Origin of the sequence: Streptomyces sp. cmx-4-9 (assembly GCF_046548835.1) — a bacterium.
Lineage (GTDB): Bacteria > Actinomycetota > Actinomycetes > Streptomycetales > Streptomycetaceae > Streptomyces.
In genome coordinates, this window is the sequence record NZ_JAEBEE010000007.1 from 1 (window position 1) to 112,843 (window position 112,843).

97 protein-coding genes, 4 tRNA genes and 3 pseudogenes (1 of these 104 cut by a window edge) are annotated in these 112,843 nt (G+C 72.8%); 59 read left to right on the forward strand and 45 right to left on the reverse strand.

Translation table 11 applies throughout. From position 1 onward, the window contains the following. Positions 1–119 (forward strand): annotated as a pseudogene (locus ACLJTM_RS21660) (lytic transglycosylase domain-containing protein); the annotation flags it as partial. Between the two features lie 270 nt (positions 120–389). On the opposite strand, the gene ACLJTM_RS21665 reads toward ACLJTM_RS21660, so the two are convergent. Next, the gene (locus ACLJTM_RS21665) at positions 390–1,559 is read right to left on the reverse strand and encodes a steroid 3-ketoacyl-CoA thiolase (protein ID WP_411105333.1); all 1,170 of its coding nucleotides are present in this window, start codon (positions 1,557–1,559) and stop codon (positions 390–392) included. A gap of 243 nt (positions 1,560–1,802) precedes the next feature. Here ACLJTM_RS21665 and ACLJTM_RS21670 point away from each other — a divergent pair, with 243 nt between their 5' ends. Both ACLJTM_RS21670 and ACLJTM_RS21675 read left to right on the forward strand, forming a co-directional pair. After that, a complete protein-coding gene (locus ACLJTM_RS21670; RefSeq protein ID WP_411105334.1) occupies positions 1,803–3,047 on the forward strand; it encodes a cytochrome P450 in 1,245 nt (414 codons plus the stop codon). A gap of 150 nt (positions 3,048–3,197) precedes the next feature. Further along, positions 3,198–4,646, forward strand: coding sequence for an FAD-binding oxidoreductase (locus ACLJTM_RS21675; protein ID WP_411105335.1), 1,449 nt, complete (start codon positions 3,198–3,200; stop codon positions 4,644–4,646). On the opposite strand, the gene ACLJTM_RS21680 is transcribed toward ACLJTM_RS21675, so the two are convergent. After that, positions 4,643–6,724 carry a bifunctional glycosyltransferase 87/phosphatase PAP2 family protein gene (locus ACLJTM_RS21680; RefSeq protein ID WP_411105336.1) on the reverse strand — a complete coding sequence of 694 codons (2,082 nt, stop codon included), beginning with the start codon at positions 6,722–6,724 and terminating at the stop codon, positions 4,643–4,645. The two genes, ACLJTM_RS21675 and ACLJTM_RS21680, sit on opposite strands and share 4 nt — an antisense overlap. A 120-nt stretch (positions 6,725–6,844) precedes the next feature. Here ACLJTM_RS21680 and ACLJTM_RS21685 point away from each other — a divergent pair, with 120 nt between their 5' ends. Next, complete coding sequence (locus tag ACLJTM_RS21685) at positions 6,845–7,204, forward strand: antibiotic biosynthesis monooxygenase family protein (protein ID WP_411105337.1); 360 nt, start codon at positions 6,845–6,847, stop codon at positions 7,202–7,204. A gap of 282 nt (positions 7,205–7,486) precedes the next feature. On the opposite strand, the gene ACLJTM_RS21690 is transcribed toward ACLJTM_RS21685, so the two are convergent. Next, positions 7,487–7,882, reverse strand: coding sequence for a nuclear transport factor 2 family protein (locus tag ACLJTM_RS21690; protein WP_411105338.1), 396 nt, complete (start codon positions 7,880–7,882; stop codon positions 7,487–7,489). A gap of 107 nt (positions 7,883–7,989) precedes the next feature. On the opposite strand from ACLJTM_RS21690, the gene ACLJTM_RS21695 reads away from it, so the two are divergent. Then, a complete protein-coding gene (locus tag ACLJTM_RS21695; RefSeq protein WP_411105339.1) occupies positions 7,990–8,532 on the forward strand; it encodes a GNAT family N-acetyltransferase in 543 nt (180 codons plus the stop codon). A gap of 26 nt (positions 8,533–8,558) precedes the next feature. On the opposite strand, the gene ACLJTM_RS21700 is transcribed toward ACLJTM_RS21695, so the two are convergent. After that, positions 8,559–10,631, reverse strand: a complete 2,073-nt coding sequence (locus ACLJTM_RS21700; protein WP_411105340.1) for a DHA2 family efflux MFS transporter permease subunit — start codon at positions 10,629–10,631, stop codon at positions 8,559–8,561. A gap of 1,393 nt (positions 10,632–12,024) precedes the next feature. Between ACLJTM_RS21700 and ACLJTM_RS21705 the strand changes: the two genes are divergently transcribed. Continuing rightward, positions 12,025–12,195, forward strand: coding sequence for a peptidoglycan-binding domain-containing protein (locus ACLJTM_RS21705; RefSeq protein WP_411105341.1), 171 nt, complete (start codon positions 12,025–12,027; stop codon positions 12,193–12,195). A gap of 159 nt (positions 12,196–12,354) precedes the next feature. Continuing rightward, positions 12,355–13,038: an HAD-IA family hydrolase gene (locus tag ACLJTM_RS21710; RefSeq protein ID WP_411105342.1), complete on the forward strand. Its 684-nt coding sequence runs from the start codon at positions 12,355–12,357 to the stop codon at positions 13,036–13,038. Positions 13,039–13,248: 210 nt separating this feature from the next. On the opposite strand, the gene ACLJTM_RS21715 is transcribed toward ACLJTM_RS21710, so the two are convergent. Then, positions 13,249–13,830: a TMEM165/GDT1 family protein gene (locus tag ACLJTM_RS21715; protein WP_411105343.1), complete on the reverse strand. Its 582-nt coding sequence runs from the start codon at positions 13,828–13,830 to the stop codon at positions 13,249–13,251. Positions 13,831–14,610: 780 nt separating this feature from the next. On the opposite strand from ACLJTM_RS21715, the gene ACLJTM_RS21720 reads away from it, so the two are divergent. The 4 genes from ACLJTM_RS21720 (at position 14,611) to ACLJTM_RS21735 (ending at position 18,865) form a co-directional block, all read left to right on the forward strand. Beyond that, a complete protein-coding gene (locus ACLJTM_RS21720; protein WP_411105781.1) occupies positions 14,611–15,255 on the forward strand; it encodes an HNH endonuclease family protein in 645 nt (214 codons plus the stop codon). Between the two features lie 218 nt (positions 15,256–15,473). After that, positions 15,474–17,144 carry an alkaline phosphatase D family protein gene (locus tag ACLJTM_RS21725; RefSeq protein WP_411105344.1) on the forward strand — a complete coding sequence of 557 codons (1,671 nt, stop codon included), beginning with the start codon at positions 15,474–15,476 and terminating at the stop codon, positions 17,142–17,144. Between the two features lie 364 nt (positions 17,145–17,508). After that, positions 17,509–18,141 carry a DedA family protein gene (locus tag ACLJTM_RS21730; RefSeq protein ID WP_411105345.1) on the forward strand — a complete coding sequence of 211 codons (633 nt, stop codon included), beginning with the start codon at positions 17,509–17,511 and terminating at the stop codon, positions 18,139–18,141. 208 nt (positions 18,142–18,349) lie between these two features. Next, on the forward strand, positions 18,350–18,865 hold the full coding sequence (locus ACLJTM_RS21735; RefSeq protein ID WP_411105346.1) for a hypothetical protein: 516 nt from the start codon (positions 18,350–18,352) through the stop codon (positions 18,863–18,865). 67 nt (positions 18,866–18,932) lie between these two features. On the opposite strand, the gene ACLJTM_RS21740 is transcribed toward ACLJTM_RS21735, so the two are convergent. Next, complete coding sequence (locus ACLJTM_RS21740) at positions 18,933–19,157, reverse strand: DUF2277 domain-containing protein (RefSeq protein ID WP_411105347.1); 225 nt, start codon at positions 19,155–19,157, stop codon at positions 18,933–18,935. Between the two features lie 143 nt (positions 19,158–19,300). Here ACLJTM_RS21740 and ACLJTM_RS21745 point away from each other — a divergent pair, with 143 nt between their 5' ends. Continuing rightward, positions 19,301–19,375, forward strand: a complete 75-nt coding sequence (locus ACLJTM_RS21745) for a 50S ribosomal protein bL37 (RefSeq protein WP_100661309.1) — start codon at positions 19,301–19,303, stop codon at positions 19,373–19,375. A 210-nt stretch (positions 19,376–19,585) separates the two neighbouring features. Here the strand turns inward: ACLJTM_RS21745 and ACLJTM_RS21750 are convergent. Further along, a tRNA-Val gene (locus ACLJTM_RS21750) sits at positions 19,586–19,660 on the reverse strand. A gap of 55 nt (positions 19,661–19,715) precedes the next feature. Here ACLJTM_RS21750 and ACLJTM_RS21755 point away from each other — a divergent pair. The 3 genes from ACLJTM_RS21755 (at position 19,716) to ACLJTM_RS21765 (ending at position 22,045) form a co-directional block, all read left to right on the forward strand. After that, the gene (locus ACLJTM_RS21755; RefSeq protein ID WP_411105348.1) at positions 19,716–21,017 is read left to right on the forward strand and encodes a hypothetical protein; all 1,302 of its coding nucleotides are present in this window, start codon (positions 19,716–19,718) and stop codon (positions 21,015–21,017) included. A 239-nt stretch (positions 21,018–21,256) separates the two neighbouring features. Further along, positions 21,257–21,811, forward strand: coding sequence for a DUF4383 domain-containing protein (locus tag ACLJTM_RS21760; protein ID WP_411105349.1), 555 nt, complete (start codon positions 21,257–21,259; stop codon positions 21,809–21,811). Between the two features lie 9 nt (positions 21,812–21,820). Next, positions 21,821–22,045: an FmdB family zinc ribbon protein gene (locus ACLJTM_RS21765; RefSeq protein WP_411105350.1), complete on the forward strand. Its 225-nt coding sequence runs from the start codon at positions 21,821–21,823 to the stop codon at positions 22,043–22,045. A 142-nt stretch (positions 22,046–22,187) separates the two neighbouring features. On the opposite strand, the gene ACLJTM_RS21770 is transcribed toward ACLJTM_RS21765, so the two are convergent. Genes ACLJTM_RS21770 through ACLJTM_RS21785 form a run of 4 tightly spaced genes read right to left on the reverse strand, consistent with a single transcriptional unit; the run spans position 22,188 to position 27,501 of the window. Next, the gene (locus ACLJTM_RS21770; RefSeq protein ID WP_411105351.1) at positions 22,188–22,847 is read right to left on the reverse strand and encodes an O-methyltransferase; all 660 of its coding nucleotides are present in this window, start codon (positions 22,845–22,847) and stop codon (positions 22,188–22,190) included. Beyond that, on the reverse strand, positions 22,844–23,674 hold the full coding sequence (locus ACLJTM_RS21775) for an HAD family hydrolase (RefSeq protein WP_411105352.1): 831 nt from the start codon (positions 23,672–23,674) through the stop codon (positions 22,844–22,846). Before ACLJTM_RS21775 ends, ACLJTM_RS21770 begins: the two co-directional genes overlap by 4 nt. Continuing rightward, positions 23,671–26,322, reverse strand: a complete 2,652-nt coding sequence (locus tag ACLJTM_RS21780; RefSeq protein WP_411105353.1) for a phosphoribosyltransferase — start codon at positions 26,320–26,322, stop codon at positions 23,671–23,673. Before ACLJTM_RS21780 ends, ACLJTM_RS21775 begins: the two co-directional genes overlap by 4 nt. Positions 26,323–26,334: 12 nt before the next feature. Then, positions 26,335–27,501, reverse strand: a complete 1,167-nt coding sequence (locus tag ACLJTM_RS21785; RefSeq protein WP_411105354.1) for an HpcH/HpaI aldolase/citrate lyase family protein — start codon at positions 27,499–27,501, stop codon at positions 26,335–26,337. Positions 27,502–27,695: 194 nt separating this feature from the next. Between ACLJTM_RS21785 and ACLJTM_RS21790 the strand changes: the two genes are divergently transcribed. Continuing rightward, positions 27,696–28,496, forward strand: coding sequence for a TerD family protein (locus ACLJTM_RS21790; protein WP_411105355.1), 801 nt, complete (start codon positions 27,696–27,698; stop codon positions 28,494–28,496). 160 nt (positions 28,497–28,656) lie between these two features. Here the strand turns inward: ACLJTM_RS21790 and ACLJTM_RS21795 are convergent, their stop codons facing one another. From ACLJTM_RS21795 to ACLJTM_RS21820, 6 genes are all read right to left on the reverse strand, one after another. Next, the gene (locus ACLJTM_RS21795; protein WP_411105356.1) at positions 28,657–29,397 is read right to left on the reverse strand and encodes a Tellurium resistance; all 741 of its coding nucleotides are present in this window, start codon (positions 29,395–29,397) and stop codon (positions 28,657–28,659) included. A 103-nt stretch (positions 29,398–29,500) separates the two neighbouring features. After that, entirely contained in the window at positions 29,501–30,616 is a 1,116-nt protein-coding gene (locus ACLJTM_RS21800; protein WP_411105357.1) for a DUF475 domain-containing protein, read from the reverse strand. Positions 30,617–30,641: 25 nt separating this feature from the next. Continuing rightward, positions 30,642–31,217 (reverse strand): TerD family protein, encoded by a 576-nt coding sequence (locus tag ACLJTM_RS21805; RefSeq protein WP_411105358.1) that lies wholly within the window; start codon positions 31,215–31,217, stop codon positions 30,642–30,644. A 177-nt stretch (positions 31,218–31,394) separates the two neighbouring features. Continuing rightward, positions 31,395–31,970, reverse strand: coding sequence for a TerD family protein (locus ACLJTM_RS21810; protein ID WP_030711348.1), 576 nt, complete (start codon positions 31,968–31,970; stop codon positions 31,395–31,397). A 129-nt stretch (positions 31,971–32,099) separates the two neighbouring features. After that, positions 32,100–32,558, reverse strand: a complete 459-nt coding sequence (locus ACLJTM_RS21815) for a peroxiredoxin (RefSeq protein WP_401243671.1) — start codon at positions 32,556–32,558, stop codon at positions 32,100–32,102. A gap of 150 nt (positions 32,559–32,708) precedes the next feature. Then, positions 32,709–33,137, reverse strand: coding sequence for a DUF3052 domain-containing protein (locus ACLJTM_RS21820; protein ID WP_362049849.1), 429 nt, complete (start codon positions 33,135–33,137; stop codon positions 32,709–32,711). Positions 33,138–33,587: 450 nt separating this feature from the next. On the opposite strand from ACLJTM_RS21820, the gene aceE reads away from it, so the two are divergent. Then, a complete protein-coding gene (gene aceE, locus ACLJTM_RS21825) occupies positions 33,588–36,320 on the forward strand; it encodes a pyruvate dehydrogenase (acetyl-transferring), homodimeric type (RefSeq protein ID WP_411105359.1) in 2,733 nt (910 codons plus the stop codon). 93 nt (positions 36,321–36,413) lie between these two features. Further along, positions 36,414–37,220 carry a potassium channel family protein gene (locus tag ACLJTM_RS21830; RefSeq protein WP_411105360.1) on the forward strand — a complete coding sequence of 269 codons (807 nt, stop codon included), beginning with the start codon at positions 36,414–36,416 and terminating at the stop codon, positions 37,218–37,220. On the opposite strand, the gene ACLJTM_RS21835 is transcribed toward ACLJTM_RS21830, so the two are convergent. Both ACLJTM_RS21835 and ACLJTM_RS21840 read right to left on the reverse strand, forming a co-directional pair. Continuing rightward, entirely contained in the window at positions 37,201–37,596 is a 396-nt protein-coding gene (locus ACLJTM_RS21835; protein ID WP_411105361.1) for a peptidase inhibitor family I36 protein, read from the reverse strand. The two genes, ACLJTM_RS21830 and ACLJTM_RS21835, sit on opposite strands and share 20 nt — an antisense overlap. Positions 37,597–37,763: 167 nt before the next feature. Continuing rightward, positions 37,764–39,399, reverse strand: a pseudogene (locus ACLJTM_RS21840) (MFS transporter); the annotation flags it as partial. Positions 39,400–39,537: 138 nt separating this feature from the next. Between ACLJTM_RS21840 and ACLJTM_RS21845 the strand changes: the two are divergent. The 3 genes from ACLJTM_RS21845 (at position 39,538) to ACLJTM_RS21855 (ending at position 42,499) form a co-directional block, all read left to right on the forward strand. Beyond that, complete coding sequence (locus ACLJTM_RS21845; RefSeq protein WP_411105782.1) at positions 39,538–40,215, forward strand: TetR/AcrR family transcriptional regulator; 678 nt, start codon at positions 39,538–39,540, stop codon at positions 40,213–40,215. A 215-nt stretch (positions 40,216–40,430) separates the two neighbouring features. After that, positions 40,431–41,570: an alpha/beta hydrolase gene (locus tag ACLJTM_RS21850; RefSeq protein WP_411105783.1), complete on the forward strand. Its 1,140-nt coding sequence runs from the start codon at positions 40,431–40,433 to the stop codon at positions 41,568–41,570. 74 nt (positions 41,571–41,644) lie between these two features. Next, positions 41,645–42,499, forward strand: a complete 855-nt coding sequence (locus ACLJTM_RS21855; RefSeq protein ID WP_411105362.1) for a DUF4429 domain-containing protein — start codon at positions 41,645–41,647, stop codon at positions 42,497–42,499. A gap of 72 nt (positions 42,500–42,571) precedes the next feature. Here the strand turns inward: ACLJTM_RS21855 and ACLJTM_RS21860 are convergent, their stop codons facing one another. Continuing rightward, positions 42,572–43,594: an aldo/keto reductase gene (locus tag ACLJTM_RS21860; RefSeq protein ID WP_411105363.1), complete on the reverse strand. Its 1,023-nt coding sequence runs from the start codon at positions 43,592–43,594 to the stop codon at positions 42,572–42,574. Next, a complete protein-coding gene (locus tag ACLJTM_RS21865; protein WP_411105364.1) occupies positions 43,591–43,989 on the reverse strand; it encodes a MerR family transcriptional regulator in 399 nt (132 codons plus the stop codon). Before ACLJTM_RS21865 ends, ACLJTM_RS21860 begins: the two co-directional genes overlap by 4 nt. A 78-nt stretch (positions 43,990–44,067) precedes the next feature. On the opposite strand from ACLJTM_RS21865, the gene ACLJTM_RS21870 reads away from it, so the two are divergent. Then, positions 44,068–44,886: a serine hydrolase domain-containing protein gene (locus tag ACLJTM_RS21870; RefSeq protein WP_411105784.1), complete on the forward strand. Its 819-nt coding sequence runs from the start codon at positions 44,068–44,070 to the stop codon at positions 44,884–44,886. Here the strand turns inward: ACLJTM_RS21870 and ACLJTM_RS21875 are convergent. Continuing rightward, the gene (locus ACLJTM_RS21875) at positions 44,883–45,566 is read right to left on the reverse strand and encodes a pirin family protein (RefSeq protein ID WP_411105365.1); all 684 of its coding nucleotides are present in this window, start codon (positions 45,564–45,566) and stop codon (positions 44,883–44,885) included. The genes ACLJTM_RS21870 and ACLJTM_RS21875 overlap by 4 nt on opposite strands. Positions 45,567–45,636: 70 nt before the next feature. Here ACLJTM_RS21875 and ACLJTM_RS21880 point away from each other — a divergent pair, with 70 nt between their 5' ends. From ACLJTM_RS21880 to fabF, 5 genes are all read left to right on the forward strand, one after another. Next, positions 45,637–46,854 (forward strand): PucR family transcriptional regulator, encoded by a 1,218-nt coding sequence (locus ACLJTM_RS21880; protein WP_411105366.1) that lies wholly within the window; start codon positions 45,637–45,639, stop codon positions 46,852–46,854. 89 nt (positions 46,855–46,943) lie between these two features. Next, the gene (locus tag ACLJTM_RS21885; RefSeq protein WP_411105367.1) at positions 46,944–47,861 is read left to right on the forward strand and encodes an ACP S-malonyltransferase; all 918 of its coding nucleotides are present in this window, start codon (positions 46,944–46,946) and stop codon (positions 47,859–47,861) included. A gap of 19 nt (positions 47,862–47,880) precedes the next feature. Beyond that, complete coding sequence (locus tag ACLJTM_RS21890) at positions 47,881–48,885, forward strand: ketoacyl-ACP synthase III (RefSeq protein ID WP_411105368.1); 1,005 nt, start codon at positions 47,881–47,883, stop codon at positions 48,883–48,885. Between the two features lie 54 nt (positions 48,886–48,939). Beyond that, positions 48,940–49,188, forward strand: coding sequence for an acyl carrier protein (locus ACLJTM_RS21895; RefSeq protein ID WP_411105369.1), 249 nt, complete (start codon positions 48,940–48,942; stop codon positions 49,186–49,188). Between the two features lie 79 nt (positions 49,189–49,267). After that, complete coding sequence (fabF, locus tag ACLJTM_RS21900) at positions 49,268–50,533, forward strand: beta-ketoacyl-ACP synthase II (RefSeq protein WP_411105370.1); 1,266 nt, start codon at positions 49,268–49,270, stop codon at positions 50,531–50,533. A gap of 68 nt (positions 50,534–50,601) precedes the next feature. Here fabF and ACLJTM_RS21905 read toward each other — a convergent pair whose 3' ends face one another. After that, the gene (locus tag ACLJTM_RS21905) at positions 50,602–51,096 is read right to left on the reverse strand and encodes a DUF3145 domain-containing protein (protein ID WP_411105371.1); all 495 of its coding nucleotides are present in this window, start codon (positions 51,094–51,096) and stop codon (positions 50,602–50,604) included. Positions 51,097–51,346: 250 nt separating this feature from the next. On the opposite strand from ACLJTM_RS21905, the gene ACLJTM_RS21910 reads away from it, so the two are divergent. Beyond that, positions 51,347–52,243: an SGNH/GDSL hydrolase family protein gene (locus ACLJTM_RS21910; protein ID WP_411105372.1), complete on the forward strand. Its 897-nt coding sequence runs from the start codon at positions 51,347–51,349 to the stop codon at positions 52,241–52,243. 117 nt (positions 52,244–52,360) lie between these two features. Here ACLJTM_RS21910 and ACLJTM_RS21915 read toward each other — a convergent pair whose 3' ends face one another. Continuing rightward, positions 52,361–54,841 carry a beta-glucosidase family protein gene (locus tag ACLJTM_RS21915; protein WP_411105373.1) on the reverse strand — a complete coding sequence of 827 codons (2,481 nt, stop codon included), beginning with the start codon at positions 54,839–54,841 and terminating at the stop codon, positions 52,361–52,363. Between the two features lie 157 nt (positions 54,842–54,998). Here ACLJTM_RS21915 and ACLJTM_RS21920 point away from each other — a divergent pair, with 157 nt between their 5' ends. Together ACLJTM_RS21920 and ACLJTM_RS21925 are read left to right on the forward strand one after the other, a co-directional pair. Next, a complete protein-coding gene (locus ACLJTM_RS21920) occupies positions 54,999–55,577 on the forward strand; it encodes a TetR/AcrR family transcriptional regulator (RefSeq protein ID WP_411105374.1) in 579 nt (192 codons plus the stop codon). A 29-nt stretch (positions 55,578–55,606) separates the two neighbouring features. Then, positions 55,607–56,359 (forward strand): hypothetical protein, encoded by a 753-nt coding sequence (locus ACLJTM_RS21925; protein WP_411105375.1) that lies wholly within the window; start codon positions 55,607–55,609, stop codon positions 56,357–56,359. A gap of 95 nt (positions 56,360–56,454) precedes the next feature. Here the strand turns inward: ACLJTM_RS21925 and ACLJTM_RS21930 are convergent, their stop codons facing one another. The 3 genes from ACLJTM_RS21930 to ACLJTM_RS21940 all read right to left on the reverse strand — a co-directional run bounded on the left by ACLJTM_RS21930 (position 56,455) and on the right by ACLJTM_RS21940 (position 59,013). Then, positions 56,455–57,363 carry an EI24 domain-containing protein gene (locus tag ACLJTM_RS21930; protein WP_411105376.1) on the reverse strand — a complete coding sequence of 303 codons (909 nt, stop codon included), beginning with the start codon at positions 57,361–57,363 and terminating at the stop codon, positions 56,455–56,457. Positions 57,364–57,503: 140 nt separating this feature from the next. Beyond that, positions 57,504–57,926, reverse strand: coding sequence for an organic hydroperoxide resistance protein (locus tag ACLJTM_RS21935; protein WP_411105377.1), 423 nt, complete (start codon positions 57,924–57,926; stop codon positions 57,504–57,506). 64 nt (positions 57,927–57,990) lie between these two features. Then, on the reverse strand, positions 57,991–59,013 hold the full coding sequence (locus ACLJTM_RS21940; protein ID WP_411105378.1) for an NADP-dependent oxidoreductase: 1,023 nt from the start codon (positions 59,011–59,013) through the stop codon (positions 57,991–57,993). 122 nt (positions 59,014–59,135) lie between these two features. On the opposite strand from ACLJTM_RS21940, the gene ACLJTM_RS21945 reads away from it, so the two are divergent. Then, complete coding sequence (locus ACLJTM_RS21945; RefSeq protein ID WP_411105379.1) at positions 59,136–59,558, forward strand: MarR family winged helix-turn-helix transcriptional regulator; 423 nt, start codon at positions 59,136–59,138, stop codon at positions 59,556–59,558. A 33-nt stretch (positions 59,559–59,591) separates the two neighbouring features. On the opposite strand, the gene ACLJTM_RS21950 is transcribed toward ACLJTM_RS21945, so the two are convergent. After that, positions 59,592–60,365 (reverse strand): hypothetical protein, encoded by a 774-nt coding sequence (locus ACLJTM_RS21950; protein ID WP_411105380.1) that lies wholly within the window; start codon positions 60,363–60,365, stop codon positions 59,592–59,594. A gap of 78 nt (positions 60,366–60,443) precedes the next feature. On the opposite strand from ACLJTM_RS21950, the gene ACLJTM_RS21955 reads away from it, so the two are divergent. Next, the gene (locus tag ACLJTM_RS21955; RefSeq protein WP_411105381.1) at positions 60,444–61,028 is read left to right on the forward strand and encodes a hypothetical protein; all 585 of its coding nucleotides are present in this window, start codon (positions 60,444–60,446) and stop codon (positions 61,026–61,028) included. A 13-nt stretch (positions 61,029–61,041) separates the two neighbouring features. Here ACLJTM_RS21955 and ACLJTM_RS21960 read toward each other — a convergent pair whose 3' ends face one another. Beyond that, positions 61,042–61,752, reverse strand: a complete 711-nt coding sequence (locus ACLJTM_RS21960; protein ID WP_411105382.1) for an esterase/lipase family protein — start codon at positions 61,750–61,752, stop codon at positions 61,042–61,044. A 210-nt stretch (positions 61,753–61,962) separates the two neighbouring features. Between ACLJTM_RS21960 and ACLJTM_RS21965 the strand changes: the two genes are divergently transcribed. The 3 genes from ACLJTM_RS21965 to ACLJTM_RS21975 are packed head-to-tail and all read left to right on the forward strand — an operon-like array spanning position 61,963 to position 66,006. After that, positions 61,963–63,000: a rod shape-determining protein gene (locus tag ACLJTM_RS21965; protein ID WP_411105383.1), complete on the forward strand. Its 1,038-nt coding sequence runs from the start codon at positions 61,963–61,965 to the stop codon at positions 62,998–63,000. Further along, positions 62,997–64,598, forward strand: a complete 1,602-nt coding sequence (locus ACLJTM_RS21970) for a GAF domain-containing protein (protein ID WP_411105384.1) — start codon at positions 62,997–62,999, stop codon at positions 64,596–64,598. Before ACLJTM_RS21965 ends, ACLJTM_RS21970 begins: the two co-directional genes overlap by 4 nt. A gap of 52 nt (positions 64,599–64,650) precedes the next feature. After that, positions 64,651–66,006 carry a carboxyl transferase domain-containing protein gene (locus ACLJTM_RS21975; RefSeq protein WP_411105785.1) on the forward strand — a complete coding sequence of 452 codons (1,356 nt, stop codon included), beginning with the start codon at positions 64,651–64,653 and terminating at the stop codon, positions 66,004–66,006. Positions 66,007–66,029: 23 nt separating this feature from the next. Here the strand turns inward: ACLJTM_RS21975 and ACLJTM_RS21980 are convergent, their stop codons facing one another. Continuing rightward, positions 66,030–67,343, reverse strand: coding sequence for an MFS transporter (locus ACLJTM_RS21980; RefSeq protein ID WP_411105385.1), 1,314 nt, complete (start codon positions 67,341–67,343; stop codon positions 66,030–66,032). 163 nt (positions 67,344–67,506) lie between these two features. Here ACLJTM_RS21980 and ACLJTM_RS21985 point away from each other — a divergent pair, with 163 nt between their 5' ends. Then, on the forward strand, positions 67,507–68,664 hold the full coding sequence (locus ACLJTM_RS21985) for a glutamate--cysteine ligase (protein WP_411105386.1): 1,158 nt from the start codon (positions 67,507–67,509) through the stop codon (positions 68,662–68,664). An 84-nt stretch (positions 68,665–68,748) separates the two neighbouring features. Here ACLJTM_RS21985 and ACLJTM_RS21990 read toward each other — a convergent pair. The 3 genes from ACLJTM_RS21990 to ACLJTM_RS22000 form a co-directional block, all read right to left on the reverse strand. After that, positions 68,749–68,822 (reverse strand) — tRNA-Ile (locus ACLJTM_RS21990). A gap of 198 nt (positions 68,823–69,020) precedes the next feature. Beyond that, positions 69,021–69,093 (reverse strand) — tRNA-Asn (locus ACLJTM_RS21995). A 5-nt stretch (positions 69,094–69,098) separates the two neighbouring features. Continuing rightward, positions 69,099–69,171: transfer RNA gene (locus tag ACLJTM_RS22000), tRNA-Asn, on the reverse strand. A gap of 146 nt (positions 69,172–69,317) precedes the next feature. Here ACLJTM_RS22000 and ACLJTM_RS22005 point away from each other — a divergent pair. The 4 genes from ACLJTM_RS22005 to ACLJTM_RS22020 all read left to right on the forward strand — a co-directional run bounded on the left by ACLJTM_RS22005 (position 69,318) and on the right by ACLJTM_RS22020 (position 74,991). Continuing rightward, a complete protein-coding gene (locus tag ACLJTM_RS22005) occupies positions 69,318–69,617 on the forward strand; it encodes a YtxH domain-containing protein (protein WP_411105387.1) in 300 nt (99 codons plus the stop codon). Positions 69,618–69,730: 113 nt separating this feature from the next. Next, positions 69,731–71,179, forward strand: a complete 1,449-nt coding sequence (locus tag ACLJTM_RS22010) for an FGGY family carbohydrate kinase (protein ID WP_411105388.1) — start codon at positions 69,731–69,733, stop codon at positions 71,177–71,179. A gap of 159 nt (positions 71,180–71,338) precedes the next feature. Next, a complete protein-coding gene (locus ACLJTM_RS22015; RefSeq protein WP_411105389.1) occupies positions 71,339–73,072 on the forward strand; it encodes an ABC transporter ATP-binding protein in 1,734 nt (577 codons plus the stop codon). Continuing rightward, entirely contained in the window at positions 73,069–74,991 is a 1,923-nt protein-coding gene (locus ACLJTM_RS22020; RefSeq protein ID WP_411105390.1) for an ABC transporter ATP-binding protein, read from the forward strand. Before ACLJTM_RS22015 ends, ACLJTM_RS22020 begins: the two co-directional genes overlap by 4 nt. Before the next feature lie 66 nt (positions 74,992–75,057). Here the strand turns inward: ACLJTM_RS22020 and ACLJTM_RS22025 are convergent, their stop codons facing one another. The 3 genes from ACLJTM_RS22025 to ACLJTM_RS22035 form a co-directional block, all read right to left on the reverse strand. Further along, positions 75,058–76,143, reverse strand: coding sequence for an RNA polymerase sigma factor (locus tag ACLJTM_RS22025; protein WP_411105391.1), 1,086 nt, complete (start codon positions 76,141–76,143; stop codon positions 75,058–75,060). A gap of 579 nt (positions 76,144–76,722) precedes the next feature. Then, a complete protein-coding gene (locus ACLJTM_RS22030) occupies positions 76,723–78,813 on the reverse strand; it encodes a molybdopterin oxidoreductase family protein (protein WP_411105392.1) in 2,091 nt (696 codons plus the stop codon). Between the two features lie 205 nt (positions 78,814–79,018). Continuing rightward, a complete protein-coding gene (locus ACLJTM_RS22035; RefSeq protein ID WP_411105786.1) occupies positions 79,019–79,780 on the reverse strand; it encodes a vancomycin high temperature exclusion protein in 762 nt (253 codons plus the stop codon). 182 nt (positions 79,781–79,962) lie between these two features. On the opposite strand from ACLJTM_RS22035, the pseudogene ACLJTM_RS22040 reads away from it, so the two are divergent. The 4 genes and pseudogenes from ACLJTM_RS22040 (at position 79,963) to dnaG (ending at position 85,604) form a co-directional block, all read left to right on the forward strand. Next, a pseudogene (locus tag ACLJTM_RS22040) lies at positions 79,963–80,897 on the forward strand (sirohydrochlorin chelatase). 56 nt (positions 80,898–80,953) lie between these two features. Next, entirely contained in the window at positions 80,954–82,303 is a 1,350-nt protein-coding gene (locus ACLJTM_RS22045) for a deoxyguanosinetriphosphate triphosphohydrolase (protein WP_411105393.1), read from the forward strand. Between the two features lie 93 nt (positions 82,304–82,396). Next, the gene (locus ACLJTM_RS22050) at positions 82,397–83,671 is read left to right on the forward strand and encodes an NAD(P)/FAD-dependent oxidoreductase (protein ID WP_411105394.1); all 1,275 of its coding nucleotides are present in this window, start codon (positions 82,397–82,399) and stop codon (positions 83,669–83,671) included. 34 nt (positions 83,672–83,705) lie between these two features. After that, positions 83,706–85,604, forward strand: a complete 1,899-nt coding sequence (gene dnaG / locus ACLJTM_RS22055; protein ID WP_411105395.1) for a DNA primase — start codon at positions 83,706–83,708, stop codon at positions 85,602–85,604. 34 nt (positions 85,605–85,638) lie between these two features. On the opposite strand, the gene ACLJTM_RS22060 is transcribed toward dnaG, so the two are convergent. Then, positions 85,639–86,085: a gamma-glutamylcyclotransferase family protein gene (locus ACLJTM_RS22060; RefSeq protein WP_411105396.1), complete on the reverse strand. Its 447-nt coding sequence runs from the start codon at positions 86,083–86,085 to the stop codon at positions 85,639–85,641. A gap of 334 nt (positions 86,086–86,419) precedes the next feature. Between ACLJTM_RS22060 and ACLJTM_RS22065 the strand changes: the two genes are divergently transcribed. Beyond that, positions 86,420–86,965, forward strand: coding sequence for a hypothetical protein (locus ACLJTM_RS22065; protein ID WP_411105397.1), 546 nt, complete (start codon positions 86,420–86,422; stop codon positions 86,963–86,965). A 129-nt stretch (positions 86,966–87,094) separates the two neighbouring features. Beyond that, positions 87,095–87,787, forward strand: coding sequence for a class F sortase (locus ACLJTM_RS22070; protein WP_411105398.1), 693 nt, complete (start codon positions 87,095–87,097; stop codon positions 87,785–87,787). Positions 87,788–87,846: 59 nt separating this feature from the next. Here ACLJTM_RS22070 and ACLJTM_RS22075 read toward each other — a convergent pair whose 3' ends face one another. Together ACLJTM_RS22075 and ACLJTM_RS22080 are read right to left on the reverse strand one after the other, a co-directional pair. Next, positions 87,847–88,623 carry a sulfite exporter TauE/SafE family protein gene (locus ACLJTM_RS22075; RefSeq protein WP_411105399.1) on the reverse strand — a complete coding sequence of 259 codons (777 nt, stop codon included), beginning with the start codon at positions 88,621–88,623 and terminating at the stop codon, positions 87,847–87,849. A gap of 649 nt (positions 88,624–89,272) precedes the next feature. Continuing rightward, the gene (locus ACLJTM_RS22080) at positions 89,273–90,568 is read right to left on the reverse strand and encodes a ferric reductase-like transmembrane domain-containing protein (RefSeq protein ID WP_411105400.1); all 1,296 of its coding nucleotides are present in this window, start codon (positions 90,566–90,568) and stop codon (positions 89,273–89,275) included. A 157-nt stretch (positions 90,569–90,725) separates the two neighbouring features. Between ACLJTM_RS22080 and ACLJTM_RS22085 the strand changes: the two genes are divergently transcribed. The 3 genes from ACLJTM_RS22085 to nirD are packed head-to-tail and all read left to right on the forward strand — an operon-like array spanning position 90,726 to position 94,883. After that, a complete protein-coding gene (locus ACLJTM_RS22085; protein ID WP_411105401.1) occupies positions 90,726–92,021 on the forward strand; it encodes an NAD(P)/FAD-dependent oxidoreductase in 1,296 nt (431 codons plus the stop codon). Between the two features lies 1 nt (position 92,022). Continuing rightward, complete coding sequence (gene nirB, locus ACLJTM_RS22090) at positions 92,023–94,554, forward strand: nitrite reductase large subunit NirB (protein WP_411105402.1); 2,532 nt, start codon at positions 92,023–92,025, stop codon at positions 94,552–94,554. Then, positions 94,551–94,883, forward strand: a complete 333-nt coding sequence (nirD, locus tag ACLJTM_RS22095) for a nitrite reductase small subunit NirD (protein WP_411105403.1) — start codon at positions 94,551–94,553, stop codon at positions 94,881–94,883. The genes nirB and nirD overlap by 4 nt, the downstream gene beginning before the upstream one ends. A gap of 10 nt (positions 94,884–94,893) precedes the next feature. On the opposite strand, the gene ACLJTM_RS22100 is transcribed toward nirD, so the two are convergent. Beyond that, the gene (locus tag ACLJTM_RS22100) at positions 94,894–95,301 is read right to left on the reverse strand and encodes a VOC family protein (RefSeq protein WP_411105404.1); all 408 of its coding nucleotides are present in this window, start codon (positions 95,299–95,301) and stop codon (positions 94,894–94,896) included. Positions 95,302–95,620: 319 nt separating this feature from the next. Here ACLJTM_RS22100 and ACLJTM_RS22105 point away from each other — a divergent pair, with 319 nt between their 5' ends. Beyond that, a complete protein-coding gene (locus ACLJTM_RS22105) occupies positions 95,621–96,781 on the forward strand; it encodes an alkaline phosphatase PhoX (RefSeq protein WP_411105405.1) in 1,161 nt (386 codons plus the stop codon). 53 nt (positions 96,782–96,834) lie between these two features. On the opposite strand, the gene ACLJTM_RS22110 is transcribed toward ACLJTM_RS22105, so the two are convergent. The 3 genes from ACLJTM_RS22110 to dusB all read right to left on the reverse strand — a co-directional run bounded on the left by ACLJTM_RS22110 (position 96,835) and on the right by dusB (position 102,492). Continuing rightward, positions 96,835–97,890, reverse strand: coding sequence for a helix-turn-helix domain-containing protein (locus ACLJTM_RS22110; protein ID WP_411105406.1), 1,056 nt, complete (start codon positions 97,888–97,890; stop codon positions 96,835–96,837). Between the two features lie 386 nt (positions 97,891–98,276). Further along, complete coding sequence (gene ppdK, locus ACLJTM_RS22115; RefSeq protein ID WP_411105407.1) at positions 98,277–100,985, reverse strand: pyruvate, phosphate dikinase; 2,709 nt, start codon at positions 100,983–100,985, stop codon at positions 98,277–98,279. Positions 100,986–101,349: 364 nt separating this feature from the next. Beyond that, positions 101,350–102,492 (reverse strand): tRNA dihydrouridine synthase DusB, encoded by a 1,143-nt coding sequence (gene dusB / locus ACLJTM_RS22120; protein ID WP_411105408.1) that lies wholly within the window; start codon positions 102,490–102,492, stop codon positions 101,350–101,352. 52 nt (positions 102,493–102,544) lie between these two features. Here dusB and ACLJTM_RS22125 point away from each other — a divergent pair, with 52 nt between their 5' ends. The 4 genes from ACLJTM_RS22125 to ACLJTM_RS22140 all read left to right on the forward strand — a co-directional run bounded on the left by ACLJTM_RS22125 (position 102,545) and on the right by ACLJTM_RS22140 (position 106,643). After that, on the forward strand, positions 102,545–104,002 hold the full coding sequence (locus ACLJTM_RS22125) for an MFS transporter (RefSeq protein ID WP_411105409.1): 1,458 nt from the start codon (positions 102,545–102,547) through the stop codon (positions 104,000–104,002). Positions 104,003–104,090: 88 nt separating this feature from the next. Continuing rightward, positions 104,091–105,128, forward strand: coding sequence for an aldo/keto reductase (locus ACLJTM_RS22130; RefSeq protein ID WP_411105410.1), 1,038 nt, complete (start codon positions 104,091–104,093; stop codon positions 105,126–105,128). A gap of 21 nt (positions 105,129–105,149) precedes the next feature. Then, positions 105,150–105,743, forward strand: coding sequence for a TetR family transcriptional regulator (locus ACLJTM_RS22135; RefSeq protein WP_411105411.1), 594 nt, complete (start codon positions 105,150–105,152; stop codon positions 105,741–105,743). A 147-nt stretch (positions 105,744–105,890) separates the two neighbouring features. After that, positions 105,891–106,643: a VC0807 family protein gene (locus ACLJTM_RS22140; protein ID WP_411105412.1), complete on the forward strand. Its 753-nt coding sequence runs from the start codon at positions 105,891–105,893 to the stop codon at positions 106,641–106,643. Positions 106,644–106,767: 124 nt separating this feature from the next. On the opposite strand, the gene ACLJTM_RS22145 is transcribed toward ACLJTM_RS22140, so the two are convergent. Further along, positions 106,768–108,144 (reverse strand): glycine--tRNA ligase, encoded by a 1,377-nt coding sequence (locus ACLJTM_RS22145; RefSeq protein WP_411105413.1) that lies wholly within the window; start codon positions 108,142–108,144, stop codon positions 106,768–106,770. A 221-nt stretch (positions 108,145–108,365) separates the two neighbouring features. On the opposite strand from ACLJTM_RS22145, the gene ACLJTM_RS22150 reads away from it, so the two are divergent. The 5 genes from ACLJTM_RS22150 to ACLJTM_RS22170 all read left to right on the forward strand — a co-directional run bounded on the left by ACLJTM_RS22150 (position 108,366) and on the right by ACLJTM_RS22170 (position 112,040). Further along, positions 108,366–109,331, forward strand: coding sequence for a metal ABC transporter substrate-binding protein (locus tag ACLJTM_RS22150; RefSeq protein ID WP_411105414.1), 966 nt, complete (start codon positions 108,366–108,368; stop codon positions 109,329–109,331). Continuing rightward, complete coding sequence (locus ACLJTM_RS22155) at positions 109,331–110,149, forward strand: metal ABC transporter ATP-binding protein (RefSeq protein WP_411105415.1); 819 nt, start codon at positions 109,331–109,333, stop codon at positions 110,147–110,149. Before ACLJTM_RS22150 ends, ACLJTM_RS22155 begins: the two co-directional genes overlap by 1 nt. After that, positions 110,149–111,015 carry a metal ABC transporter permease gene (locus ACLJTM_RS22160; RefSeq protein ID WP_411105416.1) on the forward strand — a complete coding sequence of 289 codons (867 nt, stop codon included), beginning with the start codon at positions 110,149–110,151 and terminating at the stop codon, positions 111,013–111,015. The genes ACLJTM_RS22155 and ACLJTM_RS22160 overlap by 1 nt, the downstream gene beginning before the upstream one ends. Positions 111,016–111,069: 54 nt before the next feature. Next, a complete protein-coding gene (locus ACLJTM_RS22165; protein WP_411105417.1) occupies positions 111,070–111,516 on the forward strand; it encodes a Fur family transcriptional regulator in 447 nt (148 codons plus the stop codon). A gap of 149 nt (positions 111,517–111,665) precedes the next feature. Further along, complete coding sequence (locus ACLJTM_RS22170) at positions 111,666–112,040, forward strand: hypothetical protein (RefSeq protein ID WP_411105418.1); 375 nt, start codon at positions 111,666–111,668, stop codon at positions 112,038–112,040. Here the strand turns inward: ACLJTM_RS22170 and ACLJTM_RS22175 are convergent. Next, a protein-coding gene (locus ACLJTM_RS22175) for a helix-turn-helix domain-containing protein (protein WP_411105419.1) crosses the window boundary here: on the reverse strand, positions 112,031–112,843 show its 3' portion. 111 nt of this gene lie beyond the right edge of the window; the window shows 813 of its 924 coding nt (coding positions 112–924); the start codon falls outside the window, past its right edge; it ends in the stop codon at positions 112,031–112,033. The two genes, ACLJTM_RS22170 and ACLJTM_RS22175, sit on opposite strands and share 10 nt — an antisense overlap.

Sequence of the window (112,843 nt, forward strand, 5' to 3'; positions counted from 1 at the left end):
GCTCGGACTGGAAGACCAACCCGGCCACCCAGATCAAGTGGGGCCTGGACTACATGAACTCCCGCTACGGCAGCCCCGTCGGCGCCTGGAACTTCTGGCAGTCCCACCACTGGTACTGAGCCGACCCCGGTCCCACGGACCCGGTACGGCAGACCCGTGGCAGCAGCCGCAACAGCCGCAACACCACCACCGGCATCACCCGTCACTGCTCCCGCGTCAGCGGTGGAAGCAGTACGCAGCAGAACGACGCAGCGCGTGCGAAGGCCCCGGTGGCCGGCCTCCCCAGGTCCGGCCCACGGGGCCTTCGTCTTTTTCCCATCCCACTGGGTTCGGGGGTGCACCGGGGGGCGTCCCGGCGGCCTGGGCCGACGGTGGGGCGCCCCCGCGGCTCACAGGCGCTGGATGATCGTCCCGGTCGCCAGCGCGCCGCCCGCGCACATGGTGATCAGGGCGAACTCCTTGTCGCGGCGTTCCAGCTCGTGCAGCGCCGTGGTGATCAGTCGGGCTCCGGTCGCCCCGACGGGATGGCCGAGGGCGATGCCGCCGCCGTTGACGTTGACCTTCTCCAGGTCCTGGTCGAAGACCTTGGCCCAGCTGAGGACCACGGAGGCGAAGGCCTCGTTGATCTCGACGAGGTCGATGTCCCGCAGTGACATCCCGGCCTTGCCGAGCACGGCCCGCGTCGCGTCGATCGGCCCGTCCAGGTGGTAGTGCGGGTCGGCGCCGACGAGGGTTTGGGCGACGATCCGGGCGCGCGGCTTGAGTTTGAGGGCGCGGGCCATCTTGCGTGAGGCCCACATCACGGCGGCGGCTCCGTCGGAGATCTGCGAGGAGTTCCCTGCGGTGTGCACGGCGGTGGGCATGACCGGCTTGAGCCGGGCCAGCGCCTCCATGCTGGTGTCGCGCAGGCCCTCGTCCCGGTCGACCAGGCGCCACATGCCCTGGCCCGCGGCCTGCTCCTCCTCGGTGGTCGGCACCTGCACGGCGAAGGTCTCGCGCTTGAACCGCTCCTCGGCCCATGCGGCGGCGGCCCGTTCCTGGGAGAGCAGGCCGAGGCGGTCCACGTCCTGCCGGGTCAGGCCACGGTGGCGGGCGATCCGCTCGGCGGCCTCGAACTGGTTCGGGAGGTCGACGTTCCACTCGTCCGGGAAGGGCTTGCCCGGGCCGTGCTTGGACCCGGAGCCCAGCGGCACCCGGCTCATGGCCTCCACGCCGCAGGCGATGCCGATGTCCATGACGCCGCCGGAGATCATGTTGGCGACCATGTGGTTGGCCTGCTGCGAGCTGCCGCACTGGCAGTCCACCGTCGTGGCGGCGGTCTCGTACGGGAGGCCCATGGCGAGCCAGGCGTTGCGGGCGGGGTTCATCGACTGCTCGCCGGCGTGGGTGACGGTGCCGCCGACGATCTGTTCCACGCAGTCCGGCTGGATTCCGGTCCGGGCGAGGAGTTCGCGGTAGGTCTCGCCGAGCAGGTAGGCGGGATGGAGGTTGGCGAGCGCGCCCCCGCGCTTGCCGATCGGGGTGCGTACGGCTTCGACGATGACGGGTTCCGCGGCCATGAGCTCGTCCTCTCCTGCACAGCGCCGGCGCGGCGGGCCGTCCCGGCGCCCCGCCTTGAACTAGTACGCGTTCTAGTTCGACTCGCAGTCTTATGAATCGGAGGCCCGTCACGCAAGGGTCTTGCACGTGCCCTGCACGGATTCCACACGCAACAGTTGACGCGCCTCCCCTTGTCACTTCTGGAACTCGTTACTACCTTCAAGCCAACTTCTGATGGTCCGTCAGACTTTGGAGTTGCCCCGATGTCCTGTCCCGCGCTGCCCGAAGGCTTCGACGCCACCGACCCCGACCTGCTCCAAAGCCGGGTCCCGCTGCCGGAGTTCGCTCGGCTGCGGCAGACCGCTCCGGTGTGGTGGTGCCCGCAGCGGCGGGGGATCACCGGCTTCGACGACGAGGGCTACTGGGCCGTGACCCGGCACGCGGACGTCAAATACGTCTCCACGCATCCGGAGTTGTACTCCTCCACCACCAATACGGCGATCATCCGCTTCAACGAGCACATCCAGCGTGATGCCATTGATGCCCAGCGGCTGATCATGCTGAACATGGATCCGCCGGAACACACGCGCGTGCGCCAGATCGTGCAGCGCGGCTTCACCCCGCGGGCCATCCGCGGCCTGGAGGCCGCCCTGCGGGACCGTGCCCGCAAGATCGTCGAGGAGGCCCTGGCGGTCTCCGCGGACGGCAGCTTCGACTTCGTCACGCAGGTGGCGTGCGAACTCCCGCTGCAGGCCATCGCCGAGCTGATCGGCGTACCGCAGGAGGACCGGTCCCGGATCTTCGACTGGTCGAACAAGATGATCGCCTACGACGACCCGGAGTACGCGATCACCGAGGAGGTCGGCGCCAACGCGGCGATGGAGCTCATCGGCTACGCCATGAACCTCTCCGCGGAGCGCAAGGAGTGCCCGGCCAAGAACATCGTGACGCAGCTGGTGGCGGCCGAGGGCGAGGGCAACCTCGGCTCCGACGAGTTCGGTTTCTTCGTCCTGCTGCTGGCCGTGGCGGGCAACGAGACCACCCGCAACGCCATCAGCCACGGCATGCACGCCTTCCTCACCCACCCCGGGCAATGGGAGCTGTACAAGGCGACCCGCCCGTCCACCACCGCGGAGGAGATCGTCCGCTGGGCCACCCCGGTGGTGTCCTTCCAGCGCACCGCCACCCAGGACACCGAACTGGGCGGGCAGAAGATCAAAGCCGGTGACCGTGTGGGGCTCTTCTACTCCTCCGCCAACCACGACCCCGAGGTCTTCACCGACCCGGACGCCTTCGACATCACCCGCGACCCCAACCCGCACCTGGGGTTCGGCGGCGGCGGCCCGCACTTCTGCCTCGGCAAATCCCTGGCGATCATGGAGATCGACCTGATCTTCAACGCGCTCGCCGACGCCCTGCCCGAGTTGCGGCTGGCCGGCGAGGGCCCGCGGCGGCTGCGCGCGGCCTGGCTCAACGGCATCAAGGAACTCCGGGTCAGCCACGGCTGACCCGCGACCCAGGGCGGCAGGGGCCGCTCCTCCCACGCCCCGGCCCCTGCCGTCCGCTGGCCCGCGGTGCACCGCGTACCGCCCGGCCCCGGCCCCTGCCGTCCGCCGGCCCGCGGTGCACCGCGTACCGCCCGGTGCCAGACTGGGGGCATGGCCACGGCTCCGCTCGGCCCGTCCTTCGGGGGCCGCCTGGTGCGCCCCGGCGACCCGGACTACGACGAGGACCGGCGCGTCTGGAACGGCTCCGTGGACCGCTCCCCCGCCCTCATCGCGCACTGCGCGGGCGTCGCCGACGTCATCGACGCGGTCCGTTTCGCCGCGGCCTCCGGGGCTCCCGTCGCGGTCCGCTCCGGCGGGCACAGCTTCCCCGGCCAGTCGGTGTGCGACGGCGGCACCGTCATCGACCTCTCCGCCCTGCGCGGCATCCGCGTGGACCCGGCGGCGCGGACCGTCCGGGCCCAGGCCGGGGTGCTCCTCGGCGAACTGGACCGCGAGACGCAGGCCTTCGGCCTGGCCGTCCCGTCCGGGATCGTCACCCACACGGGAATCGCCGGGCTCACCCTCGGCGGCGGGATCGGCTGGCTGATGCGCAAGTACGGGCTGACCGTGGACCAGTTGCTCGCGGTGGACCTGGTCACCGCGGACGGCGCCCTGGTGAAGGCCTCCGCGGACGAGAACCCGGACCTGTTCTGGGGGGTGCGCGGCGGCGGCGGCAACTTCGGGATCGTCACCGAGTTCACGTACCGGCTCCACCCGGTCGGCCCGGTGGTGCTGGCCGGACCGATCCTGTGGCCGATGGCCGAATCGGCGCGGCTGCTGCGCTTCTACCGCGAGTGGATCACCTCGGTACCGGACGAGCTGACCACGGCCGTCGTCCACCGCAAGGCGCCGGCGGTCGGGTACCTGCCGCCGGAGGTCCACGGGAAGCCGGTGGTCATGGTGGTCTGCTGCTACGCGGGGCCGGTCGAGGAGGGGCAGGAGGTGCTCCGGCCGCTGCGCGCCTGGGGGCCGCCGCTACTGGACCTGTGCACGCCCAAGCCGTTCACCGAACACCAGGCGTTGTTCGACCCGTCCTTCCCGCACGGCCGCTGGTACTACTTCAAGTCCTGCGACGTGGACCGGCTCAGCGACGAGGTCATCGACCGGACCGCCGAGCACGCGTCCCGGATCGCCTCCCCGCTGACCGCTTTCCCGATCTTCCAGCTCGGCGGGGCCGTCGCCCGGGTCCCGGAGGACGCGACGGCCTTCGGCGGCCGCCACAGCGGTCACACCTTCAACATCAACGCGACCACGGAGGGCCCGGAGGGTTTCGAGGCGGAACGCGACTGGGCGCGCGGCCTCTGGTCGGCGCTCGCTCCCCATCAGACCGGCGTGTACGCGAACTTCCTGATGGAGGAGGGCGAGGACCGGGTCCGGCAGGCGTACGGGCCGCAGAAGTACCGGCGCCTGCAGGAGCTGAAGCGCCGCTACGACCCCGGCAACCTCTTCCGCCTCAACCAGAACATCCCGCCGGCCCCGACCCCGGTGCCCGCCCGGCACACGCCGCCTAGCGCGGTGAGCGGGGCGGCGGCATCTTCCGGAAGGTCCGGGGACCGCTAGGAGCTCCGGGCCGCGGCGGCCCGTGTCCCCCGCTCCTGCGGCTCCTGCGGCTCCTGCCGCTCCTGCGATTCTTGCCGCTCCTGCGACTTCTGCGACTCCTTGCCGGCGGGCGGGCGCTGTCCGGGCAGCGTCACCCGCAGCGTCCGCGGCCCGGACAGCGCGTACACCAGGCCGAATCCGGCCGCGACGACCGCCGCGCCGCCCGCCGCGTCCAGCACCCAGTGGTTGGCGGTGGCGACGATCGCGCAGACCGTGATCAGGGGGTGCAGGGCGCCGAGGAGCTTCTGCCAGCCCTTCGGTGCGAGGACGACGATGACGATGCCGCACCACAGCGACCAGCCGAAGTGCAGTGAGGGCATGGCCGCGTACTGGTTGGAGATCGCGGTCATGGCTCCGTAGGAGGGATTGGCCAGGTCCTGCGGTCCGTGCACGGTGTCGATGAAGCCGAGGCCGGGCATCAGGCGCGGCGGCGCGAGCGGGTAGAGCCAGAACCCTGCGAGGGCGAGGACGGTGGCCAGGCCGAGCGAGGCGCGCGCCCACCGGTAGTCCCCGGGGCGGCGCCAGTACAGGACGGCGAGGATCGTCAGCGGCACCACGAAGTGGAAGGAGGTGTAGTAGAAGTCGAAGAAGGCCTCCAGCCAGGGCGTTTTGGCCACGGCCCGGTTGACGGCGTACTCGATGTCGATGCCCAGGGCCTGCTCGATGCCGTGGATATGGCGGCCGTTGCCCTCCGCGAGGCTGCGGCTGGCGGGTGCGGCGGCCCGGATGTGCGAGTACAGCGAGTACCCGACCCGTATCAACAGCAGTTCCAGCAGCAGGTTGGGGCGGGACAGCACGCGCCGCCACAGCGGCAGCAGCGGCACCCGCGACCAGCGGGCCTCGGCCGGCCTCCCGTACGCCGTCGGCACCGGCTCCCGCCAGTACGGTGCCGAGCGCGGCAGGAACGGCACGGCGCAGGCCGCCGCGAGCGCGGCGAGCAGCAGCACGTTGTCGCGCACGGGGGCCAGCGCGGCCAGGTTCGGCAGGAGCACCGTGCTGGGCAGGGTCATGGCCAGGACCACGGCCACCGGCCACACGGGTCGGTCGGCGGCCCGCCTGCCGACCTTCCCGGCCACCGCGAGCAGTACCCACAGCAGCTGGTGGCGCCAGCCCGCCGGGGACACGGCGACGGCGACGCAGCCGGTGACGGCGACGGCGAGCAGCAGCTGCCCGTCGCGGGCGTAGCGGGCGGCGCGGCGCAGGCCGATCCAGGCGATCGCGGCGGCCAGGGCCGCGTACGCCAGCACTTCGCCGGGTCCGCTCATCCCGAGGCGCAGCAGCACCCCGTGCACGGACTGGTTGGCGAGACTGTCGGGGGCGCCGCCCAGGCCGGCCCCGGCCAGGTGCTCGACCCAGTACGTCCACGAGTCGCGGGGCATCGCCGCCCAGGACAGGGCGGAGGCTCCGGCGAAGGTCGCGGCGGCGGTCCCGGCGGTGCTGCGGCGCCCGGACAGCCACAGCAGCGCGGCGAACAGCAGCAGGGCGGGCTGGAGGGCGGCGGCGAGACCGACGAGGAAGCCGGCGGGCCGCTCGCCGGGCACCCGGAAGAGGGCCAGGAGCACCAGCAGCACCGGCAGTACGGCGGTCTGCCCCGGGGAAGCGGCCTCGCGCACGGGCAGCGAGACCATCATCAGGGTGACCAGGACGGGCGCGGCCAGCAGGGCGGTGCGCCGCGGCACCGGGTCGGGCAGCGCCCGCGCGGCGACCAGCCCGATCGCGGCGACGAGCAGCAGGGTCACGCAGGTCCAGGCCACCTCCAGGGAGGGCGCCGCGAAACCGGTGAGCGGCTTGAGGACGAGTCCGGCGAAGGGGGTTCCGGTGAACTGGCCGGCGTCGTACAGCGATCCGGGCAGGCCGCCGGGGAGGTGGAACCCGCTGAGCCACTCGCCCGGCGGCACCCGCAGCACCACGGCGGCCTGCCTGACCGCGAGTGCTCCGGCCAGTGCCCACAGGAGGAGGCGGGCCGCTCCCAGTCGGCCGCTACCGCCTATGACCCCGGCATGTCCGTTCGCATTGCTGTGCTCCGCCGCGTTAGCCACGCCTCGCCGGCCTCCCGCCGTGTTGACCGCAACCTCGACTTCGCCTGGCTGCCGCGTTTCATGCACCGCTTCCTTACCTGGGGACGACGATATCCCCCGCGGCATCCCTAGGATGGCTGCATGAGCATCGTGAAGATCAATGCGCTGACCGTCCCCGCCGAGCAGCGGGAGGTGCTGGAGCAGCGGTTCGCGTCGAGGGCGGGAGCCGTGGAGGGCTCGGACGGGTTCGAGTGGTTCGAGCTGCTGCGGCCCGTGGAGGGCACCGACCAGTACCTGGTGTACACGCGGTGGCGCTCGGAGGAGGACTTCCAGGCGTGGATGGACGGGCCGATGAAGGCCGCCCACCAGGGCGGCGCGGCCGGCGGCGGGGCGGCCGGGGGCGGGGCGGCCGGGGGCGGCGAGCGGCCGAAGCCGGCGGCCTCGGGTTCCTCGGTGTGGTCGTTCGAGGTCGTGCAGCAGGCGGCGCCGAAGCAGGCCTGAACCGGCCGGTCCATGTTGCGCCGTGTGTGAGGCCCGGGGCGCTGCCCCGGGCCTCACGCGTACGCGGGGCGCGGGGGCAGGGTTACGGGCGTGCGGGCGCGCGGGCGTGCAGGGCAGCGAGGCGGGACGGGGCGGGGCTGCGAGGCGGGACGGGGCTGCGAGGCGGGACGGGGCCGGTCGGACCGGTCCGGTCGGTCCGGACCGGTCCGGTCCGGTCGGTACGGTCCGGACCGGTCGGTACGGTCCGGTCCGGTCGGTACGGTTCAGTCGGTCAAATCCGGATCAGCACCAGAAGGCGTCGGCTTCCTCGATGTCCTCGGTGCACTCGTCGATGTCGGTGATCTTGTGGCCGACGATGGTGAGGAAGAGGCCGCCGCGGATCTCGATGCCGCGGTCGCCCCGGTCGGCGCGCGCGGTGTGGAAGGTCATCACGTGGCCGCGGCCGTCGGCGAGGACGGTGTGCAGGTCGACGCGGTAGGTGCCGTGGGTCTCCTCGCCGAGCCTGCGGTAGAGGTCGAGGACGGCTTCACGCCCCTTGTGGTGCCCGGACACCGGGCTGCCGCCGGGCACGTGGTGGATGACGTCGGCCGTCATCATCGAGCCCAGCGTCTCCATGTCCCCCTTGCCGAAGGCCTCGTAGCCGCGGCGGATCAGCGCACAGTCCGGATGCTCCGTCATGACGGTTCACGCTCTTCCCGTGGGCGGTTTGTGCTTTTTCCTATCATCAGCCCGTCCCTGTGGATATTCCACGCCACCCTCCCCCGCCCCGGCTCCACAATGACGCCATGAACACCGAACCGATCACCCAGCCCCCCGCCCCCACGACACCACCGGTCCCACCACCGGCAGCGCACTGGACGGTCACGCCTGAACGCAGCGACACCGCCGACTCCAAGGCCCTGCGGCGTGCCTACTTCGCCGAGATCGCGGGCCGATTCTGGAAGCGGACCGCCACCGAGGCCGAGATCGACCAGGGCCTCGCGGACGACCCGGACGACGGGCTGACCCCGCCCACGGGCCAGTTCGTCGTCGGACGCCTCCAAGGCAAGGCCCTGGCCTGTGGCGGGATACGTCTGCTCGACCCGGCCACCGCGGAGCTCACCAGGGTGTATGTCGACCGGTCCGCCCGCGGCACCGGCGGCGGCGCGGCGCTGCTGGAGGCCCTGGAGGCGCAGGCCCGCGCCCTGGGCGCCGAACGGATCCGGCTGGACACCCGGTCGGACCTCGTGGAGGCCCGCGCCCTGTATGCGCGCCACGGGTACCGGGAGATACCCGCCTACAACTCCGGTGCGTATGCACAGCACTGGTTCGAGAAGAGCCTCGTCTGAGGAGGCCGGCGGCTGCCCGGCGCAGCTCAGTGCAGGGCGTGGTCCCGCCGCGCCGGAGCCTCGTAGGGCTCCTCCTCGTCCGAACCGCACAGCTCCGCGTTGATCTCTGCGACCAGCTTGACCAGGTCGGTGGGGCGGTCGGGGCCCCACCAGTCGCCGAGCAGTTCGGCAAGGGACTCCTGCCGGGCCGCAGCCAGCTTCCCGGCGGCCTCGCGCCCCTTGTCGGTCAGCACCAGCGCCAACCCCTCGCGCACGGCGAGCCCGCGCTCCTCGGTCTGCCGGGCGGCGTCGGTGACGGCCTTCAGCGGCACCACGGTGCGTTCGGCGAGCATCGCCGGCTCCGCTGAGCCGTACTTGTTGATCCGCAGCAGCAGCCAGCTGGCGGCGGGCAGCAGGTCGTAGCCGGCCTTCTCGGTGATCTTCTCGTAGACGTGCCGGCGGCCCTCACGCGAGCCGAGCACGCACAGGGCCCGGGCCACTTCGTCGCGCGAGGAGCGCTCCACGGGGTTGGAGGCGAGGGTCTCCGTCACATCAGGTGCGGTGACGGAGGCGCGCAGCTTGTCCTCCTTGAGGAAGCAGGCGACGACGAAGGCGACCAGGACGATCGGCACGGCGTAGAGGAAGACGTCGGTGATGGAGGTGGCATAGGCGTCGAGGACGCGGGGGCGCAGCTCTGCGGGGAGGGCGCCGATGGCGCGCGGGTCGGCCTCCAGCCGTGCGGCGTCCGCGCCGGGCGGCAGCGGGACACCGGCGAGCGCGCCGGTCAGCTTGCCGTCGAGCTGGTTGGTGAAGATCGTGCCGAAGATGGCGACGCCGAAGGAGGCGCCGATCGAGCGGAAGAAGGTGGCACCGGAGGTGGCGACACCGAGATCGGCGTAGCTGACGGCGTTCTGCACCACCAGGACGAGCACCTGCATGACCAGGCCGAGTCCGGCGCCGAAAACGAAGAAGTAGACGCTCATCTCCCAGGTGGAGCTGGTGCGGTGCAGCTGGTGCAGGAGGAGCAGGCCGAGGGCGGTGACGCCGGTGCCGAGGATGGGGAAGACCTTCCACCGGCCGGTGCGGCTGACGATCTGGCCGGAGGCGGTGGAGGAGATCAGCATGCCGAGCACCATCGGCAGCATGTGGACGCCGGACAGGGTCGGGGAGACGCCTTGGACGACCTGGAGGAAGGTCGGCAGGTAGACCATCGCGCCGAACATGGAGAAGCCGACGATGAAGCTGATCACCGAGCAGAGGGTGAAGGTGCGGATCCGGAACAGTTTCAGGGGCAGCACGGGTTCGGCTGCCCTGCGCTCCACGAGTACGAAGGCGACGAGCAGGAGCAGGCCGAGGACGGCGAGGCCGATGATCTGCGGCGAGGCCCAGGGCCAGGTGGTGCCACCGAGGGAGGCGACGAGCACGAGGCAGGTGGCGACCGAGGCGATCAGGAGGGTGCCCAGGTAGTCGATGGTGTGCTTCGAGGAGCGCACCGGGATGTGGAGCGCGGCGGCGATGACGGCGAGCGCAACGAGCCCGATGGGCAGGTTGATGTAGAAGACCCAGCGCCAGGACAGGTGGTCGACGAACAGCCCGCCCAGCAGTGGGCCGAGCACACTGGTCGCCCCGAAGACGGCACCGAAGAGGCCCTGGTACTTGCCGCGTTCGCGGGGCGGGACGATGTCGCCGACGATCGCCATGGACAGCACGATGAGTCCGCCGCCGCCCAGGCCCTGCAAGGCACGGAAACCGATGAGCTGCGGCATGTCCTGGGCGAGCCCGCACAGGGCCGACCCGATCAGGAAGAGGACGATGGCGTACTGGAACAGCTTCTTGCGCCCGTACTGGTCGCCCAGCTTGCCCCACAGCGGGGTGGCGGCGGTCGAGGCGAGCATATAGGCGGTGACGACCCACGAGAGGTGGGCCATGCCGCCGAGCTCGCTGACGATGGTGGGCAGGGCGGTGGAGACGATGGTCTGGTCGAGTGCGGCGATCAGCAGGCCCAGCAGCAGGGCGCCGATCGACACCAGCACCTCGCGGGAGGCGCGCTCACCGCCCGGTCCGGACGACTGCGGGCCGGGACCGGGGTCCCCGGGCTCTGTGGTCACATCCTGGGCCATCAACTCCTCCTCAGGCCGGATCAACATCTCCATCCTGAGCGGTGTGTCCGGTTATGGCCTCTCGGAGGGTTGGGAGGGGGTCCACGGGTCTGCATAATCGCAGGCAGTCGCCAGGGGAGAGGGAATTCCAGTGAGCCGTGAGCACTGTCCAGAATGCGGCGCCACCGGCGCCGCCTGCGGGTGTGCGCCGGGTGTGGGCTTCAACCCCTTGCGCATCCGCCCGTACGTCGCCCTGCCCGACCCGACCGCCCCCGGCGACCCCGCGCCGCCGCCCCAGCCGGTGATGGGCGTGGTCTCGCCGGACCCCGCGCACGACCCCACCCCGCCGTACGGGATACCCGCCGTCCCGGGCGGAGCGCACAGCCCGGCCTACGGAACCCCCGTCACACAGGCCCACCCCGCCTGGCCCGAGGACCCGGCCACCCCGCCCCCCGGCCCGAGCACACCGGGGCCAGGACAGCCGACCCCCGACCTGCCCACCCAGGGGATGCCCGCCGCGATACGCCCCAGCCCCGGGCGGCAGGGCGCGGGGCCGCAGCGCGCGGGGGCGCACGGCGCGGACCCGCAGGGGGCGCGGGCGCACGGCGCGGACCACGACGCTGAGCAGCACGGCGCGGGCGCGTATGGCGCGGTGTGCGGCTCTGAGCCGCTTGGCGCGGCCGCGTATGGCGCGGAGCCGCACGGCGCGGGTGCGTACGGTGCGGAACCGCACGGTGAGGGCGCGTATGGCACCGAGCTGCACAGCACGGAGCAGCGCGGCACGAGCCCGTACGACGCGGAGCCGCGTGGCACGGACCCGTATGGTCCGGGCCCGTATGGCGCCGAGGTGCACGGTGTCGGCCCGGACGGCAGCGTGCCGGGCGGCCCGGTCCTGCACGGCACCACCGGAACCGGGGAGGGGGGAGGGGGCGGGGGCGGGGGCGGGGGCCCCACCCGACGGAGCGGCGGTGAACGGGCCTTCCGAGGTCTGCTGCCCCTGCTCGTCGGGGCTGCCGCGGTGGTCGGTCTCGGGGGGACCGCACTGGCGCTGTGGGTGCTGCCGGGGACCTCCGGGGATGACGTCGCGTTGCAGGACAGGAAGCCGTCGGCGGCCCCTTCGGTGAGTGCGGCTCCGGCCGACCCCTCGCCGTCCGCATCCGCCACCGCGACGGCGGGGGCTTCCCCGTCGCCCTCCCCCTCTGCTTCCCCGTCGGCGAGTCCTTCGCCGTCAGCCTCGGCCTCGTCCTCTCCCTCGCCCTCCGCTTCCCCGACCTCCGCGGCGTCGCCGTCCGCGTCCCGCTCTTCCGCGGCGCCCACCCCGAGCCGGACGCCGAGTACGAGCCGTGCCCCCAGCCCGGCGGCGCCGCCGCCCGCGCAGGGCCCCACGCTCCGGTACGGGGATTCGGGCGCGGAGGTGGAGAAGCTCCAGCGGCTGCTGGCGGCGCAGGGCCTGTACCAGGGCAGGTTCAACGGCAAGTACGACTGGCGGGTGGAGAACGCGGTGTCGACGTTCCAGTACGACCGCGGCATCGAGGACGAGTGGGGCGTCTACGGACCGGCCACCCGTCGGGCGCTGGAGGGATAGGGACCGCGACGTCTGGAGGGACGAGGGTCACAACGCGTCGATTGGCGCAGACCGTCCCCCATTTTGTATCTTGGAGAAACAAAGTGGTTCCGTCCTCAATCCCTGACCGGTGGACGGAACCACTTGTTCTTTTTCCCCGCCCCGTCTGGAGCCCCGCCGATGCCGGCCAGCACCACCACCGCACCCGTCGTCCTCCACGCCAAGGCCCTGCTCCTGGACATGGACGGCACCATCGTCAACTCCGACGCGGTGGTCGAGCGCTGCTGGCGCGAGTGGGCGGTGTCCCACGGCCTGGACCCGCAGGAGGCCCTCAAGGTGGTCCACGGCCGCCAGGGCTACGCCACCATGGCCGTCCTCCTCCCGGAGCGGCCGATGGAGGTCAACTTCGCGGAGAACGCGGTGATGCTCGCCCGCGAGACCGCTGACACCGACGGGGTGGTGCCGGTCGCCGGCGCCCCCGAGTTCATGGCCGCGATCGGCGCTCTGCCGCACGCCCTGGTCACCTCCGCCGACGCCGCCCTCGCCGAGGCCCGCATGACGGCTGCCGACCTGCCGATGCCCGAGGTCCGCGTCACGGCCGAATCCGTCCAGGCGAGCAAGCCCCACCCCGAGGGTTTCCTCATGGGCGCGGCCGCCCTGGGCATGGACCCGGCCGACTGCATCGTGTTCGAGGACTCGGCCGTGGGCATCGCCGCAGGCCAGGCCGCCGGCATGCGGGTCGTCGGTGTCGGCCCCCGCGCTGCCGCGCACGCTCCGACGGCCCACGTCGCGGACCTGACCGCCCTCCGCGTCACCACCACCCCGGACGGCTCGATCGCGGTCACGATCCACCCCGGCGCCTGAGACCGGACCCCGCCGGGCCGGGCCGTGCCGAGCGACCTTGTACGCGCCCGGCCACGGCCTGGAACGGTGCAGAACCATCCGTTCCGGGCCGGACCGAACCCGATGCGGACCCGCCACGGCCGAACCAGGCCCGGCCACGGCCAAACCGGGTCCGACCAAGCCCAACCAGGCCGGACCGGGCCCGACCCGGGAGGACCAGGCGGCCGGGCTCTAGCCGGCGATGGCCTCGTACAGCGAGAACACGGCCAGCGCCGCCATGACTCCGGCCGCGACCTTGGTGATCAGCCGCAGCGGCACGTACTTCATCAGGGTGCGTCCGCCCAGGATGCCGATGCCCGCCACCGCCCACAGGGCCAGTACCGCGCCGAGGCCGACGGAGACCGGGTTGTCGTACCGGGCGGCGAGGTTCGCGGTCATGATCTGCGTCAGGTCACCGAACTCGGCCACCAGGATCAGCATGAACCCGGCCCCGGACACCTTCCAGAAGGACTGGTCGGACGGCGGCTTGACCTCTTCCTCCCCGTCGTCCTTCTTCAGGAGCAGCATGGCCGCGCCCGCGAGGAAGAGGAGGCCGACGACGGCCTGTACGAGCCGGTGCGGGAGCAGGGTGAGCACGCTGCCGGCGGCGATGGCGAGGGCGACGTGCACGGCGAAGGCGGCGGCGACGCCGACGAAGACGTAGGAGGCGCGGTAGCGGGTGCCGAGCATCAGGCCGGCCAGGGCGGTCTTGTCCGGGAGCTCGGCAAGGAAGACGACGCCGAAGGCGATGGCCATGACGGTGAAGCTGAACACGGAGGGGAACCTCGATCGGTCGGGCAGGACACCGTCGGCACCGAGAGACCTGGGTTGAGTCAGGGGTCGCTTCGGCTCGGCGGCGTCCTGGCTGGCGTATGCGCGCATGAGCGCGACCACGCCTGAACAGGACACTGCGGCCGAAGGTCTCACTGGCCGACCGCTGTCCGCGGCCTGCCTCCGGGCGCCGGCTGGTGTGACCCAGCAGTATGTCGACGGTCCGGCGAAGAGCTACTCCCCTTCTGCTCCCGCAAGGGTACTCGACACACCACCGCCAGCCCCAGGGACCTTTGGCCCCCGGATGGCGCGGCCCGCCGAGGCCACTTTCGCCGCACGAGCGGCGTCGAGGTGCGGACCGGCCCTTCCACCCCCCGGCCTGGGCGCCCGGCGACAGGCCGGCCCCTGACCGCCGGCCCCCGCAGCCGCCAACACCCGCGGCCGCCGCGGCCCCCGCGGCCCCCGCGACACCCGCGGCCGCCCTCTCGTCCGGCCCCACGCTCCGCTGCTCCGTTCCCACGCCCGATGCACCTCGAAGCCCCCGGGCCTGCCCACCCGCCTCCTCCCCCGGTCGCGAATTGTCGACACGCACTCCCCCAATCCCCCCGGAATCTCAACCTCCGTATAAAAAGGGCCCCTTGCCTGGGTTGATGTGACGTGCCCATGTCGCCAAGCTGTCACCCGGCGCCCATCCCCGCGAAACCTGGCGCCGCCAGCATGGCCGCGCCCCACCGGGGTCGCACGGCCACACCCCCCGCACCCAGGGAGCCCCTCATGGCACTCATATCCACCGTCTACGCGCGTCGCATTGGCGTGCTCGCGTCAGCAGCCGCGCTCGCCTCCCTCACCTCGCTCGTCAACGCCCCCACCGCCGCGGCCTCCCCGCCCGCCCCCATCAGCGCCGCGGCGGCCCGCTCGTACCTCGCCACCGTCACCCCCAGGGCTGAGGGGTCCACCAGCGGATACAGCCGCGACCTCTTCCCGCACTGGAGCACCGTCTCCGGCAGCTGTAACACCAGCGAGACCGTGCTCAAGCGGGACGGCGTCAACGTCACGCAGGACTCCTCCTGCGCCGCGGTGAGCGGCAGCTGGTACTCGGAGTACGACGGCGCCACCTGGACCGCCGCCTCGGACGTCGACATCGACCACATGGTCCCGCTCGCGGAGGCCTGGCGCTCCGGTGCCAACTCCTGGACCACGAGCAAGCGCCAGCAGTTCGCCAACGACCTCAGCCGCCCGCAGCTCATCGCCGTCACCGACAACGTGAACCAGGCCAAGGGCGACCTCGACCCCGGCAAGTGGCTCCCGTCGCGCACCGCGTACCGCTGCACGTACGCACGCATGTGGGTCAACGTGAAGCAGTACTGGGCCCTGAGCATGGACTCCGGGGAGAAGTCCGCGCTGGTGAACATCCTGAACGGCTGCTGACACGGTCCACCGCCCGCCCCGCACGGAGGTAAGGGCGGCAAGGGCCGAGAAGAACGGGAGGAGGGGACGAGGCGAGGCGAGGCGGGACGGGACGGGACGGGACGGGCGGATGGGAACGGAACGACAAAGCTCCCCCAACTCTCCCCCGTCAGGGGGAGGCGTCCCTCCCCTCCCCCGTCGTACCGTGATCACAGGGGACACGATCGAGGGGGAGTCTCATGGCCGGACTGCGGCTGGGACCACTGCTGCGCCACGTCGACTGGGACACGGGCGGTTCGGCCACGCTGTGGGTCGAGGCCGACCGCCCGTGCACGGCCGAGGTGCGGTGCGCGGACGGGGCGGGCGGCAGCGTGCGCACCTTCCAGATAGAGGGCCACCACTATGCCCTCGTCCAGGTCACCGGCCTGACTCCGGGCACCACCACGGAGTACGAGGTGTTGCTCGACGGCGCCCCGGTGTGGCCGCTGCCCGACAGCGGCTTCCCGCCGAGCACGATCAGCACCCCTGCCCCGTCCGGCCCTGGGCGGCCAGCGCCCGGGCTGCGGGTCACGTTCGGCTCCTGCCGGCAGGCCGTACCGCCGCCGGGCCGGCACGGGCCGCACGGCCCGGACGCCCTGGACACCCTCGCGGCGCAGTTGGCCGCCGACCCGGAGGCGGTGCGCCCGGACCTCCTGCTGCTGCTGGGCGACCAGGTGTATGCGGACGCGCTGTCGCAGGAGACCCGGCGGTGGCTGGCGGCCCGGCGGGACCTGCGGGAGGCACCCGGAGCCCAGGTCGCGGACTACGAGGAGTACACCCGCCTCTACTACGAGTCCTGGCTGGACCCGGAGATCCGCTGGCTGCTGTCGACGGTGCCGAGCCTGCAGATATTCGACGACCACGATGTGATCGACGACTGGAACACGAGCGCGTCGTGGCTGGCGGAGATACGGGCGACGCCGTGGTGGCGGGAGCGGATCCTCAGCGGGCTGATGTCGTACTGGGTGTATCAGCACCTCGGCAACCTCTCGCCCGCCGAACTGGAGTCCGACGCGCTGTACGGGGCGGTGCGCGACGCCCCGGACGGTACGGACCTGCTGCGCACCTTCGCTGCGCGGGCCGATGCCGATCCGAGCACGGTGCGGTGGAGCTACCGGCGTGACTTCGGGCGCAACCGGCTGCTGATGGTGGATACCAGGGCGGCTCGGGTCCTGGCCGAGGACGGGCGGGCGATGCTCGACCCGGCCGAGCAGCAGTGGCTCCGGGACAATGCACTGGCGGGGCACGGGAGTTACGACCACCTGTTGATCGGGTCCTCGCTGCCCTGGCTGATGCCTCCGCTGATCCACGACGCCGAGGCGTGGAATGCGGCGCTGTGCCGCGGTGAGCGGGGGCCGCGCTGGGCGCGGATCGGGGAGGATTTGCGGCGGCGCAGCGATCTGGAGCACTGGGCGGCGTTCCCGGCCTCGTTCGCGGCGCTCACGGACCTGATCGAGGAGGTCGGGACGGGTCCGCGGGCCCCGGCGACGGTGTGCGTGCTGTCGGGAGACGTGCACCACGCGTATGTGGCCGAGCCGCGGATACCGAGTACGGCGCGGGTGTTCCAGCTGACGTGCTCCCCGGTGCACAACTCCATCCACACGGCGGTGAAGTGGGGTTTCCGGCTGGGCTGGTCGCGGACGGGACGGTGGCTGGGGCGCGCCTTCTCCCGACACGGCCGGACGGGCCGGCCGCCGGTGAGCTGGCGGCGTACGGGAGGGCCGTGGTTCGGGAACCAGCTGATGACGCTGGCGCTGGCGGGGCGTACGGCGCAGCTGCGGCTGGACCAGGCGCACAAGGAGCGCAAGCGCGCCACGTTGGTGACGGTCCTGGACCGGGACCTGACCGCTCCGGATCCGGTGGCGGAGTAGGCGGCCGGGGAAAAGGCGTACGCGGCGGAGCCGGGGCGGCAGCCGGGCAGCAGTTCGCAGCAGCCCGGAGGCACTGCAGGACCACACCACCCGAGGCGAGACGAGTCGATACGAGACGACGCGTAGGGACGGCGGGGGCGGGGCGGGGGCGGGGGGATGGCGAAGGTCCGGGATGCCGTCGTGAAGGCGGTTCTCACGGCGCTCGGCCTGCCGGCCGCATGCGGGGGCGCAGGGGCGGCCCCCGGGGGTCCGGTGGGTGGACGCCGGGCGTACTCTGTGAGGCTGTCAAGCCGCTCCTGCCGCTCCCCCGCGACGTCGCGGCGCTTCGTGCCGCTGAACGTCAACCGGACTGGGGAGTCCCGCTTTGTTTGAGACGCTGGGTGCGCTGACCACGAGCCCATGGATCTACGCCGTGGTGGCGGTGTCCATCGTGCTCGACGTCTTCCTTCCGGTGCTGCCGAGCGGGGTTCTGGTGATCACCGCGGCTGCTGCTGCGGCAGCAGCGGGAGCTGCCGGGCCGGTGCCGGTGCCCGCCCAGGTCCCGGACATCCTGGCGCTGCTCGTCATCGCCACGACCGCCTCCGTCCTGGGTGACATGGCCGCGTACCGGCTGGGGCGGCGCGGCGGGGCCCGCCTGGACCGGGCCATCGCGCGTTCGCGTCGGCTGACGCGGGCCCACGAGCGCCTCGGAACGGCCTTGGCCCGGGGTGGCGGCGCGCTCGTGGTGATCGCCCGCTTCGCTCCGGCGGGGCGGTCCGTGGTGTCCCTCGGCGCGGGCAAGACCCATCGCACGGTGATGGAGTTCCTGCCGTGGTCGGTCCTGGCGGGCATGGCCTGGGCGGGCTACAGCGTGGGCCTGGGCTATTTCGGTACGCAGTGGCTAGGCACCCAGTGGCTCGGTACCGCGCTGTCGCTCGTCGCCTTGTTCGCGGCGGGCGCCCTGGCGGCCTTCCTCGTACGGCGTCCGCCGCCGGCGGCAGCCTCCCCGGCGTCGTAGCCTCCCCGGCGTCGTAGATCGGCCACGCCGGGCGGGGCGGGCAGCGGCGCGGTCGGGTCCCCCGGGCGGAGCAGTGCCTTCACCCGTTCACCCGGCCCCGATCGCCCCGGCCGGGCCGGGCTCCTAGCGTCCTGAGCACGGTGCGCAACCGAACCGCGTCACATCCGTGCCCTGGCCGCGCCGTTCGAGGAGCCAGAGGAGTTCTCTCATGCCCGCCACGACGCACGCAACGCCCCCCGCCGTGTCCGGCCGTCTGCTGAGGGTCGCGGCGACGGCCTTCATCGTCGCCGCCGCCATGCCCGCCACCGCCGGCACGGCCTACGCCGCCCCGACCGCTTCCGTCTCCCCCAACACGGTCGCGCCGGGCGGACGCGTCGGCCTGGACATCTCGGGCTGCGGCACGAGGACCGGCAGGGCCACGTCCACCGCCTTCGGCGACGTGCAGCTGACCCCGGGCAACGCGCAGGCCACCAACCTGTTCGGCAACGCCACCGTCTACAACAACGCCAGCCCCGGCACCCACCGCGTGACCTTCGAGTGCGGCGGCGCGGGAGGCCAGCGCGTCACCGTATCGCTGCAGGTCATCATCGGGGCGGCGCGTGGCGGTACGGGTGGCAGCGTCGGCTCGGTCAGCACGGGGCAGGTCGCCGTGGGCGGCGCGCTCGCCGCGAGCGCGCTCGGCGCCGGGGTGTGGCTGCTGCGCCGCCGCTCCCAGGCGGCCTGACCCCGCGCACGCGCACGACCCACCCGGCCCCCGCCACCGCGCAGAACGGGCGGCAGGGGCCGCGCCGTCACACGGCGGCGCTCTGGCCCCGCACGTGCACCCCTTCGAGCAGCACACGGGTGGCTTCGGCGACGGCGTCCACGGCGTCCTCGAACACCTCGCGGTTGTGCGCGGCGGGAGCCCGGAAGCCGGACACCTTGCGCACGTACTGCAGCGCGGCGGCGCGGATCTCCTCCTCGGTGGCCTTCTCGGGGATGGCGGGCGGGCGAAGGGTCTTAATGGAACGGCACATGCTCCCACTATCGCGCTCGGGCCCCGCGCACGGCACCACCCGGACCGGACGCCTTCATGACCAGGCCCTTCTGATGCGACCCCCGCGGCCGGAACCTAGACTGGCGAAGGCCCTGCAGTTCCCGCACGAGGGAGAGGTGCACCATGGCCAAGCGAGGCAACAAGCGGCGCGCCCGCAAGAAGAAGAAGGCCAACCACGGCAAGCGCCCCAACGCCTGACGCAACCGGCCCTCCGCCCACCAGGACCGGGGGCCTCCACACCCCGACAGCGAACCCCACCCCGAGCAACACCCGCGCACCCCACCCCCCTTGGGCAGCACGGACCGGCACGTGAAGAACCGCCCGGCCGCACCCGCTGGCTGGTGGCTGGCCGCCGCCGCAGAGGGACGCCAGAGGCCCCCAACCGTGACCGGTTGGGGGCCTTTTCGCTGGTGGGCGTGGACGGTTTCGAACCGCCGACATCTGCTTTGTAAGAGCAGCGCTCTACCCCTGAGCTACACACCCGTGGATGAGTGGACAGCCTACATGGGGGTCCCGGCCCCCACGCAAACCCGTTCCCGTGGGGGAGAATGGAGCGGGGCACGAGCGGACGACGCGGCACGGGAGAGGGATTGTGACGACGGCATCCCGGCGGTGGTTCGGTGGGCGGGACGAGAGTCGGCGGGCGGATGCGCAGGCGGCGAAGGATGCCGCTGCTGCCGCGTTCTACGAGTTGGACACCGCGCAGCGGGACCTGCGGATCTCGGTGGAGACGATCGTCGCGGCGGACGGGTCGCCCGCCGCGCGGCAGGCGGCCGACGGGTTCGGGGCGCTCGGGCAGCGCATCGACCAGGTCAGCCACGTGTACATCGAGGCGGTGGATGCGTATGACCTGGACCGTCCCGAGCTGGAGGCCTCGGTGGCGGCGCGGGCCGTGCAGCAGCTGACCCGGGCGCGGGACGAGCTGATACGGGTGAAGGCGGAGCTGGACCGGTACGCGCTGGGGTTGCAGCCGTTGCTGGACAAGGCCGAGACGCAGCTGGCGCGGGTGGCTCCGGCGCGGGAGCGGGCGCGGGCGGCTCTGCTGGCGGCGAGTGAGGCGTTGGACGGGGCGCGGGCCCAGGGGTTGCGGGCCGATGAGCTGGCGGCGCGGCTGGCGGCGCTGGGGCCGGAGCTGACGCTGCTCAACCAGGGCGCCGCGGCGCACGGTGTGCAGGCGACGGTGCAGCGGGCCGACCGTATCCTGCGGGACGCCGAGGCGGTACGGGCGGAGGCCGCGCGGCTGCCGGAGCGGGCGGCGGAAATCGACCGGCGGCTGGTGAGCCTGCGGACGCGGGCGCAGGCGCTGCGCCATCGGGCGGACCGGGTGGATCCGGTGCTCAGCGAGTTGCGGCGGAGGTTCAGTGCGGCCTGCTGGCAGGACCTGCAGCAGGTGCCGGACGAGGCGGTACGGGATGTGGCGCGGGCCGAGGAGGCCTTGCGAGACGCGTCGCGGGCGCGGGAGGAGCAGCGCTGGGAGGCCGCGGGGGCGTTGATCGAGGCGGTCCGGAGTTCGCTGGACGCGACCGATGAGGCGGTGTCGGCGGCGCAGGACCGGCTGACGCGGCTGGAGGCGGTGGCGTGGGATCCGCGGGCGGAGGTGGACCGGACCCGGTTCGCGATCCGGGATGCGCAGCGGCTGGCGATGGCGGGCCGCAGCGTGCCCGATCCGCGGCACGCTCGTCCGCTGGACGAGGCGGTGGCGCGGGTGGAGCGGGCGACGGCCGGGCTGGAGGGGCGCCACCCGGACTACTGGGCTTTCCTGCTGGAGATGGAGGACGTCCGGGTCGCGGTGAACCGGGTGGTGTCGGAGATCAGGGAGCAGCTCGGCCACCCGAGCTGAGCTCTTCGTCGGTCCGGGCTGCCGGGCCGAGTTGTCGGGCCCGCCGGGGCGGCGGATGCTGGAAGGGCACGGAAGGGCATGGAAGGGCACGGAAGGGCGGGGAGGGCAGCCGTCCGGGCCGGTAGTCGTCCAGGCCGGTACCCGGCCGGCCCCCACTGCACCGAAGCAGCCGACACCGCCCGGCGCCCGGCCCCCGGACGGGCCGGAGCAGGCCGGACCGGACGGACCGAGGAGGCGGTATGGCTTCCCACGCGGCTTCGCACATGCGTCGGCGCCGGCCGGTCACGGCCCGGCTGGACGAGGCGCTGCCCGTCGACCACAAGCTCAGCCGGGTCTACCGGGTGGGGGCGGGGCTGACCGGGCTGCTTCTGGTGGTGTTCGGGATTCTCGGGCTGGTGGACCGGATCGGGTTCTTCGACACCGGCGGGGACACCGTCCTGACGCTGAACACCAACGGCGCGCTGAGCGTCCTGTCGATCGTGGTGGGACTGCTGCTGTTCTCGGGGATGGTCGTGGGCGGGAACTTCGCCTCGACGCTGAACATCGTGCTGGGCGTGCTGTTCATCGCCAGTGGCTTCGTGAACCTCGCGCTGCTGGACACGGGGCTGAACTTCCTGGCGTTCAGGATTCCGAACGTGCTGTTCAGCTTCGTCGTCGGCGTGATGCTGATGTGGTTCGGCATGTACGGGCGGGTGGGCAGCGCCCTGCCGCACGACAACCCTTACTGGCGGGCCCGCCACCCCGAGCAGGCGGACCGGGAGCAACGCGCCCGTTCGGGCCGCAGGACGCTTTAGTCTGGCCGCATGCCTCGATACGAGTACCGCTGCCGCACCTGTGACGACACCTTTGAGGTCAGCCGGCCGATGGCCGAGTCCTCCGCGCCCGCCGACTGCCCCGCGGGCCACGCCGACACCGTGAAGCTGCTGTCCGCCGTCGCCGTGGGTGGCAGTGCGGGCGCCGGCAGCGCGCCCGCGCCCGCCATGGGCGGCGGGGGCGGCGGCTGCTGCGGTGGCGGCGGCTGCGGCTGACCGTCCCGGGCCCGGGCGGGGCGGCCCTCTCCGTCCCGGGCGCGGCGAGCCCTCCACGGCCCGTGCGGGGCGGGCGGCACGTCGGCCCGTCTCCGCTCCCGGTCCCGCCCTCCCGTTCCGTCTCGCCGGTGCCGGAGTGGGGCTAGATCCTGCGCGACAGGGTCAGGCCGTCCGAGATCGCCAGCAGGACGGAGTCCGTGCGGGGATCCGCGGCGACGTGGTCGTTGAAGGCGCGGACCCCGGCCGCCGAGCCGGTGGCCGACGCGTCGAGGACGGTGCCGTGGTACAGGGTGTTGTCGGTGACGATCAGTGCGCCGGGACGCATCCGCGGGACGAGTTCCTCCCAGTACGCGATCTGGTTCTCCTTGTCCGCGTCGATGTAGGCCAGGTCGACGTGGGGTGTGGCCGGCATGGCGCGGAGGGTGTCCAGGGCCGGGGCGATCCGCAGGTCGATGCGGTCCGCGACGCCCGCGGCCTCCCAGGCCCGGCGCCCGTACGCCGTCCACTCCTCGGAGACGTCGCAGGCGACGATCCGCCCGTCAGCGGGCAGGGCCTGGGCCATCGAGAGGGTCGAGAAGCCGGTGAAGGTGCCGATCTCGACGATGTGGCGGGCGCCGGTGAGGCGGACCAGGAACGCCAGCAGGGGGCCCTGCTCCTCGGCGGACTGCATGCCGGCGACGTCGGGGAACTTCTCGTAGGTGGTGGCCACCAGCTCCCGCTGGACCGCGTCCAGCGGGGGGTTGTGGTCGAGCATGTACCGGTACAGCTCGTCGGTGATCTTGGTGCTGTTGCCCTTGGTCATGCGCCCAGTGTGCCGAGCCGGGCCGCCTCGTGGGCGAATGCGCGGACGATCTCCTCGCCGGCGAGTACGCCGGGCGTCACCAGTGCGGTCACCGTCGGCGCCGTCCATCCGGCGTCGGCGAGTTCGCCGTGGCCCGGGCGCCAGCCCGCGTCCGCCGCCAGCAGCAGGTCGGCGTCGAGGAGGGAGTCGCCCGCGGCGAGGGTCGTGGTGGCGCCGGTGCGGCGGGCCACCTCGTACATGGCTGCGCTCTTGGTGAGCGGACGCGGAACGGCGTACACCTTGCGGCCCTGGAGGGAGACGGTCCAGCCCCGGGGCTCGGCCCAGGTCGTCAGGGACGCGAGCCATGCGTCGGGCAGCAGGGCGCGTTCGACGACGAGGTAGGCGAAGAGGTCCTCGGCGAGGCGCAGCTTGCGCAGCCAGGCCGGGTCGGCCGTCGCCAGCAGGTGGGCGTGGACTTCTTCCAGCGGGGCGCACTCCTGTGCGAGGCGGGCGTCGACCTGGCGCCGCCAGTCCCGGTCGGGGACGCCGTCGACGAGCAGCTGGCCGCCGTTCGCGCAGATCGCGTACGGGGCGGGGCGGCCGGGGAAGCGGATGCGCTGGTACTGCTTGCGGGTGCGGGTGGTCGTCGGGACGAAGACGACCGCGGGGTCGGCCGTCAGTTCAGCCAGCAGTGCGGCGGCCGTCTCCGTCATGTACGACAGCGGCTTGCTCTCGTGGACCTCGACGCACAGCAGCCGGGGGGCCACCGGGTCGGGCATGGTCAGGGCGAGGGCGGCCGAGGAGTAGATGAGCGTCCGGTCGAGGTCGCTGGCTATCAGGACAGTCACTTCGAGGCCACAGCCTTTCCGTCGGCGCCGGTGGCGCCGCGTGTGAACCGGGGGTGGATGAGTCCCACGCAGGTGTAGGGCAGCCCGTCGACCTCTTCCACCGGGACGCCGCGCTGCTCGGCGAGGAGGCGCACGTGGTCCAGGTCGGCGCCGGCGCCCCGCTGGGCGAGGATCTTCCACGGCACGCGGCGCAGCAGGACCCGGGTGGTCTCGCCGACGCCGGGCTTGACCAGGTTCACGTCGTGGATGCCGTACTCCTCGCTGATGCGTTCGACGGCCGCCCAGCCCTCCCAGGTGGGGGTGCGGTCGGCGGCGAGCAGTTCCTTGACCTCGTCGTCGACGGCTTCGGCGACCTCGTCGAAGTGGGCGGCGACGGCGGTGACGAAATCGGCGGAGACGTCGGCCCCGGCGAGTTCGCGGTAGAACTTCGCGCCGTGGAAGTCGTCGGGTCCGACCAGGTCGGACCTGAGAACCGTACGCGAGACGAGGCCGGAGACGGTGGAATTGAGACAGGCCGAGGGGATGAGGAAGTCCTCGCGGGTGCCGTACGTCTGCACGCAGGAGCCGGGGTCGGCGAGGACGACGATGTCGGGGTTGAAGCCCTCGAACGCGCCGAGGGCCTCGCGGAGCTCGCGGGTGATGGCGCCCTTGCCGGTCCAGCCGTCGACGAAGACGATGTCGGCGGGGTCGTGGTGGGCGGCGAGCCAGCGCAGGGCGTTGGCGTCGATGCCGCGGCCGCGCACGATCGACACGGCGTAGTGCGGCAGGTCCAGACCGTGACGGGCGCGGGCCCAGCGGCGCATGAGCACGCCGACGGGGGTGCCGGCGCGGGCCAGGGAGACCAGGACCGGGGAGGGGGTGCGTTCGGCCAGGACGGTCTCGGTGACGGTGCCGACGGCCCGGGCGACGCGGGCGGCGGAGGCGGCCAGGGCGCTGTTGTAGAGCTCCTGGTACTGGGGGGACGGCTGGTATTCGACGGGCAGCGATTCGGCGTAGTGGGCGCCGCCCGCCTGGATCGCCTCCTCGCGTTCCTCGGTGGGCGCCTCCAGCTCGACGTCGGAGAAGTCCTGGAGGAGCCAGCCGACGTCCTCGGGTGCGTACGAGGAGAAGGCGGGTCCGCGCAGGGGCTCGGTCATGATCGGCTCCCGCCGGTCGGGTACGTCGGGTACGTCGGGTACGTCGGGCGTGTAGGACGGTACGACGGCCAGCAGGACCCGGCCGGTGTGCGGGGCGAGGGCGGTGAGCAGGCCGCTGTGCAGGGCGGGGGTGTCCGCGACGGAGTCGACGACGGCGACGACGGTGTCGAAGCGGGCGTCCGGCGCGGCGGCGCGCACGTTGTAGGCGTAGCGGTCGCCGGGGCCGTCGGCGGGATCGTCGTGGGCGGGGAAGACGAGCCGGGTGCGGATGGCGTAGCCGGGGTCGTCCACGGCGAGCACGGGTGAGCGGGTGGTGGTGGAGAAGCGCACCTCGCGGGCGGCGCCCCGCTCCTCCAGGGCCTTGGCGAGGCGCAGGGGCGCGTACATCAGCTCTTCGCTGCCGAGGACGAGGACCCTTCCGGCCCCGGTGCCCAGCGCGTCCGCGAGGCGGCCGGCCATGGCGGGCAGGGCCGCTTCGAGGGCGGCGCGGTGGGCGGGGGTGAAGCCGTGCCGTCCGCCGTCGGGCAGGCCGGCGGGCCAGCCGAGGGCGACGCGCTCGCAGACGGCCCCGGACCCCGCCGAAGCCCCGCTCGCGGAGGCCCCGACCTCAGCGGCCTGGTCCTGGCCGGCGGCCGGACCCTGGTCAGCAGCCGGGCCCCGGTCAGCGGCCCGGCCCTGCGCGGCAGCGGCCCGGCCCTGCGCGGCAGCAGTCCGGCCCTGCGCGGCAGCAGCCAGGTCCTGCGCGGCGGCGGGCGGTGCGGTCGGCTGCCGGGTCTCGTACTCCTCGACCAGGGCCTGCCCCTTGGCCAGGACCCCCTCGGGCAGTCGGACCGTGCCCGAGGCGAGGGCGATCAGGTCGACGCGGGCGCCGAGCCCGGCGGCGAAGGCCGTGAGCCGGTCCCGGTCGGCCGCGGAGCGCATGTCGACGAGGGCCACGACCACGTAGTGCGGGCGGGGGTGGCGGGCGTGCAGGTCGCGGATGGTGTTCAGGACGGTGCTGCCGGTGGAGAACTCGTCGTCGACCAGGACCAGCGGCCCGCTGCCCGCGAGCAGGCGGGGGTCCTCGGGGAGCAGCAGGTGCGAGGTGGCGTGGGAGTGGGCCTCCTCGAAGCCGCCCGCGGGCTCCACGCCCGGCACCGGCCGGCGGGTGGAGTGCAGGTAGGGGGCGGGGCCCAGGCCGTCGGCGACGCAGTGGCCGAGCCCGGTGGCGGTCTCGGCGTAGCCGAGGACCACGGCGCGGGCGGCCTGCTCGGGGCCGAGGAGGGCCCGGACCCGTTCGCCGAGCCCGTACCCGGCGGCGTACACGGTCCGCGGGGACTGCGGGACGTGCTTGCCCAGCACCTGCGAGACGAGCAGGTGCGCCCGTTTGGGGTTGCGGCGCAGCCCCAGCCCGAGGAGGTCCGCGAGGCGGGGCGCGCCCGGTGCGGCGGCGGCCTCCTCCAGGCGGACGCCCAGCCGGTCCGCGACCCAGGTTCCCGACCACACTGCTTCGATCGTCTTGCCCTTCTTCATCGGTTCACCGGCTCATACGTGGAGTCCGGCCGTGAGGAGGTCGACGAAGCCGACCTCCTCCTTCGCCACACCGAAGACCTCGGCGCGCAGCATGGTGCGCTCGGCCCAGGCGCGGTGGGGCTTCACTTCGTTCATCTTGTTCGTGTAGGCGGAACGCATGACGCCGCCGCCGCCGCGTTCGGGGCGCAGGATGTCCTGCGCGTCGCTGAACTCCTCGTGGGAGACGACGGACAGGGCGTGCACGGGGGTGACGTGCGCGGGGTGGATGCAGGTCTTGCCGAGCAGTCCGTTGGCCCGGTCGAGTTCGATCTCGCGCAGCAGTCCGTCCAGGTCGTGCTCGATGAGGGCGGTGCGCAGTTCCTCGACGCCCTCCTCCAGGAAGGGGCTGCGGCGCAGCTGGGGCTTGAAGAGGCGCTGCTGGCTGCGGAAGTACTCCCACACCGGGCCGGTGACGGTGAAGCCGGTGCCGTCGGCGCGGCTGAGCACGTTCACGACGTCCGCGATGACGCCGGCGACGATCTGGACGTCGTAGGCGGTCATGTCGGGGGTGCGGCGCAGGCCGTACGCGGAGCAGAAGTCGGTCACGCCGAGCCGCAGGGCCAGGACCCGCTCGCGGTAGGCGTTGACGGTGCGCGAGATGCCGGCGAGGGCTTCGACGCGGGTCTCCAGGTGGAGGAGCTCGGGGGTCTCCAGTACCGGCATGGCGTACAGGCCGGCGTGGCTGCCGGAGATCTCGGCGTCGGCGACGGCGTCGAGGAAGGCGATACCGCGCTTCTCATCGAATTTGGGTAGGACGAATCCGGCCAGTTTGCGGGCGGAGCCGCCCAGGCGCCGCACGAGGTCGGGTATCTGCTCGGGGGTGCGCACCCGGATGAAGAGGAGCGGGAGCTCCTCGGTGTCCTCGTCGAGGGCGGCGAACTGTCGGACGAGGTTCTCCTCGGCCCCGTCGACGTCGCCGTCGCTGATGGAATCCTCCAGGCAGAGGACCATGGAGACGACTCCGCGGGCGGCCTGCTTGCGGATGTCAGCGGCGAGCTGGGGGCGGGTGGCCGGGCTGTAGAGGGTGGCGCCGAGGGCGGCCGCGAGGATGCGGGCCGGGGAGGTTGCGGTGAACTCGGCAGGCTCCTGGTGGAAGAGGTCCTTGCGGACGGTGGGCGATATGTGCCCGAAGTGACGCATGTGCTTCCCCCGTACTGCCTCGGCGGCCCAACTGGCGTGGCCGGTAATAGTACGTACGAACGTAAGTCAAGAGTTCCTCAAGCACATGAAGTTCAGGTAACCCTCTTGCACCATGCCCAGGTCTCGCGTTCGATACAAGGCCCTACGGGGGGCCGCATTGTCCCGCTCCACCCCGGGAGGGCAGGATGACGGGCATGACGCACGCGATGCAGAAGGGCTCGAACATCCCGGTGTCCGCCGTGGCGGTCCGGGCGGTGCTGCGCTGGACCGACGGCCCCGACGTACCGGACGTGGACGCCTCCGCGCTGCTCGTCGGCCCGGACGGCCGGGTGCGCTCGGACGAGGACTTCGTCTTCTACAACCAGCCCCGCCACCCTTCGGGAGCGGTGTGGCGCCTGGGCAAGAAGCAGCTGGGCGACGGGGTCACCGATGCCGTCCAGGCCGATCTTCGGGCCGTGACCGCGGCGGTGGACCGGATCCTGGTGGTCGCCTCGGCCGAGGACGTCCCCTTCGAACGCGTGCACGATCTGCGCATCCTGCTCTACGACGCCACCGGCAGCGGCGGCTCCGAACCGCTCGCCTACTTCGACGTCCGGCCCGAGACCGGCGCCGAGACGGCGCTGATCTGCGGAGAGCTGTACCGCCGAGGCGAGGGGTGGAAGTTCCGCGCGCTCGGCGAGGGCTACTCCGACGGCCTGGTGGGACTGGCGACCGACCACGGGATCTCGGTCGACGAGAACGCCCCGCAGACCGGCTCCGGGTCCGCCGGGAGCCCGGCGGCGGGTGGGCCGACCGCGGAGCAGACGGCCGCGATGGCCCCGCCCGCGCCACGCACCGCACCCGCGCCCCGCACCGCACCGGCGCCGCCTACCCAGGCCCCGCCCACCGCGCCGCCCGCCTACGGGTACCCGCAGCCGGTGTCCCCGCCGCCCGGGCCGGGCGGCGACCCGGCCTTCCGGCTGCCGGTGCAGGGCCCCCAGTTCATCCGGCGCTGACCGCCCCGGGTACGGCGGCTGCCCGCCCCCGGGCACGGCGGCTGCCCGCCCCCGGGTACGGCGGCGCCCGCCGCACCGGGGCCCGGCCTCCCACGCCCGGTCAGGCGCACCCCCGGGCGCGCTCCGGCGCCCCCGGGCTTCCCCAGCCGCCCCGGGCGCCTCAGGCCTTGGTGCTCTTGTAGCCCCTCCCCCACTGCAGGCCCCAGCCGTACAACCGGTCCAGCTCCGCCTGGAACCCGTACACGAACTTGACCTCCCGCCGCACGACCAGCTCGCCCTTGACCTTCTCCAGCGAGACCACCGCGCAGGAGCGGGCCTGCGGGTGCCGCTCGTCCAGCGGGATCTCGATCCGCGGGCCGGTGACCGGGAAGAGGGTCACCATGGCGTGCGTCCGGTCGAAGGCCGGGGTCTGGTCGTAGATGTAGACGAACACCAGCAGCCGCTTGATCTCGTCCGCGTGGTCGAGATTGACGTAGAGGGTCTCCCCGGACGCCGAACCGAACCGGTCGTCGCCGCTGAGCTTGACGAACGGCGGGTCGTTGAGATCGCCCAGCAGGTTCCCCAGCGGCTGGACCGCGCCCCGGGTGCCGTCGGCCAGCTCGTAGAGGCAGCCCATGTCCAGGTCGACATTGACCATGCCCTGGGTGTGCGCCTGCACCATGTCCGGCTTGAAGAGCTTGAACGGGTGCCGGAACAACTGGCCGCTCTGCCCGGAACGGCCGCTGATGTCCGAGGTGCGCATCCGCCAGGAGAGGTTCACGCGCAGGTTGCCGTGGACCGCCCCCTGTTTGGTGAGCGACACCGTCGGATGTCGTTTGGTCAGCTCGATCGCGTTCGACGAGGCGCTGCCCGACTGGAACTGCACGGCGCGGCTGCCCAAGATGCCGTCGAAGAAGCCCATCCCTACCCCCCTGCTGCGTACGTACGGAAAAGCGGGGCGGCCCGCCCGGTCCGAGGACCCGGTGGGCCGCCCCGCACAGGAGCGTTCCGCATTAACGGCGTGGTCATGCCTCGACGCGGAGACCCTGCTGTTCCAGGCGCTTGTTGCGGCGCACCGAGGACCAGAAGGACCAGCCGATCAGGACGACGCCGACGAGGCCGGTGATGACCTCGTTGATCTCGTACTGGATGGTGACGAGCAGGATCACGGCGAGCGCGCCGATGGCGTAGTGCGCGCCGTGCTCCAGGTAGACGTAGTCGTCGAGGGTGCCCTGGCGGACCAGGTAGACCGTCAGGGACCGGACGTACATGGCACCGATGCCGAGGCCGAGGGCCATGAGCACGATGTCGTTGGTGATGGCGAAGGCGCCGATGACCCCGTCGAAGGAGAACGAGGCGTCGAGGACCTCCAGGTAGAGGAACATGAAGAACGCGGCCTTGCCGGCCATGGCGACCGCCGTGACGGGCTTGCCGGACTTCTTGGCCTGCTCCTCGGCCTCGTGCTCGGCCTCCTCCTCTTCCTCCAGCTTGTTCTCGAAGTAGCCGGAGAGGCCGCCGACGACCATGTACGTGATCAGGCCGAGGACGCCGGAGATCAGGACCGTCTGCGCCTTGTCCACGTGGACCCCGCCGTGCTGGTGGGCGTGGGTGGCGAAGGTCATCGCCGTGATGACCAGGACGATCAGGGCGATGCAGGCGGACAGCATGTCGATCTTGCCGAGCTTGGCGAGCGGGCGCTCCAGCCACGCGAGCCACTTGATGTCACGGTCCTCGAAGATGAAGTCGAGGAAGATCATCAGCAGGAACATGCCGCCGAAGGCCGCGATGGACGGGTGGGCGTCCGTGACGAGCTGCTGGTACCTGTCCTTGTCGGAGAGGGCCAGGTCGACGGCCTCGATGGGCCCGATCTTGGCACTGATCGCGACGATCACGACGGGGAAGATCAGGCGCATGCCGAACACGGCGATGAGGACGCCGATGGTGAGGAAGATCTTCTGCCAGAAGGCATTCATCTTCTTCAGGATTCCGGCGTTGACCACCGCGTTGTCGAAAGACAGCGAGATCTCGAGGACCGTCAGGATCGCCACGATCCCGAACGCCTGCCACCCCCCGTAGAACACCGCTGCGACCAGACCGAGCGCAGTGATTGCGAACGACCAGCCGAAGGTTTTGAGAACCACTGGCACCCCATCGTCTTGTACGGCTTTACGAAACGTTGACCCCGAAGTCTAGAGCGATGCCCCTGAGGCCCGACGCGTACCCCTGCCCCACCGCCCGGAACTTCCATTCGCCCCCGTACCGGTAGACCTCGCCGAAGATCATCGCGGTCTCGCTGGAGGCGTCCTCGGAGAGGTCGTAGCGGGCCAGTTCCTGGCCGTCGGCCTGGTTGACCACACGGATGAAGGCGTTGCTGACCTGGCCGAAGCTCTGCCGGCGGCTGTCCGCCTCGTGGATCGAGACCGGAAAGACGATCTTGTCCACACGGTCCGGGACCTTGGTGAGGTCGATGATGATCGACTCGTCGTCGCCCTCGCCCTCACCGGTGAGGTTGTCCCCCGTGTGTTCGACGGAGCCCTCGGGGCTCGTGAGGTTGTTGTAGAACACGAAGTACTCGTCCCCCAGCACCCGGCCGCTGCTGCACAGCAGCGCGCTCGCGTCGAGGTCGAAGTCGGCTCCCGTGGTCGAGCGTGCGTCCCATCCGAGTCCGATCAGAACCCGGGTGAGGTTCGGTGCGGCCTTGGAGAGGGAGACATTGCCCCCCTTGGCGAGTGTGACGCCCATGATGTTGGTCCTCCCCGGACGACGGTGTGGCTGGAGCACTGGAACGGGTACGGCGGTGCGGCAGCAGTGAAGCGGTGCAGCAGTGCAGCGGACGGTTCGGCGCCGCGGACGGGCGCCAAAGCCGGTCCGGCGCCGTACACACAGTGCACGGCGCCGGACGGGTGGACTGCCTTCGGCTCAGACGTTGACGCCGAAGTCCTGCGCGATGCCGCGCAGGCCCGAGGCGTAGCCCTGGCCGATGGCGCGGAACTTCCACTCCGCACCGTTGCGGTAGAGCTCGCCGAAGACCATGGCGGTCTCGGTCGAGGCGTCCTCGGAGAGGTCGTAGCGGGCGAGCTCGCTGTTGTCGGCCTGGTTCACGACGCGGATGTACGCGTTGCGGACCTGGCCGAAGCTCTGCTGCCGGCTCTCCGCCTCGTAGATCGAGACCGGGAAGACGATCTTGGCGACATCGGCGGGGACGCCGGCCAGATTGACCTTGATCGCCTCGTCGTCGCCCTCGCCCTCGCCGGTGGTGTTGTCACCGGTGTGCTCGACGGAGCCGTCGGGGCTCTTCAGGTTGTTGAAGAAGACGAAGTTGGCGTCGCTGGCGACCTTGCCCTGGTCGTTGGTCAGGATGGCGCTGGCGTCGAGGTCGAAGTCGACACCGGTGGTGGTGCGAGCATCCCAGCCGAGACCGACGATGACCGCCGTCAGGTTAGGTGCGGCCTTGGTCAGCGAGACGTTGCCGCCCTTGCTGAGGCTGACTCCCACGGGTCCTCCATTGGGTGAATGTGTGGGGCGGGGCCCCCGTCGTGCACGTGCTACAGGATCAACGTTCCGATCCTAGTGACGGGTTCCCGCCTGGAGACGGTTTTCGCACGGAACCGTGCGGCGGGCACCTCAGAGGCTGTCGAGGGCCTTGATGTACTCGTTCAGGTCACGTGCGTCGGGCAGTCCGTTGACGACGCTCCAGCGGACCACGCCGTCCTTGTCGATGACGAAGGTGCCGCGGACCGCGCAGCCCTTGTCCTCGTCGAAGACGCCGTAGGCCCGCGAGGTCTCGCCGTGCGGCCAGAAGTCCGACAGCAGCGGGTACTCCAGGCCCTCCTGGTCCGCGAAGACCCGCAGGGTCGGCACGGAGTCGTTGGACACGGCGAGGAGCTGGACGTCGTCGTTCTGGAACCGCGGCAGCTGGTCGCGCAGCTCGCACAGCTCGCCGGTGCAGACGCCGGTGAAGGCGAACGGGTAGAAGAGCAGCACGACGGCCTTCTCCCCCCGGAAGTCCGAGAGCCGCACGGTGGCGCCGTGGTTGTCCTTGAGTTCGAAGTCCGGGGCCTTGTGGCCGACCTCGATCGCCATCTCCTGCTTCCCTTCGATCCTGCATCGCTGCGTTGGGCTGTTCGGGTGAGCCAACTCTAGGGACCGCTCCCCGGTGGTGCGAACGCGCACACCCCGCCGACCGGGGTCGACGGGGTGTGCGTACGTATCCGCTCGGCTGCGGGGCGCGGCTCAGCGCTTGGACTTGACGGCTGCCTTGGGCGTCACCAGCTTGGTGGCGGCCCACTCCTTGCCGACGGGGGCGCCCTTGGCCAGCGAGAGACCGGCGGTCTCCGCGGCTTCCTTGATGTCGCTGGCCTCGACGTAGCCGGGACGGCCCGTCTTGGGGGTCAGCAGCAGGATCAGTGCGCCGTCCTCGATCAGCTCGGTGGCATCGACCAGTGCGTCCGCCAGATCGCCGTCGTCCTCCCGGAACCACAGCAACACGGCGTCGGCGACGTCGTCGTAGTCCTCGTCGACGAGGTCGCCGACGAGCTCATCAACGACATCACGGAATTCCTGATCGACGTCGTCGTCGTAGCCGATCTCCTGGACCACCTGTTCGGACTGGAAACCCAGCCGGGCGGCCAGGTTCTCCGCGTGGTCCGCGGTCGCGCTCACGGGGTGCCTCCTGCTCATGTTCGGTGAATGTCTTCGGCGGCGCGCGTACGCGCAGCATTGGTCGTAGTCCACACGGGCGCGGCGGATCGCGCAAGTACCCGGCCGCCGAGACCGTCGAAACGGTGACGATTGCGGCCGTCTCGCCGCAACTTTCAGCCTCCCCGCATACGCCCGCGGTGATTCATCCCACACCATTTCATCTCATCGGACCTTGTCAGAGGACCATTGCAGCTGCTCGGGGGCCGAACGGCCTTACGAAATCACCGGCCGACTCGGGCGTAAGGTTGCGGTTTGCCCGCACCCTGCGGTCCTCCTCGCTCCCGGGCTCCCCGCTCACTCCAGGGATTACCCAGTGGTAAAGGTGACGATCGGGGCCGAGCGTAAGACCATGGGAGGCGGCGCACCCAGGTACGGCTTCGGCACGACTCCCCCCGACAGCGAAGGAACAGCGTGGCTTCCGCATCCGATCGCAATCCGATCATCATTGGCGGCCTGCCGAGTCAGGTCCCGGACTTCGATCCGGAGGAGACGCAGGAGTGGCTCGACTCCCTGGACGCCGCAGTCGACGAGCGCGGCCGTGAACGGGCCCGCTACCTGATGCTGCGGTTGATCGAGCGGGCCCGCGAGAAGCGCGTGGCCGTGCCCGAGATGCGCAGCTCGGACTACGTCAACACGATCGCCACGAAGGATGAGCCCTTCTTCCCGGGCAACGAGGAGATCGAGCGCAAGGTCCTGAACGCCACCCGGTGGAACGCGGCCGTGATGGTCTCGCGCGCCCAGCGGCCGGGCATCGGGGTCGGCGGCCACATCGCCACCTTCGCGTCCTCCGCCTCCCTCTACGACGTGGGCTTCAACCACTTCTTCCGGGGCAAGGACGAGGGTGACGGCGGCGACCAGATCTTCTTCCAGGGGCACGCCTCCCCCGGCATCTACGCCCGCGCCTACCTCCTGGACCGGCTCTCCGAGCAGCAGCTCGACGCGTTCCGGCAGGAGAAGTCGAAGGCGCCGTACGGGCTGTCCAGCTACCCGCACCCGCGGTTGATGCCGGACTTCTGGGAGTTCCCGACCGTCTCCATGGGCCTGGGTCCGCTGGGGGCGATCTACCAGGCCCGGATGAACCGGTACATGGAGGCGCGCGGGATCGCGGACACCTCCCGGTCCCACGTGTGGGCGTACCTGGGCGACGGCGAGATGGACGAGCCGGAGTCGCTCGGCCAGCTGTCGATCGCGGCCCGCGAGGGCCTGGACAACCTGACCTTCGTCGTCAACTGCAACCTGCAGCGCCTCGACGGGCCGGTGCGCGGCAACGGGAAGATCATCCAGGAGCTGGAATCCCAGTTCCGCGGGGCCGGCTGGAACGTCATCAAGCTGATCTGGGACCGCTCCTGGGACCCGCTGCTGGCGCAGGACCGTGACGGCATCCTGGTCAACAAGATGAACTCGACGCCGGACGGGCAGTTCCAGACGTACGCGACGGAGTCGGGCGCCTACATCCGCGAGCACTTCTTCGGCGGCGACCAGCGGCTGCGCGCGATGGTCGAGAACATGACCGACTACCAGATCCAGCACCTGGGCCGCGGCGGCCACGACCACAAGAAGGTCTACGCGGCGTACGCGGCGGCCAAGGCCCACAAGGGCCAGCCGACGGTGATCCTGGCGCAGACGGTCAAGGGCTGGACGCTGGGCCCGAACTTCGAGGGCCGCAACGCGACGCACCAGATGAAGAAGCTGACGGTCGACGACCTCAAGCGCTTCCGCGACCGCCTGCACATCCCGATCACGGACGCGCAGCTGGAGGGCGGCGCGCCGCCGTACTACCACCCGGGCCGCAACTCCCCTGAGATCCAGTACATGCACGACCAGCGCAGCGCGCACGGCGGTTACGTGCCGACCCGGGTGGTGCGCGCGAAGCCGCTGGAGCTGCCGGGCGACGCGGCGTACGCGGCGGCGAAGAAGGGGTCGGGGCAGCAGTCGATCGCCACGACCATGGCCTTCGTCCGCATCCTGAAGGACCTGATGCGGGACAAGGAGATCGGCAAGCGGTTCGTGCTGATCGCCCCGGACGAGTACCGCACCTTCGGCATGGACGCGTTCTTCCCGAGCGCCAAGATCTACAACCCGCTGGGCCAGCAGTACGAGGCCGTCGACCGCGACCTGCTGCTCGCGTACAAGGAGTCGCCGACCGGGCAGATGCTGCACGACGGGATCTCCGAGGCGGGCTGCACGGCCTCGCTGATCGCGGCGGGTTCGGCGTACGCGACGCACGGCGAGCCGCTGATCCCGGTGTACGTCTTCTACTCGATGTTCGGCTTCCAGCGCACGGGTGACCAGTTCTGGCAGATGGCCGACCAGTTGGCGCGCGGTTTCGTCCTCGGTGCGACCGCCGGGCGGACCACCCTCACGGGTGAGGGCCTGCAGCACGCCGACGGCCACTCCCAGCTGCTGGCGTCGACGAACCCGGGCTGTGTGGCCTACGACCCGGCGTACGGGTACGAGATCGCGCACATCGTCCGGGACGGCCTGCGGCGGATGTACGGGCCGCAGGCCGAGGACGTCTTCTACTACCTGACCGTCTACAACGAGCCGATCCAGCACCCGGCCGAGCCGGCCGACGTGGACGTCGACGGCATCCTCAAGGGCATCCACCGGGTGTCGGCGGGCGACGCGGGCGCGGTCGGGGCGCAGCTCCTGGCCTCGGGTGTGGCGGTGCCGTGGGCCCTGGAGGCGCAGCGCATCCTCGCCGCGGACTGGAACGTGCGGGCGGACGTGTGGTCGGCGACCTCCTGGAACGAGCTGCGGCGCGAGGCCGTCGCGGTGGAGGAGCACAACCTGCTGCACCCGGAGGAGGAGCAGCGGGTCCCGTACGTGACGCGCAAGCTCGCGGGTGCGGAGGGGCCGTTCGTGGCGGTGTCGGACTGGATGCGGTCGGTCCCGGACCAGATCTCGCGGTGGGTGCCGGGCCCGTACACCTCGCTGGGTGCGGACGGGTTCGGTTTCGCGGACACCCGCGGTGCCGCGCGGCGCTTCTTCCACATCGACGCGCAGTCGGTGGTCCTGGCGACGCTCACCGAGCTCGCCAAGGAGGGGAAGATCGACCGTTCGGTGCTCAAGCAGGCCGTCGACCGGTACCAGCTCCTCGACGTGAGCGCGGCGGACCCGGGCGCGGCGGGCGGCGACGCCTGACGCCTGCCGCGGCGGCGGGCAGGGCACGAGGGGCGCGGGTCCCGGCTTCGGCCGGGGCCCGCGCCCGTGCGCGGGGTGCCTACGATGCTCCGCATGAAGGAAGCATCCCGTCAGCTGCGGTGGGAGCGGCGGAGCCAGACGCCGCTGCTCGTGCTGGCCGTCACGTTCGCCGTCGCCTATGCGGTGCCCATCGTCGCCCCGGACGCGGACCCCGGTGTGCACCGGGCGTGCACCTGGGCGGAGTGGGGGGTGTGGGGTGCCTTCGCGGTCGACTACCTGGTGCGGCTGGGCCTGACGGCGGACCGCAGGCATTTCGTGCGCACGCACTGGCTGGACCTGGCGGCGGTGGTGCTGCCGCTGGTCCAGCCGCTGCGGCTGCTGCGGCTGGTGGCCACCTTGATGCTGGTGGGCCGGCGGGCGCGGATGGCTCCGCAGATCCGGCTGACGACCTATGTGGCCGGGGCGGTGGTGGGGCTGCTGATGTTCGGCTCGCTGGCGGTGCTGAGCGTGGAGCGGGACGCCCCCGAGGGGAACATCCGGAACCTGGGCGACGCGGTGTGGTGGTCCTTCACCACGATGACGACGGTCGGGTACGGCGACCACTCCCCCACGACCGGGCTGGGCCGGGTGCTGGCCGTGGGCCTGATGCTGTCGGGGATCGCGCTGCTGGGTGTGGTCACCGCGAACATCGCGGCCTGGTTCATCGCCCGTTTCGAGCGTGACGACCAGGCGGAGCGGCTGCAGCTGGCCGCCATCCGGGAGCTTCAGGAGGAGGTGCGGGCGCTGCGTGGCGAGGTCGCCCGGCTCGGCGGCGCGGAGGCGGTCCGTCCGGCCGGGGGCCGTGCGGACCTGGCGGGCGCCTCCGCGCCGTGCGCGCCGGCTACCGCTCCCACACCTTGAACGCCCTTACCTGGTAGGGCGATTGCGGCAGCCAGACCCCGTCGCCGGGGTAGGTCTGGAACTCGCCGGTCTCCGCGCATTCCGCGGACTGGTAGGTGGTGACCGGGCGGCCGGTGCGGTTGGTGAGGGACTGGGCGCTGGAGCCGGCCGGCAGCGCGGTGCAGCTGTTGATGTCCAGGGTGCTCAGCTCGTGGGTCTGGCGGGCGCCCTTGAACTCCGGCTTGGCCCACAGGCAGAGCTGGCCGGTGGCGCAGGAGCCGAGCGTCGGCGGGCCTGCGGCGTGCGCGTGGGTGGCGGTACTGGGGACGAGGGCGGTCAGCGCCAGCGCGGTCGCGGTGAGGACGGTGCTGAGGCGGGCGCGGTGACTCGTACGCATGACGGGTCAACTCCTGGTGGACGAAGGGTGCCCCGGGGTGTGCCGGGGCCTTGATGACACCACGCTGACCTGCGGTGACGGCCGGGCGGAAGGGGTCTCGGCGGGGTCCACCCGGATAGGCGACAGCCCCGCCGGAACCGTCCGGCGGGGCTGTCGTGCGTATGGGGTTGACGCCCGGGCGCCCCGGCGGGGGCGGGGCGGCGGGGCTCAGACGTGGGCGGCGCCCGCTCCGGCGGCGGCGTTCTCGCCGCGCTTGGTGAAGCAGGCCACAACGGCGGCGAGGACCGCGACGGTGCCCGCGACGGTGAAGGCGGTGCTCATGCCGGACACGAAGGTGTCGTGCGCGACCTCGGTGATGGCCCGGGCGACCGGTTCCGGGGTCTGCGGGGGGACGGGGGCGAGGCCCACCTGGATGCCCTTCTCGGCGAGTTCCTGCTGTTCGGGGCTGAGCGGGGGCAGTTGCGCGCCCCGCCAGTTGTCCCCGAACGAGCTGCTGACCGTGCCGGCCATGACCGCGCCGAGGACGGCGGTGCCGAGGCTGCCGCCGACCTGCATGGCGGCCTGCTGGAGCCCGCCGGCCACGCCGGACAGCTCCAGCGGGGCGTTGCCGACGATGACCTCGGTGGCGCCGACCATGACGGGGGCGAGGCCGAGGCCGAGGAGGGCGAACCAGAGCGACATGGTGAGGGTGCCGGTGTCGGGGGTGAGCTGCGCCATCCCGAAGCAGGCGGCGGCGGTGGCGACCATGCCGGCGACGAGCGGGATGCGCGGCCCGGTCTTGGTGATCGCGGCGCCGGCCAGCGGGGAACCGATGATCATCATTCCGGTGAGGGGCAGCAGGTGCAGGCCGCTGTCGACGGGGCTCAGGAGGTGCACGTTCTGCAGGTAGAAGGTGACGAAGAACAGGCCGCCCATGAAGGCGAAGGCCATGAGCACCATCAGCACCGTGCCCGCGGACAGCGGTACGGAGCGGAACATGCCGAGCGGGATGAGCGGTTCGGCGACCTTGCCCTCCCAGAAGGCGAAGAGCGCGAAGCCGAGCACGGAGGCGGCCAGGAAGAGCAGGGTCCTGGAGTCGCCCCAGCCCCACTCGGCGGCCTTGATGAGGGCCCAGATCAGGGAGAACATCGCGCCGGACAGCAGCAGGATGCCGAGTACGTCGAAGGAGCGCGGGGCGTTCTTGGCCCGGTGGTCGACCAGGATGACCAGGCCGAACAGCAGCGCGACGATGCCGACGGGCACGTTGATGAAGAAGACGGACTGCCAGCTGACGTGCTCGACGAGCAGGCCGCCGACGATGGGTCCGGCGGCGGTCGAGGCGCCGATGACCATGCCCCAGATGCCGATGGCCATGTTGAGCTTCTCGGCGGGGAAGGTGGCGCGCAGCAGGCCGAGGGCGGCGGGCATCAGCAGGGCGCCGAACAGGCCCTGGGCGACGCGGAAGCCGATGACGAGCTCGACTCCGGTGGACAGGCCGATGGCCGCGGAGGAGGCGGCGAAGCCGGCGATGCCGATGAGGAAGGTCTGGCGGTGGCCGAAGCGGTCGCCGAGCTTGCCCGCGGTGATCAGGGAGACCGCGAGGGCCAGCAGGTAGCCGTTGGTGATCCACTGCACCTCGGCGAGGGAGGCGTCGAGGTCCTTCTGGATCGCGGGGTTGGCGACGGCGACGATCGTGCCGTCCAGGGTGACCATCATGACGCCGATCGCGACGGCGAAGAGGGTCAGCCAGGGGTGGCCGCGCAGTCCGGACCGGGCGGGGGCGGGGCCTGGCTCCTTGGCGGGAACCTGATCGTCGACGGTGATCTGACTAGTCATGCATACAGGCTAATGACAGCGACTGACACTTCACAGACGGGTGAGCGGGACAGTCGCTGTCAGGTCCGTCACAGGTACCCTGACCGCTCACTCGGCGTCGGATCGGCAGGAGAGACCCCCACGGTGATGACCGAAGAGCGGCCCGCGGCGGCCCCGGCGGCGGGACTGCGCGAACGCAAGAAGCAGCGCACCCGTGACGCCCTGCTGCGCGCGGCCCTGCTCCTGTTCGTCTCCCAGGGGTACGAGCGGACCACCGTCGACGAGATCACCGACGCGGTGGACGTCTCGCAGCGCACCTTCTTCCGCTACTTCGCCAACAAGGAGGAGGTCGCCTTCGCCGTACAGGACCTGGTGGAGTCCCACTACTTCGCCGAGCTCAGCTCCCGGCCGGACCACGAGGGCCCCCTGGAAGCGATGCGCAACGCCGTGCTCGCCGCCTGGGACACCGTCGAGGAGGCCATCTCGGAGGTGGTGCCGGTCGACCTCTACATGCGCAGCTACCAGCTCATCGAGTCGACCCCGGCGCTGCTGGCCGTGCACCTGCGCCGCTCCAGCGAGCTGGAGGAGCGGATCGCGGAGCTGATCGCAGCCCGTGAGGGACTGGACGTGGACGCCGACCCGCGGCCCCGGGTGGCCGTCGCCGCCTTCTCCGGCGTGATGCGGGTCACCGGGCGGCTGTGGGGCCAGGGCGAGGACGCCAGCGTGGAGGCGATCCGCCGGATGACGGAGGCCTACCTCGACCAGATCGGCCCTGCGCTGGCCGCGCACTGGCGCCGCGCGCCCGCCGCGGACCGCGCCCCGTAGGCAGCCGTGCGGCTGCCGCCGGCCGTCGCCGCCGGCCCGCCGGTCATGGCCGCTGCGGGGGCCGTGAGCCGTGTCACCCGACGCGCCGTGGGCTGCGGGGGTCTCCTAGGCTGGCTCCAGTGAACCTGCCCGGCCCCGCCCTCTCCGCCGTATCCGACGCCGCCCCGCCGCGCGCCGCCCTGCGCACCCTGCTCGCGCTGCTGGTGGTCTTCATCATGCTTGCGACCACCGGCTGGACCGCGGTGCACCGCCCCGAGGCGGGCACCCCGCTGCGGGCCACGGCGCTTGCCGCCTGGGCCTCGGCCCGTGTCGGCGGGCGTCCCGTGCCGGCCGCCGACGCCCCGGTGCGCACGGTGGCCCGTTTCTTCGCCGGCCTCGACGGGGCCGAGCGGGCGGTCCTCGCCGAGGGCCACCCGCTGGTCGTGGGCAATCTGGACGGGGTGCCGGTGGCGACCCGCTACCGGGCCAACCTGCGCGGACTGGAGCAGGCCCGGGGCATCGAGGACGCCCGCGCCCGGGACGTGGCGCTGACCCCGGCCGACCGTGCGACGGCCGCCCGCCGCGCGCACCGCCTCGCGTCCCTGGCGGAGCCCGGTCGTCAGATCCTCGCCTTCGACCCGACCGGGGGCGGCCGCGTCGCGGAGGTCTTCGGCGACCTCGACCGGGCCGACCGGGTCTCGGTGGTGGTCCCCGGGGTCGACACGGACCTGGTCACCTTCGAGCGCAGCCAGCGCCGGTTCACCGCCCCGGTCGGCATGGCGCAGTCGCTGTACGAGGCGGAGCGTGCGGCCGCCCCGGGCAGCCGGACCGCGGTCATCGCCTGGGCGGGCTACACCGCGCCGACCGGCGTGGGCATGGACGCGGCCACCGGGCGGCTGGCCTTCGACGGCGCCGTCCGCCTGCGGTCCCTGGTCATCGGCCTGCCGCGCAGTTCGCGGGTGGCGCTGTTCTGCCACAGCTACGGCTCGGTGGTGTGCGGGGTCGCCGCCCACGACCTGCCGGGCCGGGTGACGGACCTTGCAGTGGCGGGCAGCCCCGGCATGCGGGCGCAGAGCGCAGCCGCCCTGGACACCTCGGCCCGGGTGTGGGCGATGCGTGACGACGGGGACTGGATCGCCGACGTCCCCCACCTGGAGGTCGGCGGGCTCGGCCACGGTGCGGACCCGGTCTCCCCGGAGTTCGGGGCGCGGCTGCTGTCCTCGGCCGGAGCCGGGAGCCACACCGGCTATTTCACGCCAGGGACCGTGGCGGTGGACAACTTCGCCAAAATCGGAACCGGCGCATTCGGTTCCGTGGTCTGCGCCGTCCCGGATGCCGAGTGCGGCAGCGGAATCTCCGGTACAGAAGGGGACTGACGCGCGTAGAGCCCTGGAAAACGGTCTTCCCGGCCAGGGGACGGCCGGGGGCGCTGCCGTTTACGATGAGCCGCATGGGTGACGTACTGGCCGGAAACCATGCCGTCTGGGAGCTCGACTCGGACGCCGACTCGGTGCACATCCGCTTCGCACGGGGGATTCGGACGCCGCGCCTGTGGACCGCCCTGGGCTCGCGCCGGATTCCCGTGGCGGCGGTCCGCGAGGTGGTCCTCTCCCCCGGCAAGCGGGACACGGTGGTGCTGCGGGCCGTACCCCGGCCGGGGGCGGATCCGCTGATGGAGGCTGCCGCCGGGCAGCTGAAGGAGGCCTGCGACCCGTACCGGCTGGTGCTGCCGGGCGAACGGGCCCCGCAGGCGGCCGCCTTCGCCGACGCGCTGCGCTCCCGGCTCGGGCCGGACGCCGCCGGGCCGGCCCCGCACTTCCTGGTCGAGGCGGCGCAGCCGCCGGTCCACCTGAAGGCCTATGACGCCCGGCTGGGCTTCGACGGCCGGGCGGTCAGCCTGCGCTGGTCCCGCACCGGTGCCACGAGCACCAAGTGGAAGGCCGGCGACCAGCACTACCGGCTGTCCGACCTCGCCGGTGTCGAATGGTGCTCGCCCGAGGGCTCCCGCGGCCACCTGCGGCTGCTCCCCCGGGAGCCGCGCCAATCGCCCGCCGACCCGCGCCCCGACCACGACCTGGCCGCCGCGGTCTTCGGGGTGGGCTACGGGGCCGTGCACGAGTCCCTGCCGTTCGCCGCGGCCGTCCTCGCCGCCCTGCGCGGCCGCGCCCCGGCCGCCGCCGTCCCCCGGCCCCGCCCCGACGACGAGCGGTTGCGGCACCTGGGCGAACTGCACGGCGCGGGGCTGCTGACGGATGCCGAGTACGCAGACCTGAAGAACCGATTCGCCTCAGCCGCCGACGTCTGACCTGCGCGGACTCCCGCCGGCCGGGCGTCCACGGCGCGGGGCGCCCCCGGCGGTGGGCCCCCCGGCGGTGGCTCAGGCCTCGCGCGCGGCCGAGGTGGAGCCCATGTCCGGGTAGCGGTCCCCCGCGACGCGGCCGGCGATCGGCTCCAGGGCCGCCAGCTCTGCCGGCGACAGGGTGATCCGGGCGGCCGCCGTGTTCTCCGCGACCCGCTCCGGCCGGCGGGTGCCCGGGATCGGGACCACCGGCAGCCCGTGCACCTGCGCCCGCTGGTGCACCCAGGCCAGGGCGATCTGCGCGGGGCTCGCCCCGTGCGCCCGGGCGATCTCCCGCACCGGGGCCAGCAGCGCCGCGTTGGCACGGGCGTTGTCCCCGGTGAAGCGGGGCTGGTAGGCCCGGAAGTCCCCCGCCGTCAGCTCCTTCTGCGCATCGGCGAACGCGCCCGTCAAAAAGCCCCGCCCCAGCGGGGAGTACGGCACGAAGGCCACGCCCAGCTCGGCCGCCGCGGCCACCGCGCTGACCTCCACGTCCCGGCTGAAGAGGGACCACTCCGACTGGAGGGCCGCGATCGGGTGCACCGCGTACGCCTCGCGCAGCTCCGCCCCGGTGACCTCGCTCAGTCCCAGGTGGCGCACCTTGCCCTCGCGCACCAGGTCCGCCATGGCGCCGACCGACTCGGAGAACGGCACGGCGGGATCGCGGCGGTGCATGTAGTAGAGGTCGATGACATCGGTGCCCAGCCGCCGCAGACTGGCCTCGACGGCCTGCCGGAGGTAGGCGGGGTCGTTGCGGACGGCCCGGTACTGCGGGTCGTCGGTGCGCTCTATCGCGAACTTCGTCGCCAGCGTGATCCCGTCGCGGTGCGCGGCGACGAACGGCGCGAGGAACTCCTCGTTGCGGCCCCGTCCGTAGATGTCGGCGGTGTCGAAGAGGGTGACCCCCGCCGCCAGCGCCGCCTCCAGGGTGGCGCGGGCCGCCCCCTCGTCGGTGTCCCCGTAGAACTCGCTCATGCCCATGCAGCCCAGGCCCTGGACGCCGACCAGCGGCCCGCCCCTGCCCAGCTCGATCCGCCCGATGGCGGTTGCGCCGTCCGTCATGTCCGCACCTTTCCCGTCCCCGTGTCCCTCGTGTACGTGTCGATCTTGTAGTCCAGTACGGCGAGCGCGTCCGTCAGCTCCGACAGCCGGGCCCGTACCTCGCGCCGGGTCTGCTCCAGGAGTGCGCGGCGCTCCTCGACGGTGTGGCCGCCCGCCCGCACCAGTTCGGCGTACCGGACCATGTCCGCCACCGACATCCCGGTGGCGCGCAGCTTCCCCACGAATCCGAGCCAGTCCAGGTCCTGGTCGGTGAAGCGCCGCTGGCCCGAGTGCGAGCGGTCCACCTGCGGCATCAGGCCGATCCGCTCGTACCAGCGCAGGGTGTGCTGGGTCAGACCGGTCCGGGCCTCGACCTCGCTGATCGTGTACCGCGTCGGCGTCAGGCTCTGGCTCATGGCCCCACGCTAAAACCCTGGAGCGCACTCCAAGCAAGTAGGCTCGGCCGCATGGAGAGCATGGAGGCGGTCGACAGCATGGAAAGCCTGCGGATCATCGAGAGCTGGCCGGTGCCGGCCGTCGCGGCGGCCGTCGTGCGCGCCGACGGGAGCCTCGCCGGTGCCCACGGGCCGGTGGACCACCGCTTCCGGCTGGCCTCGGTCACCAAGCCGCTCACCGCGTACGCCGTCCTCGTCGCCTACGAGGAGGGCGCCGTCGAGCTGGACGAGCCGGCCGGGCCCGAGGGGTCGACGGTCCGTCACCTGCTGGCACACACCAGCGGCCTGGCCTTCGACGAGCACCGGGTGACGGCCCCGCCCGGACAGCGCCGGCTGTACTCCAACGCGGGCTTCGAGGTCCTCGGCGACCACATCGCCAAGTCGACCGGCATCCCCTTCCCGGAGTACCTGCACCAGGCCGTCTTCGAGCCGCTGGGCATGACCTCGTCCGCCCTGGAGGGCTCGCCCGCCAAGGACGGCGTCTCCACGGTCCGCGACCTGACGCGCTTCGCGGCCGAACTGCTCGCCCCCCGGCTGCTGGACGTCCGCACGGTCGCCGCGGCCACCTCGGTGGTGCATCCCGGACTGGGGGGCGTCCTGCCCGGCTACGGCCACCAGTCCCCCAACGACTGGGGCCTCGGCCTGGAGATCCGCGACGGCAAGTCCCCGCACTGGACGGGCGCCTCCTCCTCGCCGCGCTCCTTCGGCCACTTCGGGCAGTCCGGCACCTTCCTGTGGGTGGACCCGGACGCGCGGGCCGCGTGCGTGGCGCTGGCCGACCGCCCCTTCGGGCCGTGGGCCGTCGAGGCCTGGCCCCCCTTCACGGACGCGGTCCTCGCCGAACTGGCCGCCTGCTAACCCGTCTCTTCCGGCGCGTCCGCCGGCGCGCCCAGTTCCCAGATCAGCACCTCGCCGGGTGATCCCGCGGTGATCTCCAGGTCCTTCTCGCCGGTGATCCGCGCCGAGTCCCCCGGACCGAGCTCCTCGCCGTCCAGGCGCAGGTCGCCCCGCACCACGTGCAGGTACACCCGCTCCGCGGCCGGCACCGGGACCCGCTCGCCCGCGCCGGGCCGCCGTACGCGCAGGACCGCCCCGGCCGCGGGGACCTCGTGGGGCGTGCCGTCGCCGAGCGCCCGCACCACCTCGTACGAGGGCGCGCCGCCCGGGCCGAGCGGCGCCAGCCACATCTGCACGAAGCGCAGCCGTACGGCGCCGTCGTTGCGCTCGACGTGGCGGACCCCGGAGCCGGCGGCGAGGTGCTGCACGTCGCCGGCCCGGACCACACCGGTCTCCCCGGTGCTGTCCTTGTGGGTGAGTTCGCCCTCGACGACCCAGGTGACGATCTCGGTGTGGCTGTGCGGGTGCTCCTCGAAGCCCGCGCCGGGGGCGAGGATCTCCTCGTTGCAGGCCAGGACCGGCCCGAAGCGCAGGTTGTCCGGGTCGTAGAAGGACCCGAAGGAGAAGGCGTGCCGGGTGGTGATCCCCGACTCCCGGTCCCCGCCCTCGTACCGGTCGGCGCCGCGGCGTACTTCAATCATGAGGGCCACGGTAGACCCCGCTCCCGGTACCGGACTCCGCGCAGCCGTCCCGATAAGGCAGTCTTGTCACGTGCCCGAACCCGAACGTGAGCATTCCCCCGCGCCACACCCCGCGCATCCCGTGCCCGTGCATCCGCACACCGCGACGCTGCGCCGACTGGAGAAGTCTTCCGGCCGGCTCGCCGCGAATGCCATCGCGCGGATGGACGAGACGCTGCCGTGGTACCGGGCGATGCCCCCGGAGAACCGGTCCTGGATCGGACTGGTCGCCCAGGCCGGCATCGCCGCGTTCACGGAGTGGTTCCGGCACCCGGAGACCCCCCAGGCGATCTCCACCGACGTCTTCGGGACGGCTCCGCGGGAGCTGACGCGGGCGATCACGCTGCGCCAGACCGTGGAGATGGTCCGCACCACGATCGAGGTGATGGAGACCGCGATCGACGAGGTGGCGGCGCCGGGCGACGAGCAGATCCTGCGCGAGGCGCTCCTGGTGTACGCCCGGGAGATCGCCTTCGCGACCGCCCAGGTGTACGCGCAGGCCGCCGAGGCGCGCGGGGCGTGGGACGCGCGCCTGGAATCCCTCGTGGTCAACGCGGTGCTGTCCGGCGAGGCCGACGAGGGGGCCCTGTCGCGGGCGGCGGCGCTGGGCTGGAACGCGCCCGAGCACGTGTGCGTGGTGCTGGGCACCGCGCCGGAGGGCGACAGCGAGTTGACGGTCGAGGCGATCCGGCGTGCGGCCCGCCACCACAAGCTGCAGGTCCTGACGGGCGTGCTCGGGGACCGGCTGGTGGTCATCGCGGGCGGCAGCGACAACCCGTTGCAGGTGGCGAAGTCCCTGATCGGACCGTTCGCGGCGGGGCCGGTGGTCGCCGGTCCGGTGGTGCCCGACCTGTTGAACGCGACGAAGTCGGCGCAGGCGGCGGCGGCCGGGCTGAAGGCCGGCACGGCCTGGCAGGACGCGCCGCGGCCGGTCCTGGCAGACGATCTCCTGCCGGAGCGCGCGATCGCCTCGGATCCGGCGGCGAGGGAGCAGCTGGTAGAGGAGATCTACAGACCGCTTGAAGAAGCGGGCTCAGCTCTGCTCGAGACACTCAGCGTGTATCTGGAACAGGCGAGCAGTTTGGAAGGGGCAGCCCGCATGCTGTTCGTGCACCCCAACACGGTGCGCTACCGGCTCCGACGTGTGACAGACGTCACCGGCTGGTCGCCCTCCGATGTCCGTTCGGCCTTCACCCTGCGGATCGCCCTGATCCTCGGGCGTCTGGCCGACGGAGATCCGCAGTCCTAGACTTTTGTCGGACATCAACAATTACCCCGGCCGTTCTTGGTCCCTGTCCCCACGGGCGACAAGGGCCATCCACAAGAGAGAGTGTGAGGGTGCTCGTACTCGTCGCTCCCGGCCAAGGCGCCCAGACGCCTGGCTTCCTGACTCCCTGGCTCGACCTTCCCGGCGCCGCCGACCGCGTCGCCGAGTGGTCCGACGCCATCGGGCTCGACCTTGCCCACTACGGCACGCACGCCGACGCCGACGAGATCCGCGACACGGCGGTGGCCCAGCCGCTGCTGGTGGCCGCGGGTCTGCTGTCGGCCGCCGCGCTCGGCCCCCGTACGGCTTTCGGTGCCGTCGCGGGCCACAGCGTCGGCGAGATCACCGCCGCCGCGTACGCGGGGGTGCTGTCCGACGCCGACGCCCTGTCCTTCGTCCGCACGCGCGGCCTGGGCATGGCCGAGGCCGCCGCGGTCACGGAGACGGGCATGGCCGCGGTCCTCGGCGGGGACCACGAGGTGGTGCTCGCGCACCTGGAGAAGCTGGGTCTGACCCCGGCCAACATCAACGGGGCGGGCCAGATCGTGGCCGCCGGCACCGCGGAGCAGATCGCCGCGCTGGTCGCCGAGAAGCCCGAAGGCGCCATGAAGGTCGTCGCCCTCAAGGTCGCGGGCGCCTTCCACACGGAGCACATGGCCCCCGCGGTCACCACGCTGGAGAAGGCGGCACAGTCCCTCGCCCCGGCCGACCCGGCGCTGGCGTACGTGTCGAACAAGGACGGGCAGGTCGTCTCCGACGGTGGCGACGTCCTCGCCCGTCTCGTCGGACAGGTCGCGAACCCGGTCCGCTGGGACCTGTGCATGGAGACGTTCGCCGAGCTGGGCGTCACCGGGATCATCGAGCTCAGTCCCGGGGGCACGCTGACGGGTCTGGCCAAGCGGGCCCTGAAGGGCGTTCCGAGCGTCGCCCTGAAGACCCCGGACGATCTCGACAAGGCCGCGGCGCTCATCGCCGAGCACGCGGTCTGAGAGAAGGAGCCCACACAGCATGTCCAAGATCAAGCCGGCCAAGGGCTCCCCGTACGCCCGCATCCTCGGCGTCGGCGGCTACCGTCCGACCCGTGTGGTGCCCAACGAGGTCATCCTGGAGACGATCGACTCGTCCGACGAGTGGATCCGGTCCCGCTCCGGCATCGCGACCCGGCACTGGGCCTCGCCGCAGGAGACCGTCGCCGCGATGTCGGTGGAGGCCTCGGGGAAGGCGCTGGCGGACGCCGGTGTCGCACCGGAGAAGATCGGCGCCGTGATCGTCTCGACGGTCTCGCACTTCAAGCAGACGCCTGCGGTCGCGACCGAGATCGCCCACCGGATCGGTGCGGGGCGGCCCGCCGCCTTCGACATCTCCGCGGGCTGCGCCGGCTTCGGTTACGGACTGACCCTGGCCAAGGGCCTGGTCGTCGAGGGGTCCGCCGAATACGTGCTGGTCATCGGCGTGGAGCGGCTCTCCGACCTCACCGACCTGGAAGACCGCGCAACGGCCTTCCTGTTCGGCGACGGCGCGGGCGCCGTCGTCGTCGGCCCCTCGGACGAGCCGGCCATCGGCCCCACCGTGTGGGGTTCGGAGGGCGACAAGTCCGAGACCATCAAGCAGACCGTGCCGTGGGACGAGTACCTCGGCAAGGACGGCGGCGAGAAGTTCCCGGCCATCACGCAGGAGGGCCAGGCGGTCTTCCGCTGGGCCGTCTTCGAGATGGCCAAGGTGGCCCAGCAGGCGCTCGACGCCGCCGGAATCACCGTGGATGACCTGGACGTCTTCATTCCGCACCAGGCAAACATGCGGATCATCGACTCGATGGTGAAGACTCTGAAGCTGCCGGAGCACGTGACGGTCGCCCGTGACGTGGAAACCACCGGCAACACCTCGGCCGCCTCGATCCCGCTCGCGATGGAGCGGCTCCTGGCGACCGGAGCGGCGAAGAGCGGCGACACCGCGCTCGTCATCGGCTTCGGGGCGGGACTCGTCTACGCCGCCACGGTCGTTACCCTCCCCTAGGACCGGGATCCCCTTCCCGGTCCCCCACCCAGTCAGCTAAAGAAGGAGCGCCACATGGCCGCCACGCAGGAAGAAATCGTCGCGGGTCTCGCCGAGATCGTCAACGAGATCGCGGGCATCCCGGTCGAGGACGTCGAGATCGGCAAGTCCTTCACGGACGACCTGGACGTCGACTCCCTGTCCATGGTCGAGGTCGTCGTCGCCGCCGAAGAGCGCTTCGACGTCAAGATCCCGGACGAGGACGTCAAGAACCTGAAGACGGTCGGCGACGCCGCCGACTACATCCTGAAGCACCAGGCCTGAGCCTGACGAGCGTTTGTCGCCACCTGGCGGTGGCGCCGTGACAATTCAGCACCCCCTGAGACGTGGAGAAAGAATTCCTGTGAGCCCGACCAATCGCACCGTGGTCGTCACCGGTATCGGCGCAACCACTCCGCTGGGTGGCGACAGCGCTTCGACCTGGGAAGGTCTGCTCGCCGGCCGTTCGGGCGTCAAGCCCCTGGAGGGCGAGCGCTTCGCCGAGCTCCCGGTCCGCATCGCCGCTCCGGCCGCCGTGGACCCCGGCGAGGTCCTGCCCCGGCCGCTGGCCCGCAAGCTGGACCGCTCGGCGCAGTTCGCCGTCATCGCGGCCCGTGAAGCCTGGGCCGACGCCGGCTACACCGCTGCGGCGGGCGAGGACGAGAGCATCGCCCCCGAGCGGCTGGGCACCGTGATCGCCTCCGGCATCGGCGGCGTGACCACCCTGCTCGACCAGTACGACGTCCTGAAGGAGAAGGGTGTGCGCCGGGTCTCCCCGCACACCGTCCCCATGCTCATGCCGAACGGCCCGTCGGCCAACGTGGGCCTGGAGGTGAACGCCCGGGCGGGCGTGCACACCCCGGTCAGCGCGTGCGCCTCCGGCGCCGAGGCCATCGGCTACGCCGTCGAGATGATCCGCAGCGGCCGCGCCGACGTGGTCGTCGCCGGCGGCACCGAGGCGGCCATCCACCCGCTGCCGATCGCGGCCTTCGCCAACATGATGGCGATGTCCAAGAACAACGAGCACCCCGAGCAGGCCTCGCGCCCCTACGACAAGGCCCGTGACGGCTTCGTCCTGGGCGAGGGCGCCGGCGTCGTCGTCCTGGAGTCCGCGGAGCACGCCGCCGCGCGCGGCGCCCGGGTGTACTGCGAGGTGCTGGGCCAGGGCCTGTCCGCGGACAGCCACCACATCGCGCAGCCCGAGCCGACCGGCCGCGGTGTCGCGGCCGCGGTGCAGAACCTGCTCGACAACACGGGTCTGGACCCGGCCGAGCTGGTCCACCTGAACGCGCACGCCACGTCCACCCCGCAGGGTGACACGGCCGAGCTGAAGGCCCTGCGCAAGGTCCTCGGCGACGACCTGGACCACATCGCGATCTCCGCGACGAAGTCGATGACCGGTCACCTGCTGGGTGGCGCGGGCGGCATCGAGACGGTGGCGACCGTGCTGGCGCTGTACCACCGGATGGCGCCGCCGACGATCAACGTCGAGGCGCTCGACGACGACATCGACGCGGACATCGTGCGCGGCGAGGCCCGCAAGCTGCCGGCCGACGGCCCGATCTCCGCCATCAACAACTCCTTCGGCTTCGGCGGGCACAACGTCACCCTGGCGTTCCGCACCGTCTGACCCGCAGTGACGCGGAGGGCCCCGCACCGGCAGTCGCCGGTGCGGGGCCCTCCGCGTGCCGTACGGGGTCAGACGACCTGGTGGAGCCAGCGGACCGGGGCGCCCTCGCCGGCGTGGCGGAAGGGCTCCAGCTCGTCGTCCCAGGGTTTGCCGAGCAGTTTGGCGATCTCGGCCTCCAGGTCGCTCTCGCCGCGCGTGGAGCGGGCGAGGGCGGCGCGCAGCCGGTCCTCGGGGATCAGGATGTCGCCGTGCAGGCCGGTGACGGCGTGGAAGATGCCGAGCTCGGGGGTGGAGCTGTAGCGCTCGCCCTCGGCGGTCGGGCAGGGTTCCGCGGTCACCTCGAAGCGCAGGAGGTGCCAGCCCCGCAGGGCGGAGGCGAGCTTCGAGGCGGTACCCGCTTCGGCCTGCCAGGAGAACTCGGCTCTCCAGGTGCCCGGGGAGGCGGGCTGCCTGATCCAGTCGAGGTTGACCCGCACCCCCAGCACACCCGCCACAGCCCATTCCACATGCGGGCAGAGCGCGCGCGGTGCGGAATGCACGTACAGGACTCCACGTGTCGTCACCGGGACCTCCAGTGTGGGACGAGGTCGGGAATAAACTCCAGAAAACGGACAGTATGTGACGTGATGTAATGTAACGGAAATTATTTGACATTGCGCAACGGGACGTGCGGCCGAAACACCACGGGAAAAAGCTACCGTGCGTCAGGGGGCGCGGAGTGACGTACGGTCGCTCCCAGACCCGCAATCACCGAGCTTTCACTCAGCAGGACGCCCCCGCGCGATGCGGGGCGGCAAGGAGGGGACCAACCCGATGCGCACCACCGCCGCGCGCCGCAGGAAGCGCCGGAGCCTCGTCGGTGCGGGGGCGGCGGTCGCCGTCCTGGCGGCCGCGGTGACGGGGTGCCAGTCGGGTGGGGGCCGGGAGCCGTCGGAGCGCCCGACCAGGCAGGCCCCGCGCTGGAACACCGCACCTTCCTCGATCGCGGCGGTCGGCGACTCCATCACGCGCGGTTTCGACGCCTGTTCGGTGCTGGCCGACTGCCCGGAGGTGTCCTGGGCCACCGGCAACGACCCCGCGGTCCGCTCCCTCGCCGCCCGGCTGCTGGGGGATGCGCAGGCGCCGGCCCGGAGCTGGAACCACGCGGTGACGGGCGCGCGGATGGCGGATCTTCCGGGGCAGCTGGCCGCGGCGGCGGAGCACCGGCCCGACCTGGTCACGGTCATGGTGGGCTCCAACGACGCCTGCCGCCCCACGGCTTCGTCGATGACCCCGGTGCCGGAGTTCCGGTCCGGCTTCGAGACGGCGCTCGCGCAGCTGCGGGCGGCGTCCCCCGCCTCCCAGGTCTACGTCTCCAGCGTGCCGGACCTGCAGCGCCTGTGGGAGCAGGGCAAGGACCTCCCGATGGTCCGGCAGGTCTGGAGGCTGGGCATCTGCCAGTCGATGCTCGCCGACCCGCTGTCGGCGGCCACGGGGGCGACGGCCCGTCGCGAGCAGGTGCGGGCGCGGGTGGTGGAGTACAACGAGGTGCTGCGCGAGGTCTGCGGGAAGGACCCGCTGTGCCGCTACGACGGTGGAGCGGTGTTCCAGTACCCCTTCTCGGCGGAGCAGTTGAGCCGGTGGGACTGGTTCCACCCGGGCAAGGACGGTCAGGCGCGGCTCGCGGAACTGGCCCACCGGCAGGTGACGGCGGCCGAACCGCCGCGTTGACGCGGTCCCCCCGGAGGGGGTGCGGCGGACCGGGGGCGGGTGTCAGGGCCCGCCCCCGGTCCTGTCATCGGGACCGGATCAGGGGCTGTTTCCGGCCATTTCGCCCTATGCGGCGTGTCATCCCAGGTCGAGCGTGGCCGTCAACCGCGTATCGCCGTGCGAGCGGCCCGCCCGGACCTCGTGGACGCCGCCGATCCGCTGCCAGCCGTCGGCGGCCTCGTCCCAGATCTCGAAGGCCCGGGCGGGCAGGTCGATCACGGCCTCCACGCTCTCGCCGGGGCCGGCCTCGACGCCCGCGAAGGCGGCCAGCCAGCTGGCCGGGCGCTCCACGGGGTCGGCGGCGGGCGCCAGGTAGACCTGGACGACCTCGCGGCCGGGCCGGGTGCCGGTGTTGGTGAGGCGTACCCGCACGGTGTCGGCGGTGGCCTGCAGGGACTCGTACGTCCAGTCGGTGTAGCCGAGGCCGTGCCCGAACGGGTAGGCCGGGGCGATCCCGTGCTTCTCGTAGGCCCGGTAGCCGATGAAGAGCCCCTCCGCGTACTCCAGGCGCCCGTCGCCGGGGACGACCTCCGTGACCGGGGCGTCCGTGAGCGCCGCGGGCCAGGTGGTGGGCAGCCGGCCGCCCGGTTCGGCGTCGCCCCGCAGGACGTCGGCCAGCGCGGCCCCGCCCTCCTGTCCGGGGAACCAGGTCAGCAGGACGGCGGCCACGTCCTCACGCCAGGGCAGCTCCACCGGGGAGCCGGCGTTGACGACGACCACGGTGTTCGGGTTGACGGCGGCGACGGCCCGGACCAGGTCGTCCTGGCGGCCGGGCAGGCGCAGGTCACGGCGGTCGAAGCCCTCGGACTCGACCCGCTCGGTGGTGGCGACGACCACGACGGCGGTGTCGGCCCCGCGGGCGGCGGCCACGGCCTCGGCGATCAGCTCGTCGGCGTCGCGGCGCGGGCCGAGGTGGAGCAGCGAGAACATGATCGCCTTGACCGGCAGGCCGGCCACGTCGGGGACCTGGAAGGTCAGCGACACCTCGACGGGCTCGCCCGCGGTGAGGGTGGCCCGGCCCCGTTCGCAGGGGGCGCCGAAGAAGGCCTCGAAGGGATCGGCCTCGTCGCCCCTGTCCTGGACGCCCTCCCAGAGGGTCCGGCCGCCGACGGCGAGGGTGAAGGCGCCGAGGCCGCGGGTCCCGAAGCAGTGCTCCCCGCTCTCGCGCGGCACGAACCGGCCGGTGACCTCGATGCTCGCCATGGTCGCGTAGGAGGCGCCCGCGGGCAGGTCGTCCCCGATCCACTGGACCTGGCCCGACGGCAGGCTGCCCGCGCCGAGGACGGCGCCGGAGGCGTCGCGGCAGACGGCGCGCAGCTCGAAGCCCTGGTCGGCGGGGGTCAGTTCGTCGGAGGGGTCGGCGCCGACGGCGAAGGTCAGCGACCCGGCGGGCAGGGCTGCGCTCAGGCCGTCGAGCGGGGAGACGACGCGCTCGGGGAAGACGGTGGCGGAGCCGCCGCCGAGGATGCGGGCATCGCGGGCGGCGGCGCCGAGGAGGGCGACGGTGCGGCCCGCGGCGGCGTCCAGGGGCAGCGCGGGCCGCCCGTCCGGGCCGGCCTCGTTGCGGACGAGGACGAAGCCGCGGACGGCGAGTTCCCTGGCGAGGGCCGGGCCGTCGACCGGGGCGGGGGGCTCGGCGACCACGGCGGGGGCGCCTTCCAGCAGGCCGACGCGTGCGGCCAGGCGCAGCACGTTGCGCACGGCCTCGTCCACGGCCGCCTCGGCGACCTCGCCGGCGCGGACGGCGGCGGCGAGGGCGGGGCCGTAGACGGTCTGCGGGCCGGGCATGGCCACGTCGAGGCCGCCTTCGATGGCGCCGGTGGTGGAGCGGGCGGCCATCCAGTCCGAGACGTTGCAGCCGTCGAAGCCCCAGGCGCCGCGCAGGACCCCGTTGACCAGGTGCCCGTTCTCGGTCATGGTCGTGCCGTTGATCCGGTTGTAGGACGTCATGATCCCCCACGGGCGGGCGCCCGCGACGATGGCCTCGAAGGGCGCCAGGTACAGCTCGCGCAGCGGGCGCGGGGCGATGGCGTTGTCCACGGTGAACCGCTCGGTCTCGGCGTCGTTGCCGACGAAGTGCTTGACCGTGGTGCCGACGCCGCCGTCCTGGACGCCGTTGACGTAGCCGCTGCCGACGGCGCCGGTGAGGTACGGGTCCTCGGAGTAGCACTCGAAGTGCCGGCCGCCGAGCGGGGAGCGGTGCAGGTTCACCGTCGGCGCCAGCAGGACGTGGACCCCCTTGCGGCGGGCCTCCTGGGCCAGGAGGCGGCCGGCCCGGCGGGCGAGGGCCGGGTCCCAGGCCGCGGCGAGCGCGGTCGGGGAGGGCAGGGCGATGGACGGGTCGTCGGCCGTCCAGCGCACACCGCGCACCCCGACGGGGCCGTCGGACATGACCAGGGACTCCAGCCCGATGCCGGGGAGGGCGGGCAGCGACCACATGTCCTGCCCGGACAGCAGACGGGCCTTGGCGTCGAGGTCGAGCTTGCCGAGGGCCGTCTCCACGGCGTCCTCGCGGATCTGTTCACGGGTGGTGTCGCGGGCCTGATCGGCATCGGTCACGGCCGTGCCTCCTCGTCGTGTGCGGTGCGCGGGGTGCGTGCGGTGCCCCCATCGTGGACCCGCCACCTGTAGACCGGTAGGGTTCGTCACCCATTCGTGACATCGTGATGTCGTACGGTCCTGCTGGCAGGTGCGGGCGGAAGAGGGGTGCCGGACGATGGTCAGGGCGAGGAGCGAGGAACGGCGCGCGGAGATCGTCCGGGCGGCCCTCGAAGTGATCGCGGAACGCGGCTACCGGGGGGCGTCCCTGGGCGCCGTGGCCGAACGCGTGGGCCTCACCCAGCAGGGGCTGCTGCACTACTTCCCGACGAAGGAGGCCCTGCTGGTCGCGGTACTGGAGGAGCGGGACCGCTGGGACACCGGCGGCGGCTCGCGCGCCGCGGCCGACACCTGGCGGCTGGACCTGCTGGCCTCGCTGGTGGACTACAACGCGATGCGCCCCGGCATCGTGCAGACCTTCTCGGCCCTGCTGGGCGAGAGCGTCACCGACGGGCACCCCGCGCGGGAGTTCTTCACCGACCGCTACGCCCAGGTCCGCGCGGAGACGGCCGCGGTCCTGCGCGCCGAGTTCGGCGACCGCCTGCCCTCGGGCCTCACCCCGGAGCAGGCCGCCCCGCTGCTCACGGCCGTCATGGACGGCCTCCAGTACCAGTGGCTGCTGGCACCGGAGTCGGTGGACATGCCCGCCGCCTTCCGCTCCTTCCTGGCCCTGCTGCGCGGACCCGAGGGGACGTAGCGGCCCACGGGTGTGATGGGGTGTCGGCCATGGACGACAGCGCACGCGACGGCAGGGACGGCGATGGGACGGTCACGGTCCCGGAGCGGCTCCACGGATATCCCGGGGTGGCCTTCGGCGGCTACGTGGCGGGCCTGCTGGCCGGCCGCTCGACCGCGCAGGACGTACGGGTGGACTTCCGGCGGCCGGTGCCGACCGGGACTTCGCTCCGCCTGTCGCCGGCCGCCGACGGCGGCGCCGCACTGACGGACGGCGACCTGCTGCTGGCCGGGGCGAGCCCCGCCGGACCGGCGGAGCCGCCGGTGCCCGCGGCCCCCACCTGGGAGCAGGCGTCGGCAGCGGCCGAGGCCTACCGGGCGGCCCCGCCGGACGGCACGGTCGACTGCTTCGGCTGCGGCCTGGACCGTACGCCCGCCACCGGGCTGCGCCTGCACTGCGGCCGGGTGCCGGGCAGCGCGGTGGTCGCCGCGGCCTGGACCCCGGCGGCGGAACTCGCGGGGCCCGACGGGATGCTGGCTCCCGAGCTGGTGTGGGGCGCCCTGGACTGCCCCGGCAACGCGGCCGGGCGGCTGCTCGACGGCCGGCCCGCCGGGGCGGTCACGGCCGCCCTGCACGCCCGCCTGCTGCGGCCGGTACCGGTCGGCGTGGGACTCGTCTCCTACGCCTGGCTGCTGACGTCCTCAGGCCGCAAGTACACCGCGGGCACGGCCCTGGCCACTGCTTCCGGCGAACTGTGCGCCGTCGCGGAGGCACTCTGGGTGCAGCCCCGCACCGCGGCCTGACGGGAGCCCGGCCGGATCCGCGGGAGACGGCCTGGTGCTGTGACCGGAAAGGTGTGCCGGGCGCCGCGACCCGGTGAACCCTTCCGGTCACAGCACTAGAAGCCGGGCGGCGGCGGGCCGAAGCCCTTGGCCTGGCCGCCCGGGGCGGCCGGCTGACCGGCCTGGCCGTCCCGGCCCCTGCCCTGCGCCCGGACGCCGTGGGGCGCGGGCTGCTCGGGGTGGGCGTGGCCCGCGGGGGCCTGCCCGTCCTGCGGCTCGTGCGGTGCGGGGGCCGGCAGCAGGTCCCGCGCCATCAGGGTGGCGCCCGCGACCGCGCCGGGCATCAGGAACACCGCGACCAGGGGCACCAGGAAGGACAGCACCAGCGGGACGCCGAAGCCCAGGACCATCATCCGGCGCGACCGCAGCAGGGCCAGCCGGTCCTTCAGCTCGACGCGGCGGCGCTGCAGGGCGACGGCGGTGAGCTCCTGGGTCAGGAAGTAGCCGGAGACGCAGAACCCGAGGGCCGGGACCACGGTCTGCCCGAGCACCGGGACGAAGCCGAGGGCGAAGAGCAGGATCCCGTACAGCAGGACCCTGGCGAGCACCCGCACGCTGTCCCGGGCGGAGATCCACAGCTCGGCCGGGAGCGACAGCCCGGATTCGGGGACCTCGCCGCCCTCGCTGCGGTCGACGGCCTCGGAGAGGGACTCGTAGAACGGCTGGCCGATGAGCAGGGTCACGGCGGTGAAGGTGATCACCGCGAGGAAGAGGCCGAGGCAGAAGACCAGCGCGGTGAGGAAGCCGCGGAAGAGGCCGATCCACGGCGCGGACCAGTCGTCGGCGAAGGGCGTGGCCCAGGCGGTCAGGTCGTCGGCGCCGGCGCCGAGCCCGATCAGTGCGCCCGCGTAGAGGACGAGGGTGACGAGCCCGGGCAGCAGCCCGAGTCCCAGCCAGCGCCCGTGTCCCAGCACCCACCGCTGTCCGGCCAGCAGATACCGGAAGCCCCCCGCAAGATCGCTCATGCGGCCAGTTTAGGGGGTGGCTCCCCGACCGGGCCGGGCCCCGGGGGCCGTGCGGTCCGGAACGCCGTGCGGGCCCGGACGGCCGCACGGCGAAGGCCGCACCCCTGCAGGGGTGCGGCCTTCGCCTGGCTGCGGCCGGATCAGACGGCGAGCTCGACGGTGATGTTGCCGCGGGTGGCCTTGGAGTACGGGCAGACCTGGTGGGCCTTCTCGATGAGGTCCTTGGCGGTGGCGGCGTCCACGTTCGGGATCGCGGCGGAGATCTTGACGATCAGGCCGAAGCCGTCGTCGTTCTTGCCGATGCCGACCTCGGCGGTGACGGTCGAGCCGGAGATGTCGGCGTTCTCGTTCTTGGCGACGACACCGAGGGCGCCCTGGAAGCAGGCGCTGTAGCCGGCGGCGAACAGCTGCTCCGGGTTGGTGCCGGCGCCGCTGCCGCCGAGCTCCTTCGGCGGGTTCACGACGACGTCGAGCCGGCCGTCGTTGGTGGCGACGCGGCCGTCACGGCCGTTCTCGGCGGTGGCGACAGCGGTGTACGCGACATCGGACTGCTGGATGGACATGAAAGAAGATCCTCCTGGTAGTCGTCACGACTCGCGCCCACGGCCGCAACGGTGTGGGGTGAGCCTAACCGGTGAAAGAAACGATCATCTTTCCGGTGTTCTCGCCCCGCAGCATGCCGAGGAAGGCCTCGGTCGCGTTCTCGACGCCCTCGACGACCGTCTCGTCGTACCGCAGCTCCCCGGAACGCAGCCATCCGGCCACGTCCTGGACGAACTGCTCCTGGATGCCGGCGTGGTCGCCGACCAGCACGCCCTGCAGGCGCAGGCGCTTGCCGATGACCAGGGTCAGGTTCCGCGGGCCGGGCGTGGGCTCGGTGGCGTTGTACTGCGCGATCGCCCCGCACAGGGTGGCGCGGCCGTGCACCTTCAGGGAGGAGATGGCCGCCTCCAGGTGGTCCCCGCCGACGTTGTCGAAGTAGACGTCGATGCCCTCGGGGGCGGCCTCCTTCAGCTGCTCGCCGACGGGGCCGTTCTTGTAGTTGAAGGCGGCGTCGAAGCCGTACTTCTCTGTGAGGAGCGTCACCTTCTCGTCGGAGCCGGCGGAGCCGATCACCCGGGAGGCGCCCTTGATGCGGGCGAACTGCCCGACGAGGCTGCCGACCGCGCCCGCCGCACCGGAGACGAACACCGCGTCGCCCTCCGTGAAGGAGGCGACCTCGAAGAGCCCGGCGTAGGCGGTCAGGCCCGGCATGCCGAGCACGCCGAGGTAGGTGGAGAGCGGGGCGAGGCCGGCGTCGACCTTGGTGGCGTGCCGGGCGTCCACGTCGGCGTACTCGCGCCAGCCCAGGCCGTGCAGCACGTGGTCGCCGACCGCGAAGCGCTCGTCGGCGGAGGCGACGACCTCGCCGACCGCCCCGCCGTCCATCGGCTGGTCCAGCCGGAAGGGCGGCACGTAGGACTTCACGTCGTTCATCCGGCCGCGCATGTACGGGTCCACGGACATGTGCAGGTTGCGGACCAGGATCCGGCCGGGGGCGGGCTCGGCAGACACGGGCACCTCGCGCAGGGCGAAGTCCTCGGCGACGGGCCAGCCCTGCGGGCGTCGGACCAGGTGCCATTCGCGGCTGACGGCGGGGATCTCGGACATGCGGCGCTCCTGAGGGGTAAGACGGTGCTTCACGGAAGGTCGGCACGGAAAGTGCTTCACTCAGTGAAACAACCATGCGCCTGGATATTTCATGTTGTCAAGTAAATGGGTACGCTGGCTGCATGCCCAGTCGTCGCGCAGACCCAGTGACCCTTGAGGTCGTCGAACTCATCGGCGACGTCGTGGCCCGCTACCACGAGGAGTACGAGCACGCCGCCGCCCGCCACCAGCTCACCGGCGCCCAGGCCCGGGTGCTCGGGCTGCTCTCCCTGGAGCCGCTGCCGATGCGGCGCATCGCGCAGAAGCTGAAGTGCGAGCCCTCCAACATCACCGGCATCATCGACCGGCTGGAGACCCGCGGCCTCGTCGAGCGCCGCCCGGATCCCGCCGACCGCCGGGTCAAGCTGGCCGCCCCCACCGAGGAGGGGCTCCAGACCGCCGACCGGCTGCGCGAGTCGCTGGACTTCGCCCGCGAGCCGCTGGCCGGCCTGTCGGAGGCCGAGCGGACGGCACTGCGGGACCTGCTCAGGCGGATGCTGAGCTGATCCGGCGGGCCGCCGCCGAGGACCGGAGGCGGCTCAGCCGCAGAAGATCCAGAACACGCAGCTCTTCGTGGGCTTCGGGGTGGGCGTGGGCTTCGGCGGCGCCGGGGACGGCGGCTGGGCACTCCCGGAGCCGCTCGGCGAGGGCTGCCCCGAGACGGACGGCCCCGCGGTGCCCGAGGGGCCGGGGGTGGCGGCCGTCGGCGCCGAGGCGGAGGGCGCCGGGGCGGAGGAGGTCGGCCCCGGCGCCACCGACGCCGCCGAGGGGGACCCCGTACCGGTCGTCTTCGCAGGTCCCGCTCCCGGCTTCGCGGTACCGGACCCCTTGGCCGGGCCGGACCCCTTGGCCGCGGGCGAGCCCGCCGTCGGCGCGTCCGGCGCCGGGACGGGCTTCTGCGGAGCGGCGTCGTCGGTCAGCACCACGGTGGCGGCCCGGTCGGTGCGGTCCCCCTCGGCGGCCATCCGCGCCGCCGCCAGGGTGCCGCCGGTGGCGAGCAGCAGTCCGAGCCCGACGGTCAGCACCGTCCGGCGGCGCCTGCGGTGCGTGGCGCGGCGCCGGGCGCCGGGTCTGCGCTCCTGCTGGGGCCCGGACAGCACGACGAGCGAGTCCGCGTACACCTCGGCCAGCGTGGCGTGCGGGGCGGGCGCGTCCACCGGGTCGTACGCCCCGGGCGCGGCAGGGGCGCCGGGCGCACCGGGTACGTCGTGCGCGGGCGGCGCGGCGGGCAGCAGGTACTGGGCCGGGGTTCCGCACCCGGCACACGCGAGTGCGCCGTTGAGGTGCCTCCGGCAAGCTGGGCAGTAGTTCATGGCGCCCGCAGGCTACGGGGTCCGCGGCAACATCAGTGTCCCGGGAACGTAAGGATCCTGTGTGGAATCGTTGGGTCCATGACAGCGAACCCGACCCCGCGCCGGGAGGCCTTCGGGCCGGCGTCCTTCCAGCTGGTGCTGCTGCGGCGGATGGCGGACTTCCAGCCCGACCTCGCCGACCGGGCCCGCCACCGGCTGGGCGCCACGCTCGCGGAGCAGCGGGAGGCCAACAAGCGCTGGCAGGCCATGGTCCGCTCGCCGCGCTCCCGCGGGGCGCTGGCCCGCTACCGCTCGGTGCTGGGCCCGCCGGAGTCCGCCGAGCCGCGCCGGATCGGCGACCTGGAGTGCGAGGCCCTGCTGTGGCCGGTGCCGCTCTGGCCCGATCTGCGTTTCGAGGTGCTTGCGGCGCGGGACGGGGCGGTGTGGAACGAGTGGCTGGTCAGGGCCCCCGGTGCGCGGGGGCCCGTACTGGAGTCCGCGCAGGACCTGCTGCCCTGGTCGGCGACGGTGGACGAGGTGGCCCGGGCCTTCCCCCCGGCCCGTCCGATGGAGGGGACCGCGCCGACCCGCTGGCGCCTGGCCTTCGCCGCGGCGGGCCGGCCGTGCGTCGCGGAGTTCACCTACGGCCTGCTCCAGCGGGTGTCCTGCGCGGAGACGGGGTGAGGGGGACGGGACGTCAGGAGGCGAGGAAGGCCCGCACCCCGGCCGAGGTGGCGTCGTCGCCCAGCAGGTCGTTGTGCTTCAGGCAGCCGACCGGCGTGTTGGCGGCCCCGGCCAGCGGGACGCTGTCGTCCGGGTTGACGACCTCGTCGCAGTTCGACCAGAAGGTCGCGTACTTCACCGCGCCCGGGGTCTCGTCCCCGGCGTTGAGGTTCTTCACCACGTACGAGCCGGGGGTCATGTCCCGGCAGGCCTGGTCCCAGAGCGCGCAGGCCCAGGCGGTGGAGGTGCCCCGGTTGGGTCCGGCCAGCGAGACCCAGTGCTCCACGGAGTCCGCGCCACCGCCGTACTTGACGTACCAGCGGCTCACCAGCGAGCCGAAGGAGTGCCCGACCACGTCGACCTTCGCGGCGCCGGTCTCCCGGCGGACCTGGTCGACGTACGCGGCCAGCCGCCCGGCGAGCACCTCGTTGACCGACTGGTGGGTGTCGTAGCCCCAGGAGAAGAGGTCCGCGTCGGCGTATCCGGCGGTCCGCAGGTCCTCGCGCAGGCTCCCCCAGACCCCGGGATCGGCGTTGTAGCCGTGCACGAAGATGACCGGGCGGTGCGATGACGTCCGGTCAGCGGCGGCTGCGGCGCCCCGGCCGGCGGCATGGGACGGGAAGGGCGCCAGCAGCGCCAGGCAGAGTGTCAGGAGTGCCAGCAGTCTCTGGCGGGCCGTCAGCATCAGGTCCCCTTTACCTTGTTACGCGTGGGTAGCGCGTGCAGTGCGCGCATGGTGCTGCCTGTCGGTACAGAAATCCACCCCCATGCAGGCGGCCGTGCCCCCCGGCCGGAGCAGCCCAACGGGCGCTGGGACCCAAATGTCCGAGATGATATGAAACGCGACCGGCGGCCCGTCGGTCTTCATGCGTCAGCGCTCTCGGGAGGATCTGCCGTGACCGTCAGTCTTGAGCAGTTGCGCCGCTGCCACGTCGCCGTCGACCTGGGCGCGGCCAGGACCCGCGTGTACGTCAAGGGAGCCGGCCTGGTCGTCGACGAGCCCAGCGTCGCCGCGGTGAACACGCGCACCGGCGCGCTCATCGCCGTCGGGACCTTCGCCGAACGGATGACCGGCCGCACGCCCGACTACATCCGGGTCGTGCGCCCCGTCTCCGGCGGCACGGTCGTCGACATCGAGATGGCCCAGCGGATGCTGCGCCACCTGCTCGGCGAGAAGCTGCGGCGCGCCCTGCGCCGCAAGCCCCGGCTGCGGGCCGCGGCCTGCACCCCGCACGACGCGGACCCGCTGGCCCAGCGGGCGACCGTGGAGACCCTCGTCGGCCTCGGGGCCCGGCGCGTCGAGCTGGTCGACACCCTGATCGCCGCGGCCGTCGGCTGCGGCCTCCCCGTGGAGCAGCCGACCGCGACGATGATCATGGTGTGCGGGGCGGCGGCCACCCAGGTGGCCGTCCTCTCCCTCGGCTCGATCGTCACCGCCCAGCGGATCCCGATCGGCGGCGAGGCCATCGACCACGCCGTCGTCCAGCACCTGCGCCACGCCCACGAGCTGATGCTGCCGAGCCAGGCCGTCCGGCCGCTCCAGCTGGCCCTGCACGGCAACGGCATCACGGCCGAGGGCCCCGCCTCGACCCTCATCCACGGCCGGGACGTGGCCACCGGCCTGGCCCGGTCGGTGCACGTGGACACCGCAGCCGTGCGGGACGCCATCCACACCCCCCTGACGGCCGTGATCGACGGCATCGGCAAGGTGCTGCGGGACTGCCCGCCGGATCTGGTCGCGGACCTGACCGACCGGGGGATCATGATGGTGGGCGGCAGCGCCCTGCTGCCGGGCCTGGACCAGATGCTGCGCGACGCCACCGGGATGCCCGTCGCCATCGCCGAGCGGCCGGACGTGTGCGCCGTACTCGGTCTCGGCGCGATGCTCGAAGGGAAGATCGCCCCCATGGTGCTCAATCCGCTGGCCGGATGACGGACCCGCACCCCGCACCCGGACGGCCCGGACCCGCCGCGCAGCCGGACGGCCCCGGACCGGCGCCGTCCGGGCTGCCGGTCCTGCTGGAGGCGGTGCTCAGCGTCGGCTCCGAGCTGGAGCTGCACGCCACCCTCCAGCACATCGTGGACTCGGCGGCCGAGCTGTGCGCGGCGCGCTACGCGGCGCTCGGGGTCATCGACCCCGAGCGCGCCCGGCTGACCGGGCTGTTCACGGCCGGGATGAGCGAGGCGGAGCGCGCCGCGGTCGCCCGCCTGCCGGACGGCCGCTCGGGCCTGCTCGGCGCCCTCGTCCACGACCCGCGCCCGCTGCTGCTGGACGACCTCGGGCAGGACCCCCGCGCAGTCGGCTTCCCGCCCGGCCACCCGCCGATGCGCAGCTTCCTGGGCGTCCCGATCCGGGTGCACACCGAGGTGTTCGGGAACCTCTACCTCACCGAGAAGCGCGGCGGCGGCGCCTTCACCGGCGAGGACCTGGCGCTGGTGCGGGTCCTGGCCTCGCAGGCGGGCATGGCGATCGGCAACGCCCGGCTGTACGACACCGCCCGCCGCCGGGAGCGCTGGATCGAGGGCGCCGCCGCGGTGACCACGACCCTGCTGGCGGGCCGCCCGGCGGCGGACGCCCTGCGGTGCGTGGCCGAACGGGCCCGGCTGCTGGCGGACGCCGAGGCGGGGGTGGTGCTCCAGCCGACCCCGGAGGGCGGCATGGAGATCGTGGCCGCCTCCACCCAGGGGGACCCCGGGGACCTGGTCGGGACCGCCATCGCCCCCGGCTCCCCGGTACTGGAGCAACTGCTGGGCGGGGAACCCGTCTTCATCGAGGACTCGGCCACCGACCCGCGGATGACCACGCCCGTCCGGGAGCGGTTCGGGCCCAGCATGATGCTGCCGCTGCAGAGCGGCGGCCAGCTCATCGGCACCCTGGCCCTGCCGCGCACCCGCGGCGGCCGCCCGTACGACGCCGTGGACCGGCTGCTCGCCTCGCAGTTCGCCTCGCAGGCGGCGCTCGCCCTGGTGCTCGCCGACGCCCAGCACGACCGGGAGCAGCTGGCCGTGTACGAGGACCGCGACCGGATCGCGCGGGACCTCCACGACCTCGTCGTCCAGCGGCTGTTCGCGACCGAGATGATGCTGGAGAGCACCCGGCGGCGGGCCGCGAACGCGCCCTCCGGGGACACGGTCGGCGATGAGCTCAGCCGCGCCGTCGACGAGCTCGACTCGACGATCCAGGAGGTCCGCACGGCCATCTTCGCCCTTCAACAGCCGCCGTCCGACGCCCCGACCACCTTCCGGGGCCGGGTCCTGCGGGAGACGGGCGGCGCGGGGGTCGTCCTGGGCTTCCAGCCGTCGGTGCACTTCGCGGGCCCGGTCGACGCCCTGATCCCGGAACCGGTGGCGGCCGGCCTGCTCTCGGCGCTGCGCGGCGCCCTCGCGGCGGCGCACCGGCGCAACGGGGTCACCTCGATCGAGGTCGAGATCGACGCGAACCCCTCCCGGGCCCGCCTGTCGGTGGTGGACGACGGCCGCACCGAGTCGGGCGCCCGCGGCACGACGGCGACCTGGGAGTCGGCCCTGTGACCGGGGATCGTGCGCCGGCCCGACCGGCAGGACCCCGAAAGGACGACCTAGGCTGACCGGTGTGACGACGACCCGCCTCTCGGCCCGCGCGGCCATCGCCTCCGTTGCCGACCCCGGCAGCTTCGCCGAACTGCCCGTTCCGTACCGCGAGTCCGTTCCCGACGGGCCGCTGACCTGGGAAGGCTACGACGACTCCCGGGCCCGCGCCGCGGCGCGCACCGGGGAGCAGGAGTCGGTGGTGGCCGGCACCGCCCGCATCGGCGGGCGCGAAGCGGCGTTCGTCTCCTTCGAGTTCGGCTTCCTCGGCGGCTCCCTCGGCGAGCGCACCGGAGACCTGTTGGAGGCGGCCTACACCCACGCTCGGGAGCGCCGCCTGCCGCTCGTCTCCCTCATCGCCACCGGCGGCTCCCGCATGCAGGAGGGGATGCTCGCGCTGGCGCAGCTCCAGCGGGTGGCCCGGCAGTGCGTCCTGACCCGGGCCGCCGGACTCCCGCAGGTCGCCGTCCTGCGCGATCCCACCACGGGCGGCGGGTGGGCCACGCTCGGCGCGGGGGCGGACGTCGTCCTGGCACTGGCCGGTGCCCAGGTCGGCTTCGCGGGGTCCCGGGTGCGCCCGGCGGACGCGGACCCGGCGGCGTACTCGGCCGAGGGCCAGTACGCCGCCGGGCACGTGGACGCCGTCCTCGAACCGGCGCAGCTGCCCGCCGCCCTCGCCGACTGGCTCCGGGTGCTGGCGGCGCCCCGCCGCGCGGAGCCGGACGGGCCCGTCCCGCCGCCGGCGGCGCTCGCGTCCGCAGCGCCGCCGGAGACCGGCTGGGCCGCCGTGCTCCAGGCCAGGCACCCGGACCGGCCCCGCGCCGAGGCGTACCTGGACGCGTACTTCGAGCTCCGCCTGCCCCTCTCGGGGGACCGGGCGGGCGGCGCCGACCCCGGCATGCTGTGCGGGTTCGGGCTGCGGGAGGGCCGGGCCGTGGCGTACGCGGCCCAGTGCGGCACCGCCACCCGGCCCGCGGGGTACCGGACGGCCGCCCGGGTCGTCCGCCTCGCCGACCGGCTCGGCATCCCGGTGCTCACCCTGGTGGACACCCCGGGCGCGGCCAACGACGCCGCGGCGGAGCGGGCGGGCGCCGGGCCCGCCATCGCGGACGCCTTCGCGGCGCTGGCCGCGGCCTCGGTGCCCGTCACCACCCTGCTGATCGGCGAGGGCGGTTCGGGCGGCGCCCTCGCACTGGCCGCGCCCGGCAACACCTGGGTCACCCCGGACAGCTACTTCTCGGTGATCGCCCCGGAACTGGCGACGGCCATCCTCAAGCGCTCCCCGACGGCCGCCGCGTCCACGGCGGACCAGCTCCGCATCCGCCCCCAGGACCTGGTGGCCCTGGGGGTGGCCCGGGGGATCGTGCACTGAACCCCGCCGGTCCCGGCAGGGCGCTACGCCTTCGGCGAGCGGGCGTCGTAGCGGGCGAAGTCCGGCCAGCGCAGCGCCAGCAGGGCCAGGACCAGCACGCATCCCAGGCCGCCGCCCGTGATCGCCACGGCCGGGGAGGCCACGTCGGCGACGGTGCCGGCGAGGAAGTCCCCCAGCCGCGGCCCGCCCGCCACGACCACGATGAAGACGCCCTGCAGCCGGCCGCGCATGTCGTCCGGGGTGGCGGCCTGGAGCATGGTGGTGCGGAACACCATCGAGGTGGTGTCCGCGTACCCGGCGAGGGCGAGGAAGAGCAGTCCGAGCCACAGGTTGCGGCTGAGCCCGAAGACGGCGACCGCCAGCCCCCAGGCCGCCACGGACAGCAGGATCGCCACACCGTGCCGGCGGATGCGGCCGTGCCAGCCGGAGAACAGCCCGCCCAGCAGCGCCCCGACGGCGGGCGCCGCCACCAGCAGGCCGACCGTCTTGGCGTCCCCGCCGAACCAGAGCACAGCCACGGCCGGGAACAGCGCCCTCGGGTGCGCCAGCACCATGGCGGCCAGGTCGGAGAAGAAGGTCATCCGGACGTTGGGGCGGGTCCCGAGGAAGCGCAGCCCGTCCAGGACGGAGGCCCGGCCGCGGGTCCCCTCGGCCCGGTCCGGCTTCATCGACGGCAGCCGCCACATCGCGTACAGGGCGGCGCCGAAGGTCACGGCGTCGATGAGGTAGGCGGCCTGGTAGCCCCACCAGCCGACGATGAGGCCGCCCAGCATCGGCCCGACCATCATCCCGGAGGTCATGGTCACCGAGTTCAGGGCGTTGGCGGCGGGCAGCTGCTCCACGGGCAGCAGCCGCGGGGTCATCGCGGACCGCGCCGGTCCGTTGAGCGCCCCGCAGACGGACTGGAGCGCCACGATCGCGTACAGGAACCAGACGCGGTGGAAGTCGAGCAGCGCCGCCGCGGCCAGGGCGATCGACAGGCCCGCGGACCCCAGGGAGCTGTGCAGGCCGAGCCTGCGCCGGTCCACGGTGTCGGCGATCGCCCCGCCGTACAGCCCGAAGACGATGAGCGGGACGAGGGAGAAGAGGCCCACGAGACCGACCGAGAAGCTGGACCCGGTGATCTCGTAGACCTGCAGCGAGATCGCGAGGGCGGTCATCGCTTGGCCCAGCCAGGAGATCGTCCCGCCGACCCACAGCCGCCGGTAGTGCACGGAGGTGCGCAGGGGCGTGAGGTCGGCGAATATGCGGCGTTCGGGGCGGGAGGTCTCGGCGGTGCGGGTCACGCCGGATGATAACCACCGGCCGTCCGCCGCCTCCCGGGCGTTTTCCCGCATTCATCCACCGGCAACAGTCGCCCCACCCGGACCCCCGGCCCCGCGCCCGGCCGAATCCTGCCGGTAACCCGCCATCGTCACCGGTGATTTGACCGAATCGGCGTGCGCTTCCGGCTTGCCGTTCCGCTCATGATGAAAAGACTCGTATGTCCAGGGAGGCGTAGTGATCGAACCTGGCAACAGCAGCACGAGCACGGGCACCACGCAGAACACGGTGCGCACCACCGTCCCCCTCACCCTCGGTGTCGAGGAGGAGTTCCTCCTCGTCGATGCCCGGACCTTCCGGGTGGTTCCGGCCGCCCCGCTCGTCCTCGCCACGGCCGCCGGCCTGCCGGGCGAGCTGCACCCCGAGGGCACCCGCTACCAGGTGGAGATCTCCACCCCCGTCGCCCGTTCGGCGGCCACCCTGCGCACGGAACTCGTCTCGCTGCGGCGCACCCTGGGCCGGGCGGCCGCCGCCCACGGCTGCCGGCTGCTGGCCGCGCCCTCCCCGGTGATGGCCGTGGAGGGGCCGCTGCACCTGACCGACGACGAGCCGCGCCAGCGCGAGCAGCACCGGCGGTTCGGGGCGCTCACCGACACCCTCGTGAGCTGCGGCCGCCACATCCACATCGGCACGCTGGACGTGGACACGGCCGTGGCGGTGTCCAACCGGGTGCGGCCCTGGCTGCCGACGCTGATCGCGCTGGCGGCCAACTCGCCGTTCTGGGGCGGGCGTGACACCGGCCACGCCAGCTGGCGGGCGATGGCCTGGGCCGGCTGGCCCTCCGCCGGCCTGCCCCCGCACTTCACGTCCACGGCGCACTTCCGGCGCTCGGTGCAGACCCTGCTCGGCTCGGGGGCGGCCCTGGACACCAAGATGGTCTACTGGGACCTCCGCCCGTCCGGCAACTGGCCGACGCTCGAAATCCGGGCCCCCGACATGTCGCCGGACATCGACAGCGCGATCCTCCAGGCCGAACTGGCCCGGGCCCTGGTGGCCACGGCCCTGCGCGAGATCGAGGAGCGCCGCCCGGAGCCGGCCGTACGGGACGACGTCCTGCGCCTCGCGCGCTGGCGGGCCGCCCACGACGGGCTGGAGGGCTTCGGGCTCGACCCGTACACGGGCACCGAACTCCCGGCGGCCGACCTCGCGGAGGCCCTGCTGGAGCTGACCGCCCCCGAGCTGGCCGCGGCCGGCGACCTCGACCACGCGGCGGCCACCCTGGGCGCCCTGCTGCGCGGCGGCTCGGGCGCCCACCGCCAGCGCGCGGCCTTCGCCCGCCACCAGGACCTGGCGGACGTCCTGCGCCACCTGACGGAAGAGACGGAGGCGTACTGACGACTCGTCCTGGCGGCCCGGGACGCTGTCCCCGGAAAACGCCAAAGCCGCAGGCGCGATCGTTTCTGCACCTGCGGCTTGCAGTGGGGCGGGTGGGACTCGAACCCACGGCCGACGGATTATGAGTCCGCTGCTCTAACCGGCTGAGCTACCGCCCCTTCACGGCGTGGCGCGTACATGTGTGCGCGCCGTCTGCCGCAGCATAGCCGCTCATACGATCTCCTGCCTCGGATGCCTCGCATGATCGGCTTCGCCTGTCCAGAGAGACCGCGCCGGGCCCTGCCCGGTTCCCGGACCGGACAGGAAAGAGGAAAAAAAGAAGAGGAGACCCGCTGGGGTCTCCTCTTCTTCTCCTGCTCCCCCGGCTGGACTCGAACCAGCAACCCTCCGGTTAACAGCCGAATGCTCTGCCAATTGAGCTACAGGGGACCGCGCTCCCCCGACTGGACTCGAACCAGTAACCTGCCGGTTAACAGCCGGCTGCTCTGCCAATTGAGCTACAGGGGATTGCTGCGGTGCATCGAACAGCCCACCTCCGGCCTTGCCGGGGGGGCGAGCTTCCGCTGCGAGTCATAGATTAGCGCAAGCAGGGGGGTGCTCCGCCAATCGGTATCGCCAGCGGGCCGGGCACCACACGACGAAGGGTGACAGGCATGCGGTACAAGGTCGCGTTCACGGTCGGACTGGCCCTCGGGTACGTGCTCGGGACCCGGGCCGGACGCGAGCGCTACGAGCAGCTGAAGAAGTCGGCTCGCGAGTTCGCGCAGAACCCGGCGGTGCGCAACGCCGCCGAAACCGCCGGACAGAACGGGCGCGTCTACGCCGGGAAGGCCTTCGCCGCGGTGAGCGAGAAGGTCGGCGACGCGGTGCCGGCTTCGTTCTCCGAGCGGGTGCGCGGGCTGCGCGGCCGGACGGGCGGCGGCGAGGACGAGTGGGGCACCACCAACACCTGACGGCATGACGGCGGGCTCCGCGCAGTCCGCGGCACTCGGAGCCCCCGGGACCCGCGAGGTCCCGGGGGCTCCGGGGCGGTGCGTCCGGGCCCGCGTGCGGCAGAATCCTCCGTATGGGGATAGTCGCCGGGCTGGACAGTTCTTCCGCCTTCACTCGCATCGTCGTCTGTGACACCGAGACGGGCGCCGTGCTGCGCCAGGGCTACGCGCCCCATCCGCAGCCAGCCGGCGAACCCTCCGGCGCGCACCCCCACGAGACCGACCCGCAGGCGTGGCTGCTCTCCCTCGGCGAGGCCGCCGGCGGCGGGCTCCTCGAAGGGGTCCAGGCCATCGGCGTCTCGGCGCAGCAGCACGGTCTGCTCCCCCTGGACGCGCAGGGCGCGCTGGTCCGGCCGGCCCTGGTCGGCAACGACAAGCGCGGCCAGGTCGCCGCCGCCGACCTTGTGGACGCGCTCGGCGGCCGGGGCGCCTGGGCGGAGGCGGTGGGCTCGGTCCCGCACGCGGCGCAGCCGATCGCCAAGCTGGCCTGGCTGGCCCGCACCGAACCGGAGGCCGCCCGCCGGGTGGCCGTCCTGATGTCCCCGCACGACTGGCTGGTCTGGCAGCTGCTGGGCCGGCCCGTGAGGCGGACCACCGACCGCGGCGGAGCCTCCGGCACCGGGTACTGGTCGGCGGCCACCGGCACCTGGCGGCCCGACCTGGTCGAGCTGGCGCTCGGGCACCAGGCGCTGCTGCCGGAGGTGCTCGGTCCGGCCGATGCCGCCGGGACCACCCCCGAGGGGCTGCTGATCTCCGCGGGCACCGGGGAGACGATGGCCGCCGCGCTCGGGCTGGGTGTCGGCCCCGGGGACGCGGTGGTCTCGCTGGGTGCCTCCGGTTCCGTGATGGCCGTGCACCACGAGGCGCTGTCGGAGCCGGGCGGACTGATCACCTCGCTGGCCGACGCGGGCGGCATGCACCTGCCCGTGGTGAACACCTCCAATGCCGTACGGGCGCTGCGCGGCACGGCCGAGCTGCTGGGCACCGACCTGGAGGGGCTGTCCGACCTGGCCCTGAAGTCGACGCCGGGGGCGCACGGCCTCGTGCTGCTGCCGTACCTGGAGGGTGAGCGGACGCCGAACCTGCCGCACACCGCCGGGACCCTCTCGGGGCTGCGCCGGGACTCCATGAAGCCGGAGCACCTGGCGCGGGCCGCCTTCGAGGGCATGCTGTGCGGGCTGGTGGACGCACTCGACGTGCTGCGCTCGCGCGGGGTCGGCATCCGCCGGGTGTTCCTGCTCGGCGCGGCGGCCGGGCTGCCCGCCGTGCAGGCGGCGGCGCCGGGGCTGTTCGGGACGCAGATCGTGGTGCCGGAGCCGGCCGACTACGCGGCGCTGGGCGCGGCGCGGCAGGCCGCGTGGGCGCTGGGGGCGCAGCGGGGCACGCTGTCCCCGCACACCCCGCCGGTCTGGCCGGCGCCCGCGGCGCAGGTGTTCGAGCCGGGCGAGGAGTTCGCGGCGTGGCAGGCGGTCCGCCAGCAGTACGTGGCCACGCGCGAGGAGATCCACCCCGGGGCCTTCTGACCTGGGCCCCCTCTCGCCGGCGGGCCGGGGGACGTAGGACTCCGGTTGCCCGGGGCTACTCCTTTTGACCTGCCTTTGCGAAATCCGGTGGGGATCAGGCGTCCGTGTGGCCCAAGATGGAGGGACCCCCCCCTCGATCTTGCCGACCGGAGCCTGCGCGTGCTCATACGACTTCTGCGGACCCACCTGGCTCCGTACCGCAAAGCCATCGGGCTGCTGGTCCTGCTGCAGCTGCTGCAGACCAGCGCGACCCTCTACCTGCCGACGCTGAACGCGGACATCATCGACAGGGGCGTGGTCAACGGCGACACCGGCTACATCCTGCGCTTCGGCACCCTGATGCTCGGCGTCTCCCTCGTCCAGCTCGTCTGCAATGCGGGGGCCGTCTACTACGGGGCCCGGACGGCGGCGGCGCTGGGCCGGGACGTGCGGGCCGGGGTCTTCGACCGGGTGCAGAGCTTCTCCGCCCGCGAGCTGGGGCAGTTCGGGGCCCCGTCGCTGATCACCCGGACGACGAACGACGTCCAGCAGGTCCAGATGCTCGTGCTGATGTCGTTCACGCTGATGGTCGCCGCGCCGATCATGTGCGTCGGCGGGATCGCCATGGCGCTCTCGCTGGACGTGCAGCTGTCCGGCGTACTGCTGGCCGTGGTCCCCGTCCTCGGCGTCTCCGTCGGCGCGATCGTCTACCGGACCCGTCCGCTGTTCCGGCAGATGCAGGAGCGCCTGGACACCGTGAACCGGGTGCTGCGCGAGCAGATCACCGGCAACCGGGTGATCCGCGCCTTCGTCCGCGACGCCTACGAGCGGGACCGCTTCGAGAAGGCCAACGCCGACCTGACGGGTGTCTCGCTGGCCACCGGCAAGCTGCTCGCCCTGATGTTCCCCACCGTGATCCTGGTCGTGAACATCTCCAGCGTCGCCGTCATCTGGTTCGGGGCGATGCGCGTCGACAGCGGCAGCATGGAGATCGGACAGCTGACGGCTTTCCTGGCCTACCTGATGCAGATCGTCATGTCCGTGATGATGGCCACCTTCATGTTCATGATGGTGCCGCGCGCCGAGGTCTGCGCCGAGCGCATCCAGGAGGTCCTGGACACCGAGTCCAGTGTGGTCCCGCCCGCCGACCCGGTGCGCGAGCTGCCGTTCAGCGGCCGGCTGGAGCTGCGCGGCGCCGACTTCCGCTATCCGGGAGCCGAGGCGCCGGTGCTGCGCGGGGTGGACCTGGTGGCCCGCCCCGGCGAGACGACCGCCGTGATCGGCTCGACCGGCAGCGGCAAGTCCACCCTTCTCGGGCTGGTGCCGCGCCTGTTCGACGCGACCGGCGGCGAGGTGCTGGTCGACGGCCAGGACGTCCGCCGCATCGATCCGGAGCTGCTGGCCAGGACGGTCGGCATGGTGCCGCAGAAGCCGTACCTGTTCTCCGGGACGGTGGCCTCCAACCTGCGCTACGGCCGGCCTGAGGCGACCGACGAGGAGCTGTGGCAGGCCCTGGAGGTGGCCCAGGCCAAGGAGTTCGTGTCCCTGCTGGAGGGCGGTCTGGACGCCCCGGTCTCCCAGGGCGGGACGAACGTCTCCGGTGGCCAGCGCCAACGCCTGGCGATCGCCCGGACGCTGGTGCAGCGACCCGAGATCTACCTCTTCGACGACTCCTTCTCCGCCCTGGACTACGCGACGGACGCGGCGCTGCGCGCGGCGCTCGCGCGGGAGACCCGGGACGCGACCGTGGTGATCGTCGCCCAGCGCGTGTCCACCATCCGCGACGCCGACCGGATCGTCGTCCTGGACGAGGGCCGGGTCGTCGGCGTGGGCCGGCACCACGAGCTGATGGACGGCAACGAGACCTACCGGGAGATCGTGCTCTCCCAGCTGACGGAGGCGGAGGCCGCATGAGCGGGCCCGGAGGACGGATGATGACGGGGCCGGCCCAACGGTCCCTGGACTTCAAGGGCTCGGGCAAGCGGCTGCTGGGGCAGCTCGCGCAGGACCGGCTCAAGCTGTGGGGCATGATCGCCGCCGTCTTCGGCAGCGTCGCCTTCAGCGTGATCGGCCCCAAGATCCTCGGCCGGGCCACCGACCTGGTCTTCGCGGGGATCGTGGGCCGGGCGATGCCGGCCGGCCTCACCAAGCAGCAGGCGCTGGAGCGGCTGCGCGCCGACGGCAAGGGCGGCATGGCGGACATGCTGGCCGGTACGGACTTCACCCCCGGCGAGGGCATCGACTTCGGTGCGGTCGGGACCGTGGCCGTGTGGGCCCTGGTGGTCTTCACCCTGGCGGGTCTGCTGATGCTGGTCGCGACACGGCTGTCGAACCACGTCATGAACGGCACCGTCTACCGGATGCGCGAGGAGCTGCAGGCGAAGCTGTCGCGGCTGCCGCTGTCGTACTTCGACCAGCAGAAGCGCGGCGAGGTGCTCAGCCGCGCCACCAACGACATCGACAACATCGGGCAGACGCTCCAGCAGACGATGGGGCAGCTGCTGAACTCGCTGCTGACGATCGTCGGCGTGCTGGCGATGATGTTCTGGATCTCGCCGCTGCTCGCGCTGGTCGCCCTGGTGACCGTGCCGGCCTCGGTGTTCGTCGCGGCGAAGATCGGCAAGAAGTCGCAGCCGCACTTCGTGGCGCAGTGGAAGAGCACCGGCACCCTGAACGCCCACATCGAGGAGATGTACTCGGGCCACACGGTGGTCAAGGTGTTCGGGCGGCAGAAGGAGTCCGCGGAGCTTTTCGCCGAGCAGAACGAGGCCCTGTTCAGGGCCTCGTTCAGGGCGCAGCTCGTCAGCGGGTTCATGCAGCCGGTGATGGCCTTCCTGTCGAACATCAACTACGTGCTGGTGGCGGTCGTCGGCGGTCTGCGGGTCGCCTCCGGCACCCTGTCGATCGGTGACGTGCAGGCCTTCATCCAGTACTCGCGCCAGTTCTCGATGCCGCTGACGCAGGTGGCCTCGATGGCGAACCTGGTGCAGTCCGGCGTCGCCTCGGCGGAGCGGGTGTACGAGCTGCTGGACGCCCCGGAGCAGGAGCCGGACGCCGAGGTCTCGCAGCGCCCCGAGCGGGTGCGCGGCCGGGTCACGCTCGACAAGGTGGCCTTCCGCTACGCGCCGGACAAGCCGCTCATCGAGAACCTGTCGCTGGACGTCCAGCCGGGCCAGACGGTCGCAATCGTCGGCCCGACGGGCGCGGGCAAGACCACCCTGGTCAATCTGCTGATGCGGTTCTACGAGGTCACGGGCGGCGAGATCGCCCTGGACGGGGTGGACATCGCGAAGATGACGCGCGAGGAGCTGCGCGGCGACATCGGCATGGTCCTCCAGGACACCTGGCTGTTCGGCGGGACGATCGCGGAGAACATCGCGTACGGCGCCTCGCGCGAGGTCACCCGCTCCGAGATCGAGGAGGCGGCGAGGGCGGCCCACGCGGACCGCTTCGTCCGCACCCTGCCGGACGGCTACGACACCGTGCTCGACGACGAGGGCGCGGGGGTCAGCGCGGGCGAGAAGCAGTTGATCACGATCGCCCGGGCGTTCCTGTCGGACCCGGTGATCCTGGTCCTCGACGAGGCGACGAGCTCGGTGGACACCCGTACCGAGGTCCTGATCCAGAAGGCGATGGCCCGCCTGGCGCACGGCCGGACGTCCTTCGTGATCGCGCACCGGCTCTCCACGATCCGCGACGCGGACGTGATCCTGGTCATGGAGAGCGGTTCGATCGTGGAACAGGGCACGCACGGGGAGCTGCTGGAGTCCGGCGGCGCCTACGCCCGCCTGTACGCGGCGCAGTTCGCCCAGGCGGTCGCCGAGGTCGACTAGCGCGGTGACCGGGCTGACGGCACGGACCGGGGCGTCCCGCGGTGGAGTGCGGGGCGCCCCCCGGCGTCAGTCCAGGTAGCCCCGGAGCTGGTCGGCGAAGGCGTGGTCCCGCAGCTTGTTGAGGGTCTTCGACTCGATCTGCCGGATCCGCTCCCGGGTCACGCCGAAGATCCGCCCGATCTCCTCCAGGGTGCGGGGGCGCCCGTCGGCGAGCCCGTACCGGAGCTGGACCACCTTGCGCTCCCGCTCCCCCAGGGTGGAGAGCACTGCTTCCAGGTGCTCGCGCAGCAGGAAGAAGGCCGCGGACTCCACGGGGGACGCGGCGTCCCCGTCCTCGATCAGGTCGCCGAGGGCGACGTCGTCCTCCTCGCCGACGGGGGCGTGCAGCGAGACCGGCTCCTGGGCGAGGCGCAGGACCTCCATGACCCGCTCGGGGGTCAACTCCAGGTGGACGGCGACCTCTTCGGCGGTGGGCTCGTACCCGCGCTCCTGGAGCATGCGGCGCTGGACGCGGACGACCCGGTTGATCAGCTCGACGACGTGGACGGGGACGCGGATGGTCCGGGCCTGGTCGGCGAGGGCCCGGGACATGGCCTGGCGGATCCACCAGGTGGCGTAGGTGGAGAACTTGTACCCGCGGGCGTAGTCGAACTTCTCGACGGCCCGGATCAGTCCGAGGTTGCCCTCCTGCACCAGGTCGAGCATGGTGAGCCCGCGGCCCACGTACCGCTTCGCGACGGACACGACCAGGCGCAGGTTCGACTCGATGAGGCGGCGCTTGGCCATCCGGCCCATGACGACGAGCTTGTCGAGGTCCAGGGCGAGCCGCGAGTCCAGGTCGGGGGTGCCGGCGAGCTTCTCCTCGGCGAACAGGCCGGCTTCCACGCGCCGCGCGAGGTCCACCTCCTCCTCCGCGGTGAGCAGCGGGATCCTGCCTATCTCGCGGAGGTACTGCCGGAAGAGATCCGCGGAGGGGCCCGCTCCGCCGCTGTCGCCGGTGCGCCTGCGCTGTACGGGCACCTGCTCGGCGAGTTCCGGCACCTCGGGTCCGGGCTCGGGCTCTTCGTCCACGGCTTCGGCCTCTGTCCCGGCCTCTGCGGCCTCCGAGGACTCGCTCACGGTCTCGTTCACGGTCAGGGTCTCGGTCTGCACGGGGGCGGCCTCCAGGGCTCCGAGGACGGGGGCACCGCATTCTCAGTGTGGGGTACGACACATCGCGGCCACGAGGGGCGTGCGACCACTTTCTGGGTCCGGTGCGTGACCGGATGGTTACCCGCCGGGCAGAACCCCGATGCGGATCGGACGCATGTCCGAGAGGGCCGGCGCCGTGGCCGAGGACGGGGCCCGCGAGACGGCGCGCTGCGCGGACCCGGGGACGCCGGCCGGGCTCCGGGCGGACGATCGCGGGCAGCCCGGGGGGCCGGGGGGTCCGGCGGAGTCGGGCCGAGCGCCTGCGCCGCGGGGCACGGGGACCGGGGGCGCTGACCGCCCGGGGTGGGTGAAGTGGCGCACCCGCAGCGGGCGTTCGACCCGGTACTCAGGCACTCCGGGGCAGGCCTGCCGGCCCGTGGTCGCGGCGGGCGGCGACCCCGGGCTGCGGCTGCGCCGGTGGGAGGCGCGGCGGCGGCCGGCCGGTGCCCACGCCGCCCGGCCGGCCGCGGCGCAGGCGCCCGCCTTCGAGGGGTGGGACGCGGCGCCGGTCCGGGAGGCGGGGGCTCGTCCGGGCCTTTCTCAGGCCGGTTCCACGCGGACTGCGCACACCTTGAACTCGGGCATGCGGGAGACGGGGTCGAGGGCCGGGTTGGTGAGGGTGTTGGCCCGGCCTTCGCCGGGCCAGTGGAAGGGCATGAAGACGGTGTCGGCGCGGATGGTGTCCGTGATCCGGGCCGGGGCCACCGCGCGGCCGCGGCGGGAGACGACCGCCAGGGGGCTGCCGTCGACCGCGCCGATGCGGGCGGCGAGCCGCGGGTGGAGTTCCCCGAAGGGGCCGGGCGCCGCCGCGTTGAGCTCCTCCACCCGGCGGGTCTGCGCCCCGGACTGGTACTGGGCGACGACCCGGCCGGTGGTGAGCAGCACGGGGTATTCGGCGTCAGGGACCTCCGCGGAGTCCCGGTGGGAGACCGGCACGAAGCGGGCCCGGCCGTCAGGGGTGGCGAAGGCGTCGAGGAAGAGGCGCGGGGTGCCGCCGGGTTCGGCCGTCTCCTCGGAACAGGGCCAGAACACGCCCTGTTCGGCGGCGATGCGCGCGTAGGAGATGCCCGAGTAGTCCGCGGGACCGCCGGCCGAGGCGCGGCGCAGTTCCCCGAAGACCTCCTCGGGATCGGTGGGGAAGCCCTTCTCGATGCCCAGCCGGACGGCCAGGCCGTGCAGGACCTCCAGGTCGGTGCGGACGCCCGGCGGCGGGGTGAGGGCGCGGCGGCGCAGCAGGACGCGGCCCTCCAGGTTGGTGGTGGTGCCCGTCTCCTCCGCCCACTGCGTCACGGGAAGGACCACGTCGGCGAGGGCGGCCGTCTCGGAGAGCACCACGTCGGCCACCGCGAGGAAGTCGAGCGAGCGGATCCGGTCCTCGATGTGCGCGGCGCGGGGCGCGGACACCACCGGGTTGGACCCCATCAGCAGCAGGGCCCGGACGTCGCCGCCGAGGGCGTCGAGGAGTTCGTACGCGCTGCGGCCCGGGCCGGGCAGGGAGTCGGGGTCGACGCCCCAGACCCCGGCGACGTGCGCGCGGGCCGCCGGGTCGGTCAGCTTGCGGTAGCCGGGGAGCTGGTCGGCCTTCTGGCCGTGCTCGCGGCCGCCCTGGCCGTTGCCCTGGCCGGTGAGGCAGCCGTAGCCGGACAGTGGGCGGCCGGCCCGGCCGGTGGCCAGGCACAGGTTGATCCAGGCGCCCACGGTGTCGGTGCCCTTGGACTGCTGCTCGGGGCCGCGGGCGGTGAGGACCATGGCCGAGGACGGTGCGCAGAACAGCTCGACCGCCTCGCGCAGCCGGGGCACGGGGATGCCGGTGATGCGCTCGACGAGCTCCGGCCAGTGGGCCATGGCGGCCGCCCGCGCCTCCTCCCAGCCGGTGGTGCGGGACGCGATGAACTCCTCGTCCGTGCGGCCTTCCGCCACGGCCAGGTGCATCATGCCGAGGGCGAGCGCCAGATCGGTGCCGGGGCGGGGCGCGAGGTGGAGGTCGGCCTGTTCGGCGGTGCGGGTGCGGCGGGGGTCGATGACGATCAGGGTGCCGCCGTTGGCCTTGAGTTCGGTGAGGTAGCGCAGGGCGGGCGGCATGGTCTCGGCGAGGTTCGAGCCGACGAGGATGACGCAGCCGGTCCGGGGGATGTCCTCCAGGGGGAAGGGCAGTCCCCGGTCGAGCCCGAAGGCCCGCTGGTGGGCGGCGGCGGCCGAGGACATGCAGAAGCGGCCGTTGTAGTCGATCTGCGAGGTGCGCAGGGCGACCCGGGCGAACTTGCCGAGGGCGTAGGCCTTCTCGTTGGTGAGGCCGCCGCCGCCGAAGACCCCGACGGCGTCCGGGCCGTGCTCGCGGCCCGTACGGGCCAGGCCCGCGGCGACCGTGTCGAGGGCCTCCTCCCAGGTGGCCGGTTCGAGCCGCCCGGCGTGGGTGCGGATGAGCGGCTCGGTCAGGCGCACCCGGGAGGAGAGCACGGCGGGGGCGGTGCGGCCCTTGCCGCACAGCGCGCCCCGGTTCACGGGGAAGTCCGCGCGCTCCTCCACCGTCACGGTGCTGCCGTCGGGCCCGGGGCGCAGGCCCATCCCGCACTGCAGGGCGCAGTAGGGGCAGTGCGTGGCGGTGGCGGCGGGGGCTTCCTGGGTGTGCATGCCCCCACGCTCCGCCGCCGGTGTTACACCCGCCGCCGCCCCGCGTTACGGTCCGGGGTGTTCACCCTCATCCGCGGCCGGGGCCGGCGGTGAGGCCGGGTGCCCGGTCACCGGCGCCCGCCAGGTATTCCACCGCCGGGGTGGTCGCCCGCACCGGCCTGGATGGCCCGCAGCAGCGGGATCGCGGTCGTTCGGCTGGGCGGCGTCAGTCCGCCGGGGCGGCCAGTGCGCGCGACACCCCCTCCTCCTTGGGGCCCAGGAACCGCGGCGCGGGCCGGAAGGCCGCGTCCACCGCCGCCTTGCCCGCCGCGAAGACCTCGCGGGCCCCGCCGTAGTACCAGGTGGCGTCGTGCACATCGGCGACCCCGATGCCGTACGACTCCACGCCCGCCGCCTGGCACAGGGCGACGGCCCTGCGTATGTGGAACCCCTGGCTGACCAGCAGGGCTCGGTCGACCCCGAAGATCTGTCTGGCCCGGACGCAGGAGTCCCAGGTGTCGAAGCCCGCGTAGTCGCTGACAATCCGGCCGTCGGGTACGCCCGCCCCGGTGAGGTAGGTGCGCATCGCGTCCGGCTCGTCGTACTCCGTGCGGCTGTTGTCGCCCGTGACGAGCACGACCTTGACCTTGCCGGTGCGGTACAGCTCGGCGGCGGCGTCGAGCCGGTCGGCCAGGTACGGCGTGGGCCGCCCGTGCCACAGGCCCGCTCCGAAGACCACGGCCACCTCGGCCGCGGGCGCGTCCGCCGTGGTCCGCAGCCGGTCCGACGCCGCCGCGTGCGTCCACGCCGACGGCAGCAGGGCCAGCACGCAGCCCGCCATCACGGCCTGCACGGCCCGCCGCCTGCCCCGCACGGACCGCAGACTCCGCAACGGCCCCGCCGCCCGGCCCGCCAAGACCGCCCGGCCCGCCAAGACCACCCGACCCGGCCGACCCGCCCGGCCCATCCGGCCCGTCCACTTCGGCATCCTCACGGCTCCCCCTCGTGTCCCGCACCTCACCCGTCGTTCGTACGGATGGACGAACCACCCCCGGCCCCCAGTTCCGCCTCCCCCACCTTTCACCCGTACGAATGAGCGAGTGAGCACCCGGTAAACACCCGTCACCCCGCCGCAACGCCCAGGCAACCTGGGGGGCGCAGGATCAGTCCATGACGGAGCCGGTGCACCCGCCTGAAGCCCTGTCCCTCCCCCACCTCCCCCTTCTCCCCCTTCTCCCCGCCCTCCCCCACCTCCCCCTCGACACCACGGCCGAGCTGCTGACCCGGTTCACCGCCCAGCTCGGCACGCAGCTCAGCGCGGTGCGCCCGCCCCGGGCCCGCCCCGCGCTCGTCCCAGGAGCCGCCCCATGCACCCCACCCTCGTCGCCGTGGCCCACGGCAGCCGCGACCCGCTCGCCCTGCCCGCCGCCCTGGCCCTCCTGGAAGCGGTCCGCGAGCTCCGCCCCCGGCTCGACGTACGGCTCGGACACCTGGAGCTGAACCTCCCGCTGCTGCCGGACACCCTGCGCGCCACCTCCGGTGCGGCGGTCCTCGTGCCGCTGCTGCTGGGCCGCGGCCACCACGTCAAACGCGACCTGCCGGCGGCCGCCGCCCGGGCCGCCCACCTCGACACGGCGGTCGCCGCCCCGCTCGGCCCGCACCCGCTGCTCGTCGAGGCCCTGTACGAACGGCTGCTGGAGGCGGGCTGGAGCCGAGGCCGCGGAGGGGGCCGGGACGGGGCGGGAGCCGTGGTCCTGGCCGCCGCCGGGTCCCGCGACCCGGACGCTGCGGCCGACACCCGCCGTACGGCCGCCCTGCTCTCGGAACGCCTCGGCGGGGTGCCCGTCGTCCCCGCCTACGCGTCCGCCGCCGGCCCCACCGTCGCCGAGGCGGTCCGGGCGTTGGCCGCCCGCGGACACCACCGGGCCGCGGTCGCCTCGTACTTCGTCGCTCCCGGCCGGTTCGCCGCCCAGTGCGCCGCCGCCGCGTCCGGCCCGGCCGCCGCCCCGCTCGGCGCGCACCCGGCGCTGGCCCGCCTGGTGCTCCAGCGCTACGACGAGGCCCTGGCCGCCCGCCGTACCCGGCGGGAACTGGCCACCGCCTGAGCAGCGTGTTCGTTCGGATTGCTCGGATTGTCGGTGCTTGCGGTTAACGTCGGGGCATGGAAGGCACGCAAGGCACCGCCCCCGTCCACGGATCCGCAGCAGACCCCTCCGGCACCGGCCTGCCGTACGAACCGGCCGACGTCGAGCGCTGGTCGCCCGAACCGGACAAGCGGCCGGGGCGCACCGCCTTCCAGCGCGACCGGGCCCGCGTCCTGCACTCCGCTGCCCTGCGCCGCCTCGCCGGCAAGACGCAGGTCGTCGCGCCCGGCTCCCGCAGCCACGACTGGGACGCGAGCCCGCGCACCCGCCTGACCCACTCCCTGGAGTGCGCGCAGGTCGGGCGGGAGCTCGGCGCGGCCCTCGGCTGCGATCCCGACCTGGTCGAGGCCGCCTGCCTGTCGCACGACATGGGCCACCCGCCCTTCGGCCACAACGGCGAGGAAGCGCTCAACGAGTTCGCCGAGGACTGCGGCGGCTTCGAGGGCAACGCCCAGTCCCTGCGCCTGCTGACGCGGCTGGAGCCCAAGCGGTTCGTGCCCGATCCCGCGACGGGCGGGCTGGTCAGCGTCGGCCTCAACCTGACGCGTGCCTGCCTGGACGCCGCCACCAAGTACCCCTGGGCCCGCGGGGAGCACCCCACCGACCCCGGCTCGGTGAAGTTCGGGGCGTACGAGGACGACCTGCCCGTCTTCGCCTGGCTGCGCCGCGGGGCGCCCGCGGACCGCAAGTGCTTCGAGGCCCAGGTCATGGACTGGGCCGACGACGTGGCGTACTCCGTGCACGACTTCGAGGACGGGCTGCACGCCGGTCACCTGGATCCCAACCTGCTGTTCTCCGAGCCCGAGCGGGCCGAGATCTGGCGGGTGGCCATCGGCCGCTACGTGCCGTCGGACACCGGGGCCGAGGAACTGCGCACGGCCCTGGACCGGTTGATGGAACAGGAGTGGTGGCCGCACGGGTACGACGGCTCGGCCGTCGCGCAGGCCCGGCTGAAGGACGCGACCAGCCAGCTGATCGGCCGGTTCTGCCTGGCCGCCGAGGGGGCGACCCGCGAGGCCTACGGGTCCGGGCGGCTGACCCGGTACGGCGCCGAACTGGTGGTCCCTCGCGAGGCGCGCCTCGAATGCGCCGTGCTCAAGGCCGTCGCCGACCTGTACGTGATACAGCGCGACGAGCAGGAGCGGATCCGGGCGGACCAGCGCATCGTCCTGGCCGAACTCGCCGAGGCGTTGAGCGCCCGCGCACCGGAAGGGCTGGACCCCCAGTTCCGGGCGGCCTTCGACGCCGCCGGGGACGACCGGGCCAGAAAACGGGCGGTCGTCGACCAGATCGCGTGCCTGACCGACGCATCGGCCCGGTCCCTGCACGCACGCCTCACCCGGCGCACCCGACGCGCCGAAGGGTGAGCCGATCGGGCCACTGCCCCTTCACGCGGCAGGCTCAGTGCGGGACGCTCGCATGTGGTCGCATGTGGCGCAGAGGTTATGAGGAGGCATCAGGTGGTCGACGCACACCGGACTTTCGTCATCGTCGGCGCGGGGCTTGCCGGGGCCAAGGCAGCCGAGACGCTGCGGTCCGAGGGCTTCACGGGGCGGGTGATCCTGATCGGCGACGAACGCGACCACCCCTATGAACGGCCGCCGCTGTCCAAGGGCTACCTGATGGGCAAGGAGGACCGGGACAGCGTCTTCGTCCACGAGCCCTCCTGGTACGCGCGCTCCGACATCGAGCTGCACCTGGGCCAGCCGGCCGTGCAGCTGGACCGGGACGCCAAGAAGGTGGTCCTCGGCGACGGCACGGCCCTGCACTACGACAAGCTGCTGCTGGCCACGGGCGCCGAACCGCACCGCCTGGACGTCCCCGGCACGGGGCTGGCCGGGGTGCACCACCTGCGGCGGCTCGCCCACGCCGAGCGGCTGCGCGGGGTACTGGCCGGCCTCGGCCGGGACAACGGCCACCTGCTGATCGCGGGCGCCGGGTGGATCGGGCTGGAGGTGGCCGCGGCGGCCCGCGGGTACGGCGCCGAGGTCACCGTGGTCGAGCCGGAGGCCACCCCGCTGCACGCGGTCCTCGGCCCGGAGATCGGCCGGCTCTTCGCGGACCTGCACGCCGACCACGGGGTGCGGTTCCACTTCGGGGCGCGGCTGACCGAGATCGTGGGCCACGACGGCATGGTGCTGGCCGCCCGGACCGACGACGGCGAGGAGCACCCGGCGCACGCGGTGCTGGCGGCGATCGGGGCCGCGCCGCGGACCGCGCTCGCCGAGACCTCCGGGCTGGCCCTGGTGGACCGGGAGCACGGGGGCGGGATCGCGGTGGACGCCTCGCTGCGCACCTCCGACCCGGACGTGTTCGCGGTGGGGGACGTGGCCGCCGCCCACCACCCGGTGCTGGGGGAACGCCTGCGGGTGGAGCACTGGGCGAATGCCCTGAACGGCGGTCCGGCCGCGGCGCGGGCGATGCTGGGGCAGCACGTCGCGTACGACCGGGTGCCGTACTTCTTCTCCGACCAGTACGACGTGGGCCTGGAGTACTCGGGCTACGCCCCGCCCGGCGGCTACGACCAGGTGCTGATCCGCGGGGACCTGGGGAAGCGGGAGTTCGTCGCCTTCTGGCTGTCCGAGGGGCGGGTGCTGGCCGGAATGAACGTGAATGTGTGGGACGTCACAGGGCACATTCAGGCCTTGATCAGGTCCAAGGCTCCGGTGGACCGCGAGGCTCTGGCGGACCCGTCCGTTCCGCTTGAATCGCTGATCACGGCGGAGGGTGCCTGACCGATCCGTCCGCGCCCGGCCGTAGACTTCACGGGTGGCAGGACGGATCAATGACGACGACGTGAAGGCGGTACGGGACGCGGTCCCGATCGACGCCGTCGTCTCCGACTACCTCCAGCTGCGCAACGCGGGCGGCGGCAACCTCAAGGGCCTGTGCCCCTTCCACGACGAGAAGTCCCCGTCCTTCCAGGTCAGCCCGAGCAAGGGGCTCTACCACTGCTTCGGCTGCCAGGCCGGCGGGGACACCCTCGACTTCATCATGAAGATCGACCACCTCTCCTTCTCGGAGGCGGTCGAACGCCTGGCCGGCCAGGCCGGCATCACCCTGCGGTACGAGGAGGGCGGCTACACCGCCGGTACCAGCGGGCGCGGCGAGCGCATCCGGCTGGTCGAGGCGCACAAGGCCGCGGCGCAGTTCTACATCGAGCAGCTCGACGGCCCCGAGGCCGAGATCGGCCGCACGTTCCTGGCCGAACGCGGCTTCGACCAGGCGGCGGCCGCCCACTTCAGCGTGGGCTACAGCCCCGCCGGCTGGGACCACCTGACCCGCTTCCTGCGCGGCCGGGGCTTCAGCGACAAGGAGCTGATCACCTCCGGGCTCGCCCAGGACAGCCGCAGCGGCAAGCCCATCGACCGCTTCCGCGGCCGGCTGATGTGGCCGATCCGCGACATCAGCGGAGAGGTCGTCGGCTTCGGCGCGCGCAAGCTGCGCGAGGACGACAACGGCCCCAAGTACCTGAACACCCCCGAGACCGCGATCTACAAGAAGTCCCAGGTGCTGTACGGCATCGACCTGGCGAAGAAGGAGATCGCGAAGACCTCGCGCGCCGTCGTGGTCGAGGGCTACACGGACGTGATGGCCTGCCACCTCGCCGGGGTGACCACCGCCATCGCCACCTGCGGCACCGCCTTCGGCGGGGACCACATCAAGATCCTGCGCCGGCTGCTGATGGACAACGCCACCGCCGAAGTGATCTTCACCTTCGACGGTGACGCGGCCGGACAGAAGGCCGCCCTGCGCGCTTTCGAGGACGACCAGAAGTTCGCCGCCGAGACCTCCATCACCATCGCCCCGGGCGGGATGGACCCCTGCGACCTGCGGCTCGCCCAGGGCGACGCGGCCGTCTCGGGGCTGGTGGAAGCCCGTACCCCGCTGTTCGAGTTCGCGCTGCGGCACATCGTGGCCCGGCACAACCTGGAGAACCCGGCGGGGCGGGCCGCCGCACTGGCGGAGGCCGCGCCGGTCGTCGCGAGCATCAAGGACCTCTCGATCCAGCACGAGTCGGCGGTCCAGCTGGCGGGGATGCTGGGCATCCTCGACGAGCAGTTCGTCGTCAAGCGGGTCGCGCAGCTGGCGCGGTGGGCCCGGGAGCGCGGCAACCAGCCGCAGCCGCAGCGCCGGGGCCGTCCCGAGCAGCCGGCCGCCCCGGCTGCGGCCCCGGTCGGCGGCGGGCCCGCGCTGAACCTGCGCAGCCCCGCCCACCGCACCGAGCGCGAGCTGCTGAAGCTGGCGCTGCAGCGGCCCGCGCTGGTCTCCCCCGCCTTCGATGCGTACGGGATCGACGAGTTCACCGCCCCGCCCTACGCCGCGGTCCGCCAGGCCATCCAGGACGCGGGCGGCGCCTCGCAGGCCGGGGACGACTACCTGGCCCGGGTCCGCGAGGCCGCGCCGAACGACACCGTCCGGGCGATGGTCACGGAGCTGGCGGTCGAGGCCATCCACGCCAAGACGGTGGACGAGATCTACGCCGGGGTCCAGTTGGTCCAGGTCCGCCTGCGTGCCGTCGACCGCCGGGTCCTGGAGATCCAGGGCACCCTGACCCGCCTGAGCCCGCAGGCCCCGCCGGAGCAGCACGCGGCGGTCCAGGAGGAGCTGTGGGTCCTCCAGCAGTACGGCCGCCGCCTGCGCAACCGCGGCGCCGAAGGCCTCTAGAGGCGGCCTGGCCCGGCCCGCCGCACGGGATGAGCTAGCTCCGCCCCAGCCAGTCGCCGCCCGGTATCTCCCGGCCCGAGGAGCGCAGTTCGCGGGCGAGGAGGGCCGAGGCCAGGTAGACCCAGGCCAGTACGCGGGTCCCGTCGGGGCGCAGCACCTCGCGGGCGGTGCGGTCGTAGACGTTCCCGGGGCGGCCCGGGCCCTCGTACTCCTCCAGGAGGTCCAGGGCGGCCAGCAGGTCGCCGTAGCCCTCCGGGTCGGCGGTGACCAGCTCGCCGACGATGCCGGGGCCGGGGCGGTGGACCGCGTACGGGTAGCCGGGGCCGTCGTAGAGCGCCGCGTCCGGGAGCACGGCGGGTTCCTGTGCAGCCGTGCGGCCGCGCAGGAACAGCTCGTGGTTGACCTCCCCCGGGCGCAGCGTCCCGTAGACGAAGAAGGGGAGCTGCCCGCTCCCGTCCGATGGCCGAACGACCGGTGCCACGATGCCCTCCTACGGGTACGACGGCTGCGGCCCGGCGCCGCCGGACCGTGCGCGGAGCGGGACGGAGGTCCCGACTTCCGCCGCGTGCCCCACCGTACGCACCGCCGGGCCGGGGCTGACGCTCGCGCCCGGCCGGGCGGAGGTGATCGGCGCCCGCGTCACCCGTCACCCGGACGGCGAGGTCCGCCGTAATCACCCGCGCACCCGGCCTGACCTGCGCAGACTGCCCGGCCGGCGGGCCCCGTCGGCCTGAGCTGACGGTGTCTCAGCAGGCGGGCGTCCCCGGCGGCGGGTTACCTCGGGAACACGACCCCGTGTCCCCAGGAGAACTCCCATGCGCCGACGCACCGCCCACGCGCTCACCGCCACCGCGCTGACGGTCGCCGCGTTCACCGGCCCGGTCGCCGGTGCGGTGGCCGCCGCCGAACTCGGCACGGCGAGCTTCGCGGCACCCGGTGACTTCTCCCCGCTGGAGGTGTGGCCGAAATCCGCCGCCCCCGGCGCCACCGTCACCGTGAACACCACGGCCTGCGGCCACGGCAGCCACGCCGACGGCGATGCCAGCACGGTGGGCGGGGGCCGCTTCAAGCTGGCCCCGGGGACGCACAAGGACGTGGTGGTGGGGCAGTTCCAGGTCTCCCCCAGCGCCCGCGCGGGCACCTACGGCATCGGCGCGACCTGCGCCGACGGCAAGTTCGCCACCGGCGACCTGGTCGTGACCGAACGGGGCCCGCAGGGCCACGTCCACACCGGGGTGGGCGGTGGCATGACCACCACCGCCGACCCCGCCAAGATCGCGGCGGGAGCGGCAGTGCTGGCCGCCACCGCCGTCGGCGGTACCTGGCTCATGCGTCGCCGGGCGAGCGGCACGCGGAGCTGACGGACGCCCACCGCGGCTTCGGCCGCGGTCCGACCGGTACCGTCCCCCGTCGCCCGTCCCGCGAGGTCCCCCCGTTCGCGGGGCGGGCGACGGCCAGTCACCCCGAATCGACAGCCGAGGGGGTTGCGCATGGGTCGCGAAGTCCGAGCCGTCCGGGGCGGTCCCGGGGCCCGTCCGGGCCGCACCGTCCGGAGCGGGCGCAGGCCCACCGCCCGTCATGCCGGCCTCCTCGTCCTGGCCGCCTGTGTCGGCGTCTGGCTCGTCGACACCGGCTCCCACGAGCCCGTCGGACCGCCCCTGCCCTCGGCCGCTGAGGCGCTGGCCGCCGCCGGGGCCGACCCTGCGGGAGCGGGCATCGCCCCGCTGCCCGGCTCCCCGCCCACCCGCATCCGGATCCCGTCCATCCGGGTCGACGCCCCGCTGGTGGGCCTCGGCCTGGAACCGGGCGGCAGCCTGGAAGTGCCCCCGCCCGCACGGCGCGACCTGGCCGGCTGGTACCGCGAGGGCACCACCCCGGGCGCCGCCGGGACGGCCGTGGTCGCGGGGCACGTGGACCATGCCACCGGGCCGGCGGTCTTCTACCGCCTGGGTGCGCTGCGCCGCGGGGCCGCGGTCGAGGTGCCGCGCGCGGACGGGCGGACGGCGGTGTTCACCGTGCACGCGGTCGAGGTGTACGACGCCCGGGCCTTCCCCGACTCCCGCGTGTACGGGCCCTCGCGGCGGGCGGAGCTGCGGATCATCACCTGCGGGGGCGGATTCTCGCCCCGCACCGGCTACCGGGGCAACGTGGTGGTCTTCGCCCACCTGACCGGGACGTACTGAGGCCCGCCCCGGGGAGCTCCCCGTCCGGGCCCGGCCCCTCCGTCCGGGACGGGCCCGACTCAGCCCCACTGCTCGAAGCCGAGCTTCACCACCAGGGCGCCCACCACCGTGAGCAGTACGCCGCGGACGAAGCCGCTGCCCTTCTTCAGGGCCATGCGGGCCCCGACCATGGCGCCGGCCAGGTTGAACACCGCCATCAGCGCGGCCAGCTGCCACAGCACCATGCCCTGGTAGGCGAACATCGCCAGGGCCCCGGCGTTCGTGCACACGTTGACGATCTTGGCGGTGGCGGAGGCGGTGACCAGGTCGAGGTGGAGCAGCGCGGTGAGCGCGAGCACCAGGAAGGTGCCGGTGCCCGGCCCGATGAGGCCGTCGTAGAAGCCGATGCCGAGCCCGGCCAGGGCGATGGCGAGCAGCACCCGGCGGCGGCTGACGGGCGAGGCGGCCGGGGCGGCGCCGAAGGCGGGCCGGAAGAGCACGAAGCCGGCCACGACCACGAGCACCACCATGATCAGCGGGCGGAGCGCGTCCTTGCTGATGCCTCCGGCGAGCGCGGCGCCGCCCATCGACCCGGCGAGCGCGGCGGCGCCGATGCGGACGGCCAGCTTCACGTCCACCGGGGCCTTGCGCAGGTACGTGACGGCGGCGCCGCCGGTGCCGACGATGGCCACGGCCTTGTTGGTGCCGAGGACCGTGGCGGGGTGGGCGTTCGGCAGGCCGAGCAGCAGGGCGGGCAGGAGCAGCAGGCCGCCGCCGCCCACCACCGCGTCGATCCAGCCGGCCGCCGCGGCGGCCACGCACAGCACGATGATCATGGTTGTCGATATGTCAGGCACGTCCTGACCCTATGGACCTGATGCGCGCAGCGGCCGTCAGGGGCCGGAAACTTGCGCAAAGGTTGAGCTTTGCCCGGCGGGAGCCCGGTCGGGAGCCACCGGGGCGGCCGGTTCCGCGACTGCCGTCAGCGCGCTCGCGGCCAGCACGCTCGCCAGCCCCAGCCCCGCGGCCAGCCGCCGTGCGGGCGGTACGGCGGCCAGCGCGGCGCGCGCGGCGTGCCGCGGCTGCCAGGGGGAGGGTCTGCGGTGCCGGGCCGCGGCGGGGGCCGGACGGTCCGGGCCGGGCGCGGGCACGGGCGCGGGCATGGGCATGGGCATGGGCGCGGGCACGGGCATGGACAAGGGGACGTGCAGCGGGTGACGCATGGCGCGGTGACCTCTCGGACGCGGACAGACCGGGCGGAGACCCGGGCGGGCCTGGCGGACGGGCCCGGCGGACGGGCCCGGCGGACGGGCCCGGCGGACGGACCCGGGCGGGCCGGGTGGACGGACCCGGCGAACGGACCGGGCGGGCCGGGTGGACGGGCCCGGTGTACGGACCCGGCGGACGGGCTGGCGGACGGACCCGGCGGACGGACCCGGGCGGGCCCGGTGGACGGGCCGGGTGGACGGGCGCGGGCCCCGGCGGCTCGGGGACAGGGACTGGGGCTCAGAAGGTGAAGCACTCGCAGTGGATGCGCCCCGCCGGGACCCCGGCCCGCAGCAGCGCCGAGCGGGTGGCCTCGGTCATCCCCGGCGGGCCGCACAGGTACACGTCGTGCTCGGCCAGGTCCGGGACCAGCGCGGCGAGCGCCAGCGGGGCGAGCGGGTCCCAGGCGCCGCCCGAGGGCCCGAGCAGGTAGTGCAGCCCGGCCTGCCGCTCGGCGGCGATGGCCTCCAGCTCGGCCCGCAGGACGAGCTGTTCCTCGGCCCCGGCCCGGTAGAGCAGGGTGAGGTCGCCGGGTCCGCCGGGCAGCGTCTCGAACAGGGCCCGCAGCGGGGTGATGCCGACCCCGCCCGCAATCAGCAGCACCTTCGGCCGCGTGCGGCGGGCGGCGGTGAGCGCCCCGAACGGGCCGGTGGCCAGCACCCGGGTGCCGGGACGCAGCCGGCGGATGCGGCGGGAGTGCCCGCCCAGCCCCTTGACGGTGATCCGGAGGGTGTCCCCGCGGACCGGCGCCGACAGGGAGAACGGCAGAGCCGTGTGCCACAGCCGCCGCTGCAGGAACCGCCAGCGCAGGAACTGGCCCGGCTCCGCCCGGAGTTCCGCGAGGTGCTGCCCGTGCATCACCACGGAGACCGTCCCGGGCCCCTCGGCCCTGACCTCCGCCACCCGCAGGGCGTGCCGCAGGGCCTGGCGTACGGGGACCACCGCGCGGTACCAGAGCAGCAGGACCGCGACCACGCTGTGGGCAAGGGCCCAGAACCAGGCGGCCGGAGCGAGGTCGGGGCCGACGAGCTGGTGGCCGAAGGCCAGGGCGGCGGCGAGGTAGACCAGCAGGTGCACCCCGCGCCAGGTCTCGTGGGAGACCCGGCGGCGCACCGCACGGGCGGAGCTCGCGCCGACCGCGGCGAGCAGCACGGTGCCCAGTGCGGCGGCGGCCAGCGCCGGGTAGCCGAGGAGCCCGCGGCCCGCCGAGACCAGGTCGAGCCCCTGGTGTACGGCGTATCCGAGCAGGGCGAACAGCCCGTGGCCGAAGCACAGGAGCAGCACGTACCGGCCGCCCAGGGCGTGCCAGCGGGCCAGCCGGCCGGCGCCGACGCCGTGCTCGACGGCGGGCACCCGGGCCATCAGGAACAGCAGGACCAGCACCCCGTACCCGGCGAGCAGGCCGGTGAGGTGGGCGGCCGTGGCGAACAGGGCGTCGGGCCGGGCGGACGGGCGGACCTGCGCCGCCCACAGCAGGGACACCGCCCCCGCCCCGCCCAGCATCCCGCCCCTGACCCGCCCCGCCACGTCTCGCATACGGGTCACGCTAAGGGCCGCCGGGGCAGCGGGGACGGTGCTTAAGGCGGCCTTGAGGAAGGCCTCACCGAGCCTTAACCACCGCGCTGAGGTGGGCGTTCCGCCCGGGTAACACGGGCGGTGCGGAGGGGAAACAGCAGCCGCGCACGCTCGGGGCATGACCTCGGACCAGCGTGTGGTGGTGATCGGCGGCGGCCTCGCGGGCCTGCGGCTCGCGCGGAGACTCGCCGCGCAGGCCGGCACCTCGGTGACGGTCCTCGGCGAGGAGCCGTACGCGCCGTACAACCGCGTCCTCCTCGCGGAGGTCCTGGCGGGCCGGTACGCACCGGAGGTGATCGCCCTGCCGGAGCCCGGCCCGGTGCTGCGCCGCGGTGTCCGGGCGGTGCGGATCGACCGCGCCGAGCGGGCCGTGCGCTGCGACGACGGCACGGTGGAGGCGTACGACACGCTGGTGCTGGCCACCGGGTCCAACCCGGTCCTGCCGCCGCTGCGCGGCCTCTTCGCCCCGGGGGGACGGGACCTGCCGGCCGGGGTGCACGCCTTCCGCACCATGGACGACTGCCTGGCACTGTCGGCGGCGGTGCGGCCCGGCGTGCGGGCGGTGGTGATCGGCGGCGGCCTGCTCGGCGTCTCGGCGGCCCGCGCCCTGGCCGAACGCGGCGCGCAGGTGGTGCTGGCCCAGCAGGGCGAGCGGCTGATGGAGCGCCAGCTGGACGCGGACGCCTCCGCCCTGCTGCACGCGCACCTGTGCGCGCTGGGGCTGGAGATCCACACGGAGTGCCGGGTCCGCGGCCTGACCACGGCGCAGCCGCCGGCGCGGCCCCCGCACCGGCGGGTCCGGGCCGAGCCGGGGAAGCCGCGGGACGACGGCGGGGACCGGAGGGTCACCGGCGTCGAGTTCGCGGACGGGTACCGGCTGGACGCCGACCTCGTCGTGCTGGCCTGCGGGGTGCGCCCCCGCACCGGTCTGGCCTCGGCCGCCGGGCTGGAGGTGCGCACCGGGATCGTGGTCGACGACCGGCTGCGCACCTCCGACCCCGACGTGCACGCCGTCGGCGACTGCGCCGAGCACGCGGGCCGGGTGTACGGCCTGGCCGGTCCCGCCCTGGAGCAGGCCGACGCGCTCGCCGGGCTCCTGTCCGGCCCGGGGACCCCGTACACCGGCACCCGCGCCCTGACCCGCCTGACCCTCGGCTGCGCCGGGGGCGGCCCGCTGGACCTCGCCGCCTTCGGCGAGACCACCCCGCTCCCCGGGGACGACGTGCTGCGCCTGTCCGACGCCACCCGCCGGACCTACCGGAAGGTTGTCGTCCGCGGCGACCGCCTCGTCGGCGGCGTGCTGCTCGGCGAACTCTCCACCGTGGGGGCCCTCGCCCGCACCTGGGACGACGATGCCCGGCTGCCCGAGACCGCCGACCTGTTCCACCTGCTCACCGACGACGGAGGCCACTGACATGACCGAGCCCCTGCCCACGATCGTGCTCATCGGGCACGGCATGGTCGGCCAGCGCTACCTCGAAGCGCTCGCCGAGCACGGAGCCACCCTCACGCACCAGGTCACCGTGCTGTGCGAGGAGCCCCGGCCCGCCTACGACCGCGTGCACCTGACCTCGTACTTCTCCGGCAGCAGCGTCGAGGACCTGTCGATGACACCGCCGGACTTCATGGAGCAGCACGGCATCTCCCTGCACCTCGGCGACCCGGCCGAGCACGTGGACCGGGCCGCCCGCACCGTGACCTCCCGCTCCGGGCGGGTCTTCCCGTACGACGTGCTGGTCCTGGCGACCGGCAGCCACCCCTTCGTGCCGCCCGTCCCCGGCAAGGACGCCCCCGGCTGCTTCGTGTACCGCACCATCGAGGACCTCCTCGCGATCGAGGAGTACGCCGCCTCCCGCACGCACGGCGCGGTCGTCGGCGGCGGCCTGCTCGGGCTGGAGGCGGCCGGGGCGCTCCAGGGGCTCGGTCTCGCCACCCGCGTCGTGGAGTTCGCCCCGCGCCTGATGCCCGTACAGGTCGACGAGGGCGGCGGGGCCGCCCTGCTGCGCACGATCGAGTCCATGGGCCTCACCGTGCACACCGGGGTCGGCACCCAGGAGGTGCTGACCGGCGAGGACGGCCGGGTCTGCGGCATGCGGCTGTCCGACGGGTCCACCGTCGACACCGACCTCGTCGTCTTCTCCGCCGGGGTGCGCCCCCGCGACCAGCTGGCCCGTGCCGCGGGCCTGGAGGTCGGCGAGCGCGGGGGCATCGCCGTCGACGCCCGCTGCCGGACCTCCGACCCGCGGGTCTACGCCATCGGGGAGTGCGCGCTGGCCTGCGACGGCCGCGTCTACGGACTGGTGGCCCCGGGCTACGAGATGGCGGAGACCGCCGTGCAGGACCTGCTGGGCCGGGAGAAGGAGTTCACCGGGGCCGACCTCTCCACCAAGCTGAAGCTGCTGGGCGTGGACGTGGCCTCCTTCGGCGACGCCCACGGCAGTGCGGAGGGCAGCCTGGACGTGGTCTGGTCCGACTCCCGCTCCGGGATCTACAAGAAGCTGGTCGTCTCCCCCGAGGGGGTGCTCCTCGGCGGGGTCCTGGTCGGCGACGCCGACGCGTACGGGCTGCTGCGCCCGCTGACCGGCAGCGTCCCGCCGATCGCCCCGGAGCAGCTGGTGCTGCCCGCCGGCCTCGGCGCGCCCGTCGCACTCGGCCCCGCCTCCCTCCCCGACGACGCAGTGATCTGCTCCTGCCACAACGTGACCAAGAAGGCCATCGCCGCCTGCTCCTCGCTGCCCGAGGTCAAGAAGTGCACGAAGGCGGGCACGGGCTGCGGCAGCTGCCTGAAGGTGATCGGCCAGCTGCTGCCCGCCGCCGCCGACACGGGGCTGTGCGCCTGCTTCCCGCACACCCGGGCCGAGCTCTACGAGATCGTCCGCACCCGCCGGCTGACCTCGTACGACCAGCTCCTCGACGGGCACGGCCGCCCGGAGGCCCGCGGCGGCGACGGCTGCGAGGTCTGCAAGCCCACCGTCGGCTCGATCATCGCCTCCCTGGCCCCGACGCTGGGCGCGAGCGGGTACGTGCTGGACGGGGAGCAGGCCGCCCTCCAGGACACCAACGACCACTTCCTCGCCAACCTCCAGCGCAACGGTTCGTACTCGGTCGTCCCGCGCATCCCCGGCGGTGAGATCACCCCGGACAAGCTGATCGTGATCGGCGAGGTGGCCCGGGACTTCGGCCTCTACACGAAGATCACCGGTGGGCAGCGGATCGACCTCTTCGGCGCGAGCGTGGACCAGCTCCCCCGGATCTGGGCCCGGCTCGTCGACGCCGGATTCGAGTCCGGGCACGCGTACGGGAAGGCCCTGCGGACGGTGAAGTCCTGCGTCGGGCAGACCTGGTGCCGGTACGGGGTCCAGGACAGCGTGCGGATGGCCATCGACCTGGAGCTGCGCTACCGGGGTCTGCGCGCCCCGCACAAGCTGAAGTCGGCGGTCTCCGGCTGCGCCCGCGAATGCGCGGAGGCGCAGAGCAAGGACTTCGGGGTGATCGCGACGGCCAGTGGCTGGAACCTGTACGTCGGCGGCAACGGCGGGGCCACCCCGCGCCACGCCGACCTGCTCGCCCAGGACCTCTCCGACGCCGAACTGGTACGCCTCATCGACCGGTTCCTGATGTTCTACATCCGCACCGCGGACCGGCTGGAGCGGACCTCCACCTGGCTGGACCGGCTGGAGGGGGGCCTGGACCACCTGCGGGACGTGGTCGTGCACGACTCGCTCGGCCTGTGCGCGGAGCTGGAGCTGCTGATGGCCGACCACGTGGCGCACTACCGCGACGAGTGGGCCGAGACGCTCCAGGACCCTGAGCGGCTGCGCCGGTTCGTGTCCTTCGTCAACGCGCCCGGCGCCCCCGACCCGACCGTGAAGTTCGTCCCCGAACGGGACCAGGTCAAGCCCGACCTGGCCGTTCTCACCCTGGAGCCCGTGGGAGGCCGCCGATGACCGTCGAACTGGAAGTGACCGAGGGCTGGCTGACGGTGTGCGAGCTGTCGGCGCTGGTCCCCGGGCGCGGGGTGGCCGCTCTGCTGCCCGACGGGAGTCAGGCCGCGGTGTTCACGGACCGCTCGGGGCGCACGTACGCGATCGCCAACCAGGACCCCTTCACCGGCGCCCAGGTGCTCTCGCGGGGGCTGCTGGGGTGTGCGCAGGGCCGGACCTTCGTCGCCTCTCCGCTGCTCAAGCAGCGCTTCGACCTGGAGTCGGGGCGCTGCCTGGACGACGAGGACGTGGCGGTCCGGACCTACCGGGTGCGGACCGCCGCCACCTCGTGAGCCGCGGCCGTCAGCCCTGGACGGCCGCCGGGTCCATCCACATGATCTCCCAGGTGTGGCCGTCGAGGTCGTCGAAGGCGCGGCCGTACATGAAGCCGAGGTCCTGGGCCGGCCGGGGCTCGGTGGCACCGGCCGCGAGGGCCGCGCCCACGAGCTCGTCGACCTTGGCGCGGCTTTCGGCGCTCAGGCACAGCAGGACCTCGGAGGTCCTGGTGGCGTCCGCGATCTCCTTGTGGGTGAAGTCCTTGTAGCGGGCCTCGGTCAGGAGCATCGCCACGATGGTGTCGCTGATCACCACGGAGGTGCAGTTCTCGTCGCTGAACCGGTCGTTGAAGGAGTAGCCCAGCGTGCCCCAGAAGGTCCGGGCGGCGCCCAGGTCCTTGACGGGCAGGTTGACGAAGATCATGGTGGCGGACATCTCGGTCCCTCTTTCTCTCGCGGGGTCGCGGCGGTGTGTCGAGGGGTGGACCGGGGGCGGCGGCGAAACTCATCGCCGCCGCCGCGATTCCCCCGGACTTTTTCCGCACGGCCCGGGCGCGCCTGCCCAGCCGGTTGTCGTCCGTCGTCCGTCGTCCGTCGTCCGTCGTCCGGAAGTACCCGCAGGGAGGTTGCACGCGCAGTGGTCGCTCGGGCGTCATGAGGATGTGGGGTCACGTCAACTCCGTGCTCCTAGGTTCCTCGACGCGTGCGACCCCGCGCCCGACCGGGTGCGGGGCCTTCCTCCCACAGGAGTGACCGTGGAACGTCGTACCTTCCTGCGCGGCGCCGTCATCGGCTCGTCGGCGGCCGCCTTCGGCGGCACGCTGATGCACGGCGCCGCCTACGCGGCGCCCGCCCAGCCCGGAGCGGGGCCCTACGGGGCCCTCGGCGCCGCGGATGCGAACGGCATCCAGCTGCCTGCAGGGTTCACCAGCCGGGTGGTCGCCCGGTCCGGCCAGAACGTCGGCTCCACCTCGTACCCGTGGCACAGTGCCCCGGACGGCGGCGCCTGCTTCGCGGACGGCACGGGCTGGATCTACGTGTCGAACTCGGAGATCAACCCGAGCGGCGGCGCGAGCGCGGTGAAGTTCTCCGCCACGGGCGCGATCACCGGCGCCTACCGCATCCTGTCCGGCACCCGGCAGAACTGCGCGGGCGGCAAGACCCCGTGGAACACCTGGCTGTCCTGCGAGGAGGTCAGCCGGGGCTACGTGTACGAGACCGACCCGTACGGGGTGAACGCGGCCGTCCAGCGGCCGGCGATGGGGCAGTTCAAGCACGAGGCGGCTGCCGCCGACCCGGTCCGCAAGGTGGTCTACCTGACGGAGGACGAGACGGACGGTTGCTTCTACCGCTTCGTCCCCACCACCTGGGGAAACCTTTCCTCGGGCACCCTCCAGGTCCTCAAGGCCTCCACCGCCACCTCGGGCTCCTTCACCTGGGCCACCGTCCCGGACCGCGACGGCTCCCCGACCGCCACCCGCAGCCAGGTCTCGGGGGCCAAGAAGTTCAACGGCGGCGAGGGCTGCCACTACGCCAACGACACGGTCTGGTTCACCACCAAGGGCGACAACCGGGTCTGGCAGCTCAACCTGGCCGCCGGCACCTACGAGCTGGCCTACGACGACTCCCTGGTCCCCGGCGGCGCGGCCCCGCTGACGGGCGTGGACAACGTCACCGGCTCCTCGTACGGGGACCTGTACATCGCGGAGGACGGCGGCACCATGGAGATCTGCCTGATCACCCCCGACGACGTGGTCACCCCGTTCCTGCGGATCACCGGCCAGTCCTCCTCGGAGATCACCGGCCCGGCCTTCTCCCCCGCCGGCAACCGGCTGTACTTCTCCAGCCAGCGCGGCACGAGCGGCAGCTCCACCGGCGGCATCACCTACGAGGTCACCGGCCCCTTCCGGGTGTGACCCGGGCGGGCGGCGCGGCCCGGGCGCTCCCGGGGCCGCGCCGTCCGGCCCTCCTACGAGGCCACCGCGCCGCCCCTGAGGAGGGCGGCTCCCAGCGGGGTCACCGTGTGCAGCACCGCGTTGCCGTGCCGCAGCGTGGTCACCAGGCCCGCCTCGCGCATCACGCAGGCGTGCTGGCTCGCGGAGGCCAGGGAGACCCCGGCCCGGCGGGCGAGCTCGGTGGTGGTCGCGCCGTCCCCGATGGCCCGCAGCACCACCGACCGGGTGTGCCCCACCAGCTTGCCCAGCGTCCGCACCCGCTGGTCCTCGACGACCGGATGCATGGATTCCGCGCCGGTCGGCGCCGAGACCAGCTGCGCCGCTGCCGGATAGACCAGCACCGGCGGCAGCTCCGGGTCGTGCAGGGTCACCGCGGTGCGCCGGCAGAAGAACGACGGCTGCAACAGCAGCCCGCGCCCCCGCAGCCGGACGTCCCGGTCCACCGGGTAGTCGCACTCCAGCACCGGGGCCCGCCAGCGGAGCATCGTCGGCAGCGAGGCCAGCAGCTCGTCCGCGCCCCCGTCCAGCAGGGCCCGGCCGCGGGCGGCCCGCTCGGCCTCGATCTGGGCCTGGATGTGCGTCCAGTACGGCTCCACGGCCGCCCGGTGGTAAGCCCGCAGCTCGCCCAGCAGCCTGGGCAGCTGCTCCGTCCCCCCGTCCATGAACTCCCGCAGCCGCCGCGGCAGCGTGGTGTCCGTGCCCCCGCTGGCGGCGGAGGGCATGCCGAAGGCGGCTCCCAGGCGGGCCGACGCCCCCAGCAGCGCCACCTCGCGGCGCATGCGCTCGGGGCGGATGCCGCGGAGCGAGTCGAGCCCCACGTCCCACCCGTACTGCCCCTCCACGGGGGTCAGGAAATCCGGGAAATAACCGCGGCTCGGTATGAGCATGCCGAGCATGCGTGTTTCACTGTTCAACCTGCTCCGAGTTTCCGTTCGCCATTCACCGAACAGCCGGGCGTCACGCCGGTCCCGTAAACGGTGAAAGCTGAGAATCGTCTCCCACAACGCATCGGGACGCCCTGCCATCCGTACGCGTGCCAGGTCCACTCCAGTGAAATGGATACGCAGCACCGAACCCCCACCTGTGCAACCGCAATCCCCCCGCCCCATGAGTATGCATGCCGTCACACGTGGTCACCACGCCCTTTCGGCCACAGTTGAAACCCCTTTCGGCAGGGGCGTGACAAGCGAAATCCTGTACTCCGCCGGGCACACTCCGATGCGACCGAAACGCTCCGTGAAGGCCGTGGGGGGCTTTACGGGGCCTGGCGGTCGGTCGCACGGGAAGCGCCGACGTGCCCGGCAGAATGACAGCGGCGGTGGACGGGTGGGGATCCGTCCACCGCCTGCTGGCGTAAAGATTTGCCGAACAACGGAAAACGGGGCGCGCCCGCCCCCGGGGCGTCAGGGAACCCGGGGGCAGGCGCGGTCGGTGGGGCCCTTCACGGGCCGTGGGGTCAGCGGCTGTCGCTGCCCTTGGACTCGGCGGCCGCACGGCCGGCCTCCAGGCGCGCCACCGGGATCCGGAAGGGCGAGCAGGAGACGTAGTCGAGGCCGACCTCGTGGAAGAAGTGCACCGACTCCGGGTCGCCGCCGTGCTCGCCGCAGACGCCGAGCTTGAGGTCGGGGCGGGTGGCCCGGCCGGCCACGACCGCGCTGCGCACGAGGGCGCCCACGCCGTCCTTGTCGATGGTCTCGAAGGGCGAGACCCCGAAGATGCCCTTCTCCAGGTACGCGGTGAAGAAGGAGGCCTCCACGTCGTCGCGGGAGAAGCCCCAGACCGTCTGGGTGAGGTCGTTCGTGCCGAAGGAGAAGAACTGTGCGGCCTCGGCGATCTGGCCGGCGGTCAGGGCGGCGCGCGGCAGCTCGATCATCGTGCCGATGGAGAGCTTGAGGCTGGTGCCGGTGGCGGCCTCGACCTCGGCGATGACCTGGTCGGCCTCCTCGCGGACGATCTCCAGCTCCTGGACGGTGCCCACGAGCGGAATCATGATCTCGACCCGCGGATCGCCCTTGGCGTTCGCGCGCTCGGCGGCGGCCTCGGCGATCGCCCGCACCTGCATGGCGAACAGGCCGGGGATGACCAGGCCGAGGCGGACGCCGCGCAGACCCAGCATGGGGTTCTGCTCGTGCAGCTTGTGCACGGCCTGGAGCAGGCGCAGGTCGTTCTCGTTGGCGTCCTTGCGGGACTCGGCGAGGGCGACGCGCACCGACAGCTCGGTGATGTCGGGCAGGAACTCGTGCAGCGGCGGGTCGAGCAGGCGGACGGTGACGGGCAGGCCGTCCATCGCCTCGAACAGCTCGGTGAAGTCCTTCTTCTGCAGCGGCAGGAGGGCGCTGAGCGCGGACTCGCGCTCCTCGTCGGTGTCCGCGAGGATCAGGCGCTCGACCATCTCGCGGCGCTCGCCGAGGAACATGTGCTCGGTGCGGCACAGGCCGATGCCCTGGGCGCCGAAGCGGCGGGCGCGCAGCGCATCCTCGGCGTTGTCGGCGTTGGCGCGCACGCGCAGGCGGCGGACGCGGTCGGCGTAGGCCATGATCCGGTGCACGGCGGCGACCAGTTCGTCGGCGTCGTCGGCGCCCGCGTGCATGCGGCCCTCGAAGTATTCGACGACCGGGGACGGTACGACGGGTACCTCGCCCAGGTAGACCTTGCCGGTGGAGCCGTCGATGGAGACGACGTCGCCCTCCTCGATGACCGTCCCGCCCACGGTCATCCGGCGGCGCTTGGTGTCGACGTCGAGTTCCTCGGCGCCGCAGACACAGGTCTTGCCCATGCCGCGGGCGACGACGGCGGCGTGCGAGGTCTTGCCGCCGCGGGAGGTCAGGATGCCCTCGGAGGCGATCATGCCGTCGAGGTCGTCCGGGTTGGTCTCGCGGCGGATCAGGATGACCTTCTCGCCGGACCGGGACCACTTGACCGCGGTGTAGGAGTCGAATACGGCCTTGCCGACGGCCGCGCCCGGGGAGGCGGCGATGCCGCGGCCGAGCAGCTGGGTCTTGGCGTCCGCGTCGAAGCGCGGGAACATCAGCTGGGCCAGCTGGGCGCCGTTGACGCGCTGGAGGGCCTCGGCCTCGTCGATCAGGCCCTGGTCCACGAGCTGCGTGGCGATGCGGAAGGCGGCTCCGGCCGTGCGCTTGCCCACGCGGGTCTGGAGCATCCACAGCTGGCCGCGCTCGATGGTGAACTCGATGTCGCACAGGTCCTTGTAGTGCGTTTCGAGGGTCTCCATGATGCCCATGAGCTGGTCGTAGGACTTCTTGTCGATCTGCTCCAGATCGGCGAGCGGCACGGTGTTGCGGATGCCCGCGACGACGTCCTCGCCCTGCGCGTTCTGCAGGTAGTCGCCGTAGACGCCCTGGTGGCCGCTGGCGGGGTCGCGGGTGAAGGCGACGCCGGTGCCGGAGTCGGGGCCGAGGTTGCCGAAGACCATGGAGCAGATGTTGACCGCGGTGCCGAGGTCGCCGGGGATGCGCTCCTGGCGGCGGTACAGCTTGGCGCGGTCGGTGTTCCAGGAGTTGAAGACCGCCTCGACGGCGAGGTCCATCTGCTCGCGGGCGTCCTGCGGGAACGCGCGACCGGCCTCCTTGGCCACGATGTCCTTGAAGGTCTTGACGAGCTTCTTCAGGTCGGCGGCGTCGAGGTCGGTGTCGACGGTGACCTTCTTGGCGGCCTTGGCCTCTTCGAGGGCCTCCTCGAAGAGCTCGCCGTCCACGTCCAGGACGGTCTTGCCGAACATCTGGATGAGGCGGCGGTACGAGTCCCACGCGAAGCGCTCGTCGCCGGCCTGGGCGGCGAGGCCGGCGACCGACTCGTCGGAGAGGCCGATGTTGAGGACGGTGTCCATCATGCCGGGCATCGAGAACTTGGCGCCGGAACGCACGGAGACCAGCAGCGGGTCGTCCGACTGCCCGAGCTTCTTGCCCATCTTCGTCTCGAGGGCCGCCAGGTGCGCGCTGACCTCGTCCTGCAGCGCGGCCGGGGCCGTGCCGCTGTCGAGGTAGACCTTGCAGGCCTCGGTGGTGATGGTGAAGCCGGGAGGAACCGGCAGACCCAGGTTGGTCATCTCGGCGAGGTTGGCACCCTTGCCGCCGAGAAGGTCCTTGAGGTCGCGGTTGCCCTCGGTGAAGTCGTAGACGAGCTTCTGATCTTTGTTTTCCGACACGGGTCTCGACTCCTCGAGGCTCGGTGGCTGCCCTGACGGCCAGGAACATACCCAGATCGAAGGCTTCTGGGTACGTCCACATGCTCGTCATACGGCCGTAACCACCCGTGCGCCAGCAGATCGAAAGTGACCGATGAGTCATGTGAACGTACGAAGAACGTTCAGATCCCGAACGGGAGCGGGGCTATTGAGGCTTGATTGCGCTCGGATGAGCGATCATCGATCCATTTGCGTTCAAGAGTTGAACACACAAAGGGTGGCACCCAGTGCCACCCTTTGAAAGTCTTACCCGTGACTTCAGTGCTCATCTGAGCGAAACCTTACCCATGCGTGGCGTATATCACGCGGCACGGAGGGCGATTTGTCAGCCTCCGGAGGTGTCCAGTTCAGCTTCCTCGCCGACGCCTGCGCAGTCGTAAGGGTCGTTCAACCAGCCCTCCGGCAGGACAACTCGGTTGTTTCCGGACGTCCGTCCCCGTGGACCATCCGCGCTCTCGGGCCACGGCTGATCCAGATCGAGCTCGCTCAGATGAGCGTCCAGTTCGGCCAGGGAGGAGGTGACCGCCAGCTTCTGACGCATCTCGGACCCCACGGCGAAGCCCTTGAGGTACCAGGCCACGTGCTTACGGAAGTCGATCACCCCGCGCGCCTCGTCGCCGATCCACTCCCCCAGCAGCTGCGCGTGCCGGTGCATGGTGGCGGCGACCTCGCGCAGGGCGGGCTTGCGGAAGTCCTGCGGGCGCCCCTCGAAGGCCGCCACCAGGTCGTTGAACAGCCAGGGCCGGCCGAGGCAGCCGCGGCCCACGACCACACCGTCGCAGCCGGTCTCGCGGACCATGCGCAGGGCGTCCTCGGCGCACCAGATGTCGCCGTTGCCGAGCACCGGGATCTCCGGCACGTGCTCCTTGAGCCGGGCGATGGCCTCCCAGTCGGCGGTGCCGCCGTAGTGCTGGGCGGTGGTGCGGCCGTGCAGCGCGATGGCGGTGACCCCCTCCTCGACGGCGATCCGGCCGGCGTCGAGATAGGTGAGGTGGTCGTCATTGATGCCCTTGCGCATCTTCATGGTCACCGGCAGGTCCCCGGCGCCGGCGACGGCCTCGCGCAGGATCGCCCGCAGCAGGTGGCGCTTGTAGGGCAGGGCCGAGCCGCCGCCCTTGCGGGTCACCTTGGGGACGGGGCAGCCGAAGTTCAGGTCGATGTGGTCGGCGCGGTCCTCTTCCACGATCATCCGGACCGCCTTGCCGACCGTCACGGGGTCGACCCCGTAGAGCTGGATCGAGCGGGGCTTCTCGGTCGCGTCGAAGTGGATCAGCTGCATGGTCTTCTCGTTGCGCTCGACCAGGGCGCGCGTCGTGATCATCTCGCTCACGAACAGCCCCTTGCCGCCGGAGAACTCGCGGCAGAGGGTTCGGAACGGGGCATTGGTGATGCCGGCCATGGGCGCGAGCACCACCGGGGGCTGCACGGTGTGCGGGCCGATCGCGAGAGGGGGAGGGAGCGTGGTCATTACCCCATTGTCGCGCACGGCCAGATCGTTAGTTTGACGTACTATCCCCGTTATGTCCGACTTGAGCCACCGGCGTCGCATGCTCGTGCTGGGGATCTGCTGCACGAGCCTGTTCATCGTCAGCCTCGACAACACCGTCCTGAACGTCGCCCTCCCCTCCATGCGGCGGGACCTCGACGCCAGTGTCGCGGGGATGCAGTGGACGATCGACGCCTACACGCTGGTCCTGGCCTCGCTGCTGATGCTGGCCGGCTCCACGGCCGACCGGATCGGGCGGCGCAAGGTCTTCCTCACGGGACTGGCCCTCTTCACCCTGGGCTCGGTGCTGTGCTCGCTCACCCCGAGCCTGGAGTGGCTGATCGTGTTCCGGATGATCCAGGCGGTGGGCGGATCGATGCTCAACCCCGTCGCCATGTCGATCATCACCAACACCTTCACCGAGCCGGCGCAGCGGGCCCGCGCCATCGGCGTCTGGGGTGCGGTGGCCGGCATCTCCATGGCCGCGGGCCCGCTGATCGGCGGGGTCCTGGTGGACTCGGTGGGCTGGCGGTCCATCTTCTGGGTGAACCTGCCGGTCGGCCTGGCGGCCCTGCTGCTGACCCTGCGCTACGTCCCGGAGTCCCGCGCCGCCCGGGCCCGGCGCCCGGACCCCGTCGGCCAGCTGCTGGTCATGACCCTGCTCGGCACGGTGACGTACGCCATCATCGAGGCCCCCGCCGAGGGCTGGCGCTCCCCGGTGATCATCGGCTGTGCGGCGCTGGCCCTGGCCTCGCTGGTGGGGCTGCTGCTCTACGAGCCGCGGAGGTCCGACCCGCTGATCGACCCGCGGTTCTTCCGCAGCGCCCCCTTCAGCGGGGCAACGGTGATCGCCGTGAGCGCCTTCGCGGGCCTGTCCGGGGTGTTGTTCCTGAACACCCTCTACCTCCAGGACGTACGGGGCCTCAGTGCGCTGGACGCCGGGCTCTACCTGCTGCCGATGGCCACCCTGACCTTCCTGTGCGCCCCGCTGGCGGGACGCCTGGTCGCCACCCGCGGACCCCGGCTCCCGCTGCTGATCGCGGGGGTGACCATGGCGGGGAGCGGGCTGCTCTTCGCGCTCTTCTCGGCCGAGACCTCCACTCCCCTGCTCTTCGTGGGGTACGTGCTCTTCGGGATCGGCTTCGGCATGGTCAACGCTCCGATCACCAATACGGCGGTCTCCGGGATGCCCCGCTCCCAGGCCGGCGTGGCGGCCGCGATCGCCTCCACCAGTCGGCAGACCGGTGGCGCCCTCGGCGTCGCGATCGCGGGCGCGGTCCTGTCGGCGGGGCTGGCGGGCGGCGCCGGGTTCACCGCCGCGGCCCGTCCGGCCTGGTGGTTCATCACCCTCTGCGGGGTGCTCGTCCTGGTCGTCGGCGTGGCGACCAGCGGGCGCTGGGCCCTGGCGACGGCCGAGCGGACGGCCCGCACCCTGGAGGGCTCCGGCGGCCGTCAGCCCGACCGCGCACCCCCTTGCGGAGACCCGCACTGAACCACGGACCAGCCGCGCGGCAGCGGGTCCACCACCCTGACGGGTGACAGATATGGAAATCTGTCACTCGTCATGGCATGCTCGTCCCATGACCACCTACGAGAACACCCCCGGCCTCCGCCCGCTCGGCACCACCGGCCCCGCAGTCTTCCCGCTCGGTCTCGGCTGCATGGGGATGTCCGCCCTGTACGGGGCCGCCGACCGCGCCGAGTCCCTGGCGACCGTCCACGCCGCCCTGGACGCCGGGGTGACCCTGCTGGACACCGGCGACTTCTACGGCATGGGCCACAACGAACTGCTCATCAACGAGGCCCTGCGCACCGCACCCGCCGCCGCCCGCGAGCAGGCGCAGATCAGCGTCAAGTTCGGGGCCCTGCGCACCGTCGAGGGCGGCTTCACCGGGTACGACGGCCGGCCCGAGGCCGTGAAGAACTTCCTCGCCTACTCGCTCCAGCGGCTCGGCCGGGACCACGTCGACATCTACCGCATCGCCCGCGTGGACCCGGACGTCCCGATCGAGGAGACCGTCGGTGCCATCGCCGAGGCCGTCGAGGCCGGGCACGTCCGGCACATCGGCCTCTCCGAGGTCGGCGCCGACACCCTGCGCCGGGCCGCCGCCACGGCCCCGATCTCGGACCTGCAGATCGAGTACTCCCTGATCTCCCGCGGCATCGAGGCGGAGATCCTGCCGGCCGCCCGCGAGCTGGGCGTGGGCATCACGGCGTACGGGGTGCTGTCCCGGGGCCTGATCAGCGGCCACTTCACCCGCGACCGGGCGCTGGCCCCCGGCGACTTCCGCGGCATGAGCCCGCGCTTCCAGGGCGAGAACCTCGACCGCAACCTCGACCTGGTGGACGCCCTGCGCAAGGTCGCGGAGGCCAAGGGCGTGAGCGTGGCCCAGACCGCCATCGCCTGGGTGCTGGCCCAGGGGCCGCGGCACGGGGCCGACATCGTGCCGCTGGTCGGCGCCCGCCGACGCGACCGGCTCCAGGAGGCACTGGGTGCCATGGACGTCCGGCTCGACGACGCCGACCTGGCCGCGATCGAGGAGGCCGTACCCGCGGGCGCCGCGGCCGGCGAGCGGTACCCGGCCGCGCAGATGGCCCACCTCGACAGCGAGCACTGATCCGGCGGTACGGTCGTCCCCATGCCCCCCGCAACGGCCGAGCCCCTGACACCCGAGCGCATCCTGGAGACCACCGAGGAGGTGCTGCGCCGCTTCGGCCCCTCCAAGGCGACGGTGGTGGACGTGGCGCGCGCCCTCGGGGTGAGCCACGGCAGCGTGTACCGCCACTTCCCGTCGAAGGCGGCGCTGCGCGAGGCCGTCACGGACCGCTGGCTCGCCAAGAGCGTGGTCCTGCTGGAGGAGATCGCCTCGGCCCCCGGCCGGAGCGCGCCGTCCAAACTGGAGGCCTGGCTGGAGGCCCTGTTCGCGGCGAAGCGGCGCAAGGCGGGTGAGGACCCGGAGCTGTTCGCGACCTACACCGTGCTGCTCGGCGAGAGCAGCGGGGTGGTGGACGACCACCTCAACGAGCTGATCGCCCAGCTGGCCCGGATCATCGCGGAGGGGGTCGCCGCCGGCACGCTGGCCGCCGGGGACGTACCGGCCGCCGCCCGGGCGGTGTTCGATGCGACCGGCCGCTTCCACGACCCGCAGTACGCGGCCGACTGGCTCTCGCCGACGATCACGGCGGAGTTCGAGGCGGTCACCGGCCTGGTCATCCGGGGCCTGCGGGCCTGACAGCCCGCGAGGGGGGGCCGGGCCTGTCCGGAACCTGCCGGTCCGGACACCTTGGCGATCATTTTGATCCCTTCGCCTTGTACATGCCATCCCGCTGTCCCTACGGTCCCCTTACCGCACGTCATCAGGCACGTTCCAGGGGGAACCTTGTCCACCCACACCGCACGACCCGACCGTCCCGCCCCTCCCGCCCGTTCCGGCACATCCACGGCCCTCGGCTGGATCCTGACCATCGGCCTGAACGTGGTCGCACCGGTCATCACGTACAACACGCTCACCGACGGCCACGGGTGGAGCGAGTTCTCGGCCCTGCTCCTCAGCAGTGCCTGGCCGGTCCTGGACAGCGCCATCCATGTGGCCTGGCGGCGCAAGCTCGACGAGTTCGCGCTCGTCACCCTGGTGTTCCTGGTGATCACGGCCGTCGTCTCGCTCGTCGGCGCCCATTCGGCGCGGGCCCTGCTGGTGAAGGACTCCGCCGTCACCGGCCTGTTCGGGCTGCTCTGCCTGGCCACCCTGCTGGCGGCCCGCCCGCTGATGTTCTACTTCGGCCGCAAGTTCGCCACCGACGGCACCCCGGAGAGCACCGCCTGGTGGAACGGCATGTGGCAGTACGAGGGGTTCCGCACGACCATGCGGCGCATCACCCTCGTCTGGGGCCTGGCCTACGTGGCGGAGTCGCTGGTCCGGATCGTGCTGGCGTACAGCCTGGACACCGGGACCATGGTGGCCCTCAGCCCGTTCATGATCTACGGGGTGCTGGCCGCCCTCGCGGTGTGGACCGCCCGCTACGCCAAGCGCTCCCAGGCCGAGGGCGAACGCCGCGCCGCCGCCGCCGCGGCCGGGTCCGGGTCCGGGTCCGGGTCCACGCCGGCGGCCGAGACCCCCGCCGCGCAGGGCTGAACCCGGACGGCCCGGACCCGTACGCAGGACGAGCCGTACGCAGGACGAGCCGTACGCGGGAAGACCGGTGGCCCGGTGCGCGGCATGCGCACCGGGCCACCGGTCTTCTTTCCAGGTGCGGGTCCTAGCAGCCGAGCAGGCGGCTGCCGAGGTAGCTCTGGATCTGGTCCAGGGAGACGCGCTCCTGCTTCATGGTGTCGCGCTCGCGCACCGTCACCGCGTTGTCCTCAAGGGTGTCGAAGTCGACGGTGACGCAGAACGGCGTACCGATCTCGTCCTGGCGGCGGTAGCGGCGGCCGATGGCGCCGGCGTCGTCGAACTCGATGTTCCAGAAGGTGCGCAGGTCGGCGGCGAGGCCCTTGGCCTTCGGCGACAGCTGCGCGTTGCGGGACAGCGGCAGGACGGCGACCTTGACCGGGGCCAGGCGCGGGTCGAGGCGCATCACGGTGCGCTTCTCCATGACGCCCTTCGCGTTGGGCGCCTCGTCCTCGTTGTACGCGTCGAGCATGAAGGCGAGCATGGCGCGGTTGACGCCGGCCGCCGGCTCGATGACGTACGGCGTGTACTTCTCCTTCGTCTCCTGGTCGAAGTACACGAGGTCCTGGCCGGAGGCGGCGGAGTGGGCCTTGAGGTCGAAGTCGGTGCGGTTGGCGACGCCTTCGAGCTCGGAGAACTCGTTGCCGCCGAAGTTGAAGCGGTACTCGATGTCAGCGGTGCGCTTCGAGTAGTGGGACAGCTTCTCCTTCGGGTGCTCGTACCAGCGGATGTTCTCCTCGCGGATGCCGAGGCCGCGGTACCAGTTCCACCGCTCGGCCATCCAGTACTCCTGCCACTGCTCGTCCTCGCCCGGCTTGACGAAGAACTCCATCTCCATCTGCTCGAACTCACGGGTGCGGAAGATGAAGTTGCCCGGAGTGATCTCGTTCCGGAAGGACTTGCCCATCTGCGCGATGCCGAAGGGCGGCTTCTTGCGCGAAGTGGTCTGCACGTGGCCGAAGTTGGTGAAGATGCCCTGCGCGGTCTCGGGGCGCAGGTAAGCCTTCGAGTCCTGGGTCGGGCCGAGGTGGGTCTCCAGCATGCCGGAGAACTGCTTGGGCTCGGTGAACTGGCCCTTCACACCGCAGTGGGGGCAGTTGATGTCGGCGAGGCCGTTGGCGGGCAGTCGGCCGTGCTTGGCCTCGTACGCCTCTTCCAGGTGGTCCGCGCGGTGGCGCTTGTGGCAGGCGGTGCACTCGGTGAGCGGGTCCGAGAAGGTCGCGACGTGGCCGGAGGCCACCCAGACCTCGGGGGCCAGGATCACGGAGGAGTCGAGGCCGACGATGTCCTCACGTCCGGTGACCATCGCCTTCCACCACTGGCGCTTGATGTTCTCCTTGAGCTCGACACCGAGCGGACCGTAATCCCAGGCAGCCCTGGAACCGCCGTAGATGTCACTGCAAGGGAAAACGAAGCCACGGCGCTTGCTCAGGCTGACGATGGTTTCGATCTTGTCGGCGGCCACGGTGCTCTCTTCATTACGAGGACGAACGGCGAAGCCTTTAGGTTACCGGCGCCCGCACCCCCGCTTTCAAATCGGATCCCCCTTCGCGGCCCGCACCGCGCCCCGGCTCCGTCGCGGGGCGCCGGAGGGCAGGGCGGCGGCGGGGCGGCCGGCCGCTCCGGCGCCGTGCGTCCCACCTGGGTTTTTGACAATCGTTTCCATCTTTGATGAAAATGGATGTCATGAACGTACGACGCCTCATACCCGCCGCCGCCCTCGCCGGAGCCGTCGCCCTCGGCGCCACGGCCCTCACCGCCTGCTCCGGAGCCGCCGGTACCGGGGGCGCGGACGGCACGCTCCGCGTGACGGCGTCGTTCTACCCGATGCAGTTCCTCGCCGAGCAGATCGGCAAGGACCACGTGAAGGTCGACACCCTGACCAAGCCGGGTGTCGAACCGCACGACCTGGAGATCACCCCGAAGCAGACCGCCCAGCTGGGCGAGGCCGATGTGATCCTCTACCTCAAGAGCCTGCAGCCCGCCGTGGACAAGGCCGTCGCCCAGTCCGGCGGGAAGAACATCGTCGACGCCGCCACCCTCACCACGCTGGAGTCCCACGGCGCCTCCGGCCACGACCACGACCACGGCCAGGAGGGCGGGGACGGCCACTCCGAGGAGGGCCAGGCCGGCACCGACCCGCACGTGTGGCTCGACCCGGCCAAGTACGCCGAAGTCGCCCAGGGCGTCGGCAAGGCACTGGAGAAGGCCGACCCGGACCACGCCGCCGACTACCGGAAGAACACCGACGAGCTGGTCACCCGGCTGACCGGGCTCGACACGGAGTTCAAGGACGGCCTCGCCGGCGCCGCGGGCAAGACCTTCATCACCACGCACGCCGCCTTCGGCTACCTCGCCGAGCGCTACGGCCTGGACCAGGAGGGCATCTCCGGCGTCGACCCCGAGTCCGAGCCGAGCCCGGCCCGGATGAAGGAGCTCCAGGCGGTGGCGAGGAAGGACAACGTCTCCACCGTCTTCTTCGAGACCCTGGCCAGTGACAAGACGGCCAAGACCCTCGCGGCGGACACCGGCCTGAAGACAGACGTCCTCGACCCCCTTGAGGGAATCACGGAGTCCTCCCAGGGCGCTGACTACGTCGAGGTCATGCGGTCCAACCTGAAGAACCTCCAGAAGGCACTCGGAACCAACTGATGACAGCAGCAACGGAGGCGCGAGCCATGCAGTCCACGCCCCGGCCGGCAGCGGGCCAGCCCGTCATATCCCTGCGCGGGGCCACGGCCTCGCTCGGCTCGCGCCCCGTGCTGCGCGGGATCGACCTCACCGTCCGCTCCGGCGAGGTCGTCGCCCTGCTCGGGGCCAACGGCTCCGGGAAGTCCACCGCCGTCCGCGCCGTCGTCGGCCAGGTCCCGCTCACCGACGGCTCCCTGTCCCTGTTCGGCACCGACTTCAGGCGCTTTCGGGACTGGTCCCGCATCGGGTACGTCCCGCAGCGCACCACCGCCGCCAGCGGCGTCCCGGCCACCGTCCGCGAGGTCGTCTCCTCCGGCCGGCTGGCCCGCAGCCGCTTCGGCCTCCTGCGCAAGGCCGACAAGGCCGCCGTCGAGCGGGCCCTGGCACTGGTGGACATGGACGCGTACGCCGACCTGTCGGTCAACGCCCTCTCCGGCGGCCAGCACCAGCGGGTGCTCATCGCGCGGGCGCTCGCCGGGGAACCCGAACTGCTGATCATGGACGAGCCGATGGCGGGCGTGGACCTCGCCAACCAGGAGGTCCTCGCGACCGCCCTGCGCGAGCAGGTCTCCGCGGGCAGCGCCGTCCTCCTGGTCCTGCACGAACTGGGCCCGCTGGAACCGCTGATCGACCGGGCGGTCGTCCTGCGCGACGGCTGCGTCGTGTACGACGGCCCGCCCCCGGAGGCCGTCGGACAGCACGCCCTGCCCGGCCACGACCACGTACACCCCCACGCGGCGCACGACGCCGAGCCCCTGCGGACGGGACTGCTGAGCTGATGGACCTCCTCACCTACGCCTTCATGCAGCGGGCGCTGATCGCCGCCGGCCTGGTCGGCGTCACCGCTCCCGCGATCGGCACGTACCTCGTGCAGCGGCGCCAGGCCGTCATGGGCGACGGCCTCGGCCACGTGGCCATGACCGGCGTCGCGCTCGGCTTCCTGCTCAACACCAGCCCGGTGTGGATGGCCACGCTGGTCGCGGTGCTCGGCGCCGTCGGCATGGAGCTGATCCGCTCCCGCGGCAAGACCAGCGGCGACGTCGCGCTCGCCATGCTCTTCTACGGCGGGCTGGCCGGCGGCGTCCTGATCATCAACATGGCTCCGGGCGGGTCCACGACCAATCTGGTCAGCGCCATGTTCGGATCGATCACCACGGTCGCCCCCGCGGACGTCACCGCGATGGCCGTCCTCGCCGCCTTCGTCCTGGCCGTCACCCTGGGCCTGCGCCGGCAGCTGTTCGCCGTCTGCCAGGACGAGGAGTTCGCCCGGGTCACCGGCCTGCCGGTACGCCTGCTCAACCTGCTGATCGCCGTCACCGCCGCCGTCACCGTGACCGTCGCGATGCGCATCGTGGGGCTGCTGCTGGTCAGCGCCATGATGGTGATCCCGGTCGCGGCCGCCCAGCGGGTCACCCGCGGGTTCACCGCGACGCTGTCCCTGGCCATGGTGATCGCCCTGCTGGTGTCGCTGGCCGGCACGGCCTCCACGTACTACCTGGACGCACCGTCCGGAGCGACCATCGTGCTCCTCGCCATCGCCGTCTTCATGATCATGACGGCTCTCTCGACTCCGCTGGCCAGGCGCCGTGCCAGGGCAGCCCGCGAGGCCGAAGAGGTGTGCACGCGCGACGATGTGAAGGTCTAGGAAGACCGGCCGCCTGGCACAATGGGCGGCCGAGGCCGAAACGAGGAGGAACCGGTGGCGACTGCGCCTGGCGAGATGAATACCGCGCCAGTACGAGGGCGGTCCACCCGGCAGCGGGCGGCCGTGGCGGCGGCCCTGGACGAGGTGGACGAGTTCCGCAGCGCCCAGGAACTGCACGACATGCTCCGGCACCGGGGCGACTCGGTGGGCCTGACCACCGTCTACCGCACCCTCCAGTCACTCGCGGACGCCGGCGAGGTCGACGTGCTGCGCACCAGCGACGGGGAGTCGGTCTACCGGCGCTGCTCCACCGAGGACCACCACCACCACCTGGTCTGCCGCAAGTGCGGCAAGGCCGTCGAGGTGGAGGGCCCGGCGGTGGAGAAGTGGGCGGAGTCCATCGCGGCCGAGCACGGCTACGTGAACGTGGCCCACACCGTGGAGATCTTCGGCACCTGCGCGGACTGCGCGGCCGCCGCTCCCGCGGGCCAGGCCGGCTGACGCCCCCACCCGTACCGCCCGCTGAACCGCCGGGGCCCCGGGCCCGGCGGTTCTCGGCCATTGCGTCCGGGCTGCCGGTTTCTACAAGACCGGGCCCGCCTGCCGTTGCCATCGTCGGAGCCGTCCGTCCCTCCGACGAAGGAGTCTCCATGGCATTCCAGGGCATCAAGCGCAAGGCCGGCGTCGTCCTCGCGGCCACCACCCTGCTCACGGCCGTGTCCGGCCTCGCCGCGTCCTCGGCGCAGGCCGCTCCGACCGCGACCTGCTGGTCGTCGAACAAGCCGAACAACTCCAGCTTGAAGACGACGCTGAAGGGCACCTACAACCTCAAGAACGGCATCGGCTCGGTCTGCGGCAACGTCCGCTCGGTCAGCGGCGGCACCGTCTTCTACGTGTGGTGCGGCGCGGTCAACCCGGACTCGGGCGTGCTGTGGTTCTACGGGCGGGTCTCCGGCACCGACGACAAGGGCTACATGTCCTCGGACAACCTCAACTACGTCAGCGGCACCTGGAGCTACTGCTGACCGGGACGCCCCTCCCCGGGCGGGCGGTACGGCGGTGCCGCCCGCCCGTCCCCGGCCGGCCGTGCGGGGGTCGGCCGGCCGGGGAGCAGGACGCTCGTGATCCGGCCCGGGACCCGGTCCAGCGGGGAACCGGGCGGGACCCCTGCACGCAGCCTGATCAGCGCGGAGGGGCTCAATCCGGTCATCGCCTTGATGTCGCGGCTCAGGTGCGCCTGGTCGTGGTAGCCGCACAGCGCGGCGGTCTCGGCGGCGGGCAGCCCGCCGGACAGCGCGAGCAGGGCCCGCTGGAGCCGGTACACCCGGGCGACGCCCTTGGGCGACAGGCCGACCTCCTGCTGGAAGCGGGCCCGCAGGGTGCGGGCGCTCCAGCCGGTCTCGGCGGTGGCCCCGGACAGGGAGGGGTCGGCGCCGCGCAGCCGGGACAGGGCGTGGCCGACCTCGGGTGACAGCTGTCGGCGGCCCGCGTCGAGCCGTGCGGCCAGCGCCTGGTCGAGGAGGGTGAACCGGGCTTCCCAGCCGCGCAGTTCGCGCAGCCGCTCGGTGAGCCTCGGCCAGTACGGTCCGAGCACGTCGGCGAGGTCGAGGTAGACGTCGCGGAAGTGCCGCATCGGTGTGCCGAGGAGGCGGTAGGCACCGGTCGGGGTCAGGTTGACCTCCAGGCCGTGGACCTCGCCGCGGTGCACGCCGGTCACGGGGCCGGTGTGCAGGCCGCTGATCATGGCGGCGGGGGCGGGGCGCAGGAGGCCGTCCGAGCCGGTGACGTGCAGTCCGTCCGCGAAGGACAGGACCAGGGTGAAGGTGCC

Excerpts from the sequence above, each read along its gene's own strand:
- ACLJTM_RS21945 (WP_411105379.1), top strand. The coding sequence starts at position 59,136 with ATGCCCAGTCGTCGCGCAGACCCAGTGACCCTTGAGGTCGTCGAACTC.
- ACLJTM_RS21675 (WP_411105335.1), top strand. The coding sequence starts at position 3,198 with ATGGCCACGGCTCCGCTCGGCCCGTCCTTCGGGGGCCGCCTGGTGCGC.
- ACLJTM_RS22155 (WP_411105415.1), top strand. The coding sequence starts at position 109,331 with ATGACAGCAGCAACGGAGGCGCGAGCCATGCAGTCCACGCCCCGGCCG.
- ACLJTM_RS21870 (WP_411105784.1), top strand. The coding sequence starts at position 44,068 with ATGGAAAGCCTGCGGATCATCGAGAGCTGGCCGGTGCCGGCCGTCGCG.
- ACLJTM_RS21835 (WP_411105361.1), bottom strand. The coding sequence starts at position 37,596 with ATGCGTACGAGTCACCGCGCCCGCCTCAGCACCGTCCTCACCGCGACC.
- ACLJTM_RS21735 (WP_411105346.1), top strand. The coding sequence starts at position 18,350 with ATGCCCGCCACGACGCACGCAACGCCCCCCGCCGTGTCCGGCCGTCTG.
- ACLJTM_RS21960 (WP_411105382.1), bottom strand. The coding sequence starts at position 61,752 with ATGCTGACGGCCCGCCAGAGACTGCTGGCACTCCTGACACTCTGCCTG.
- ACLJTM_RS21890 (WP_411105368.1), top strand. The coding sequence starts at position 47,881 with ATGTCCAAGATCAAGCCGGCCAAGGGCTCCCCGTACGCCCGCATCCTC.
- ACLJTM_RS21855 (WP_411105362.1), top strand. The coding sequence starts at position 41,645 with ATGGGTGACGTACTGGCCGGAAACCATGCCGTCTGGGAGCTCGACTCG.
- ACLJTM_RS21760 (WP_411105349.1), top strand. The coding sequence starts at position 21,257 with ATGGCTTCCCACGCGGCTTCGCACATGCGTCGGCGCCGGCCGGTCACG.
- ACLJTM_RS21845 (WP_411105782.1), top strand. The coding sequence starts at position 39,538 with ATGACCGAAGAGCGGCCCGCGGCGGCCCCGGCGGCGGGACTGCGCGAA.
- ACLJTM_RS22080 (WP_411105400.1), bottom strand. The coding sequence starts at position 90,568 with ATGCGAGACGTGGCGGGGCGGGTCAGGGGCGGGATGCTGGGCGGGGCG.
- ACLJTM_RS21815 (WP_401243671.1), bottom strand. The coding sequence starts at position 32,558 with ATGGCGATCGAGGTCGGCCACAAGGCCCCGGACTTCGAACTCAAGGAC.
- ACLJTM_RS21940 (WP_411105378.1), bottom strand. The coding sequence starts at position 59,013 with ATGTCCGAGATCCCCGCCGTCAGCCGCGAATGGCACCTGGTCCGACGC.
- ACLJTM_RS21765 (WP_411105350.1), top strand. The coding sequence starts at position 21,821 with ATGCCTCGATACGAGTACCGCTGCCGCACCTGTGACGACACCTTTGAG.
- ACLJTM_RS21895 (WP_411105369.1), top strand. The coding sequence starts at position 48,940 with ATGGCCGCCACGCAGGAAGAAATCGTCGCGGGTCTCGCCGAGATCGTC.
- ACLJTM_RS21930 (WP_411105376.1), bottom strand. The coding sequence starts at position 57,363 with ATGAGCGATCTTGCGGGGGGCTTCCGGTATCTGCTGGCCGGACAGCGG.
- ACLJTM_RS21725 (WP_411105344.1), top strand. The coding sequence starts at position 15,474 with ATGGCCGGACTGCGGCTGGGACCACTGCTGCGCCACGTCGACTGGGAC.
- ACLJTM_RS22005 (WP_411105387.1), top strand. The coding sequence starts at position 69,318 with ATGCGGTACAAGGTCGCGTTCACGGTCGGACTGGCCCTCGGGTACGTG.
- ACLJTM_RS21770 (WP_411105351.1), bottom strand. The coding sequence starts at position 22,847 with ATGACCAAGGGCAACAGCACCAAGATCACCGACGAGCTGTACCGGTAC.
- ACLJTM_RS22010 (WP_411105388.1), top strand. The coding sequence starts at position 69,731 with ATGGGGATAGTCGCCGGGCTGGACAGTTCTTCCGCCTTCACTCGCATC.
- ACLJTM_RS22070 (WP_411105398.1), top strand. The coding sequence starts at position 87,095 with ATGGGTCGCGAAGTCCGAGCCGTCCGGGGCGGTCCCGGGGCCCGTCCG.
- dusB (WP_411105408.1), bottom strand. The coding sequence starts at position 102,492 with ATGACCACGCTCCCTCCCCCTCTCGCGATCGGCCCGCACACCGTGCAG.
- ACLJTM_RS21690 (WP_411105338.1), bottom strand. The coding sequence starts at position 7,882 with ATGACGGAGCATCCGGACTGTGCGCTGATCCGCCGCGGCTACGAGGCC.
- ACLJTM_RS21700 (WP_411105340.1), bottom strand. The coding sequence starts at position 10,631 with ATGGCCCAGGATGTGACCACAGAGCCCGGGGACCCCGGTCCCGGCCCG.
- ACLJTM_RS21805 (WP_411105358.1), bottom strand. The coding sequence starts at position 31,217 with ATGGGCGTCACACTCGCCAAGGGGGGCAATGTCTCCCTCTCCAAGGCC.
- ACLJTM_RS21860 (WP_411105363.1), bottom strand. The coding sequence starts at position 43,594 with ATGACGGACGGCGCAACCGCCATCGGGCGGATCGAGCTGGGCAGGGGC.
- ACLJTM_RS22020 (WP_411105390.1), top strand. The coding sequence starts at position 73,069 with ATGAGCGGGCCCGGAGGACGGATGATGACGGGGCCGGCCCAACGGTCC.
- ACLJTM_RS21780 (WP_411105353.1), bottom strand. The coding sequence starts at position 26,322 with ATGAAGAAGGGCAAGACGATCGAAGCAGTGTGGTCGGGAACCTGGGTC.
- nirB (WP_411105402.1), top strand. The coding sequence starts at position 92,023 with ATGACCGAGCCCCTGCCCACGATCGTGCTCATCGGGCACGGCATGGTC.
- ACLJTM_RS21970 (WP_411105384.1), top strand. The coding sequence starts at position 62,997 with ATGACGGACCCGCACCCCGCACCCGGACGGCCCGGACCCGCCGCGCAG.
- ACLJTM_RS21850 (WP_411105783.1), top strand. The coding sequence starts at position 40,431 with ATGCTTGCGACCACCGGCTGGACCGCGGTGCACCGCCCCGAGGCGGGC.
- ACLJTM_RS21710 (WP_411105342.1), top strand. The coding sequence starts at position 12,355 with ATGCCGGCCAGCACCACCACCGCACCCGTCGTCCTCCACGCCAAGGCC.
- ACLJTM_RS21950 (WP_411105380.1), bottom strand. The coding sequence starts at position 60,365 with ATGAACTACTGCCCAGCTTGCCGGAGGCACCTCAACGGCGCACTCGCG.
- ACLJTM_RS22170 (WP_411105418.1), top strand. The coding sequence starts at position 111,666 with ATGGCATTCCAGGGCATCAAGCGCAAGGCCGGCGTCGTCCTCGCGGCC.
- ACLJTM_RS22100 (WP_411105404.1), bottom strand. The coding sequence starts at position 95,301 with ATGTCCGCCACCATGATCTTCGTCAACCTGCCCGTCAAGGACCTGGGC.
- ACLJTM_RS21785 (WP_411105354.1), bottom strand. The coding sequence starts at position 27,501 with ATGCGTCACTTCGGGCACATATCGCCCACCGTCCGCAAGGACCTCTTC.
- ACLJTM_RS21925 (WP_411105375.1), top strand. The coding sequence starts at position 55,607 with ATGGACGACAGCGCACGCGACGGCAGGGACGGCGATGGGACGGTCACG.
- ACLJTM_RS21980 (WP_411105385.1), bottom strand. The coding sequence starts at position 67,343 with ATGCGGGAAAACGCCCGGGAGGCGGCGGACGGCCGGTGGTTATCATCC.
- ACLJTM_RS22125 (WP_411105409.1), top strand. The coding sequence starts at position 102,545 with ATGTCCGACTTGAGCCACCGGCGTCGCATGCTCGTGCTGGGGATCTGC.
- ACLJTM_RS21685 (WP_411105337.1), top strand. The coding sequence starts at position 6,845 with ATGAGCATCGTGAAGATCAATGCGCTGACCGTCCCCGCCGAGCAGCGG.
- ACLJTM_RS22030 (WP_411105392.1), bottom strand. The coding sequence starts at position 78,813 with ATGCACACCCAGGAAGCCCCCGCCGCCACCGCCACGCACTGCCCCTAC.
- nirD (WP_411105403.1), top strand. The coding sequence starts at position 94,551 with ATGACCGTCGAACTGGAAGTGACCGAGGGCTGGCTGACGGTGTGCGAG.
- ACLJTM_RS21695 (WP_411105339.1), top strand. The coding sequence starts at position 7,990 with ATGAACACCGAACCGATCACCCAGCCCCCCGCCCCCACGACACCACCG.
- ACLJTM_RS22130 (WP_411105410.1), top strand. The coding sequence starts at position 104,091 with ATGACCACCTACGAGAACACCCCCGGCCTCCGCCCGCTCGGCACCACC.
- ACLJTM_RS21865 (WP_411105364.1), bottom strand. The coding sequence starts at position 43,989 with ATGAGCCAGAGCCTGACGCCGACGCGGTACACGATCAGCGAGGTCGAG.
- ACLJTM_RS21955 (WP_411105381.1), top strand. The coding sequence starts at position 60,444 with ATGACAGCGAACCCGACCCCGCGCCGGGAGGCCTTCGGGCCGGCGTCC.
- ACLJTM_RS21665 (WP_411105333.1), bottom strand. The coding sequence starts at position 1,559 with ATGGCCGCGGAACCCGTCATCGTCGAAGCCGTACGCACCCCGATCGGC.
- ACLJTM_RS22085 (WP_411105401.1), top strand. The coding sequence starts at position 90,726 with ATGACCTCGGACCAGCGTGTGGTGGTGATCGGCGGCGGCCTCGCGGGC.
- ACLJTM_RS21795 (WP_411105356.1), bottom strand. The coding sequence starts at position 29,397 with ATGGGCTTCTTCGACGGCATCTTGGGCAGCCGCGCCGTGCAGTTCCAG.
- ACLJTM_RS21935 (WP_411105377.1), bottom strand. The coding sequence starts at position 57,926 with ATGTCCATCCAGCAGTCCGATGTCGCGTACACCGCTGTCGCCACCGCC.
- ACLJTM_RS22035 (WP_411105786.1), bottom strand. The coding sequence starts at position 79,780 with ATGCCGAAGTGGACGGGCCGGATGGGCCGGGCGGGTCGGCCGGGTCGG.
- ACLJTM_RS21670 (WP_411105334.1), top strand. The coding sequence starts at position 1,803 with ATGTCCTGTCCCGCGCTGCCCGAAGGCTTCGACGCCACCGACCCCGAC.
- ACLJTM_RS22135 (WP_411105411.1), top strand. The coding sequence starts at position 105,150 with ATGCCCCCCGCAACGGCCGAGCCCCTGACACCCGAGCGCATCCTGGAG.
- ACLJTM_RS21910 (WP_411105372.1), top strand. The coding sequence starts at position 51,347 with ATGCGCACCACCGCCGCGCGCCGCAGGAAGCGCCGGAGCCTCGTCGGT.
- ACLJTM_RS21830 (WP_411105360.1), top strand. The coding sequence starts at position 36,414 with ATGAAGGAAGCATCCCGTCAGCTGCGGTGGGAGCGGCGGAGCCAGACG.
- ACLJTM_RS21740 (WP_411105347.1), bottom strand. The coding sequence starts at position 19,157 with ATGTGCCGTTCCATTAAGACCCTTCGCCCGCCCGCCATCCCCGAGAAG.
- ACLJTM_RS21790 (WP_411105355.1), top strand. The coding sequence starts at position 27,696 with ATGACGCACGCGATGCAGAAGGGCTCGAACATCCCGGTGTCCGCCGTG.
- ACLJTM_RS21875 (WP_411105365.1), bottom strand. The coding sequence starts at position 45,566 with ATGATTGAAGTACGCCGCGGCGCCGACCGGTACGAGGGCGGGGACCGG.
- ACLJTM_RS22150 (WP_411105414.1), top strand. The coding sequence starts at position 108,366 with ATGAACGTACGACGCCTCATACCCGCCGCCGCCCTCGCCGGAGCCGTC.
- ACLJTM_RS21920 (WP_411105374.1), top strand. The coding sequence starts at position 54,999 with ATGGTCAGGGCGAGGAGCGAGGAACGGCGCGCGGAGATCGTCCGGGCG.
- ACLJTM_RS22065 (WP_411105397.1), top strand. The coding sequence starts at position 86,420 with ATGCGCCGACGCACCGCCCACGCGCTCACCGCCACCGCGCTGACGGTC.
- ACLJTM_RS22045 (WP_411105393.1), top strand. The coding sequence starts at position 80,954 with ATGGAAGGCACGCAAGGCACCGCCCCCGTCCACGGATCCGCAGCAGAC.
- ACLJTM_RS22160 (WP_411105416.1), top strand. The coding sequence starts at position 110,149 with ATGGACCTCCTCACCTACGCCTTCATGCAGCGGGCGCTGATCGCCGCC.